At 62.4% G+C, this 113,728-nt stretch carries 102 protein-coding genes, 4 tRNA genes and 1 pseudogene (2 of these 107 running past the window's edge); 43 read left to right on the top strand and 64 right to left on the bottom strand.

The features are described 5' to 3' along the window. The 3 genes in view from F474_RS09430 to F474_RS09420 are tightly spaced (at most 32 nt apart) and all read right to left on the bottom strand, a layout consistent with a single transcriptional unit that may run on beyond the window. A protein-coding gene (locus F474_RS09430) for a biotin-dependent carboxyltransferase family protein (RefSeq protein ID WP_097085403.1) crosses the window boundary here: on the bottom strand, positions 1–830 show its 5' portion. Its footprint begins 145 nt before the window's first position; 830 of the gene's 975 nt are visible here — the first part of the coding sequence; it begins with the start codon at positions 828–830; its stop codon lies beyond the left edge, outside the window. Continuing rightward, the gene (locus F474_RS09425; protein WP_097085404.1) at positions 827–1,699 is read right to left on the bottom strand and encodes an allophanate hydrolase subunit 1; all 873 of its coding nucleotides are present in this window, start codon (positions 1,697–1,699) and stop codon (positions 827–829) included. The genes F474_RS09430 and F474_RS09425 overlap by 4 nt, the downstream gene beginning before the upstream one ends. Before the next feature lie 32 nt (positions 1,700–1,731). Then, a complete protein-coding gene (locus F474_RS09420) occupies positions 1,732–2,490 on the bottom strand; it encodes a 5-oxoprolinase subunit PxpA (RefSeq protein WP_097085405.1) in 759 nt (252 codons plus the stop codon). Between the two features lie 117 nt (positions 2,491–2,607). Here F474_RS09420 and F474_RS09415 point away from each other — a divergent pair, with 117 nt between their 5' ends. Together F474_RS09415 and F474_RS09410 are read left to right on the top strand one after the other, a co-directional pair. Further along, the gene (locus F474_RS09415) at positions 2,608–3,525 is read left to right on the top strand and encodes a LysR family transcriptional regulator (protein ID WP_097085406.1); all 918 of its coding nucleotides are present in this window, start codon (positions 2,608–2,610) and stop codon (positions 3,523–3,525) included. Between the two features lie 185 nt (positions 3,526–3,710). Continuing rightward, the gene (locus F474_RS09410) at positions 3,711–4,943 is read left to right on the top strand and encodes an acyl-CoA dehydrogenase family protein (RefSeq protein ID WP_097085407.1); all 1,233 of its coding nucleotides are present in this window, start codon (positions 3,711–3,713) and stop codon (positions 4,941–4,943) included. Positions 4,944–4,968: 25 nt separating this feature from the next. Here F474_RS09410 and urtE read toward each other — a convergent pair whose 3' ends face one another. The 10 genes from urtE to F474_RS09360 form a co-directional block, all read right to left on the bottom strand. Beyond that, positions 4,969–5,667, bottom strand: a complete 699-nt coding sequence (gene urtE, locus F474_RS09405; protein ID WP_097085408.1) for an urea ABC transporter ATP-binding subunit UrtE — start codon at positions 5,665–5,667, stop codon at positions 4,969–4,971. A gap of 12 nt (positions 5,668–5,679) precedes the next feature. Next, positions 5,680–6,498: an urea ABC transporter ATP-binding protein UrtD gene (urtD, locus tag F474_RS09400; protein ID WP_097085409.1), complete on the bottom strand. Its 819-nt coding sequence runs from the start codon at positions 6,496–6,498 to the stop codon at positions 5,680–5,682. Beyond that, the gene (urtC, locus tag F474_RS09395) at positions 6,495–7,574 is read right to left on the bottom strand and encodes an urea ABC transporter permease subunit UrtC (RefSeq protein ID WP_097085410.1); all 1,080 of its coding nucleotides are present in this window, start codon (positions 7,572–7,574) and stop codon (positions 6,495–6,497) included. The genes urtD and urtC overlap by 4 nt, the downstream gene beginning before the upstream one ends. Beyond that, a complete protein-coding gene (gene urtB, locus F474_RS09390; RefSeq protein ID WP_097085411.1) occupies positions 7,574–9,160 on the bottom strand; it encodes an urea ABC transporter permease subunit UrtB in 1,587 nt (528 codons plus the stop codon). The genes urtC and urtB overlap by 1 nt, the downstream gene beginning before the upstream one ends. Before the next feature lie 65 nt (positions 9,161–9,225). Then, positions 9,226–10,491, bottom strand: coding sequence for an urea ABC transporter substrate-binding protein (gene urtA, locus F474_RS09385; RefSeq protein ID WP_097085412.1), 1,266 nt, complete (start codon positions 10,489–10,491; stop codon positions 9,226–9,228). A 59-nt stretch (positions 10,492–10,550) separates the two neighbouring features. Next, positions 10,551–11,276, bottom strand: coding sequence for a GntR family transcriptional regulator (locus tag F474_RS09380; protein ID WP_097085413.1), 726 nt, complete (start codon positions 11,274–11,276; stop codon positions 10,551–10,553). A gap of 16 nt (positions 11,277–11,292) precedes the next feature. Next, positions 11,293–14,919, bottom strand: coding sequence for an urea carboxylase (gene uca / locus F474_RS09375; RefSeq protein ID WP_097085414.1), 3,627 nt, complete (start codon positions 14,917–14,919; stop codon positions 11,293–11,295). A gap of 29 nt (positions 14,920–14,948) precedes the next feature. After that, positions 14,949–16,763, bottom strand: a complete 1,815-nt coding sequence (atzF, locus tag F474_RS09370; protein WP_097085606.1) for an allophanate hydrolase — start codon at positions 16,761–16,763, stop codon at positions 14,949–14,951. A gap of 176 nt (positions 16,764–16,939) precedes the next feature. Continuing rightward, positions 16,940–17,548, bottom strand: coding sequence for a YitT family protein (locus F474_RS09365; protein WP_097085415.1), 609 nt, complete (start codon positions 17,546–17,548; stop codon positions 16,940–16,942). A 119-nt stretch (positions 17,549–17,667) separates the two neighbouring features. Further along, the gene (locus tag F474_RS09360) at positions 17,668–18,132 is read right to left on the bottom strand and encodes an Lrp/AsnC family transcriptional regulator (protein WP_097085416.1); all 465 of its coding nucleotides are present in this window, start codon (positions 18,130–18,132) and stop codon (positions 17,668–17,670) included. 197 nt (positions 18,133–18,329) lie between these two features. Here F474_RS09360 and F474_RS22635 point away from each other — a divergent pair, with 197 nt between their 5' ends. After that, positions 18,330–18,560, top strand: coding sequence for an EF-hand domain-containing protein (locus F474_RS22635; RefSeq protein ID WP_165830288.1), 231 nt, complete (start codon positions 18,330–18,332; stop codon positions 18,558–18,560). Between the two features lie 190 nt (positions 18,561–18,750). Here F474_RS22635 and F474_RS09350 read toward each other — a convergent pair whose 3' ends face one another. The 9 genes and pseudogenes from F474_RS09350 to F474_RS23230 form a co-directional block, all read right to left on the bottom strand. Next, positions 18,751–19,971 (bottom strand): hypothetical protein, encoded by a 1,221-nt coding sequence (locus F474_RS09350; protein WP_097085418.1) that lies wholly within the window; start codon positions 19,969–19,971, stop codon positions 18,751–18,753. Further along, positions 19,968–23,114: an outer membrane lipoprotein-sorting protein gene (locus F474_RS09345; RefSeq protein ID WP_256577754.1), complete on the bottom strand. Its 3,147-nt coding sequence runs from the start codon at positions 23,112–23,114 to the stop codon at positions 19,968–19,970. Before F474_RS09345 ends, F474_RS09350 begins: the two co-directional genes overlap by 4 nt. After that, on the bottom strand, positions 23,107–23,571 hold the full coding sequence (locus tag F474_RS22915; protein ID WP_256577755.1) for an SRPBCC family protein: 465 nt from the start codon (positions 23,569–23,571) through the stop codon (positions 23,107–23,109). The genes F474_RS09345 and F474_RS22915 overlap by 8 nt, the downstream gene beginning before the upstream one ends. After that, the gene (locus F474_RS09340; protein WP_116562233.1) at positions 23,568–27,533 is read right to left on the bottom strand and encodes an amino acid adenylation domain-containing protein; all 3,966 of its coding nucleotides are present in this window, start codon (positions 27,531–27,533) and stop codon (positions 23,568–23,570) included. The genes F474_RS22915 and F474_RS09340 overlap by 4 nt, the downstream gene beginning before the upstream one ends. Next, positions 27,530–27,832: an acyl carrier protein gene (locus tag F474_RS09335; protein WP_176510727.1), complete on the bottom strand. Its 303-nt coding sequence runs from the start codon at positions 27,830–27,832 to the stop codon at positions 27,530–27,532. The genes F474_RS09340 and F474_RS09335 overlap by 4 nt, the downstream gene beginning before the upstream one ends. Continuing rightward, positions 27,813–29,612, bottom strand: a complete 1,800-nt coding sequence (locus tag F474_RS09330; protein ID WP_097085420.1) for an acyl-CoA dehydrogenase family protein — start codon at positions 29,610–29,612, stop codon at positions 27,813–27,815. Before F474_RS09330 ends, F474_RS09335 begins: the two co-directional genes overlap by 20 nt. Further along, the gene (locus F474_RS09325; RefSeq protein ID WP_097085421.1) at positions 29,609–31,366 is read right to left on the bottom strand and encodes a fatty acyl-AMP ligase; all 1,758 of its coding nucleotides are present in this window, start codon (positions 31,364–31,366) and stop codon (positions 29,609–29,611) included. The genes F474_RS09330 and F474_RS09325 overlap by 4 nt, the downstream gene beginning before the upstream one ends. Positions 31,367–31,612: 246 nt before the next feature. Next, positions 31,613–32,476 carry a methyl-accepting chemotaxis protein gene (locus F474_RS23235; RefSeq protein ID WP_371919428.1) on the bottom strand — a complete coding sequence of 288 codons (864 nt, stop codon included), beginning with the start codon at positions 32,474–32,476 and terminating at the stop codon, positions 31,613–31,615. After that, positions 32,474–32,698: pseudogene (locus F474_RS23230) on the bottom strand (HAMP domain-containing protein); the annotation flags it as partial. The pseudogene F474_RS23230 and the gene F474_RS23235, both read right to left, overlap by 3 nt. Before the next feature lie 1,090 nt (positions 32,699–33,788). Here F474_RS23230 and F474_RS09315 point away from each other — a divergent pair. Beyond that, positions 33,789–34,553: an SDR family NAD(P)-dependent oxidoreductase gene (locus tag F474_RS09315; protein WP_097085423.1), complete on the top strand. Its 765-nt coding sequence runs from the start codon at positions 33,789–33,791 to the stop codon at positions 34,551–34,553. Here the strand turns inward: F474_RS09315 and F474_RS09310 are convergent, their stop codons facing one another. From F474_RS09310 to F474_RS09290, 5 genes are all read right to left on the bottom strand, one after another. Further along, positions 34,554–35,105 carry a C40 family peptidase gene (locus tag F474_RS09310; RefSeq protein WP_097085424.1) on the bottom strand — a complete coding sequence of 184 codons (552 nt, stop codon included), beginning with the start codon at positions 35,103–35,105 and terminating at the stop codon, positions 34,554–34,556. A gap of 117 nt (positions 35,106–35,222) precedes the next feature. Further along, positions 35,223–35,882, bottom strand: a complete 660-nt coding sequence (locus tag F474_RS09305) for a C40 family peptidase (protein WP_097085425.1) — start codon at positions 35,880–35,882, stop codon at positions 35,223–35,225. A 629-nt stretch (positions 35,883–36,511) separates the two neighbouring features. Continuing rightward, the gene (gene hda, locus F474_RS09300) at positions 36,512–37,219 is read right to left on the bottom strand and encodes a DnaA regulatory inactivator Hda (RefSeq protein ID WP_097085426.1); all 708 of its coding nucleotides are present in this window, start codon (positions 37,217–37,219) and stop codon (positions 36,512–36,514) included. Positions 37,220–37,318: 99 nt separating this feature from the next. Next, entirely contained in the window at positions 37,319–38,392 is a 1,074-nt protein-coding gene (locus F474_RS09295) for an AI-2E family transporter (protein WP_097085427.1), read from the bottom strand. 9 nt (positions 38,393–38,401) lie between these two features. Continuing rightward, the gene (locus F474_RS09290) at positions 38,402–39,406 is read right to left on the bottom strand and encodes a DUF2066 domain-containing protein (RefSeq protein ID WP_097085428.1); all 1,005 of its coding nucleotides are present in this window, start codon (positions 39,404–39,406) and stop codon (positions 38,402–38,404) included. A gap of 253 nt (positions 39,407–39,659) precedes the next feature. On the opposite strand from F474_RS09290, the gene purM reads away from it, so the two are divergent. The 4 genes from purM to F474_RS09270 all read left to right on the top strand — a co-directional run bounded on the left by purM (position 39,660) and on the right by F474_RS09270 (position 42,527). After that, positions 39,660–40,718, top strand: coding sequence for a phosphoribosylformylglycinamidine cyclo-ligase (gene purM, locus F474_RS09285; RefSeq protein ID WP_097085429.1), 1,059 nt, complete (start codon positions 39,660–39,662; stop codon positions 40,716–40,718). After that, positions 40,718–41,371 carry a phosphoribosylglycinamide formyltransferase gene (purN, locus tag F474_RS09280; protein WP_097085430.1) on the top strand — a complete coding sequence of 218 codons (654 nt, stop codon included), beginning with the start codon at positions 40,718–40,720 and terminating at the stop codon, positions 41,369–41,371. Before purM ends, purN begins: the two co-directional genes overlap by 1 nt. 8 nt (positions 41,372–41,379) lie before the next feature. Continuing rightward, entirely contained in the window at positions 41,380–42,090 is a 711-nt protein-coding gene (locus F474_RS09275) for a DUF3108 domain-containing protein (RefSeq protein ID WP_097085431.1), read from the top strand. A 257-nt stretch (positions 42,091–42,347) separates the two neighbouring features. Continuing rightward, the gene (locus tag F474_RS09270; RefSeq protein ID WP_097085432.1) at positions 42,348–42,527 is read left to right on the top strand and encodes a hypothetical protein; all 180 of its coding nucleotides are present in this window, start codon (positions 42,348–42,350) and stop codon (positions 42,525–42,527) included. Positions 42,528–42,616: 89 nt separating this feature from the next. Here F474_RS09270 and F474_RS09265 read toward each other — a convergent pair whose 3' ends face one another. The 11 genes from F474_RS09265 to tig all read right to left on the bottom strand — a co-directional run bounded on the left by F474_RS09265 (position 42,617) and on the right by tig (position 57,336). Continuing rightward, positions 42,617–43,156 (bottom strand): DUF2058 domain-containing protein, encoded by a 540-nt coding sequence (locus F474_RS09265; RefSeq protein WP_097085433.1) that lies wholly within the window; start codon positions 43,154–43,156, stop codon positions 42,617–42,619. A 39-nt stretch (positions 43,157–43,195) separates the two neighbouring features. Beyond that, positions 43,196–44,029 (bottom strand): nucleoside triphosphate pyrophosphohydrolase, encoded by an 834-nt coding sequence (gene mazG / locus F474_RS09260; RefSeq protein ID WP_097085434.1) that lies wholly within the window; start codon positions 44,027–44,029, stop codon positions 43,196–43,198. 10 nt (positions 44,030–44,039) lie between these two features. Continuing rightward, positions 44,040–46,286 (bottom strand): GTP diphosphokinase, encoded by a 2,247-nt coding sequence (gene relA / locus F474_RS09255; protein WP_097085435.1) that lies wholly within the window; start codon positions 46,284–46,286, stop codon positions 44,040–44,042. Between the two features lie 72 nt (positions 46,287–46,358). After that, entirely contained in the window at positions 46,359–47,732 is a 1,374-nt protein-coding gene (rlmD, locus tag F474_RS09250; protein ID WP_097085436.1) for a 23S rRNA (uracil(1939)-C(5))-methyltransferase RlmD, read from the bottom strand. Further along, entirely contained in the window at positions 47,732–48,634 is a 903-nt protein-coding gene (gene cysM / locus F474_RS09245; protein ID WP_097085437.1) for a cysteine synthase CysM, read from the bottom strand. Before cysM ends, rlmD begins: the two co-directional genes overlap by 1 nt. 193 nt (positions 48,635–48,827) lie before the next feature. Then, positions 48,828–50,702 carry a SurA N-terminal domain-containing protein gene (locus tag F474_RS09240; RefSeq protein ID WP_097085438.1) on the bottom strand — a complete coding sequence of 625 codons (1,875 nt, stop codon included), beginning with the start codon at positions 50,700–50,702 and terminating at the stop codon, positions 48,828–48,830. A gap of 172 nt (positions 50,703–50,874) precedes the next feature. Next, positions 50,875–51,147 (bottom strand): HU family DNA-binding protein, encoded by a 273-nt coding sequence (locus F474_RS09235; protein ID WP_097085439.1) that lies wholly within the window; start codon positions 51,145–51,147, stop codon positions 50,875–50,877. 150 nt (positions 51,148–51,297) lie between these two features. Then, positions 51,298–53,697 (bottom strand): endopeptidase La, encoded by a 2,400-nt coding sequence (gene lon, locus F474_RS09230; protein WP_097085440.1) that lies wholly within the window; start codon positions 53,695–53,697, stop codon positions 51,298–51,300. 188 nt (positions 53,698–53,885) lie between these two features. Then, the gene (gene clpX / locus F474_RS09225) at positions 53,886–55,166 is read right to left on the bottom strand and encodes an ATP-dependent Clp protease ATP-binding subunit ClpX (RefSeq protein WP_097085441.1); all 1,281 of its coding nucleotides are present in this window, start codon (positions 55,164–55,166) and stop codon (positions 53,886–53,888) included. 105 nt (positions 55,167–55,271) lie between these two features. Continuing rightward, positions 55,272–55,910 (bottom strand): ATP-dependent Clp endopeptidase proteolytic subunit ClpP, encoded by a 639-nt coding sequence (gene clpP / locus F474_RS09220; RefSeq protein WP_097085442.1) that lies wholly within the window; start codon positions 55,908–55,910, stop codon positions 55,272–55,274. 91 nt (positions 55,911–56,001) lie between these two features. Beyond that, positions 56,002–57,336: a trigger factor gene (gene tig / locus F474_RS09215; RefSeq protein ID WP_097085443.1), complete on the bottom strand. Its 1,335-nt coding sequence runs from the start codon at positions 57,334–57,336 to the stop codon at positions 56,002–56,004. Between the two features lie 95 nt (positions 57,337–57,431). Between tig and F474_RS09210 the strand changes: the two genes are divergently transcribed. From F474_RS09210 to F474_RS09200, 3 genes are all read left to right on the top strand, one after another. Further along, a complete protein-coding gene (locus tag F474_RS09210) occupies positions 57,432–58,148 on the top strand; it encodes a biliverdin-producing heme oxygenase (RefSeq protein WP_256577756.1) in 717 nt (238 codons plus the stop codon). Continuing rightward, complete coding sequence (locus tag F474_RS09205; RefSeq protein WP_097085445.1) at positions 58,145–60,304, top strand: ATP-binding protein; 2,160 nt, start codon at positions 58,145–58,147, stop codon at positions 60,302–60,304. The genes F474_RS09210 and F474_RS09205 overlap by 4 nt, the downstream gene beginning before the upstream one ends. A 422-nt stretch (positions 60,305–60,726) precedes the next feature. Beyond that, complete coding sequence (locus F474_RS09200; protein ID WP_125483373.1) at positions 60,727–61,089, top strand: HdeA/HdeB family chaperone; 363 nt, start codon at positions 60,727–60,729, stop codon at positions 61,087–61,089. A 299-nt stretch (positions 61,090–61,388) separates the two neighbouring features. Here F474_RS09200 and F474_RS09195 read toward each other — a convergent pair. From F474_RS09195 to F474_RS09185, 3 genes are all read right to left on the bottom strand, one after another. Then, a tRNA-Leu gene (locus F474_RS09195) sits at positions 61,389–61,473 on the bottom strand. A 57-nt stretch (positions 61,474–61,530) separates the two neighbouring features. Beyond that, positions 61,531–61,606, bottom strand: a tRNA-His gene (locus F474_RS09190). A 36-nt stretch (positions 61,607–61,642) separates the two neighbouring features. Continuing rightward, positions 61,643–61,719 (bottom strand) — tRNA-Arg (locus F474_RS09185). Between the two features lie 273 nt (positions 61,720–61,992). Here F474_RS09185 and folD point away from each other — a divergent pair. From folD to F474_RS09170, 3 genes are all read left to right on the top strand, one after another. Beyond that, complete coding sequence (gene folD / locus F474_RS09180) at positions 61,993–62,847, top strand: bifunctional methylenetetrahydrofolate dehydrogenase/methenyltetrahydrofolate cyclohydrolase FolD (protein WP_097085447.1); 855 nt, start codon at positions 61,993–61,995, stop codon at positions 62,845–62,847. 79 nt (positions 62,848–62,926) lie between these two features. Continuing rightward, complete coding sequence (locus F474_RS09175) at positions 62,927–65,680, top strand: ATP-binding protein (protein WP_097085448.1); 2,754 nt, start codon at positions 62,927–62,929, stop codon at positions 65,678–65,680. 35 nt (positions 65,681–65,715) lie between these two features. Continuing rightward, complete coding sequence (locus tag F474_RS09170) at positions 65,716–66,138, top strand: hypothetical protein (protein ID WP_097085449.1); 423 nt, start codon at positions 65,716–65,718, stop codon at positions 66,136–66,138. A gap of 16 nt (positions 66,139–66,154) precedes the next feature. Here the strand turns inward: F474_RS09170 and F474_RS09165 are convergent, their stop codons facing one another. The 3 genes from F474_RS09165 to F474_RS09155 form a co-directional block, all read right to left on the bottom strand. Beyond that, positions 66,155–67,717, bottom strand: coding sequence for an inorganic phosphate transporter (locus F474_RS09165; protein WP_097085450.1), 1,563 nt, complete (start codon positions 67,715–67,717; stop codon positions 66,155–66,157). A 172-nt stretch (positions 67,718–67,889) separates the two neighbouring features. Then, the gene (locus F474_RS09160; protein ID WP_097085451.1) at positions 67,890–68,786 is read right to left on the bottom strand and encodes a carbon-nitrogen hydrolase family protein; all 897 of its coding nucleotides are present in this window, start codon (positions 68,784–68,786) and stop codon (positions 67,890–67,892) included. Next, on the bottom strand, positions 68,783–69,370 hold the full coding sequence (locus tag F474_RS09155; RefSeq protein ID WP_097085452.1) for a GNAT family N-acetyltransferase: 588 nt from the start codon (positions 69,368–69,370) through the stop codon (positions 68,783–68,785). The genes F474_RS09160 and F474_RS09155 overlap by 4 nt, the downstream gene beginning before the upstream one ends. Before the next feature lie 105 nt (positions 69,371–69,475). On the opposite strand from F474_RS09155, the gene F474_RS09150 reads away from it, so the two are divergent. Then, positions 69,476–69,883 carry a ketosteroid isomerase-related protein gene (locus F474_RS09150; protein WP_097085453.1) on the top strand — a complete coding sequence of 136 codons (408 nt, stop codon included), beginning with the start codon at positions 69,476–69,478 and terminating at the stop codon, positions 69,881–69,883. On the opposite strand, the gene prmB is transcribed toward F474_RS09150, so the two are convergent. Beyond that, entirely contained in the window at positions 69,874–70,791 is a 918-nt protein-coding gene (gene prmB / locus F474_RS09145) for a 50S ribosomal protein L3 N(5)-glutamine methyltransferase (protein WP_097085454.1), read from the bottom strand. The two genes, F474_RS09150 and prmB, sit on opposite strands and share 10 nt — an antisense overlap. A gap of 111 nt (positions 70,792–70,902) precedes the next feature. Between prmB and F474_RS09140 the strand changes: the two genes are divergently transcribed. From F474_RS09140 to folE, 4 genes are all read left to right on the top strand, one after another. After that, the gene (locus F474_RS09140; protein ID WP_097085455.1) at positions 70,903–71,493 is read left to right on the top strand and encodes a cysteine hydrolase family protein; all 591 of its coding nucleotides are present in this window, start codon (positions 70,903–70,905) and stop codon (positions 71,491–71,493) included. Positions 71,494–71,596: 103 nt separating this feature from the next. Then, positions 71,597–71,923 carry a hypothetical protein gene (locus F474_RS09135; RefSeq protein WP_097085456.1) on the top strand — a complete coding sequence of 109 codons (327 nt, stop codon included), beginning with the start codon at positions 71,597–71,599 and terminating at the stop codon, positions 71,921–71,923. A gap of 45 nt (positions 71,924–71,968) precedes the next feature. Further along, positions 71,969–72,526, top strand: coding sequence for a Smr/MutS family protein (locus F474_RS09130; protein WP_097085457.1), 558 nt, complete (start codon positions 71,969–71,971; stop codon positions 72,524–72,526). Between the two features lie 91 nt (positions 72,527–72,617). Further along, positions 72,618–73,163, top strand: a complete 546-nt coding sequence (folE, locus tag F474_RS09125; protein ID WP_097085458.1) for a GTP cyclohydrolase I FolE — start codon at positions 72,618–72,620, stop codon at positions 73,161–73,163. 9 nt (positions 73,164–73,172) lie between these two features. Here folE and F474_RS09120 read toward each other — a convergent pair whose 3' ends face one another. Continuing rightward, positions 73,173–73,775, bottom strand: coding sequence for a glutathione S-transferase family protein (locus tag F474_RS09120; protein WP_097085459.1), 603 nt, complete (start codon positions 73,773–73,775; stop codon positions 73,173–73,175). A gap of 138 nt (positions 73,776–73,913) precedes the next feature. On the opposite strand from F474_RS09120, the gene F474_RS09115 reads away from it, so the two are divergent. Continuing rightward, positions 73,914–75,095, top strand: a complete 1,182-nt coding sequence (locus tag F474_RS09115; RefSeq protein ID WP_097085460.1) for a benzoate/H(+) symporter BenE family transporter — start codon at positions 73,914–73,916, stop codon at positions 75,093–75,095. A gap of 7 nt (positions 75,096–75,102) precedes the next feature. On the opposite strand, the gene F474_RS09110 is transcribed toward F474_RS09115, so the two are convergent. Beyond that, positions 75,103–75,834: a KilA-N domain-containing protein gene (locus F474_RS09110; RefSeq protein ID WP_165830287.1), complete on the bottom strand. Its 732-nt coding sequence runs from the start codon at positions 75,832–75,834 to the stop codon at positions 75,103–75,105. Positions 75,835–76,035: 201 nt separating this feature from the next. Between F474_RS09110 and F474_RS09105 the strand changes: the two genes are divergently transcribed. Next, positions 76,036–76,644 carry a hypothetical protein gene (locus F474_RS09105; RefSeq protein WP_256577757.1) on the top strand — a complete coding sequence of 203 codons (609 nt, stop codon included), beginning with the start codon at positions 76,036–76,038 and terminating at the stop codon, positions 76,642–76,644. A gap of 338 nt (positions 76,645–76,982) precedes the next feature. On the opposite strand, the gene F474_RS09100 is transcribed toward F474_RS09105, so the two are convergent. The 3 genes from F474_RS09100 to F474_RS09090 form a co-directional block, all read right to left on the bottom strand. Continuing rightward, positions 76,983–77,059, bottom strand: a tRNA-Val gene (locus F474_RS09100). Between the two features lie 49 nt (positions 77,060–77,108). After that, positions 77,109–78,242: a hypothetical protein gene (locus tag F474_RS09095; protein WP_097085609.1), complete on the bottom strand. Its 1,134-nt coding sequence runs from the start codon at positions 78,240–78,242 to the stop codon at positions 77,109–77,111. 55 nt (positions 78,243–78,297) lie between these two features. Continuing rightward, entirely contained in the window at positions 78,298–78,969 is a 672-nt protein-coding gene (locus F474_RS09090; protein WP_097085462.1) for a polysaccharide lyase family 7 protein, read from the bottom strand. 337 nt (positions 78,970–79,306) lie between these two features. Between F474_RS09090 and F474_RS09085 the strand changes: the two genes are divergently transcribed. The 3 genes from F474_RS09085 to F474_RS09070 all read left to right on the top strand — a co-directional run bounded on the left by F474_RS09085 (position 79,307) and on the right by F474_RS09070 (position 83,033). Continuing rightward, entirely contained in the window at positions 79,307–80,968 is a 1,662-nt protein-coding gene (locus F474_RS09085) for a methyl-accepting chemotaxis protein (RefSeq protein ID WP_097085463.1), read from the top strand. A 259-nt stretch (positions 80,969–81,227) separates the two neighbouring features. Further along, a complete protein-coding gene (locus F474_RS09075; protein ID WP_097085465.1) occupies positions 81,228–82,115 on the top strand; it encodes an alpha/beta hydrolase in 888 nt (295 codons plus the stop codon). 48 nt (positions 82,116–82,163) lie between these two features. Continuing rightward, the gene (locus tag F474_RS09070) at positions 82,164–83,033 is read left to right on the top strand and encodes a formate/nitrite transporter family protein (RefSeq protein ID WP_097085466.1); all 870 of its coding nucleotides are present in this window, start codon (positions 82,164–82,166) and stop codon (positions 83,031–83,033) included. Between the two features lie 14 nt (positions 83,034–83,047). Here F474_RS09070 and cysS read toward each other — a convergent pair whose 3' ends face one another. Beyond that, positions 83,048–84,421: a cysteine--tRNA ligase gene (gene cysS, locus F474_RS09065; RefSeq protein WP_097085467.1), complete on the bottom strand. Its 1,374-nt coding sequence runs from the start codon at positions 84,419–84,421 to the stop codon at positions 83,048–83,050. Positions 84,422–84,427: 6 nt separating this feature from the next. Next, on the bottom strand, positions 84,428–86,116 hold the full coding sequence (locus tag F474_RS09060; protein WP_097085468.1) for a glutamine--tRNA ligase/YqeY domain fusion protein: 1,689 nt from the start codon (positions 86,114–86,116) through the stop codon (positions 84,428–84,430). Between the two features lie 127 nt (positions 86,117–86,243). Between F474_RS09060 and F474_RS09055 the strand changes: the two genes are divergently transcribed. The 3 genes from F474_RS09055 to greB are packed head-to-tail and all read left to right on the top strand — an operon-like array spanning position 86,244 to position 87,970. Continuing rightward, positions 86,244–86,744 carry a peptidylprolyl isomerase gene (locus tag F474_RS09055; protein WP_097085469.1) on the top strand — a complete coding sequence of 167 codons (501 nt, stop codon included), beginning with the start codon at positions 86,244–86,246 and terminating at the stop codon, positions 86,742–86,744. Further along, the gene (lpxH, locus tag F474_RS09050) at positions 86,741–87,472 is read left to right on the top strand and encodes a UDP-2,3-diacylglucosamine diphosphatase (RefSeq protein WP_097085470.1); all 732 of its coding nucleotides are present in this window, start codon (positions 86,741–86,743) and stop codon (positions 87,470–87,472) included. The genes F474_RS09055 and lpxH overlap by 4 nt, the downstream gene beginning before the upstream one ends. 24 nt (positions 87,473–87,496) lie before the next feature. Beyond that, positions 87,497–87,970, top strand: coding sequence for a transcription elongation factor GreB (gene greB, locus F474_RS09045; RefSeq protein ID WP_097085471.1), 474 nt, complete (start codon positions 87,497–87,499; stop codon positions 87,968–87,970). Positions 87,971–88,007: 37 nt separating this feature from the next. Here the strand turns inward: greB and F474_RS09040 are convergent, their stop codons facing one another. Beyond that, positions 88,008–89,582, bottom strand: a complete 1,575-nt coding sequence (locus F474_RS09040; protein WP_097085472.1) for a bifunctional diguanylate cyclase/phosphodiesterase — start codon at positions 89,580–89,582, stop codon at positions 88,008–88,010. A gap of 288 nt (positions 89,583–89,870) precedes the next feature. On the opposite strand from F474_RS09040, the gene F474_RS09035 reads away from it, so the two are divergent. Beyond that, on the top strand, positions 89,871–90,905 hold the full coding sequence (locus F474_RS09035; protein ID WP_256577758.1) for a LacI family DNA-binding transcriptional regulator: 1,035 nt from the start codon (positions 89,871–89,873) through the stop codon (positions 90,903–90,905). Between the two features lie 145 nt (positions 90,906–91,050). Continuing rightward, complete coding sequence (locus F474_RS09030) at positions 91,051–92,409, top strand: MFS transporter (protein ID WP_097085474.1); 1,359 nt, start codon at positions 91,051–91,053, stop codon at positions 92,407–92,409. Between the two features lie 95 nt (positions 92,410–92,504). Here F474_RS09030 and F474_RS09025 read toward each other — a convergent pair whose 3' ends face one another. Both F474_RS09025 and dcd read right to left on the bottom strand, forming a co-directional pair. Further along, a complete protein-coding gene (locus tag F474_RS09025; RefSeq protein WP_097085475.1) occupies positions 92,505–92,729 on the bottom strand; it encodes a hypothetical protein in 225 nt (74 codons plus the stop codon). Between the two features lie 114 nt (positions 92,730–92,843). Further along, complete coding sequence (dcd, locus tag F474_RS09020) at positions 92,844–93,410, bottom strand: dCTP deaminase (protein ID WP_097085476.1); 567 nt, start codon at positions 93,408–93,410, stop codon at positions 92,844–92,846. A gap of 272 nt (positions 93,411–93,682) precedes the next feature. On the opposite strand from dcd, the gene F474_RS09015 reads away from it, so the two are divergent. Beyond that, complete coding sequence (locus tag F474_RS09015) at positions 93,683–93,892, top strand: cold-shock protein (protein ID WP_097085477.1); 210 nt, start codon at positions 93,683–93,685, stop codon at positions 93,890–93,892. 196 nt (positions 93,893–94,088) lie between these two features. Here F474_RS09015 and apbC read toward each other — a convergent pair whose 3' ends face one another. After that, complete coding sequence (gene apbC / locus F474_RS09010) at positions 94,089–95,183, bottom strand: iron-sulfur cluster carrier protein ApbC (protein ID WP_097085478.1); 1,095 nt, start codon at positions 95,181–95,183, stop codon at positions 94,089–94,091. Positions 95,184–95,323: 140 nt separating this feature from the next. On the opposite strand from apbC, the gene metG reads away from it, so the two are divergent. The 4 genes from metG (at position 95,324) to F474_RS08990 (ending at position 99,291) form a co-directional block, all read left to right on the top strand. Next, a complete protein-coding gene (metG, locus tag F474_RS09005; RefSeq protein WP_097085479.1) occupies positions 95,324–97,360 on the top strand; it encodes a methionine--tRNA ligase in 2,037 nt (678 codons plus the stop codon). 48 nt (positions 97,361–97,408) lie between these two features. After that, the gene (locus F474_RS09000; RefSeq protein ID WP_097085480.1) at positions 97,409–98,371 is read left to right on the top strand and encodes an RnfABCDGE type electron transport complex subunit B; all 963 of its coding nucleotides are present in this window, start codon (positions 97,409–97,411) and stop codon (positions 98,369–98,371) included. Next, positions 98,368–99,006, top strand: coding sequence for an endonuclease III (gene nth, locus F474_RS08995; protein ID WP_097085481.1), 639 nt, complete (start codon positions 98,368–98,370; stop codon positions 99,004–99,006). Before F474_RS09000 ends, nth begins: the two co-directional genes overlap by 4 nt. Before the next feature lie 102 nt (positions 99,007–99,108). Then, positions 99,109–99,291: a PA3496 family putative envelope integrity protein gene (locus F474_RS08990; protein WP_097085482.1), complete on the top strand. Its 183-nt coding sequence runs from the start codon at positions 99,109–99,111 to the stop codon at positions 99,289–99,291. A gap of 7 nt (positions 99,292–99,298) precedes the next feature. Here F474_RS08990 and F474_RS08985 read toward each other — a convergent pair whose 3' ends face one another. Continuing rightward, positions 99,299–99,931, bottom strand: a complete 633-nt coding sequence (locus F474_RS08985) for a response regulator transcription factor (protein ID WP_097085483.1) — start codon at positions 99,929–99,931, stop codon at positions 99,299–99,301. Positions 99,932–100,276: 345 nt separating this feature from the next. Here F474_RS08985 and F474_RS08980 point away from each other — a divergent pair, with 345 nt between their 5' ends. After that, on the top strand, positions 100,277–100,672 hold the full coding sequence (locus F474_RS08980) for a hypothetical protein (RefSeq protein ID WP_371916149.1): 396 nt from the start codon (positions 100,277–100,279) through the stop codon (positions 100,670–100,672). 84 nt (positions 100,673–100,756) lie between these two features. On the opposite strand, the gene F474_RS08975 is transcribed toward F474_RS08980, so the two are convergent. Together F474_RS08975 and F474_RS08970 are read right to left on the bottom strand one after the other, a co-directional pair. Continuing rightward, positions 100,757–101,974: an argininosuccinate synthase gene (locus tag F474_RS08975; RefSeq protein WP_097085485.1), complete on the bottom strand. Its 1,218-nt coding sequence runs from the start codon at positions 101,972–101,974 to the stop codon at positions 100,757–100,759. Positions 101,975–102,076: 102 nt separating this feature from the next. Then, positions 102,077–103,003: an OmpA family protein gene (locus tag F474_RS08970; RefSeq protein WP_256577759.1), complete on the bottom strand. Its 927-nt coding sequence runs from the start codon at positions 103,001–103,003 to the stop codon at positions 102,077–102,079. Between the two features lie 189 nt (positions 103,004–103,192). Here F474_RS08970 and pyrC point away from each other — a divergent pair, with 189 nt between their 5' ends. From pyrC to bfr, 4 genes are all read left to right on the top strand, one after another. Then, positions 103,193–104,239 carry a dihydroorotase gene (gene pyrC / locus F474_RS08965; RefSeq protein WP_097085486.1) on the top strand — a complete coding sequence of 349 codons (1,047 nt, stop codon included), beginning with the start codon at positions 103,193–103,195 and terminating at the stop codon, positions 104,237–104,239. A gap of 23 nt (positions 104,240–104,262) precedes the next feature. Continuing rightward, on the top strand, positions 104,263–104,910 hold the full coding sequence (gene rnt / locus F474_RS08960; RefSeq protein ID WP_371916150.1) for a ribonuclease T: 648 nt from the start codon (positions 104,263–104,265) through the stop codon (positions 104,908–104,910). 120 nt (positions 104,911–105,030) lie between these two features. Then, the gene (locus tag F474_RS08955; protein WP_097085488.1) at positions 105,031–105,252 is read left to right on the top strand and encodes a bacterioferritin-associated ferredoxin; all 222 of its coding nucleotides are present in this window, start codon (positions 105,031–105,033) and stop codon (positions 105,250–105,252) included. A gap of 200 nt (positions 105,253–105,452) precedes the next feature. After that, positions 105,453–105,932, top strand: a complete 480-nt coding sequence (bfr, locus tag F474_RS08950) for a bacterioferritin (protein WP_097085489.1) — start codon at positions 105,453–105,455, stop codon at positions 105,930–105,932. A gap of 63 nt (positions 105,933–105,995) precedes the next feature. Here bfr and grxD read toward each other — a convergent pair whose 3' ends face one another. Together grxD and F474_RS08940 are read right to left on the bottom strand one after the other, a co-directional pair. Continuing rightward, positions 105,996–106,325 (bottom strand): Grx4 family monothiol glutaredoxin, encoded by a 330-nt coding sequence (grxD, locus tag F474_RS08945; protein ID WP_097085490.1) that lies wholly within the window; start codon positions 106,323–106,325, stop codon positions 105,996–105,998. A gap of 87 nt (positions 106,326–106,412) precedes the next feature. Continuing rightward, positions 106,413–106,709 (bottom strand): hypothetical protein, encoded by a 297-nt coding sequence (locus F474_RS08940; protein ID WP_097085491.1) that lies wholly within the window; start codon positions 106,707–106,709, stop codon positions 106,413–106,415. A gap of 373 nt (positions 106,710–107,082) precedes the next feature. Here F474_RS08940 and argF point away from each other — a divergent pair, with 373 nt between their 5' ends. After that, the gene (gene argF, locus F474_RS08935) at positions 107,083–108,003 is read left to right on the top strand and encodes an ornithine carbamoyltransferase (RefSeq protein ID WP_097085492.1); all 921 of its coding nucleotides are present in this window, start codon (positions 107,083–107,085) and stop codon (positions 108,001–108,003) included. After that, entirely contained in the window at positions 108,000–109,040 is a 1,041-nt protein-coding gene (locus F474_RS08930) for an ABC transporter ATP-binding protein (protein WP_097085493.1), read from the top strand. Before argF ends, F474_RS08930 begins: the two co-directional genes overlap by 4 nt. Here the strand turns inward: F474_RS08930 and F474_RS08925 are convergent. Together F474_RS08925 and ybaK are read right to left on the bottom strand one after the other, a co-directional pair. Then, positions 109,033–109,821 carry a PhzF family phenazine biosynthesis protein gene (locus F474_RS08925; RefSeq protein WP_097085494.1) on the bottom strand — a complete coding sequence of 263 codons (789 nt, stop codon included), beginning with the start codon at positions 109,819–109,821 and terminating at the stop codon, positions 109,033–109,035. The two genes, F474_RS08930 and F474_RS08925, sit on opposite strands and share 8 nt — an antisense overlap. A gap of 36 nt (positions 109,822–109,857) precedes the next feature. After that, positions 109,858–110,328 (bottom strand): Cys-tRNA(Pro) deacylase, encoded by a 471-nt coding sequence (ybaK, locus tag F474_RS08920; RefSeq protein WP_097085495.1) that lies wholly within the window; start codon positions 110,326–110,328, stop codon positions 109,858–109,860. Positions 110,329–110,531: 203 nt separating this feature from the next. On the opposite strand from ybaK, the gene F474_RS08915 reads away from it, so the two are divergent. Together F474_RS08915 and glpK are read left to right on the top strand one after the other, a co-directional pair. Continuing rightward, positions 110,532–111,383 carry an MIP/aquaporin family protein gene (locus F474_RS08915; protein WP_097085496.1) on the top strand — a complete coding sequence of 284 codons (852 nt, stop codon included), beginning with the start codon at positions 110,532–110,534 and terminating at the stop codon, positions 111,381–111,383. A gap of 42 nt (positions 111,384–111,425) precedes the next feature. After that, the gene (gene glpK / locus F474_RS08910; protein ID WP_097085497.1) at positions 111,426–112,916 is read left to right on the top strand and encodes a glycerol kinase GlpK; all 1,491 of its coding nucleotides are present in this window, start codon (positions 111,426–111,428) and stop codon (positions 112,914–112,916) included. 132 nt (positions 112,917–113,048) lie between these two features. Here the strand turns inward: glpK and F474_RS08905 are convergent, their stop codons facing one another. After that, a protein-coding gene (locus tag F474_RS08905) for an amidase (RefSeq protein WP_097085498.1) crosses the window boundary here: on the bottom strand, positions 113,049–113,728 show its 3' end. The gene runs 1,027 nt beyond the window's last position; the window shows 680 of its 1,707 coding nt (coding positions 1,028–1,707); the start codon falls outside the window, past its right edge; its stop codon occupies positions 113,049–113,051.

Raw genomic sequence — 113,728 nt, 5'->3', positions numbered from 1 at the left:
ACCGTACCGATCATCGCGTAGCCACCGCCAGACACCGCATCACGGTGCAGCACGATCGGCTCAAGCCCCGCCGGCACCTGGATCGACCCGATCGGGTAGCAGCTGTCGACGATGTTGGACGGGTCGGAGCCGGCACCAAAAGGCTGCTCGCGCGGCTTGAACGCCAGCGGGTTGCCGCCCTTGAAGCGGTAGCCGATGCGGTCGGCCTCTGAGCCCACGGCCCAGGTGTCTTCGAAAAAACCGACCGCCGCTTCTGCGGTCAAGCGCTCGTGGTAAAGGCCCGGCACCACACGCAAGGTCACCTCGCCGCCGAGTGACTGGCGCAGCGCCATAGGCAGGCTAGCCCCCGCCTGGCTACGGCCGCTGGCCGCCCCCAGCGCCAGCCGATCACCGGCCAGCAGCTTGCGGCCCTGGTAGCCACCCAACGCACCGAGGGCGTAGGTCGAACGGCTGCCCAGCACCTCGGGCACCTCGATGCCTCCGGCCAGCGCCAGGTAGGCTCGCGCACCGCCACGGGGAAAGTCGAACTGCAGCACTTGCCCGGCCCGCACCTCGAACGCCGTGCTGTGGTGTTGCGCGACCCCGTCGAGCTTCGGCGTCATGTTCGCCCCACACACCGCGACCAGCGCATCCGTCTCGAATACCAGCTCCGGGCCCACCAGTGTGCACTCAAGGGCCGCGGCGCCTTCAGGGTTGCCCACCAGCAGGTTGGCCGCCCGCAAGGCGTATTGATCCAGCGCACCGCCCGGCGGAATGCCCAGGTGGTAGTACCCTTCGCGCCCCATGTCCTGGACGGACGTCGCCAGGCCCGGCTTGATGACCTCGATCATGCCAACACCTCCTGCAAGGTTTTCGGGTAGCCGTGGGGGTCGGCCAGAAAGGCATCCAGCGAAAACGCCACGGGGCGGATCTTCAGGTCGAAGCGCCCCGCTTCGACCTCGGCCAGCGCCCGGTCGTAGGCGGGGCGGTCGATGGGCTTGAACTGCACGATGTCACCCGGGCGGAAGAACACCATGTGCTCTTGCAGGTAGGCCAGCCGTTGCGCCGGGTCATAGATGGGCGCCGGTGTGACGCCGAACATCTGATAGCCACCGGCGCCGCGCACCGAGTAGATGCAGCCGAAACAACCGCCGTGGCCGAGGGTGTGCTTGGGCGTGTCGGTGCGCGGGCGCAGGTACTTGGGCACCTGCAACTGCCGCTGGCGCTCGACCATCTGGAACATGAACGGCAACCCGGCGACAAAGCCCACCATCGAAACGAACCAGGGCGCGCCACTGTGCGCGGCAATGAACGCGTCGACATCGGCCAGGCCGTTGATGCGGGCGGCGTACTCCAGGTCGGTGCTGGATGGGTCCTGATGGCGATCACGAAAACGCATGAGGGTTTCGTGGGTCCAGGGGTCGTTATAAAGCACCGGAATTTCAATGATGCGCGTCTGAATGCTGCGCTCGGCCACCGCCTCGCGCTCGGCGCCTTTGACCGCCTCCAGCAGGCGCTGCGGCGCCAGGCGATCGGGGTCGAAACGAATCTGGAACGAGGCATTGGCCAGGCACACGTCCAGCACCCCATCCAAATCCAGCCGCTCCACCGCGCGGGTAATCGCCATGCCCTTGAAGAACGCCTCAAGCGACATACTCTCGCTGACCTCGGCGAACAGATGCTCATCAGCGCCGAAGCTGTAGCGAATCGAATCACTCATGCCCTACCCCCTGTTGCTTAGCCCACCATCAATCAGTTGAACGCACGAACCTTGATGCCCGCCTCGTCCAAGGCCACTCGGGTCGCCTCGGCCAGGCCCAGCGCGCCGGGGGTGTCGCTGTGCAGGCAGATCGAATCGAAAGCGATTTCAAGGTCTTGCCCTGACACCGTGCGCACCTTGCCTTGCTGGCAGGCACGCAACACCCGCTCGGCTACCTGGGCGGGCTCGTAGGCCCGGGCATTGCGGGTGAAGACGATCGAGCCGCTCACGTCGTATTCGCGGTCAGCGTAGAACTCACGCACCACCGGCTGGCCATAGGCGGTGGCCACTTGCCAGATCATCGAGCCGGGCATGCAGTACAACCACAACTGGGGCGCCACCCGCCGCAGGCTCTGCACCAGCAAGGTGGCGGCCTCTTCGTCACGCGCCAGGTGCATGTAGAGGGCGCCGTGGGGCTTGATGTGCTGCAGCGCAAGGCCCTGATCGCGGGCCAGCTCACGCAGTGCGCCGAGTTGGTAGAGCATGTCGTCGACCAGCTCGCGGGCCGGCGCCTGGATGTGCCGCCGGCCGAAGCCGACCAGGTCGCGAAAGCCTGGGTGCGCACCGACGGCCACACCCTGCTGGCGGGCACGCTCCAGGGTCTTGCGCATGGTGCCTGGGTCGCCGGCATGAAAGCCGGTGGCGATGTTGGCCGAGCTGATCAAGCCCATCAATTGCTCATCGACACCGTCGCCGATGGTCCAGGGGCCGAAGCCTTCGCCCATGTCCGAGTTCAGATCTACCGCCTGCATACCGAGAGCTCCTGCTGTGAGTGCATGGGCTTGAAAGTAGGGCTCGCGGCTGGCCCTTGGGAAGATCTATTATCAGACCACCTTCGTTCTGAAAAACAGATACTTCCCGGAGCCCTCATGTCGTTGACCCTGCGCCAGATTCGCTACTTCGTCGCGACTGCTGAAACCGGCCAGATCTCGCAGGCGGCGATTCACCTGAACATTTCTCAATCGGCGATCACCACCGCGATCAAGGAGCTCGAAGGGCTGTTGGGCAGCCTGCTGTTCCAGCGCTCGGCCCAGGGGATGAGCCTGACCGACGCCGGCCGGCATTTTCTCAACCGTGCCTATGTGATCCTGCGCAGTGTCGACGACGCCCTCAATAGCCCCCTGCCCGAGGCGAGCGCCCGCGGCCAGCTGAACCTGGCCGCCAGCTACACGGTGCTGGGCTATTTTCTGCCGCACCACCTGCAGCGGCTCGAACACTGGCAACCGGAGGTGCATATCCAGGTGCACGAACGCGAACGCCAGGCCATCGAAGAGGGGCTACTGCAGGGCGAATTCGACATGGCCGTGGTGCTCACTGCCAACCTCACCCACCCCGATATCTTTTCCGAGACGCTGTTCAACTCCGAACGGCGGCTGTGGCTGCCACATCAGCACCCGCTGTGCGAGCGCCCCAGCGTCAGCCTGCGCGATGTGGCCGAGCTGCCGTACATCTCGCTGACGGTCGACGAAGCCGAGCACAGCGCCATGCGCTACTGGGCCAAGGCCAGGCAACGCCCGAACATCCGCGTGCGCACCAGCTCGGTGGAGGCGGTGCGCAGCATGGTTGCCAACGGCAGCGGCGTGGCGATCCTCTCGGACCTGGTACACCGGCCCTGGTCGCTGGAAGGCAAGCGCATCGAAACCCGCACGCTCAGCGATGAAGTCACCCCCATGAGCGTGGGCCTGGCCTGGCACCGGGAGCGGGCGTTCACCCCGGCGATGCAGGCGTTGCGGGATTACTTTCATGGCGCATTTCTGGCGCCGCAGCAGCAGGCGGCGCGCCGCTGAGCCCGGGTGGCGGCGCAGGTACCCGGCCCAGCATGAGCTAATACCCAATGATTATTTCCCCCCGCCCGGCCCTTGGTTTAGCGTGCCCGCTCACAACCCCGCACTCGGCACGGCCGCTGACTACCACCACCTGAAGCCGCTCCACTGCCTGGTCGCGACGCCTCTCATTGTTCAAGGGCCGTCCCATGCCAGCTTCGTTTTTTCCATCGCCTACCCGCCGCGCCTGGGGCGCAGCGCCATCCCAGCGTTACGACCGCCTTGCCGCGCCGTTTCGCCCCTTGTTCGCGCGCATCCGCGAAAGCGCCGTTGCGCGAGAGCTCAACCGAACCTTGCCGCTCACTGAGCTGGGCTGGCTCAAAGACAGCGGTTTCACCGCACTGCGCGTGCCACAGGACTACGGCGGGGCGGGGGCCACGCTGCCGGAGCTGTTCGGCCTGCTCACCGAGCTGGGTGAGGCCGACTCGAACCTGGTGCAGGCGCTGCGCGGGCATTTCAGCTTTGTCGAGAACCTGCTCAACAGCCACGATGCGCAGCGCCGCGAACGCTGGCTGGTGCGCGCCGGCAAGGGCGAGACCATCGGGCCGGCCGGCAGCGAGGCAGGTAACGCCAAGCGTGCCGAGTTCTCCACCCGCCTCATCCCGGACGGCGCCGATTGGCGCCTGGAAGGCACCAAGTTCTACACCACCGGCGCTTTGTATGCGGACTGGATCGACGTAGGCGCCACCGACCCGAATGGCAACCGGGTCAATGCCAGCGTGCGCCGCGATGCGCCGGGGGTGCAGGTGCTGGATGACTGGAACGGTTTCGGCCAGACCCTCACCGCCAGCGGCACCGCGCACTTTCGCGAAGTGGCAGTGCGCGCGGCGGAGGTCACCTCGGTTGAAGAGCGCTTTGCCTATTCGCCGGGGTATCTGCAGCTGTTTCACCTGGCCAATCTGGCCGGCATGGGCCGGGCCATGAGCGATGAAGTGGCCGCCGCCGTGGCAGCGCGCACCCGCACCTTCAGCATCGGCAATGCTGACCGGGTGAGCCAGGATGCGCAGATCCTCGCGGTAGTCGGCCAGGTGCGCAGCGCGGCCTACTGCGCAGGTGCCATCGCCCAGCAGAACGCCTTTGCCCTGCAGCGTGTGTTCGAGGCGCGCAATGGTCACGCACTGGCCGAAGAGGCAGCGCTTGCCGAGCTTGAGATATGCCAATCGCTGAATGTGGTCGCCGACCTGATCATCGACGGCGCCGGGCGCCTGTTCGACGCCTTGGGCGCGTCTGCCACGCTCAAGCCCAATGGGCTGGACCGTTTCTGGCGCAACGCACGCACCCTGGCCTCGCACAACCCACGGGTGTACAAGGAGCGCATCGTCGGCGACTACGCGGTCAACGGCACCCCGCCGCCGCCCCAGTGGAAGATCGGCGTGGCCTGAGGGCTGCAGCGATCAAGTGGACGGTTCAGATCGCCACCAGCCCCCGCACGCCGTCGCGCTCCATGTCCACCCCGCGCCCCTGGCTGACAATCTCGCCCCGGGCCATCACTAGGTACTGGTCGGCGAGCTCGGCGGCGAAGTCGTAGAACTGCTCTACCAGCACGATCGCCATGTCGCCACGGGCGGCGAGCTGTTTGATCACCCCGCCGATTTCCTTGATCACCGAGGGCTGAATGCCTTCGGTGGGTTCGTCGAGGATCAGCAGCCGCGGTTGGCTGGCCAGCGCCCGGCCGATCGCCAGCTGTTGTTGCTGGCCACCGGAAAGGTCGCCCCCGCGGCGGTGTTTCATTTGCTCGAGCACCGGAAACAGCTCGTAGATGAACGCCGGCACCGCCCGCGCCTGGCGCGCCGGAAAGCGCGACAGGCCCATCAGCAGGTTTTCTTCCACACTCAGGCGCGGGAAGATTTCCCGGCCTTGAGGCACATAGGCGATGCCGGCCTGCACGCGCTGGTGTGGCTTGTGCCCGGTGATCACCCTGCCCTCCCAGCTCACCTGGCCCTCGCGGGCCGGCAACAGGCCCATCAGGCAGCGCAGCAAGGTGGTCTTGCCCACGCCATTGCGGCCCAGCAAGCACGTCACCTCGCCCACCCTGGCCTGGAACGTCAGCCCGCGCAGGATGTGGCTGCCGCCATAATATTGATGCAACTGTTCAACGTTGAGCATGTGCAGCTCCTGTCAGCGGCCCAGATACACTTCGATTACCCGCTCGTTGGCCTGAACCTGCGCCAGCGAGCCCTCGGCCAGCACGCTGCCCTGGTGGAGTACAGTCACGTGGTCGGCGATGCTGCCGACGAAACCCATGTCGTGCTCCACCACCATCAAGGAATGCTTCCCGGCCAATTGCTTGAACAGCTCGGCGGTGAATTCGGTTTCGGCATCGGTCATGCCCGCCACCGGCTCGTCGAGCAGCAACAATTGCGGCTGTTGCACCAGCAGCATGCCGATCTCCAGGAACTGCTTCTGCCCGTGCGACAGCAGCCCGGCGGGGCGTTGCCGGGCCCCGGCCAGGCCGATGGTCTGCATCACCGCCTCGATGCCATCGCGCTGTTGGCCAGTCAGGCGGGCCCGCAGGCTGGCCCATACCGACTTGTCGGCACGCTGGGCCAGCTCAAGGTTTTCGAACACGGTCAGTGCCTCGAACACCGTAGGCTTCTGGAACTTGCGGCCAATGCCGGCCTGGGCGATGCGCACTTCGCTCATGCGCGTCAGGTCCAGGGTTTCGCCGAACCAGGCCTGGCCGGTGCTGGGCCGGGTCTTGCCGGTGATCACGTCCATCAGCGTGGTCTTGCCGGCGCCGTTGGGGCCAATGATGCAGCGCAGCTCACCCACGCCGATGTACAGGTTCAGATCGTTCAAGGCCTTGAAGCCGTCGAAGCTCACGCTGATGCCTTCGAGGGTAAGCACGGTGCCGTGGCGGGTATCCAGGCCCTTGCCAGGCGCTGCGCCCAGGCCGATGGCCTCTCGCGGGTCAGCGGCGGTACGCGCGGTGTTCATGCGGCCTCCTTGCGTTTGACCAGGCCGATCACGCCCTTGGGCAGGTACAGGGTGACGCCGATGAACAGCGCGCCCAGAAAGAACAGCCAGAACTCGGGAAAGGCCACGGTGAACCAGCTCTTCATGCCATTGACCACCCCGGCCCCCAGCAGCGGGCCCACCAGGCTGCCGCGGCCGCCCAAGGCCACCCACACTGCCGCCTCGATGGAGTTGGTCGGCGACATCTCGCTAGGGTTGATGATGCCTACCTGGGGCACGTAGAGCGCCCCGGCCAGGCCGCACAACACCGCACTGAGCACCCAGATGAACAGCTTGTAGCCGCGAGGGTCGTAGCCGCAGAACATCAGCCGGTTTTCCGCGTCGCGCACCGCGGTCAGCACCCGGCCGAACTTGCTGCGCGACAGCCGCCAGCCCAGCCACAGGCTGCCGGCGAGCAACGCCACCGTCAGCAGGAACAGCACCGCGCGGGTGGCCGGGGCGGTGATGGAAAAGCCCAGCACGGTCCGGAAACCGGTAAAGCCGTTGTTACCGCCGAAACCGGTTTCGTTGCGAAAGAACAGCAACATCCCGGCGAAGGTCAGCGCCTGGGTCATGATCGAGAAGTACACCCCCTTGATCCGTGAGCGGAAGGCGAAGAAGCCGAACACCAGCGCCAAGAGGCCAGGCGCCAGCACCACCAGGCACAGCGCCCAGAGAAAATGCGAGGTGCCATACCAGTACCAGGGCAGCTCGGTCCACGACAGAAAGGTCATGAATGCCGGCAGGCCGTCGCCTGCGCTCTGGCGCATCAGGTACATGCCCATGGCATAGCCACCCAAGGCGAAGAACAAGCCATGGCCCAACGAGAGCAGCCCGGCATACCCCCACACCAGGTCCAGGGCCAAGGCCACCACGGCGTAGCAGAGGATCTTGCCCACCAGGGTCAGGCTGTAAGCCGACACCTGCAGGGGGTTGCCGGCCGGTAGCAACGACAGCAGGGCCATGGCTATCAGCCCAAGGCCCACCACGGCGGCGAGGGCAGCGGCCAGGCGCGGCCCGGCCTTGTGCGTTGCGGTGATCATCAATGGCTGATTCATCAGTCGATTACCCGCCCTTTGAGTGCGAACAGCCCTTGCGGGCGTTTCTGGATGAACAGAATGACCAGCGCCAGGATCAGGATTTTGCCCAGCACTGCACCGATCTGTGGTTCCAGCAGCTTGTTGGCGACCCCCAGGCCCGCCGCGGCCCAGACGCTGCCGGCCAGCTGGCCCACGCCGCCGAGCACCACCACCAGGAACGAATCGATGATGTAGCCCTGGCCGAGGTCAGGCCCGACATTGCCCACCTGGCTCAGCGCAACGCCGCCCAGGCCGGCGATGCCCGAGCCCAGGCCGAAGGCGAGCATGTCGACCCGGCCAGTCGGCACACCACAGCATGCGGCCATGTTGCGGTTCTGAGTGACCGCCCGCACATTCAGGCCCAGCCGGGTCTTGTTCAGCAGCAGCCAGGTCAGCAGCACCACGGCCGAGGCAAAGCCGATGATCACCAGGCGGTTCCAGGGCAGCACCAGGTTGGGCAGCACCTGCAGGCCACCGGAGAGCCATGCCGGGTTGGCCACCTCGACGTTCTGCGCACCGAACAGCACGCGCACCGCCTGGATCAGCATCAGGCTGATGCCCCAGGTGGCGAGCAAAGTTTCCAGCGGCCGCCCGTAAAGGTGGCGAATGATCGTGCGCTCCAGCGCCATGCCCACGGCCGCCGTCACGCCGAAGGCCACCGGCAGCGCCAGCAGCGGGTACCACTCCAACCACCCTGGCGCATAGCGCTGGCAGAGCAGTTGCACGCAATAGGTGGCGTAGGCGCCGAGCATCAGCATCTCACCGTGGGCCATGTTGATCACGCCCAGCAAGCCGAAGGTGATTGCCAACCCAAGCGCCGCCAGCAACAGGATCGAGCCCAGCGACAGGCCGCTGAAGGCTTGCCCGAGCCATTCGCCGATCATCAGCTGGCGCTTGATCTGCGCCAGGCTGGTCTGCGCGGCGGTGCGCACCGCCGTGTCGGTTTCGGTGTCGCCAGCGAGCAGGTTCTGCAGCCGCGCCTGGGCCATCGGCTCACCGGTTTCGCCCAACAGGCGCACCGCCTGCAAGCGCACCTGGGCATCGTTGGCGGTCAGCTGAAGGTTGGCCAGCGCCAGGTTCAGCGCGCTGCGCAGCGCACCCTCCGGCGCCTGTGCAGCCTGTTGCTGCAGCCAGGGCAATTGCTCGGGCCGGGCGCTGTTTTGCAATTGGCGGGCGGCCTCCAGGCGCTGCTCAGGGGTGCCGGCCAGCAGGCGCTGGCTGGCCAGCGCCGTCTCGGCCAGGCCGCGCAGGCGGTTGTTCAGCCGCAGCTTGCGCGGGGCATCCTGCGGGTCGGCCGGCGGCGTGAACTGGCCGCCGGTTTCGATGTAAGGGCGCTTCTGGCTGTCAGCGGCCAGCCGCCCTTCGGCAATGGCCAGCACCAGCCCGGCGCGCGCCTCGCTGGGCGACGCGGCCCAGTGTTCGAGTAACGCAGCTTGCCCGGCATAGTCGGCGCTGACGAAGGCGGCCGCATCGCTGGGCGCACCTATTTCGGCCTCGGCGGCCAGCAGCCGCACCGGCACCAGCAGCAACACAGCCAGCAACAGGCGTGAGAAATAAGTCGGCATGAGGGTTGTCCTGCAGTGAACCCAGGGTGGCGCCCCGCTCGCCCGAGCGGCGAGGCGCCTGCGCATCACTTGCTCTTGACCGGGTGGTCCGGTTTGCTTTCGTTACCCGGGATGTACGGGCTCCACGGCTGGGCGCGGATCGGTTCCTGGGTCTGCCAGACCACGTTGAACTGGCCGTCATCCTGGATCTCGCCGATCATCACCGGCTTGTGCAGGTGGTGGTTGGTCTTGTCCATGGTCAGGGTGAAGCCCGACGGTGCCTTGAAGGTCTGCCCGGCCATGGCCTCGCGCACCTTGTCGACATCAAACGACTTGGCTTTCTCGGCCGCCTGCGCCCACATGTGGATACCGACGTAAGTGGCTTCCATCGGGTCATTGGTGACCACGGTGTCGGCGTTGGGCAGGTTGTGGGCCTTGGCGTAGGCTTTCCAATCGGCCACGAACTGCTTGTTCACCGGGTTCTCCACCGACTCGAAGTAGTTCCAGGCGGCCAGGTTGCCCACCAGAGGCTTGGTGTCGATGCCGCGCAACTCTTCTTCGCCCACCGAGAACGCCACCACCGGTACATCGGTGGCTTTCAGGCCCTGGTTGGCCAGTTCCTTGTAGAACGGCACGTTGGAATCGCCGTTGACGGTCGAGACCACGGCCGTTTTGCCGCCGGCAGAGAACTTCTTGATGTTGGCGACGATGGTCTGGTAATCGCTGTGGCCGAAGGGGGTATAGACCTCTTCGATGTCGCTGTCCTTCACCCCTTTGGCGTGAAGGAACGCGCGCAAGATCTTGTTGGTGGTGCGCGGGTAGACGTAGTCGGTGCCCAGCAGGAAGAACCGTTTGGCGCCACCGCCCTCCTCGCTCATCAGGTACTCCACCGCAGGGATCGCCTGCTGGTTGGGCGCAGCACCGGTGTAGAACACGTTTGGCGACATCTCTTCGCCTTCGTACTGCACGGGGTAGAACAGCAAGCCGTTGAGCTCTTCGAACACCGGCAGCACCGACTTGCGCGAGACCGACGTCCAGCAGCCGAACACCACCGCCACCTTGTCCTGGGTGATCAGCTGGCGCGCCTTTTCGGCAAACAGCGGCCAGTTGGAGGCTGGGTCGACCACCACCGGCTCGAGCATCTTGCCGTTCACGCCGCCATGCTTGTTGATGTCGTCGATGGTCATCAACGCCATGTCCTTGAGCGAGGTCTCGGAGATGGCCATGGTGCCGGACAGCGAGTGCAAAATGCCGACCTTGATGGTGTCGGCCGCTTGCGCGGTCCAGGACAGCCCCATGGCGGCGATCGAGGCGCTGAGTGTGAAGGCTTTGATCAAGCTGCGACGTTTCATCGTTATCCGCTCCATTGAATGTGATTTGTTCGGTTGGCCGGGCGGCCACGGCAGTGTGATCAAAGGCCCGCGTTCGACTCCACGTATGCACGCTGGCGAGCCATGTGCAGCATGTGAATCGTGATTTTGCGCACTTCTTTTTTGCTGATTTCGATATGGCTCTTCAGCAATTGCTGCGCTTGTTCGGTACGGCGCTGGAAGATCGCAGTGAGGATCTGCCCATGTTCTTCATAGGTGGCGTTGATGCGAGGCACCTGGGTGAAATCCAGGCGGCGGATGATGCGGATCTTCTCGGTGATCTCGAAATGCATGCGCGCCATCTCGCTGTTGCCAGTGGCCTGCACCAGCGCGCAGTGGAAACGCTCATCGAGCGCCGAGACCTGCTGGGTGTCGGCCAGCCGTTCACTGGCGGGCACCAGCCAGAGCCGGCGCAGCTCCTCCAGCACCGGGTTGGCTTCGATGTCGGCCTGGCCCAGCCGAGCCAGTGCTGCGGTTTCCAGGACGATACGAACGTCGTAGAGCTCTTCGAAATAGTTGAAGTCGAACGGCCGCACTTGCCAGCCGCTGCGGAAATACACCTCCAGGTAACCCTCCCGCTCCAGCCGATACAGCGCCTGGCGCACCGGCGTACGGCTGGCCTCCACCCGCTCGGCCACATCGGTTTCGCTGAAGCGGTCGCCGGGCAGCAGGCGAAACTCGAAGATGTCGTTTTTCAGTTGCTGGTAGATACGCTCGGCCATGTTGTCCGGGCGGTCCTTGGAGCGGGTGGGTCGGGAGATCTGCATGGCGAGGGTCCGTGGCTCAGTCTTCGGAAGGCTGGATATAAAGCAGAACGTCGCCAGGCACCACCGCCTGCCCCGGCACGCAGGCCAGCGCCGTGACCGTCCCCGCCACCGGCGCCAGCACCGCCAGCTCCATCTTCATCGCTTCGATCACCAGCAGTTTGTCGCCTGCAGCCACTCGCTGCCCCGGCTTGGCCAGCACCTTCCACAGGCTGCCGTTCATGTCGGCCCGCAACGGCTCGCCCTGAGCCTCCACGGCAGGGGCCTGTGCCGGCAGGGGCGCAGCCGCCGGCTCCAGATCGAACTCGGCCCAGCGTTGTACCTCGGCCTCGAACGCTTGTTTCTGGCGCGCCTGGAACTGGCCGATGCTGCCGGCGTGCTCGTTCAGAAAGGCGCTGTACTGGGCGAAATCGAACTCGGTGTGCTCGATCCGGATCTGCGCACGGCCTTCGCGAAAGGCTTCCCGAAAAGCCACCAGCTCCTCTTCGCTGACCGGATAGAACTTCACCTGATCGAAGAAATGCAGCAGCCAGGGCTGGCCGTCCTTGAACTGGGGGTTCTTGTTGAAACGGTTCCAGATCGGCAGCGTGCGCCCCACTAACTGATAGCCGCCGGGCGAGTCCATGCCGTAGATGCACATGTACATGCCACCGATGCCCACCGTGCCTTCAGCGGTGAAGGTCCGCGCCGGGTTGTACTTGGAGCTGAGCAACCGGTGGCGCGGGTCCAGCGGCACGGCGCAGGGTGCGTCCAGGTAAACATCGCCCAGGCCCAGGATCAGGTAATGGGCCTGGCTGATGATCTCCATCACCTGCTCGCGGCTGGCCAGCCCGTTGATGCGCTGCAGAAAATCGATGTTGTCCGGCAACCACGGCGCCTGGGCGCAGACTGTCTCACGGTAGCGCGCGACGGCCGCCAGGGTGGCGCTGTCTTCGAAGGCGATGGGCAGGTGCACGATGCGCGTGGGCACCTTGATGTTGGCCACATCTCCCAACTGGGTCTCCAGCGCTACCAGGTGCTCCAGCAACGCCTGCTGTTCCAGCACCTGGCTGTCGTAACGCAATTGCAGCGAACGCACCCCGGGCGCCAGCTCTTCCAGGCCGGCGATTCTGGCGGCACTCAGGGCCTCCATCAGCAAATGGATACGCAGCCGCGAGGCGATATCCAGCACGTTGTCGCCGTACTCCATCAGGATGTATCCGTCACCGGCCTGGCGATAGACCACCGCCGGCCGTTCGGCACTGGCCGGCAGCTCGCGCAGCACGGTGGCCGAGCGGGTGCCTTGCGGCAGCAGTGAAGGGGCTGGCAGCGGCTGCGCTTGGGCCGGCGCCAGCTCGGCGATGCGCTGGGCCTGAGCCTGTTCCAGGTGCTGCGCCTGTTCGAAACTGATGGGGTGAAAACGGATGCGGTCGCCGGGCTTGACCTGCCCCACTTTCCACAATTCGGCCTTAGCGATGGTCACTGGGCAGACGAAGCCGCCCAGGCTTGGGCCGTCCTGGGTCAGGATCACCGGAAAGTCGCCGGTGAAATTGATCGCGCCGATGGCGTACTCGCAATCGTGCACGTTCGACGGGTGCAGCCCGGCCTCCCCACCATCGGCACGGGCCCAGCTCGGCTTGGGCCCGGACAGCCGGATGCCCAGGCGGTTGGAGTTGTAGTGCACTTCCCAGTCGGTGGCGAAGAAGTCGTCGATCGCTGACTGGGTGAAGAAATCCGGTGCGCCGTGGGGCCCGTAGAGCACCGCGACTTCCCAATCGGTGCCATAAGTGGGCACCAGCGCGGGGGGCAGCCCTTGGGGGGCACAGACGGGTGCCGGGGTGGTACAGGCCGGCAATGCCGGCTGCGAAATCTCCAGCAGGTCGGTGGCACGCAGGGTGCGCCCGGCATGGCCGCCGAACTGCCCCAGGGCGAAGGTGGAGCGGCTGCCCAGGTATTGCGGCACGTCCAGGCCATTGCGCACTGCCAGGTACGCCCGGCAACCGCTGGCGGCACGGCCCAGGCGCAGGGTCTGGCCGGCCTTCAGGTTGATCGGTACCCAATAAGGCACCGGCTCGCCGTCCAGGGTCGCCGGGCAATCGGCCCCGGCCAGGGCGATGGTGGCGGCGCAGTGGAATTTGAGCGTGGGGCCCTGCAGCGTGAATTCCAGGCCCGCAGCGCTGGGGTGGTTACCGACGATGCGGTTGGCCAGGCGGAACGCGTAGTTATCCATCGGCCCGGAAGGCGGCACGCCGATGTTCCAGTAGCCCAGCCGGCCAGGGTAATCCTGCACGCTGCTGTAGGTGCCCGGCTCGATCACCTCGATGGCCTGGGCGGCGTAGACGAAGCTGTCGAGCAAGCGGGTGAACACCTGGGCCTGCGCGAAGCGCGGGTCGGCCACCACCTGGCGCAAATAACCCAGGTTGGTGGCTATGCCGTGCAGCCGCGTTTCGGCCAGGGCCGCCTGCAGCCGGGCGATGGCCTGGTTGCGGTCACGCCCGTGCACGATCAGCTTGGCCAACATCGGGTCATAGAAGGCAGAGACTTCCGTCCCGGTGCTCACCCAACCGTCTACCCGCACGTGCTCGGGAAAGTGCACGTCGGTCAGCACGCCCGGGCTGGGCAGGAAATTGCGCAGCGGGTCTTCGGCATACAGCCGCACCTCGATGGCGGCCCCTTGGGGCGCCTGGCGCAGCCGTGCCCAGTCCAGTGGGGCACCAGCGCCCACCTTGAGCATGCACTCGATCAGGTCCAGCCCGGTGACCGCCTCGGTCACCGGGTGCTCGACCTGCAGGCGCGTATTGACCTCCAGAAAGTAAAACGCATCGGCGGCAGCGTCATAGATGAACTCCACGGTGCCGGCGCTGCGGTAATTGACCGACTTCCCCAGCTGCACCGCTGCCTGGTGCAGGGCCTGGCGGGTAGCTTCAGGCAGCAGCGGCGCCGGGGTTTCCTCCAGCACTTTCTGGTTGCGCCGTTGAAGCGAGCAGTCTCGCTCACCCAAGGCCACCACCTGGCCGTGGCCGTCGCCGAATATCTGCACCTCGATGTGCCGGGCCTGGTCGACGTAGCGCTCCAGAAACGCGCCTGCGTCGCTGAAGAATTGCTCGCCCATACGCTTGACGCTGTCGTAGGCCTCACTCAATTGGGCGGCGCTTTCGCAGCGGGTCAGGCCGATGCCGCCGCCACCGGCGGTGGTCTTTAGCATCACCGGGTAACCGATGCGCGCCGCTTCCTGCAGCGCGTGGTCCAGGCTCTCCAGCAGGCCGGTGCCGGGGGTCATCGGTACCTGGGCCTGGGCGGCCAATTCCCGGGCGCGGTGCTTGAGGCCGAACTCGCGAATCTGCGTGGCGGTCGGGCCGATGAAAGCGATGCCCGCCTGCTCGCACGCTTCGGCGAACTCAGCGCTTTCCGACAGAAAACCATAGCCGGGGTAGATCGCCTGGGCGCCGGTTTCGCGGGCGATGGCCAAGATCTTGTCGATACGCAGATAAGTATCAGCGGCCTTTTCCCCTGTCAGCGCCACTGCCCTGTCGGCCATGGCCACGTGCGCGGCATTGCGATCAGGCTCCGAATACACAGCGACACTGCGAATGCCCAGGCGCTTGAGCGTGCCAATAGCGCGGACGGCGATCTCGCCGCGGTTGGCGATCAAAACGGTATCGAACATGGGGCTTGGCTCCGTAACAGGGGGGCGGCTCAGGCGTTGGCGAGGCTGGCGATGTAGGCACGCCAGCCGCCATGGGCGGTGATGTCCTGGGCCTTGGCCAAGGCCCAGGGTTCGCAGATGAAGCCCTTGACGCTGCGCCCGTCAGCCAGCGTCAGGTTGCCGATGCCCAAGGGGCTGGGGATTTCGGCGACGAACTCGCCGAAGCGCGCCAATGGGATGTCCCACAGCTCGACGATGATCGCCGCGCCCGCTTCGGCCCGGGCCAGCCCAGGCTTGGGCGGTACGGTGCCGGGCAAGGCATAGAGGCGGTAGTCGGCACAGGTGGTGGTCTGCTCCACCAACACCGCGCCTCGGCTGCTGAGCTGATGATTGAGCGGCATGCCGGTCAGGTGCGCGCCGACTACCGCCACCCGCACGCACCCCGGCACCTGGGTGGCGGGCCGCGGCGCCGGGGCCGGTTGCCCCGTAGCACCGAGCGGCAGAGCCAGGTGGGCCTGCCAGCGCTTACCCAGCTGCACCAAGGCACGGTCGTGCCAGGCGGGGGCGATCAGCGTGATGCCGGCCGGCAGCCCATCGCCGCGAAAACCTGCCGGCAGCGCCAAGGCGCAGAGGTCGGCCAGATTGGTGAAGTTGGTGTAGTAGCCGAACTGAGCATTGAACAGCACCGGCTCCTCGCCCATCTCTGCGCGGGTACGCAAGGTAGGTGAGGTGGGCACCAGCAAGGCATCGAAGCCCTCCAGCGCTGCCTGGATCTGCCGGCTCAGCTCGGCCCGCAGGTATTCGGCCTTGTAGGCATCGCAGGCGCTGTAAGCCAAGCCATTTTCGACGATGCTGCGCACCACCGGGTGGATGGCTTCGGGGTTACTGCGCAGCGTCGCTTCGACCGCGACGGTGCGCTCGGCCACCCACGGCCCCTGGTAGAGCTGCTCAGCTAGGGCCTTGAACGGGGTGAAGTCAATCGGCTCAAGGTGGGCGCCCAGCGCCGACAGGTGCGCGGTAGCGGCCTGGAAGGCGGCCTGGTTCTGGGTATCTCCAAAAAACTCCAGCACCGCCGGCACTGCAAGGCGAGGGGCACGGCCGATGGCCACCGGCGCCGTATTGGGGTGCACCCGCGAGTACGCATCGCTCGGGTCGAAACCGGCCAGCACTTCGACCACCGCATGGGCATCTTCGGCCGTCAGTGCGAACACTGAGACGCAATCCACGGTGCGGCAGGCCGGCACTACACCGGTGGTCGGCAGCCAGCCCTTGGTGGGTTTGAGCCCCACGATGTTGTTGAAACCCGCCGGCACACGCCCAGAGCCGGCGGTGTCGGTACCCAGCGAAAAGGCCACCAGCCCGCGCGCCACCACCGAAGCAGAGCCTGAGCTGGAGCCGCCGCTGACATAGCCTGGATCGAACGCATTGGGCACTTCACCGAAGGGTGAACGGGTGCCGACCAGGCCAGTGGCGAACTGGTCCAGGTTGGTCTTGCCGACCAGAATCGCACCGGCGGCCTTGAGACGGCTGACGACCGTGGCGTCCTGCGTGGCCTCATAGGTAAACGCCGGGCAGGCTGCGCTGGTCGGCCAGCCAGCGGCATCGATGTTGTCTTTGATGGCGAAAGGCACGCCGTACAGCGGCAGCCGGGCCCTATCGCCACCCTGGTCGGCCAGCTGTTGCTCGAGCTGCAGCAATTGCTGGCGGATCTGCTCGGGGGCCGCCACGGTGATCCAGGCGGCGTCATCGCGGGCATAACCCGCCACCCAGTCCAGTAATACGCCGGGGTCCATATGGCCTTGGGCGTAAGCCTCGGCCCAGTGGGTGAGCGTCCATCCTGGCGCGGGAGCATCGTAGGTTGCCATCTCGAATTCCATCTTGTATCCAAGTGTGAATTCGATTTAGCAAAGGCCGGGCCAAGTCGAGTTTATGCTTTGGTTTCAGTGAGATAGGCGCAAGAGGCCTGAGCTTCTTGGCTGAGCGCTGCACCAATCTAGCGCCACCTTGCACAGAGAAGGTGCCCCGCTTTCGATGTCGCCCTTCAGGCCTGATAGCGCCCGGCCCGGTGGTTCATACCGATGATCGAGTTCAGCACCCCTGCGCCGGCAATCGACATCAGCCAGACAGGCCAGGCCACCACGCTCAGCGACAGGCACAGGATCAGCACGTCGCAGCCTAACTGCAGCCAACCGGCGCGCCAGCCGAAGCGCTGCTGGAGGAACAGCATGAGGATGTTCAGCCCGCCCATGCTGGCGCGGTGGCGAAACAGCACCAGAAAGCCCACGCCCAGGATCACGTTGCCCATCAATGCGGCGTACAGCGGCTCGATGCTCGCTAACGCGATCAGCCCCTTGCTGTGGTCGCTGATCAGCGATACCAGGCCGATGGCGGCGAAGGTCTTGAGGGTGAACCCCCAACCCATGCGGCGCACCGCCAGGTAATAGAACGGCAGGTTGATCAGAAAGAACACCAGCCCGAAGCCGTAGCCCCAGGCGTAGTGAATGAACAGCGCAATGCCCGCGGTGCCGCCGGTGACCAGGCCGCCTTCGCGCACCAGCAGCAGGCCAAAGGCAACCAGCAAGGTGCCCACCAGCAGGGCAAGGCCGTCTTCGATACGGGAATGGGGAAAAGGGGGGGTGGCGGCGGTCATGGGCAGCAGGCTCAAGGCAGAGGGGCAACTCTACCACGCCACCGCACACATCATGCATTTACACTGAAAAAACGCATAAGGATTTATTTTTCATACACAAACACGCACAAATCAATCACTCACGCACTCCCTATCGCTACGCCCGCTTCCTTGAAGCGCTCCAGCACCACGGCCGTTTTCAGGTGGCTGATCATCGTATTGGCCGTCAGCCGGCCCATCAACCCATTGAGTTCCGCCAACCCGGCCACCGCCACCTTCAAGCTGTAGTCGGCTTCACCTGTGGTCTTGTACACGTCGATCACCGCGGCCTCCTCCAGCACGAAACGCTCGAAGCCTTCGCTGGTGCCCCGGGCATGGTTGACCAGGCTGACCTCCACCATCGCCACCACTTGGGTATTCATGGCCTGGGGCGCCAGGCGCGCGTGGTAGCCGAGAATCAAGCCGGCCTGCTCGAGCGCCATGCGCCGGCGCGAGCATTGCGAGGCCGACAGGCCCACCAGCTCGCTCAACTCCTGGTTGCCCAACCGGCCGTTGGCTTGCAGCAGGGTGAGGATCTTCAGGTCATGGGCATCGATGTCGTGCATGGGAATGTAGCCCTGGGCAGGTTCGCTAGGTGAGGCATCGCAGGGTAGCAGGTGCCCGCTGGCGTATGCTAACCCCACCATTGGGAGTGCCGAGCAGAGTGGAACCGCAAAAACCGGTAGAAATGCCAGTTGTGGCCCTACTGCCGGAGGTTGAGTATGAAGCTCCACGTAGCCAACAACCCCAAGGGAGCTTCCCCATGCTTGAACTGACTGGAGAACAACTTCAACTCGCTAAAAATGCCTTTCACGCCCTGGACAAAGACCGAGATGGAACCCTGACCGTTGGAGAGCTTTCGGATGCATTGAAACGCTTTCTGAGTGACGAAACGGTGGATCAGATAATTGGAAAGATCAACACCGACGGCGACGGCAAGATCTCGTGGAATGAGTTTCTCCAAGATTACAAAAACCAACTGGAAAATGACTGACGACGATCGTTCGGCTGCTTCATGGTGCAGGGCCTGAGCAGCAGAGCGTTTGGTGAGGGGCGGTGCACAACCCTGAAACCGCCCCCCGTGTTTCGAGCACCCAGTCGTCATCTAGCGGGCCGCGGAAGTTGTACTGCGGCCCCCAAGTATTGACCTGTCGCGGCCATCAGCCCGCCTGCATCGCGCCACGCTAGAACCCGTACTCAACCTGGGTATAGAGCACCCGGTTATCCCGCAGCTGACCCAGAAAGCTGTACTGGGGCCCATAGTAGTAGTCCATCCCCGCCTTCAGCGTGACCGGGTCGCTCACTCGGTAACTGCCCTGCACTCTTGCAATGCCGCTGCCGTCGCTGTGGTTGGCTGCGCCGCTGAACTCAAGGCTCAGTTGGTCGTTGAGCCAGCGGTCTGCCAGGCGCCAGGTAAAACCCAGCTGGTCGCGGCGGGTCTGGTTGCTGGTTGCCAGTTGCCGCATCGCCACTTCGCGCTCGAAGCCCGGCGCCAGGTCGCGAGCATCGGCGTAGTCGAACACGTGCAGCCAGGTCAGTTGCACGCCTAGGGTGGCAGTGCCTGGCAGTTGCCACTCGCCGCCTGCGACTGCAGCGAACTGCGGCTTCTTGTGCAGGAAGTCACTGGCGCCGTCGCTGCCGGAGTGCGAATAGGCCACCTCGGCCCGCCACACCGTACTGCCTTGGGTGGTGCTGAAATCAGCGCCAAGCACGCGAACATGCTGGGCCCTGACGCGGACCAACGCGCCACTGGGGCCGATCCCTCCAGGCACCAGCACAGGAAGCGGGTCGGTGCCGTCGAACCAAGACACCGAGCCGTCGGCACTGTCGCCGGTCATGTCCCATTTGAGTGCCCATTGATCGCGCTGGGAATCCTCCTGCCGGTAGGTCACACCCGGCAGGCTCAACAAGGGAATCTGCGACTGCTTCGCGTGGGGGTACCACGACCCCTGCAGCGTGCCCCAGCCGCTGTCATGGCTCAGGCTGATGCCGTCATTGCCCCAGCGCTGCTCGCCATCGACCGGGGTGAGCAGGCGATAGTTGCGCGGGCTGAGGTTATCGGTCGGGTTCACGGCGTCGGCACGGCCCCAGACCACGATCTGCCGGCCCACCTTGAGGCTATAGTCGGCAACGTCGTAACGCCAGAACGCTTCGCGAACCAACCCGCCACGCTCCTGGCTGGCCGACTGCGCCATGGCCCAGCCGTCGAACACCAGCTCACCCAGCTCATCGCTGCGAAGCGTGGCCCGCCCCCAGGCAGAGCCGGTGGCGATGCCGCTGCGGTCAGTGAGTGCGCGGTCACCGCTCCAGGCCCCGGCACGTAGCGACAGCGAATGGTCCAGCGCTACCTCTGCCCCTGCCAGGCCTGGCAGCAACGCCAAGCCCAGCCACCACGTTCGGCTCACCGGTCCAGGCTCTGGGCTTTGAAGTAGCGGTCCGAAACACCCTGCTCGGCCACATAACCGCTGAGGGCGATCACTGTTCTGTGGCCGCTCTGGAGGTTCTCGGCCTGCGACTGCATGGCCTGCCACTTGCCCTGGCTACCCACCTGCTGCCATTGGCTGTTGTCGACCCGCTTGAGCGGTTGGCCAGCCAAGTCATAGAACTCGACTTGCAACGGCACTCGGTTGGCCTTGGCGATCAGGCTGACCATCTTCGAGTAGCCGCTGTCCTTGCCGACGCTGCCATCGGCCGGAACGGATTCGATCTTCCAGGCCGGCTCGCCGCCCGGCGCGGTCACGTCCCCCAGCAGCGTATGCCGCCATTTGCCAGGGTTGTGGCCAACGATGTCGCCATAGCTGAAGTCGGTGCCCACGAAGCTGTCGCGCTTGTTGGCTGCTGACAGCCTGCGCACCTTGCTCAGTGCCGGCAGGTAGATCCACATGTCGTCGTCGCCGGCCGAATGCTCCACCAGCAAGGTAGCGGTGCCCTTGATGTCCTGCGGCGAAAGGAACTTGACGTAGCGGCTGTTATCATCGCTGCCGGCCTGCAGGCGGGTTACGCCCTCGGTCTGGCGCACGCGCTGCTCGCCGGCGGCATTGATCAGGGTGAAGGTGGCCTGGGTGGATGAATCGCGCACCTTGGTCACGGCGTAGCTGTCACGCATGATTGCCGCCGCATCAGGCTGCTCGGCGTAGGCAGCGTCAGGGGCCGCGGCCAGCGCCAGGCCCAGTACCGCGCCCAGCGCAAGCAAGCCGTTGAGCTGCGCAGCCAGCCGAGGCTCGGCGGCGCCGAAAATGAAGCGAGGGCGAAACACCAATGCCAGCGCCGGCACCAGGGTCAGCGAGCCGATCACGCTCACCAGCATGGCAATCACAATGAACATCGACAGCCACAGGTGAACGTTGTAGCCCACCGACAGTGCCAGCACGCCGTAGCCGCCGGCCACCGCCGTGGCGACGAACAAGCACGCTTTGCCGGCGGTGGCCAGCGTGGTGCGCACTGCCTGTTCCGCCCCCTGCCCCGCCCGTACCTGCTCGCGCAGCCGGTAGAGGATGTAGATCGCGTAGTCGGCGCCAATGCCCACGGCCATGGCACTGATCAACGAGTTAGGAATGTTCAGGGGGATGTGCAGCCAGCCCATGGTGCCGAACACGGCCACCACGGCAAGTGCCAAAGGGGTAAGCACGATCAGCCCGGCGAACGGCGAACGGAACACCAGCGCCGAGATGACGAAAATGGCCAGGGCCACCTGCAGGATGTTTCGCAGCTTGCCCTGCACCAGCGTTTCGGTGAGCGCCACAGTTTGCGCTACATCCCCTCCAAAGCTGACTTTCACGTCGGCTGGGAAGGTCTTGGCCGCCTGCGCCTGAAGGTTCGCCAACAACCCCTTGACCACCGCATTGTCGCCGGTCTTGAGCAGCAGGGTGATCTTGGCGCGCTGGTAGTTGTAGTCGACCCACGAATCGAAGTCGCCCGGCTCCCCGGACATCGAATACAGCAACAGGTACTGGGAAATCAGCGCCTGGCTGGCCGGCAGGGTGTCGAAGCTTTCATCGTCACCGTGCATGGCCTTGTTCATGCGCGTGAGGTAGTCGACGATCGACACGGCTTTGCCTACGTGCGGCTGAGCCTGGGCGTAATGTTCAAGGCCCGCGATGGCGGCCAGCACATCCGGGCGTTTGATGGCGTCGGCAGCGGGGCCTTCGATCATCACGTAGAGGCTGTTGGTGCCACCGAACTGGGCATTGAGCTGGGCATCGTCCTGCTGGATCGGCAGGTTGGCAGCGAAGAACTTCTTGGTGGCGTTGTCGATTACCACGCCCTGCATGCCCCACACCAACAACGCGGTCATCAGCGCGAACGCTGCGAACACCCCCGCGCGCCGAGGCGCACAGACTACCCACTCGGCTGCCCCTCGCGCCAGGCGGTCCCACACACGCACCTTGTCGCCTTTGTTCAGGGCTTTTTGGCTGGGGGGCTTGAGCAGCGAACGCACCGCCGGAATGAACGTCATTTCCAGCAGCATTGCGCTGAGGATTCCGACACCGGTGAACACACCGAAGGAACGAATGGTGGCAATGTCGAACACCAGCAGCGAAAAAAAGCCGATGGCGGCGATGCTGCCGGCGATCAGCATGACCGGACCGACGCCTGCCAACGATGCGATCACCGCTTCACGGTTGGCCTCGCGGGGGGCCAATCCACCTTCGTTGCGCAGGCGCGCATAGTCCTCGTAATAACGCTTGAGCAACTGCACCGCGTGCCCCGCGGCCACCGCCAGAATCAGGATGGGCGTGGGCGAGTTGAAGATGTCCATCGGCTGGCCGAGCACGCCCATGAAGCCGGTGCCCCAAGCCACCGCCATCAGCGCGGTCACCAGCGGCAGGACCAGGCCCTGGACGGTACGGAAGGCTTCGAAATGCAGAAGGCCGATCACCAGGATGGCAATGGGGAACAGGATGTTGATGCGCTGGGCGTATTGCTCGGTCTGCTCCAGGTACACAGGGTTGCCGCCCAGGGTGATGTTCAGGTCATCGCTTTTGAAGCCATCGACCACCTCATGGATCGGCGCCATCATCGCGGTGAAACCGTCGGAGCGCTCCTTGAGCTCCACCAGGATCGCCGCGCTGCGCCGGTCGGCCGAGACCACCGTCTGCTCGTAGACTGGGTTGCCCGCCAGCGCCACGCGCAGGGTCGCGGCATCGGGCAGTGCGCCATCGCCCAGGAGCGGGCGGGCCTCGAAACCTTCATCGGTGCCACGAATGCCCTTGGCTTGGTGGCTACCCAGGCTCAGCAGCGTGGAGCGCACCACCCCGGGGGTGGTGTCCAGCCGCGCAGTGAGGTCACGCACGGTGCGCAGCACCTCAGGCTGGTAGATATCACCCTGTTTGGGGGTGATGCCGATGATCATCAGGTACTTGGACCCGAAGACCTTCTCGACCTGGTTGGTCGACTGGATCAACGGATGACCCTGAGGTGCCAAGGTAGCAGGGTCGATGACGATCTTGAGCCCTGCCCCGAACACGCCGAGCACAGCGGTGAGCAGCAAGGTGACGGCGATCACCGCCCAGCGGAAACGCAAAATGAATGCAGCGTAGTTACGCATGGTGCACGCCCTCCTGGGCGGTGGCCTGCAGGAGCAGGGTTTCGAGGTTGGCGAGGTCCTTCTCGACCTGCGAAATCAGCACCTTTCGCAGCAACGACACCGGCAGGATGCCGAAGAAGCGGCCCGGTTCTACATCGAACTGCCAGTGCAGGTCGGTATGGCCTTGGGCAGTGTCGGCAAAGCGGTACTGGCCCACATATTTGAACGGCCCTTCCAGCACCTCGAAGCTGTAGTGCTGACAAGGCTCGCTGGCCAGGATGCGGCAGTCGAAGTCCATCTTCTTGCCCAGGAAACTGAACTTGATGCGGTAGCGCGCGCCTGGCGCGGTGCTGCCGTCTAGCAGGCTGGCCTCTACGCAGGAGCCTTGCCACAGCAGATCGTTGGAAGGGTCGCTCAGGTAAGCAAACACGCTGGCACGCGGCAGCGCCAGCGTGCGTTGGTACTCAGCCCGGATCATGGCTGTAACTCCACGGCAAGGGGGGCGAAGAAGCGCTGGTTCAGCTCGCTGGCCACCGCTTCGACGAAGGGAAGGTAAAGGATGGTGTTGTGATCGCCTGCCACGCGGCCCACCTGAAGGCGCTGCGGGCACAGGTGCTCCCAACCCAGCAACGGGCCGAAGTCTTCTGGCTCGTCGGCGGCCAGCAGCAGATGCAGCGGCGCGTCGATTCCAGGCGGGAAATACAGCTGCAGTGCTATGCCATTGGCCAGATAGGTTTCGAACAGCCGCGCCAGCTGCCCGGCGTCGGCGTCTGGCTCCAACGCACCTGCAGCTTTGGCCTGTTCGAGCACGAAGGTGAACGCCGCATCGCTGTCCATGCCTCGCAGCTCGGCGGCGTCCAGTTGCAACCGGATGCCGTGGGGCGTGGCAAGGTCCCGGGCGAACCAGGCTAGCAGGGTGGCATCGTCGGCCTCGGCCGGTACGTTGGCTGCTACCGGGGCGCGGGTGTCGAGCAGGAAGGTGCCCTCCACCGCTTCGCCTGCGTCGAGCAACTGGCGGGTCACCTCATACGCGATGGCACCGCCGAAGCACCAACCGCCGAGCAGGTAAGGCCCTTGCGGTTGAACCTCGCGTATCTGCGCCAGGTACAGGCTGGCCATCGCCTCCACGGTAACCTCCGCCTGGCCGGCCTCGCGTAGCCCAGGCGATTGGATAGCGATCACCGGGCGTGGCGTATCGAGCAGGCGGGCAAGCACGCGGTAGCTGACCACGTTGCCGCCGATCGGGTGGAACAGCCACAGCGGTCGGCCTTTGCCCTTGCGCAGGGTGACGCGCAGTGAGCCAGCGCCGCCCCCTCGGTGCACACGGGCGGCGAGGCTTGCGGCGGTGGGGGCGGCGAGCAAATCCGCCACCTCCAGGGTGCAACCCTGTTCGCGGGCCACACGGTTGACCAACTCGACCGCCAGCAGCGAATGGCCGCCGTGATCGAAGAAGTCATCGTGCACACCCAGGCCTTCGCGTTTGAGCACCGTTTCGAACTGCGCCAGCAGTTGCGCCTCCAGTGGCGTGCGCGGCGCCACCGGGGCGGCGTGGTTGAGCGGAGCTTGCGGCGCAGGCAAGCGGCGCCGATCGACCTTGTTGTTGGGCGTCAGGGCGAACCGCTCCAGCTCCACCCAGAGCGTAGGCACCATGTAGGCGGGCAGTTGCGCGCGCAATGCGTTTTGCAAAGACGCTGCGCTGACCTGCGCGCCCGGGCGGCTGGCCCAGTAACCCACCAAGGCCTCGCCGCGCTCATCCACCCAGCGGCTGACAACCGCCTGCGCAACACCTTCGCAGGCCCCTAGCACCGCTTCGATTTCGCCCAGCTCGATCCGGTAACCGCGCAGTTTGACCTGGAAATCCAGACGGCCGTGATGTTCCAGCAGGCCCTGGGCGTTCCAGCGCACCTTGTCGCCGGTGCGGTACAGCCGTGGGGCGAGCGCAGGCAGATCGCTGCGAAAGCGATCGGCCGTCAACTCAGGTCTTTGCCAGTAACCGGTGGCAAGGCCCTGGCCGCCGATCCATAACTCGCCGAGCCGGCCCGGCGGGACGGGTTGGCAGTGCTCGTCGAGTACCCACAGGTGGGTATTGGCGATGGGCCGGCCAAGGGTTACCGGCTCCCCTGCTTCCAGCTTTGCCGCGCTTGACCAGATGGTGGTTTCGGTAGGGCCGTAGAGGTTCCACACCTGCGCGCAGCAGCCCAGCAGGCGCTGCGCCAGGCCGGCCGGCAGGGCATCGCCGCCACAGAACGCTGCAAGCCCGGCCAGTTGCCCGCTTTCATCGCTGTCGACCAGCATCTGCCAGGTGGCCGGGGTCGCTTGCAAGGCCGTGATGTGCCGGCTGGCGACCCAATGCAGCAAGCGCTGGCCGTCACGGGTACTGGGGTGGTCGGCGACCCACACCTGGCCACCCACGCACAGAGGCAGGAACAGCTCGAGCAGGGAGATATCGAACGACGGGGTGGTGACTGCCAGCAGCCGGGTATCCTGCGTCAAGTCGAGGATTTCTCCCAGGCTCGCCATGAAGTTGAGCAGCGCGCCGTGGCCAACCTCCACACCTTTTGGCAGGCCGGTAGAGCCGGAGGTATAGAGGATGTAGGCAGGGCCCTGCGGGTTCAGCTCAAGGTTGGGCACTGGCAGGTCACCTTCGATGCCAGCCAGGTACAGACGGGGCACTTCGGCTGGGAAATCATCGAGTTCATGCTCGGTGACCACCAAACCCAGCATGGCGTCGGCTGCGATGTAGGCTAGCCGGTCGGTTGGGAAATGCGGGTCCAGCGGCACGTAGCAAGCGCCAAGGCGCCAGATGCCGAGAATCAACGGCACCAGTTGCGCGCTGCGCTCGAGCTTGAACCCTACCCGGCTGCCGGCCGCTACACCTCTGGCCGCAAGGGCTGCAGCGAGTTGGCCACTGCGCTGCCACAAGCCGGCGTAGGTCATGGAGAGACTTTCATCACCCAGCGCCAGCGCGTCGGGCTGAGCCTGGGCCTGGGCTTGGATCAGCTCGAGAACAGACCCTTGGCGCCAGTGTCGAGCAGGCCCGGTACCCAGCGCTGCCCACTGCACGCGCTGGCGGGCATCCGGCGCGCAGAGTTGGGCCAGCGGCCGCTCAGGCTCACTGACCAGGCGCCCGGCCAAGGCAACGAAGGCGTCGGCCATGACCTGCACACTGCCTGCGCTGAACAGCCGGTCGTTGTACTTGAGCAGGCCGGTGAACGCGCCCTCATGCTCGCCGCCCATTTCCAGCGTCAGGTCCAGTTGCCCTTCTTGTTGCGGCACATAGAAGCTGCTCACTGCCATGCCTGCCAGCACCTGCGCCTGCTCACCCGGCGCCTGGCTGAAGAACTCGGCGAACGCCTCCACCACCGGTAGCCGCTCCCAGGCAAAGCCCAGTTGCGACAGCGCCGGGTAGCCAGGGTCGCGGCGCGGTGCTACAGCCTCGACCACCTCGTGAAACGGCAGCGCTTGGTGCTTGAGGGCTCCGGCGAACACTTCGCGCGCCTGGGCCAGCAACGCCAGGAAGGTCATGTCAGGTTGCGCGCGCAAGCGCAGGCACAAGGTGTTGACGAATTGCCCCAGGGCCTGGCGCGAGCTGCGCTTGATGCGGTTGGCGAAGGGTGTGCTCAGCACGACATCGGGCTCGCCGCCAAAATGGCCGATGAAGGCGGCATATGCCGACAGCATGACCAGAAAAGGCGTGGCCTGATGCGCACGGGCGACGGCCTGAACCTGTTCGGTCGTGGCCCGCCCCAGGTTGACTGGCACCGAAGCGCCGGCATGCCATTGGGTTGCCGGGCGCGGGTGGTCCAGCGGCAGGCTGTGCAGTGCAGGTGCATCGGCCAGCTGCGTGCGCCAGTACTGAGCCAACTCTGCGCGCAGCCCGGGGGCCAGGTGCGTGCCGGCATGCTCGGCATAGGGCTGAGCCTCGGCGGCCAGAAGCACGCCCCCAGCACCGGCCAGGCGGCTTGCCGCCTCTTGCAGCAACAGCCCCAGCGACCAGAAATCCAGCAGAATGTGGTGTACCACGAAGACGAAAAGGTACTGGCCTTCGCCTCGGCGGTAGAGCTGCACGCGCCATAACGGGGGACGCGCCAGGTCGAACGGTTGGCGGGCATCGGCGCGGGCGAGCTCGGCCAGCGCCGCATCGCTCAGGCCCGTGCAGTCAGCCATGCGCACCTCAGGCTGCATCTGTTCGAATACCTGTTGCTCTACTCCGCCCGGGCCTGCGACGAAGGCGCTGCGCAACAGCGCAAAGTCATGCTGCAAACCGTCGAGCAGCGCAGGTAACGCCGGCCACTGCGCTGCAACCCGGCGCACTTGGCAGCTGAACAACAGGTTGAAGGCGCCACAGCCGGGGTCCACCTGCTGGACGTACCACAAGCCCTGCTGATCGGCGGCCAACGGCCAGGCGGTCGCCAGATCGGCGATGGCGGCGCCGGTCATGCCAGCCCCGGTGCGTCGGCCGCCAGTGCTATCGAGGGCTGCGCCGGCTCGGCCAGGCAGCTAAGGTAGGCTGCCAGGGCATCGACCGAAGGGTAATCCCACACCAAGGTGGGCTCCAGCGTCATGCCCAGTTCGTCTTCCAGGTCGCCCACCAGGGTTAGCGCCACGATTGAGTCCAACCCGTATTCGGACAGGTTACGCTCGCACGCCAGAGTGCCCGGCTCCATGCGCAGCTCCTGCTCCAGCAGGCTGCTCAGGCGCGTACGCCAGTAAGCGGTGTCACGACAGATTGAGTTCATCGCAGGCATCTTCCTTAATGATCGAGGGGAACAGTTGTTCGGCTGAGCCAGCGCTTGCCAGCGGCCAGGTGAAAATCGACAGCATGTGGTTGGCACTGCGTTGGTGAGCCAGTTGAGCCAGTAGCGCATCGACACGTTCGGGAGCGAGCACGCCGTGGCCAAAGTCGGCGGCCAGCCCACGCTCCAGCAGGCCGAGCAGCCATTGGCCGCTGGCAAAAAAGGGGCCGAAGCGGTTGCGGTTGTAGAGCCACACGCCCAGGCAGGCCGCCACGCCGAACACCGCGCAATAGCGCTGCGCATAGCCGATGCGACGCGCTTCCTGCTGGCCGGCCTGGCGAGGGGTCTGGCGGATCTGCTCGGCCAGCGCCTGGGCCTGCTCGACAAAGGCCTGGCATAGGTGACGCAGCTCGGCCAAGGTGGCGGCGGGCAGGTGATCGCTCTCCTCCAGCGCCTGTACCTTGCCCAGCAAGTGCGGTAATTGCCCTATGAGGGGGTCGCCGTGGCGGGAGAACAGCGTCAGCTGGCTGTAGTCGATGTCGGCCAGCGGTGCCTCGAGGTCGAACAGCGCGTGCAGGCACTGGCTAGCCTCGGGCTGGGCGGTGTCGCGTACCAGGGTGTCAAGCAGTGTGGTCAGGCTGTCCAGGCACACGTGGGTACTGCCGTCGAAAATCGAGACGATCGCGCCGTCTCGGTAGAACTTCTGGAAAATGCCGACGTTTTGCTGGTCGCGCATGTAGAACCGCGCCCCTAGCACATGGGACAGCTCAGTGCAGGCGTGGTCGACCAGCCGGCACACCTGCACCTTGGTGACCGACGACCACGCCGCGTACAACTGCGGGCACACGTGCAGGCCGCGGGCGGCGACGATGGTCACGCACTCGGCTGCCAGTTGCGACAGGTAGGCGTTGGCGAGCACATCACGGTTGTGCGGCAACTGGTCGATGGGCTTGCCGTAGAGCACTCGGCGCGCGGCATAGTCACTGGCGATGCGCAGCGCGGTATCGCCCACCCCCAATGACAGCGCTGCGCAGAAGGTACGCGTGACTTGAAAGCCCTTGAGCGCCAGCTCAAGGCCATGGCCGGGCTGGCCGATCAGGCAGTTGGAGGGGATGGTGCAGCCGCGAAAGCCGATGCCGCTGATATCGCAACCCTTCAGGCCATGGGTCTTCACCCGTGGCAGGTAGTAGTAGCGCTGGCTGTTGAGCTGGTCCTTGGAAATGATGAACAGGGAATGGTTACGCATATGGTTGCCTTCGCTGGTGCGCGCCAGCAGCACCAGGAAGCCCGAGCGAATTGCCCGGTTGATCGGCCATTTTTCCCCATTGAGCGTGTAGCTGCCGTCCTCGTTGAGGGTAGCAGTCAGGCGATTGGACACCAGGTCGGCGCCATGGTCGGCCTCGGAATAGGCAAGGCAAGGGAAACTAGCATTGTCCATCATCCAGCGGGCGATGGCCCGGCGCTGCTGATCGGTACCGCCCAGCCAACCCAAGGTACTCCAGAGCATGGTGCTGTAGGCCACCGCCACCGACATGTTGCGCCTGGCCAGGGTGCGGCCCAGCGCTACGAAAGCTTCACTGCTGCGAAACTGCCCGCCCAGCCCATGGGGCACATAGGCCTGAGGAAGGCCCAGGGCGTTGAGGCCGGTGACTGCAGCTTCGGGGAAGGCATCCTGTTCGTCGAGTGCCAGCGCGCTGGGCCAGGACAGCAGGTTGCTCTCCAGCCACGGGTCGCCCAGCCGTTGCTCCAACGACAACGCGCCAAGGTATTGGGCCGGGATCATGGTTGCACCCTCCCGACCAATGCCTGCAGCACGCCTTGCTCCACGGCCTGGCGTGTGCGCGCTCGCTGCAACTTGCCGCTGGAGGTGCGCGGCAGGCTGTTGGGCGCTACCAGCAACAGCTCGCCAACGCGCAACTGGTGCACCTGGGACACGGCTTCAATGATTCGCACACGCAGCGCCGCCAACTCGGCTTCGCTGGCGCTGCGCTCAACCTCCACTACCAGCCCCAGCGCCTCTTCCCCCCCCAGCTCGCGGGCATAGGCAGCCACCCCCTGCGCCCGGATCGCAGGATCGAGCTTGCCAACGGTGTCTTCCAGGTCGGTCGGGTAATGGTTGTGGCCATGGATGATGATCACGTCTTTGAGGCGGCCGGTAACGTACAGTTGGCCCTCAACGAGCGCGCCCAGGTCACCGGTGCGCAACCAGAGGTGCTCGCCACCTTCGAGGGTGGCGTGGAACGTGGTTTGGGTAGCCTGGGTGTTGTTCCAGTAACCATCGGCGACCATTGGGCCGGCGACCCAGACTTCCCCCACTTGCCCGGCAGGCAGCGCATCCAGGCGCTGCGGGTCGACGATCAGCACCCGTGCCCCGGCCGCAGGCGTGCCACTGCTCACCAAAACCACGGCGTCATCGCAGGCGGCGGGCCGGACCGTGCCGCCGAGCAGCGCCTGGCGGTCGGCACGCAGCGTCACAGGCGCAGCATCGGGTGCGCTGGCAGCCACCAGCAAAGTGGTTTCAGCCATGCCATAGCACGGCGCGAAGGCCCGCGCGTCGAAACCGGCGGGCGAGAATACCTGGCTGAACAGCTCCAAGGTGCTTTGGCGAATCGGCTCAGCGCCGTTGGCCGCAAGGCGCCACCGGCTCAGGTCCAGGCTCGCGACCTGCTCCGGCTTCAAGCGGCGCGCACACAGCTCATAGGCGAAATTCGGTGCAGCGCTGACAGTACCGCCCAGCCGGCTGATCGCCTCCAGCCAGCGCAGTGGGCGTTGCAGGAAGGTCGCGGGTGCCATCAGGTGCACGGGGTAGCCTACATACAACGGCTGCAGCAGCCCACCGATTAGCCCCATGTCGTGATACGGAGGCAGCCAGACGACGCCGACATCGTTCGTACTGCTGGCCATGGCCTGCTGGATCATCGCCGAGTTCGCCAGCAAGTGCCGGTGCAGCAGGCGCACACCTTTTGGTGCGCCGGTGGAGCCGGAGGTGTACTGCAACACCGCCAGGCTGCCCGCATCAATGGTGGGCACCTGCCAAGCCTCGACGGGCTGCACCGGCGCGTCGTCCACTGCCAAGGTACGCAGCGCCCCTTCGGCCAGAGCCGACCACTGCCCTGCATCCAGGGCTTGCACCACCGCGCGGGTACTGATCAGTACCGAGGCATGAGCATCCTCGACGACCAACCGTACGCGCTCGTAGGAGGCGTTGAACTTGGGAGAAAACACCGGCACGGCAGTAGCACCGGCATACCAGCAACCCAGCAGCGCCAGCACATACTCGGCGCTGGGCTGCAACAGGATCACCACGCGCTCGCCCGCAGCGCCGAGTGCCTGCAAGCGTGCGCCGAAGGCCTGGGCAGCCTGGTCGAGTTGTGCGTAGGTGTAGCTCGCGGGCGCGTCCACGCCATTACCGAAAGTCAGCGCCAGGCGCTCGGGCGCGCGGGTGGCACGGTGGCGTAAAACGTCGAGAAAGTGGGTGAAGGGAGCCTCATGCCCCAGGCGAGGTGACTCCGCTAGCAGCGTACTGACAGCGACCATGTCCGAATCTCCATATTAAGAGATCGCGGAATATACAGACCTGTCTATCTATATCGCAATTGATTTAGTTCCATTGAATGACGAACCCAGGTGTAGCTTCGTATGAACGGGGGGCGGACTAGGGTGTGGAACAGCACGGAGGTTTGCGGCAAATGCGCAGGCCAGGCGCCTCGCGCCCCAGAGCAACCAGGCTAGGGCCGCCCCGCTCAGCGGCGAGGTGACCCTGGGCCGCCGGGGCGCGAGGCCCTACAGCTTGAACTGGCTGACCATGCCCTTGAGCTCGGCACCGAGGTCGGCCAACTGCTGGCTGGCGCCCAGGTTACCCTCCATGGCGCGGGCAGACTGGTCAGCACTGCCACGGATATTGACGACGCTGCGGTTGATTTCTTCGGCGACCGAGCTTTGCTCTTCAGCGGCGGCGGCGATCTGCTGGTTCATTTGCTGAATGGTCGATACGGCCTCGGCGATGCTCGCCAGCGCACCGGCAGTCTCTCGAGCGTCGCCTACCGCTTGCTGGACCAGCTCGCCACTGCTGCGGATCTGCACCACCGAGGCATCGGCAGCCTGGCGCAGGGCGCTGACCAGGCGCTCGATTTCCTCGGTCGATTGCTGGGTTCGCTTGGCCAGCGCGCGCACTTCATCGGCTACCACGGCAAAGCCCCTGCCCTGCTCGCCTGCACGCGCGGCCTCGATGGCGGCGTTGAGCGCCAGCAGGTTGGTCTGCTCAGCCACGCTCTTGATCACGTCCAGCACCTGGCCGATGTTCTGGATCTCGCCACTGAGGCTTTGAATCCCCGCGCTAGCTGACTCTGCCGAATGAGCCAGGCGGTCGATGCGCTGCAGGCTCTGGCGCAGCACCTGCTGGCCACTGCCCACCCGCGCGTCAGCGCTTTCTGCGGCCTGCGCTGCCTGCTCGGCGTTGCGCGCCACATCGTGAACGGTGGCGGTCATCTGATGCATGGCAGTGGCCACCTGTTCGGTTTCAGCTTGAGCCGAGGTGACCTCCTGATGAGTCTGGCGGGCAACGTTGGACAGCGAGTCGGCGTTGCTGGCCAGCTGTACAATGCCCGCCTGCAACCCGCTGACGATCCGGGCCAGTGCCTGGCTCATCTGCTGCATCGCCTGCATTAGTTGGCCGATCTCATCGCGCCGTTCAACCGCATCGTTTGCACTCAGGTCGCCTTCGGCAATGGCGCGAGCCCGGGCGATCACCGCACGCAGCGGGCCGACCACCAGCCGCGTGATCAGCCATGCGGCGAGCAGCCCGACCAGTAATGCGGCCACCGTCGAGGCGATGATCAAGGCGGCGTTTTTCTTGAGCTCGGCTTGCATGGCGCCGTAATGCTCGACATAGGCTTTGTCCACCAGGCCCATGGCCTGGGTGGCGCGGTCATTCAACTGCCGATAAACGACTTTTTCCTTGGCCAGCAGGTCGGTGTATTCAGCAAGTTTTTCGGTGAAGGCACCGATGTGATTGGTAACCTCGTCGAGCACCGTCTGGTAGCCGGCGTCCTGAATCTGCGCCTTCAGCGCCTGGGCGGTCTGCAATGCCTGGTCGGCCTGCTCGATGCGACCCTCGGCCGGGTCGCTCTCACCTTTGCGGGCCTGTTCCAGGCGCACGCGGGCTTGCTCCATGGCCTGCAACATCAGCCGCGACACTTGGGTCACCTGGCCGGCCTGGGCGATGAACTGAGCACCGTCCTCGCCTTTGCTTTGTTTGAGGTTCCAGGTCCCGTCATCGGCCAAGCCCGACTGCAATACATCCAGGTTGTTGGCGACACTGGAGACGGACCAACTGGCCATCTCCAATGCAAGGTCCTTGGACTGGTTGATGTCGACGAATTCATCGAAAGCCTGGCGATAAGCCTTGAGCGCAGCGATCACTGCCTGCATCGGCGCCTCGTTGGCCGAGCTCTGCCCACGCAGCGCCTCGGCGCTGGCCTGCAGCTTGTCCAGGCCCTTGCGCAAGGTATCGGCCTCCTGGGACTGACCATGCAGGGCATAGTCTTTCTCGACCTGGCGCAACGCGAGCAGCTCGCTGTTGAACTCGCTCATGCGCTGCAAGCCATCGAAACGCTTGCCAATGGTGCCTAGCGACCACAGGCCGATGCCTGCCACCAGTGCAGTCAGGGCCAGCACCAGGGAAAACCCCAACGCCAGCTTGCTCGCCATTCCCCAATTGGCCAGCAGGCCAGCTCGGTGCTTACTCATCACCCACCCCCTACCGGTTCATACACCACAATATCGGGAGGTTGCGGCCCAATCTTGAATGCGAGCAAGGCCCTGTGGCCTCAATAATGGCAAACAGCTATGCGGATGTCGCGCATGGCTATGTCTGGGCCGTTTCTGCAAGGTTTGCGGAACACCGCCTGCCGTGCCGCTTCCATATGCAAACCCCTTCACCGTTCAGGAGAACTGACCTATGAACCGTTTTCACGAGAAGATCGTTATCGTCACCGGTGCCGGCTCCGGCATGGGAGCAGCCACCGCCATGCGTTTCGCCGAGGAAGGCGCCCACGTGGTGCTGGCGGGGCGGCGCAAGGACAAACTCGAGGAGGTCGCAGCCCGTTGCACCGGGGCGCGCCCGTTGGTGGTACCTACCGACGTGGCAGACCCCGAGGCGGTGCAGGCCCTGATCGAAACCGCAGTTGCTCATTTCGGTGGCCTCGACGTACTGGTGAACAACGCAGGTGTCGCGGTACCGGGCAGTTTCACCGAAGCCAGCCTGGATGACTGGCGCAAGACGATGGCGACCAACGTCGACGGTGTGATCTATGGCTGCCGCGCGGCCATGCCGCACCTGCTGGCGAGCAATGGCTGCATCGTCAATGTGTCTTCGGTATCAGGGCTGGGTGGCGACTGGGGCATGAGCTTCTATAACGCCAGCAAAGGCGCAGTCACCAACCTGACCCGCGCGCTGGCGCTTGAATATGGCTCGCAAGGGGTGAGGGTGAATGCCGTGTGCCCATCGCTGACGATCAGCGACATGAGCGCCGGCGTCTCGGATGACCCAGCACTGATGGCCAAGTTCGAAGAACGCATCCCCTTGGGGCGCGCTGCGCAGCCGCAAGAGGTGGCGGACGTGATTGCGTTTCTTGCCAGCCACGACGCGCGCTTCGTCAATGGCGTCAACCTGCCGGTGGACGGCGGCCTGAGCGCGTCCAACGGCCAGCCTCAGCTCGGCTGATCAGGGGTTGTTGGCCAGCCGCTGCGGTTCGATGATGCGCTTGGCGTCCAGATACGCCTTGGCCCAGTAGGGCTTGTCGAGATAGTCGAGCCGCACGGTGCCACCTGTTCGCGGGGCGTGCACAAAGCGACCTTCGCCTACATAGATACCAGCATGGCTCACCCGACGGCCACCTTGGGTCGAGAAAAACACCAGGTCGCCGGAGCGCAATTCGCTTCGGTTGACGCTTTGCTTGGGCATGTCGAGCATCTCGCCGGTCGTGCGCGGTAGCGCGATGCCAGCGGCATCCCGGTACACGAAGTCGATCAGGCCACTGCAGTCAAACCCTGAATCAGGTGTATTGCCGCCCCAGCGATAAGGGGTGCCGACCAGGCCTATGGCGCGGAACAACACGTCGTCGGTACGGCCTGCCGAATAATCGCTGGTGTCGATGATGACCGGGCGGGGCGGCGCTGCCTGAACGACCGGCGGCGGCGATGGCGGGCTGGCGCAGGCGGCGAGCAGTGCGGCGGCGCAGGCAACCAGGGCAAGGCGAGCTTGAAATAAGGCCATGACAGAAACTTCCAGTTAAGACTGCCGATGAAGACTAGCTCTTAAGACACTGTTTTGGATAAAAAACCCCGGCTGGAACGTACCGTTCGTCGCCGGGGTTTCTTGACAGCGTTGGGCCTACTTACGCGCGACGGTGGTCGCCGGCGCCTTGGCGAGCACGCGCTTGGCCTCTATGTAGGTCTTTTTCCAGTAGGCGTCATCGAGGCTGTCGATGCGCACACCGCCACTGCGGCGGCTGCTGGAATGGATGAACTGATCGTCACCCAGGTAGATACCGGCATGGCTTACCCGGCCCTTGCCGCGGCTGGTGCCGAAGAACAGCACATCGCCGGGTTTCAGGCTGTTGCGGGCAATCAGCGGGGCGTCCATGTTGATCATTTCGCGGCTCGAGCGCGGCAGGGTCATGCCCGCCTCTTCACGAAACAGGAAATTGATAAAGCCACTGCAGTCGAAACCGGCTTCGGTGGTGCCACCAAAACGGTAACGGGTGCCGATCAGCGACTTGCCACGCTCCAGGATGCTGTCGGCCAGCATTGGGAGTTGGTAGCGCTTGTCACCGCTGAACGCGTTCATCGCATCTTCGTCAGCACCTGCCTCATCGGCCTGGTTGTCGAACGGCGACTGCGAAGCCATGTGCGGGCGGCTCTGGAACGCAGGGGCCTGCTGGGCAGGTGTGGAACTGGAGACTTGCTGTTGCGATACCGGTGAATTGGCAGCGCAACCGATCAACAGCGTAACGAGTGCAAGGGGCACGAGGGGTGCGAAGCGACTCAGCATGGGCACGACCGTGGCATTGAAAATGAAAGTGCGGCGACTATGCCTCCATTTGTCACTATTTGCAAATTCAATCGAACAAAATGTGACTTATGACAATCGGCATCACTTCTAACGCGCTCGCCGCCGCTAAGGTAACCATGCTGAAGCCTTCGAGCGCCTGCATGGGGTTGAAATACAAGGCAAATTTCCTAATCTCAGCAGCCTGCCAGGGCGCGTTTCACGCCCGGGTGGACCAGCATTAGGTAAATGCCCATTAGCGGAAAATGGCCACTAGCCATCTTTCGATAGGGCTTTTCAATCGCATTTTGTTCCGATGAGCCCTGCGGAGCGTATCGGCTCAAAATCGCAGAGCTGAATGTATGCAAATGCGTGGCCAACTTCGGAAGTTTGGCGCCACATCCTTGGCGTAAAGCGCGGGTGGCTTGAGTGTCGCGCCCTCTGGCAAGCACCCTGCCGGCACGCACCTGCCGCTCGTCATTTTCCGGCATTGAAGGGGTGAGGCCTCTGTATTCGCGCCGGGCCGCACCGGCCCTGTGCACGGCGGTAACGGTATACAGGCGGGCTGGGTACAAAAAGCGGCAGGTTTACGTCGCGGGGGGATAGGCGATATCGCCAGCTCACCTCAAGGGCTACCAGCCCATGATTTCCTTGAGGAACGGGATGGTCAGCTTGCGCTGGGCTTGCAAAGAGGCTTGGTCGAGGCGTTCGAGAGTGTCGAACAATGCGCTCATGCTACGGCTACCGCGAGTGAGAATAAAATGGCCGACCTCGTCGTTCAGGTGCAGCCCTCGGCGCGACGCACGCAGTTGGAGCGCGCGCAGCTTGTCTTCATCGGAGAGCGGGCGCATCTGGAATATCAGCGCCAAGGTGAGGCGGGATTTGAGGTCGGCCAGCTTGATCGGCAGCTCGCGCGGTGAAGCGGAAGCTGCGATCAGCAAACGGCGGCCGCTGTCACGCAAGCGGTTGAACAGGTGAAACATCGCCTCTTCCCACTCAGGCTTGCCGGCGATCACGTGCAGGTCATCGAGGCACACCAGTTCGTATTGGGCCAGGTAGTCGAGCAGGCCCGTGCCGCGCTCGAGCAGTTGGGCCAGCGGCAGGTAAACCGCCGACTGGCCGGTCTGCTCGAAGCGCAGGCAGGCAGCCTGCAGTAGGTGAGTGCGCCCTACCCCCTGCTTGCCCCAGAGGTAGATCAGGCTCTCGGTCCAGCCCGCTTCGGCTTCGCACAACCGCTCCACATAGCCCAACGCCGCCGCGTTGGCGCCGGGATAGTAGTTGACGAAGGTGGCGTCATCACGCAGGCGCACACCTAAAGGCAGTTGGATAGGTTGTTTCATGCGAAGGCGCAGGCAAAACCCGGGGAAGATGAAGCCCGGATTCTATACCGCCCCTGCCAAGGCGCACAACGCAGGGCAGAGCCTTGGCGAATCAACGGGTTAGAGGTCAGGGTCTTCACTCCCGGCGTACAGGTCAGACTGCTTGTACAGATCGTGCACATGACGGATCAGCACCATGATCACTGCGGCCACCGGCAACGCCAGCAGAATGCCCGTAAAACCGAACAGCTCACCACCGGCCAGCACCGCGAAAATGACCGCCACCGGGTGTAGGCCAATGCGGTCACCCACCAACAAGGGAGTAAGCACCATGCCTTCGAGTGCCTGCCCGACGACGAACACACCCGCGATCAGCGACAGGTGCAGCGGGTCGAGGCCGTACTGGAACAGCCCGGCGACCATGGCGATACCGATGCCGGTGATAAAGCCCATGTAGGGCACGATCGAAGCCAAGCCTGCGATAACACCCACCAACAGCCCCAATTCAAGCCCGGTCAGCATCAGGCCGCAGGCGTAGATACCGCCCAGTGCCAGCATCACCAATAGCTGGCCCCGAACGAAGGCGCCCAGCACTTCATGGCACTCACCAGCCAGGCCAACGATCTGCTTTTCTCGCTGGCGCGGCAGAAGGCTGCGGATCTTGGCCATCATTACGTCCCAGTCCCGTAGGAGGTAGAAGCCCACCACCGGGATCAACACCAGATTGGCCAGCCAACCGAACAGCGCAAGGCTCGAGGCGGTTGCGCGTTGCAGCACCAGCCCGACTACATCGCCCGTTTGCCCAATGTGCCCGGAAATGGCTGCCTTGATCTTGTCGAACTTCCAGAAACCCTCGCTCAGGCCCAGCTTGGCTTGAATCCAGGGCAGTGCCGACTGCTGCAGCCAATCGAGCATCTGTGGCGCCAGCTCATACAGCCGCACCACCTGGCGGGCCAACATCGGGATCAGCACCACCAAGCCCAAGGTAAAGATCAGGGTAAAGGCCAGGAAAACCACCACCACACCCAACGTGCGTGAAAGGCCCCACGCTTCGAGGCGGTCTACCAGCGGGTCGGCGAGGTACGCCAGCACCATCGCCACCAGAAAAGGGGTGAGGATCGGATGAAGCAGATAAAGGAAGGCGCACAGCAACAGGAACAGGCCAATCCAGTACCAACGGCGAATGTCGGTCATACGACGCCCTTACCAGTGGAAATACAGGGTAGTGGTTGCCCCAGCCGGCTGAGGCTGGGCCGGGTCGGCCGGTGCCTCTTGCAGCTTTGCCAGGCTCAACTGGGCACGCAGTTGATCGGGGCTGCCGCTCACCTGATAGACCACCTTGTCGCCATCGACAGAGACCAGCCGGCCGCCGAACCCTTCGAGCAGGCGGCCCAGCTGCGCGTAGCGCTCCAGGTTCATGCCCTGAACCTGAAGCGCCATGTCGGCACTTGTCCCTGGCTTGACGACGAAGCGTGGTGCCAGCTTCTGGCTGACCGCCAGCATGACCGCGTCGGCAAGCGCTGCGTTGTCGGCACCTTGCACCGTACCTTTCTCACGCTGGTCGCCCAGCCACAATTGCCACTTGGCCTGCAGTTGCCCATCGCTGCCGGTGGCATGCACGGCCAGCAGCGCATCGGCACCGTAGCGTTCCGAAGCGCTGCGCAGCCCTGCCGGGTCATTGCCCTCCAGTGCCTTGGCACTGGCAAGCGGCTGCTCGGAAAGGTCGGCCAGAGGCAGCCGAAGCGGCAAGCCTCGGTGCTGGGCGGCACGCCGCAGCGGCTCGGCACTGGCCTGGCCGTCGCCGATGAGGTTAGTGCCATCGGCGTTATCGGTCAGCCACCAGGCGATGATCGACGGGCGGTTGGCGCCCCACAGCGCCAGGCCAGCCTTGCGCAGGGCGGCGTCGGTGGCGCTGGGGTCGAACTCGACCTGCACGGTGGGTGGGTTGCCACCTTCGAAGCCGAACTGGCTGATGATCTGCTTGGGGTCGGCCCGAAGCCCGGCCAGCGCGGGGCTGCTGTAGGCCTTGGCGTCGCCGGTCAGGCGCAGCACGAGGGTCTCCAATGCCTTTTGCGTAGCCTGGTCACGTTCGGCGGCGTCCTGGCTATTGGCTGGCTCGTGCACCAGGTAAAGGTTGTTGACGGTTTCGGCCTGGGCCAGCGGAGCCAGGCCCAGGCAGCAGGCGAGCAATAAGGTGTGAAAACGCATGAAATCTTCCCGGAGGGCTGAGGCGGTCAATGGCCGTGTGACCACACTTTCCGATAAAACATTCAGCCCCGCCAACAAAACTTTTGTACAAAGGCTACCCCCCCGAAGCTAAGCCGGCGGTGGTCGCTCCGAGCCAAGCCTGTTAGAATCGCGCGCCTTCACAGACCGAGCCTGCCTCGCTGCCAGCGGGCACTGCCCCGAGGCGGTGGCACGGTACTTTTTCTTCGAACGCCCCCTTCTATAGGCCTTGATCATGAGCAAGCAACCCTCCCTGAGCTACAAGGACGCCGGTGTAGACATCGACGCCGGCGAAGCACTGGTCGAACGCATCAAGGGCGTGGCCAAGCGGACCGCACGCCCCGAGGTGATGGGCGGGCTGGGCGGCTTCGGCGCGCTGTGCGAGATCCCTGCTGGCTACAAGCAGCCGGTGCTGGTCTCGGGCACCGACGGGGTGGGCACAAAGCTGCGCCTGGCGCTGAACCTGAACAAGCACGACAGCATCGGCCAGGACCTGGTCGCCATGTGCGTGAACGACTTGGTGGTCTGCGGTGCCGAGCCATTGTTCTTCCTTGACTACTACGCCACCGGCAAGCTCAACGTCGACACCGCGGCCACCGTAGTCACCGGCATCGGCGCAGGTTGCGAACTGGCCGGCTGCTCGCTGGTGGGCGGTGAAACCGCTGAGATGCCCGGCATGTATGAAGGCGACGACTACGACCTCGCAGGCTTCTGCGTAGGCGTGGTCGAAAAAGCCGAGATCATCGATGGCTCCAAGGTCATTGCCGGCGATGCGCTGATCGCACTGCCCTCCTCCGGCCCGCATTCCAACGGCTACTCGCTTATCCGCAAGATCATCGAAGTGTCCGGTGCCGACGTCGAAACCACTCAGCTGGGCGGCAAGCCATTGGCCGATCTGCTGATGGCCCCCACCCGCATCTATGTCAAGCCGCTGCTGCAACTGATCAAGCAGACCGGCGCAGTCAAGGCCATGGCCCACATCACCGGCGGCGGCCTGCTCGACAACATCCCGCGCGTGCTGCCCGAGGGCGCACAGGCAGTGGTCGACGTGGCCAGCTGGGAGCGCCCGGCGGTATTTGACTGGCTGCAACAGCAGGGCAACGTTGATGAAACCGAAATGCACCGCGTACTCAACTGCGGCGTCGGCATGGTCATCTGCGTCGCCCAGGCAGACGTCGAGCGCTCGCTGCAGGTACTGCGCGCAGCCGGCGAGCAGCCTTGGGTAATCGGCCAGATCGCACCGGCCGCTGCCGGTGCTGCCCAGGTCGAGCTGCAGAACCTCAAGGCGCACTGATGCCCCAGCCTTGTAATGTGGTGGTGCTGCTGTCCGGCACCGGCAGCAATCTGCAGGCACTGATCGACGACACGCGCCACGCCGGCAATCCGGCGCGCGTGCGCGCAGTGGTCTCCAACCGGGCAGATGCCTACGGCCTGGTGCGCGCTCGCGAAGCAGGCATCGCCACTGCGGTGCTTGACCATCGCCAATACGAAGGCCGTGAAGCCTTCGACAGTGCCCTGATCGCAGCCATCGACGAGCACCAACCTGATCTGGTAGTGCTGGCTGGCTTCATGCGTATCCTGACCCCTGGCTTCGTGCGCCACTACCATGGCCGCCTGCTCAACATCCACCCCTCGCTACTGCCGCTCTACAAGGGCTTGCACACTCACGAGCGAGTGCTGGAAGCAGGCGATGCCGAGCATGGCTGCAGCGTGCACTTCGTTACCGAGGAACTCGATGGGGGGCCTCTGGTCCTACAGGCGGTCGTCCCGGTAGACTCCAACGATACGCCAGGCAGCCTGGCGCAACGGGTGCATGCCCGGGAACATCAGATCTACCCACTGGCGGTGCGGTGGTTCGCCGAAGGCCGTTTGCAGTTGGCCAGCAACGGTAGCGTGCAACTTGACGCCAACCCCCTCCCCGCCAGCGGCCATGTGATACGCCACTAGGAGAACCTATGCGTCGTGCCCTGCTACTTGCCTGCGCGCTTCTCGCGCCCCTGGCCCAGGCCGCTGACCTCAAGCCTTTCAGCGCCAACTACACCGCCGACTGGAAACAACTGCCCATGAGCGGTAGCGCCGAGCGAAGCCTCCAGGCAAACCCGGACGGCACCTGGACCCTCGCGTTCAAAGCCTCGATGATGATTGCCAGCCTCAGCGAAAGCAGCATCTTCAAATTCGAGAAAAACGCCGTGCTGCCCCAGAGCTATGCCTATGAGCGTGGCGGGATGGGCAAAAGCAAGAGCGTGAAGCTCAACTTCGACTGGGCGGCCAAGAAAATCACCGGCGATGACCGAGGGGATCCGGTGAACCTGACCCTCAACAATGGCGTGCTCGACAAGTCCAGCTACCAGCTTGCGCTTCAGGAAGACGTCGCAGCAGGCAAGAAGAGCATGAGCTATCAGGTGGTCGACGGTGACGACCTCGACACTTATGACTTCCGCGTGCTGGGCTCCGAGAAAGTCACCACCAAGGCCGGTGTAGTCGACGCGATCAAGGTCGAGCGCGTGCGCGACCCAAGCCAGAGCAAACGCACCACAGTGATGTGGTTTGCAAAGGATTGGGATTACCTACTGGTGCAACTGCAACAAACCGAAACCGATGGTAAGGAATACACCATCATGTTGCAGGACGGTACGGTGGACGGAAAAGCAGTCAAAGGAAGCTAACCCCTCTGCTGAATGTTCTCTTGAAACCGGGCCCAGGCCCGGTTTTTTCGTTCATGGAGGGCACATGAACGATTGTTCACGAAAGCGAACCGGCTGCGACACTCTGCCGCACCCCGCGCCGTTACTGGGCTTTCCCATTATTTCAAGAAAAGATAAACACTCTTGCAAAATCGCTCGGTTTACTTAGCAGACTAACAAACCCTATAACGAAGACGTGTACACATCTGACGCAAACCCGTTATCGGAGGACATTCAGAATGACCGTACGAGTAACCGAACGAGACGATTCGCATAAATCACACGAAGCTGTTGCTGCCGGCACCCGCCTGTGGGACGTGTACCAACAGGACTTGCTGGTCGGTATCTTCCATGAAGAAAGCCAGGCGGATGCCTATCGCCAGGAACTTGAAGCGCAGGAGCAGCAACGCCACGGCTGAATGCTGCGTATCGAGGATGCCGGCGGAGCCGGATGAACAATGCTCCGCTCATCGGGTACGCCGGCCTTCCTCTAAACCGCTCTAGCTGATCACCACATCAAATCGTCAGGGATCTTGTAGGCGGCGTATGGATCGTCTGCATCGACTTCCTCGACCTGATCATTGAGCGAAACGATACGCTTGGGATCGCGCTCCTGAATCTTCAGCGCGGCTTCGCGGGGCACCACCTCATAGCCGCCCCCGTGATGAACGATTGCAAGGTGCCCGTTGCTCAATTTGCTGCGCATCACGCTGTTGACCGAGAGGCGCTTCACCTTCTTGTCATCGACGAAGTTGTAATAGTCTTCGGTGGTCAGCTTCGGTAGGCGTGTGGCCTCAATCAGCTGCTTGACCTGCGCTGCCCGTGCTTTGGCCTCGGCTTTTTCCTGCACCTGACGGTTGAGCTCCAGGTCACGTTGCGCTTTTTCCGCCGCCGCTTCGCGGGCGACCCGCTGCTGGGTGTCGTCTTTTTCTGCCTGGCCTTTGTGCTCTAGGCGTTTCTGCTTTTTCTGGTCTTTGTTGACTTGTTTGACCTGCTTCTGATTGACCAGGCCGGCTTTCAACAATTGATCGCGAAGAGAGAGGCTCATCGTTTCATTACCTTGCTCGTACAGGGTGCGGTGGCCGCTTCAACCACACGCGGGAGTGTTCTTTTCCAGGCGTTTTGCCTGATCCCATAGGGCATCGAGCGCCTGCAGGCTGCAATCTTCCATGGCCTGGCCCTGTTCACGCAATGCCTGCTCGATATAACGAAAGCGGCGCTCGAATTTGGCATTGGCCTGGCGCAGCGCGTGTTCCGGGTCGGCCTTGAGGTGGCGGGCCAGGTTGACCACGCTGAACAACAGGTCGCCCACCTCCTCGGCTATCGCAGTGCCATTGTCGCTGGCAATCGCCTGAAGGACTTCGTCCAGCTCCTCTCGAATCTTCTCAACCACCGGCAGGGCCTCAGGCCAGTCAAAACCGGCGGTCGCGGCGCGCTTTTGCAGTTTGGCAGCGCGTGATAGCGCGGGTAACGCAAGGGGCACATCGTCGAGCAGCGAAAGCTGCTCAGGCGCGTTGGCCTTCTCGGCACGCTCCTGGGCCTTGATCTCTTCCCAGCGGTTCTTCACCTGGGTTTCGTCGAGCTTGGGTGTATCCAGGGGCGCATGCAGCTCGCCGGTGGGAAAAACGTGCGGATGGCGGCGCACCAGCTTTGTGGTAATGCCGTCGACCACCGCCTCGAAGTCGAACCGCCCCTCCTCCCTCGCCAGTTGCGCGTAATACACCACCTGGAACAACAGATCGCCTAGCTCGCCGCGCACTTGATCGAAGTCACCCTGTTCGATGGCGTCGGCCACCTCATAGGCTTCTTCGAGGGTATGCGGCACGATGCTGGCCCAGTTCTGCTTCAGATCCCAAGGGCACCCATGATCGGGGTCTCGCAGGCGCGCCATCAGGTAGAGCAAATCGTCGAGTCGGTACATCAGTGTTCCTTCAGGTGGTGCGCTGGCGACGCGCCTCGATGATGTTCGGCAACTGCGAGATACGCCCCAGCAGGCGGCCCAAGGCGTCCAGGCCGGGGATCTCGATGGTCAGCGACATGGTCGCGGTGTTGTCTTCCTTGTTCGAGCGGGTATTGACCGCAAGCACGTTCAAACGCTCGTTGAGCAGCACTTGCGACACGTCGCGCAGCAAGCCGGAGCGATCGTAGGCACGGATCAGGATGTCTACCGGGTACGTAAGCACCGGCACCGGCCCCCAGCTGACCTGGATGATGCGCTCCGGTTCACGCCCACTGAGCTGCAGCACCGATGCGCAGTCCTGGCGGTGAATGCTGACACCCCGGCCTTGGGTGATATAGCCCACGATCGGGTCGCCCGGCAACGGCTGGCAGCACCCGGCGATCTGAGTCATTAGGTTGCCGACACCCTGGATCTGGATATCGCCGCGCTTGCCGCCACGAGGCAGGCTGTGCTGGCGGCGGGTGATCAGGTCGGCTGGCTCTGGCTGACGCTCGGGCTCGACCAGTTGCTGGGCGCTGTTGACCACCGGAGCCAGGCGCAGGTCGCCGGCACCCAGCGCCGCAAACATGTCTTCGGCGCTGCGCAGGTTGGTTTTCTCGGCCAGGCGCTCGTAATCGACCTGGGGCAGGTCGAGCCGGCCCAGCTCTCGCTCGAGCAACGTACGGCCAGCGGCGACGTTCTGGTCGCGTGCCTGCAGCTTGAACCAATGCACGATCTTGGCCCGCGCACGCGAAGTAGTGACATAGCCCAGGTTGGGGTTGAGCCAATCCCGACTGGGGTTGCCATGCTTGCTGGTGATGATTTCCACCTGCTCGCCGGTCTGCAGGCTGTAGTTCAGCGGTACGATGCGCCCGTTGATCTTGGCGCCGCGGCAGTTATGGCCGATTTCGGTGTGAACGCGATAGGCGAAATCCAGCGGCGTCGCACCTTTGGGCAAGTCTATGGCATGGCCGTCAGGGGTGAATACATAGACGCGGTCCGGCTCGATATCAACGCGCAACTGATCGGCCAGCCCGCCAATGTCACCCAGCTCCTCGTGCCACTCCAGAACCTGGCGCAACCAGGAGATTTTTTCCTCGTAGTGACTGGAGCTGGACTTGACGTCAGTGCCTTTGTAGCGCCAATGGGCACACACGCCCAGCTCTGCTTCCTCATGCATGGTCTGGGTGCGGATCTGCACCTCCAGCACCTTGCCCTCAGGGCCGATCACAGCCGTATGCAGGGAGCGGTAGCCGTTTTCCTTGGGGTTGGCGATGTAGTCGTCGAACTCTTTGGGAATGTGACGCCACAGTGTGTGCACGATCCCCAGGGCGGTATAGCAGTCACGAACCTCAGGCACCAGCACCCGCACCGCGCGAACGTCGTAGATCTGGCTGAATTCAAGACCCTTGCGCTGCATTTTGCGCCAGATCGAATAGATGTGCTTGGCACGCCCGCTGATGTCGGCGTGCACACCCGTAGCATGCAGCTCGGTGCGAAGCTGGCCCATCACGTCATTGATGAAGCGCTCGCGGTCCAGCCTCCGCTCATGCAATAACTTGGCGATCTGCTTGTACTGGTCAGGCTCCAGATACCGGAACGAAAGGTCTTCGAGCTCCCACTTGATGTGGCCAATGCCCAGGCGGTGGGCCAGCGGTGCGTAGATGTCGAACACTTCGCGCGCCACGCGCTGGCGCTTTTCCTCGGTGGCGCCTTTGACCGCGCGGATAGCGCAGGTGCGCTCGGCTAGCTTGATCAAGGCAACGCGTACGTCGTCGACCATCGCCACCAGCATCTTGCGAAGGTTTTCTACCTGCACCTGCGTCCCCAGCACCGCCGACTGGCGGGGGCTGAGGCTGGCGCTGATAGCCGCCATGCGCAGCACCCCATCGACCAGCTTGGCAACCACGGCCCCGAAAAGCTCACCCACTTGGGCAATGGACACTTTGCCTTCGCGCACAGAGCGATAGAGCACCGCCGCGACCAGCGAATCCTGGTCGAGCTTGAGGTCGGCCAGGATCTCGGCCATTTCCAGGCCGGCCTGGAAGCTGGAAGTGCCATCGGCCCAGCTTTCCTTGGCCGACGGGTCCTGCTGGTCTAGGCTGCGGGTGAATTCGCAGGCCAGCTTGAGCGCCTCGCGGTCCAGGGCCGCGTCGACGCTGACGATATGATCGAGCCACGCATCGAGGTTGATGCTGCCGTCGGTATTGATCGGCTGCTCTGCTCTCACCTGTACCATGTCGCTTACCTTCCCTACGGCAAGGCGTGCGGCCTTGCCGACATTCACCGGCCCGGTGGCTACCAGGGCCGGTCAGATCATCCGCGCATCCCGGCGCTTCTCGAATAACGCCATGGCCTCGACATGGGAGGTTTGAGGAAACATGTCGAGCACCCCGGCCCTGTGCAAACGATAACCCTGTTTGAGCAATTCAACTGCATCCCGTGCCAGCGTGGCCGGGTTGCATGACACATAAACCAGCCGCTGAGCACCGCAACCAGCCAACCCACGCACTGCTTCGAAGGCCCCTTCCCGGGGCGGGTCAAGCAACACCGCATCGAAACCATCGCGCGCCCATCCAGCATCGACAAGCGGCGCGGCGAGGTCAGCCCGGTGCACTTCAACGTTCTCCAGGCCATTTGCCCGGGCGTTGGCGCGTGCGCGCTCGACCATTTCCTGCACGCCTTCTACTGCAACTACCTTGGCTGCGGCACGCGCCAACGGCAAGGAAAAATTCCCCAAGCCGCAGAAAAGATCCAGAACCCGCTCGCCCGGCTCGATCGCCAACCATTCCAGTGCCTGAGCGATCATTGCATCATTGATGGAAGCGTTCACTTGAACGAAGTCGCCTGGCCGCCAAGCCAACTCCAATGCCCAAGGCTCCAGCACGAAGCCTAGCCTTGCGCCAGGATCATGCGCGCAAGGCGCGCCTTCCCCTTGCAACCACAGCTGAGCCTGCCAGCGCTCGCACGCGTGTTTCAGCAGCGCAAGATCGGCCTCGGCCAACGGCGCCACATGGCGCACCAGTACTGCGACAGCAGTGCCTTTGAACAGCTCGACGTGGCCGATGACCTGAGGCCTGCCCAGACGGGCCAGAACCTCGGGCAAGTCCAACAGAATGGACTGCAAGGGCTGTACCAGTACGGGGCACTCGTTCAGCGCCACAATGGCCTGGCTGGCGCTGGCGCGGAAGCCCACCTCGAGTCGCCCCGCCTTGGGGTCCCATCGCACCGCTACCCGGGCCCGTCGCCGGTAGCCGAAGGCGGGGCTGACCAGCGGCGGCGCCCATTGCAGAGGCTCGACACCTGCGACCCGCTGCAACTGCTCAGCGAGTTGGCGCTGCTTGAACGCCAGTTGTTCAGAGTGGGGCATATGCTGCACGCTGCACCCGCCACAGTGGCCAGCGTGCTGGCAGGCGGGCCGCTGGCGCAGGTCGCTGGCCTTGAGCACGCGCTCGGCACGCGCTTCGACCACCTTCGCTTGGGCGCCGAGCACGCGTGCTTCGACCTCTTCGCCTGCCAAGGCGCCGAGCACGAACCAGGTGCGCCCCTCGTGGAAGGCAATGCCACGGCCATCACCGGCCAGGCGCTCGATGCTCAGGCGCGCTTTCTTGCCCACTGGCACCTGGGGAGCGCGGCTGCCACCGGCCGGTTGAAATCGCAGGCCGCTGCTGGAACGCCGTGCCATCAGGCCCTCGCGTCGAAAAGGCCGCTGGACAGGTAGCGGTCACCGCGGTCGCAGATGATCGCAACGATCACGGCGTTTTCCAGCTCCTGGTTCAGGCGCAACATTCCAGCGACAGCGCCACCAGACGAAACCCCGCAGAAAATGCCCTCCTCGCGCGCCAGCCGGCGGGTGACATCCTCCGCTTCGGCTTGCCCCATGTCGATGATGCGGTCGACTCGTTCCGCCTCGAAGATGCGGGGCAGGTACTCGGCTGGCCAGCGACGGATGCCGGGAATCGACGCCCCCTCAACTGGCTGCAGGCCGATGATCTGAATGGCCGGGTTCTGTTCCTTGAGGTAACGGGAGTTGCCCATGATGGTACCCGTGGTACCCATGGAGCTGACGAAATGAGTGATGCTGCCTGCGGTTTGCCGCCAAAGCTCGGGGCCCGTGCCCCGGTAGTGGGCTTCCGGGTTGTCACCGTTGCCGAACTGGTCGAGCACCTTGCCGCGACCCTCTCGCTGCATGCGGTCGGCCATGTCGCGGGCGCCCTCCATGCCCTGCTCGCGGGTAACCAGGATCAACTCGGCCCCGTAGGCCGCCATTGCGGCCTTGCGTTCGGCGGTAGAGTTGTCTGGCATGATCAGGATCATCTTGTAACCCTTGATTGCGGCAGCCATGGCCAGGGCGATGCCCGTATTACCCGACGTCGCTTCGATAAGGGTATCGCCGGGGGCGATCTGGCCGCGCGCTTCGGCACGGTCGATCATTGACAACGCCGGGCGGTCTTTCACCGAACCCGCTGGGTTGTTGCCCTCAAGCTTGAGCAACAGTGTGTTGCTCGTGCCAGCGCCCATGCGCTGCAGGCGCACCAGCGGAGTGTTGCCGATGCAGTCGGCGATGGTGGGGTATTGCAAAGTCATGGCGTGTTCGCAATTCCGGAATTCGGAGGGCGCCTATCATACCGGCAAACGTCCACAGCCCCTATCACCGAATGTGCACACGCTATGTCTTTGTGGAATAAGGCCACCGCTGTCGCTATGCGCATGCCTTTTCATGGCCCATAAAAAGGCCGCCTCAGCGTGAGCTGAAGCGGCCTGGGTAGAAAGGCCGTGATCAGTAACGCTCGATCTTGGCCTGCTCTTGGAGCAGCTTGCGGTAAGCGGCGAAATCCTGTTGGCCATGGCGCGAGGCCAAGAACTGCCGATAGTGGGCCTTCTCCTCTGCGCTAGGAGCTGGACCTTCGTTGACACCGTTCAGGCGCACGACCACATAGCTGCCGTCGTTCAAGTTGACACCGGCGTAGGTGGGCTTGCCTTTCTCGGCAGGCTTGGGCATCTGGAACACCTGTTGCAGCACTTTAGGGTCCACACCGTCCTGGCTACGGCTGGCCGCTTCCACGACCTTCCACGCCTGGCCATCCTGGGTTGCGGCCAGGCTGGTCTTGCCGTCACGCAGGCCGGCGATCAACGCATCACCTTTGGCCTTGGCCGCGTCTGCAGCTTTTTCACGGGCCAGTTCCTTGCGGATGGGCTCGGTGACCGCCTGCAGGCTCAGTTGCTCAGGCTTGCGGTGCTCCTTCACGCGCACCACCACCGTGGTGTCCGGGTCGAGCTCGATAGCATTGCTGTTGGCGCCTTCATCCAGTACTTCCGGGGCGAAAGCCGCCTGCACGACCTGGCGGTTGGCAGTGATGCCTTCTGCGCCTCCATCGCGGCCGAACGGTTGCGACGTTTGAACCTTCAGGCCCAGCTCTTGCGCAGGCTGCGAGAGGTCCGAAGCTTCAAACGCCGAGTCTTCGAGTTTCTTGGCGGCATCCACGTACAACTGCTCGACCTGTTGGCTCTTGAGTTCGCGTGTGAGTTTGTCTTTCAGGCTGGCCAAGGTAGGCACCTTCGGCGCCTGTACGCCCAGCAGTTTGATGAGGTGCCAACCGAACTGGCTGCGCACAGGCTGTGACACCTCGCCCTGCTTGAGGCTATACAGCGCCTCTTCGAACGCCGGGTCGTAAACGCCCTTGCCGGCATAACCCAGGTCGCCGCCTTTCTGCGCCGAGCCTGAATCCTGAGATGTCTCACGGGCAACGGTTGCGAAATCCTCGCCCTTGGCGATACGCGCGGCGATCGCTTCGATCTTGCCCTTGGCCTCAGCATCGCTGACCTTGTCGTTGACCTCTACCAGAATGTGCGCGGCATCGCGCTGTTCGGCCAGGTTGGCAATTTCTTTCTGATACTGCTCGGCGATAGCCTCGTCGCTGACCGTGGCCTTGTCGAAGAACGCGGACTTTTTCAGCTCCACATAGTCGATCACCACCTGGTCAGGGCTCATGAACTCCTTGGCGTGGGCGTCGTAGTAGGCCTTGACCTCGTCATCACTGACCTTCTGAACGGCCGCATCGGCCTTGTAGGTCACGGTGGCAAAGTCGCGGGACTGCTTATCGAGGCGCGCATAGGCCTCTACATCGGCGTCGGTCACGAAACCGCTACCGGCAAGACCGGCGCGCACCTGGGCGATGAGCATTTCCTGGCGCAGCATGTCGCGGAACTGCAGGCGGGTGAAACCCATCTGGCGGATCTGCTGGTCGAACAGATCGGCATTGAATTTCCCGTCGACCTGGAACTGAGGCGTCTGCAGGATCACTTGGTCCAGTGCAGCCTCCGAGAAGGAGAACTTGGCATCCTGGGCGCCCTGCAAGAGCAGCTTGCGGTCGATCAGGCCTTTGAGCGCTGCGTCACGAAGCAGCTTCTCATCCAGTAATGCGGGGTCGAAATCCTTGCCCAGCTGTTGCATGAGCTGGCGCCTTTGCATTTCTACCGCTTGGCTGAGATCGGCTTGGGTAATTTCATCACCATTGACCTTGGCAGCATCCTGGCTGTGGCTGGCTGCCCGGAATATCGCCTCGAAGCCGGTCAGCGCCATCAGCACGACGATGAGGCCGATGATGGTCTTGGCAATCCACCCTTGTGAATTGTCCCTGATGTTTTGCAGCATGCTTCCCCCAGAAACGACAGCGCATCATGGCCGTCGCCCAGAATCCGGATATGAAAAAGGCGCATCCCGTCTGGATGCGCCTTCTGGTAACTCGCGGAGCGAGTGCTTTCGGAACCACCCCACACGGCCTAGGCCGCCTCCGCTGCCAGGCCCGGGGCCTGGCCGGCCTGACTCAGTTGACCGCGTCTTTCAGGCCCTTGCCCGCTTTGAAGCCCGGAATCTTGGCGGCGCTGATTTTGATCGGCTTGCCAGTCTGCGGATTGCGACCAGTGCGCTCGGCGCGCTCCTTGACCTGGAAGGTACCGAAACCGACCAGCACTACGGAGTCACCGTTCTTGAGGGCATCAGTGACCGATTCGATGACCGCATCCAGCGCACGGCCTGCAACAGCTTTCGGGATATCAGCGGATGCGGCGATGGCATCGATCAGTTCCGACTTGTTCACTCTAAGTCCCCTTATATCTCTATTGAGTTATTTCTAAATATGTATTCGACGCAGTGGATCTATTTCCGGAGCTGCAATCGACAGAATGGGCGGCTTTATATCAAGTGCTCGAAAAATCTGTCAAGGAAGCTCCGGTTTACCGCAAAACCTTTAATGCGTGCTCACCCGCTCCTTGGCGTCGCCATCGCGCTTTTCTTCCTTCGCGACGATCTCCGGAGCCACATCCGGCAAGGGCTCCGGCGCGTATTGCAGCGCAATCTGCAGGACTTCGTCAATCCATTTAACGGGCTTGATCTGCAAATCTTGCTTAATATTGTCTGGAATTTCCTTCAGGTCCCGGACATTTTCTTCCGGAATGATCACTGTCTTGATCCCACCCCGGTGGGCGGCGAGCAATTTTTCCTTCAACCCGCCAATCGCCAGCACCTGCCCACGGAGTGTAATTTCCCCGGTCATCGCCACATCTGCGCGCACTGGAATACCTGTCGAGGCCGATACCAGCGCGGTGCACATGCCGATCCCCGCACTCGGACCATCCTTGGGTGTGGCACCTTCGGGCATGTGAATGTGGATGTCGCGCTTCTCGAAGAAGTCCAACGCGATACCCAGGCTACGGGCCCGGCTGCGTACCACGGTCTGCGCGGCAGTGATCGACTCGCCCATCACATCGCCCAGAGAGCCCGTCTTGATAAGCTGCCCTTTACCACCTGGCACTACGACCGCCTCGATGGTCAACAGTTCACCACCTACCTGTGTCCAGGCAAGGCCCGTTACCTGGCCGACCTGGTCCTGCTGTTCGGCAAGGCCATAGCGGAATTTGCGTACCCCTAGCAGGTGCTCGAGGGACTCCGGCGTCACATGCACCGAGAACTGCTTGCTGGCGGCGTGTTCCTTGACGACTTTGCGGCAGATCTTCGCCACCTGGCGCTCAAGCCCGCGTACGCCTGCTTCACGGGTGTAATAGCGGATGACGTCGCGGATGGCCGCCTCACCGATCTCCAGCTCACCCTTCTTCAGGCCGTTGGCCTTGATCTGCTTGGGCGCAAGGTACTTGATGGCGATGTTGACCTTCTCATCCTCGGTATAACCCGGCAAGCGGATCACTTCCATCCGGTCCAGCAGCGCGGGCGGGATGTTCATCGAGTTGGAGGTGCACAGGAACATCACATCCGAAAGGTCGTAGTCGACTTCCAGGTAGTGGTCATTGAAATTGTGGTTCTGTTCGGGGTCGAGCACCTCAAGCAGCGCCGAGGCAGGGTCCCCACGCATGTCGCTACCCATCTTGTCGATCTCATCGAGCAGAAACAGCGGGTTGCGCACACCCACTTTGGTCATCTTCTGAATGAGACGGCCAGGCATCGAGCCGATGTAGGTACGACGGTGCCCGCGAATCTCAGCCTCGTCACGAACACCACCCAGCGCCATGCGCACGAACTTGCGGTTGGTAGCCGAGGCGATGGACTCGGCCAGCGATGTTTTGCCGACACCGGGCGGCCCCACCAGGCACAGCACCGGCCCACGAATTTTCTTCACCCGTTTTTGTACGGCGAGGTATTCGAGGATGCGCTCCTTGACCTCTTCAAGGCCGTAGTGGTCAGCGTCAAGGATGGTTTCGGCACGCTCCAGATCCAGCCGGACCTTGCTCTGCGCCTTCCAGGGTACCTGCACCAGCCAGTCGATGTAGGTGCGCACCACGGTGGCTTCAGCGGACATCGGCGACATCTGCTTGAGCTTATTGAGCTCGGCCTGGGCTTTGGCCAGGGCATCTTTGGGCAGGCCGGCAGCATCGATGCGCTTTTTCAGCTCCTCGATTTCATTGTGACCTTCCTCGCCGTCGCCGAGCTCCTTCTGGATGGCCTTCATCTGCTCGTTGAGGTAGTACTCGCGCTGGCTACGCTCCATCTGCTTCTTGACGCGGCCGCGGATGCGCTTTTCCACCTGCAGCAGGTCGATCTCGGCATCCAGCAGCGCCAGCACTCGCTCAACCCGCGTGGAAAGCTCGACGATCTCCAGGATTTCCTGCTTCTGCTCGATCTTCAATGCCATGTGCGCTGCCATGGTATCGACCAGGCGCCCCGGCTCATCGATGCTGTTCAGCGAGGTCAATACCTCGGACGGGACCTTCTTGCCCAGTTGAACGTATTGCTCGAACTGGGACAGCAGGCTGCGTACGAACACCTCGGACTCACGTTCGGCAGCCTCGGTTTCCTCGATCAAGCTGACTTCGGCGCGGATATGACCGTCCTGCTCCTTGAAGCGCTCGACCGCACCCCGCTGCTCGCCCTCGACCAGTACCTTGACGGTGCCATCGGGCAGCTTGAGCAATTGCAGAACAGTTGCCACGGTGCCTACGCGATACAACGCATCCTGGCCTGGGTCATCATCGCCAGGATTACGCTGCGCCAGCAGTAAAATCTGCTTCTCGCCGGTCATCGCGGCTTCAAGGGCCTCGATCGACTTTTCCCGACCCACGAACAGCGGGATCACCATGTGAGGATAAACGACCACATCACGCAGTGGCAGCAGAGGCAATTCAATGGTGTTGTTCATGGTTTCGCCTCTCGGCGGCCGGTGGCCGCGAACGGATGGTAAAAATACATGAGGCTCTATGTGGGGCCGGCCTCAAAAAAAACAAGCATGGCCGCGTTTTTCCCAAAGAGCCAATGGCCGTATAAACAAAAAAGGGGCCTTGCAGGCCCCTAGTTCGCTTCGCAGCCTTTAATGGCACGCCCTGGCGCTCATGCGTCAGGGGCGGCCTTGGCTTGCGGCTCGCTCTCATAGATCAGCAGCGGTTTGGATGTACCTTCGATTACGCTCTCGTCGATCACCACCTTGCTGACGTCCTTCTGCGAAGGAATTTCGTACATGGTGTCGAGCAACACGCCCTCGAGGATGGACCGAAGGCCACGGGCTCCGGTCTTGCGCTCCAGCGCCTTGAGTGCCACTGACTTAAGCGCGTCGCTACGGAACTCTAGATCCACGCCTTCCATTTCGAACAACTTGGCGTACTGCTTGGAAAGCGCATTCTTCGGCTCGGTCAGGATTTGCACCAGGGCCGCTTCGTCGAGCTCATCGAGCGTTGCCAAGACCGGCAGCCGCCCTACAAATTCGGGAATCAAACCAAATTTGACCAGGTCGTCCGGCTCGACTTCGCGTAGCGAGTCGCCGACTTTCTTACCCTCTTCCTTGCTGCGAACTTCAGCACCAAACCCGATGCCGCCCTTGGTGGAGCGATTCTGGATCACTTTTTCAAGGCCAGAGAACGCGCCACCGCAGATGAAGAGAATATTGCGAGTATCGACCTGCAGGAATTCCTGCTGTGGGTGCTTGCGCCCACCCTGGGGCGGAACGGAAGCCACCGTACCCTCGATCAGCTTGAGCAGCGCCTGCTGAACACCCTCACCTGAAACATCGCGGGTGATGGAAGGGTTGTCGGACTTGCGCGAAATCTTGTCGATTTCATCGATATAGACGATGCCCATCTGGGCTTTCTCTACATCGTAATCACACTTTTGCAGCAGCTTCTGGATGATGTTTTCCACGTCCTCGCCCACGTAACCGGCTTCGGTCAGCGTAGTAGCGTCGGCAATGGTAAACGGCACGTTCAGAAGGCGTGCTAGGGTCTCGGCCAGCAAGGTTTTGCCCGAGCCGGTAGGCCCGATCAGCAGGATGTTGCTCTTGCCGAGTTCGACCTCATCGCCTTTCTTGTCGCGCTGGTTGAGGCGCTTGTAGTGGTTGTAAACCGCTACGGCGAGCACCTTCTTTGCACGCTGCTGGCCAATGACATACTGGTCAAGGATGCCGCTGATTTCTTTGGGTGAGGGCAGCTTATGAGCACTGCTCTCGGCCTGGGCTTCCTGCACCTCCTCGCGGATGATGTCGTTGCACAGGTCGACGCACTCGTCGCAGATGAAGACCGAGGGGCCGGCAATCAATTTGCGCACTTCATGCTGGCTTTTGCCGCAGAAGGAGCAATAAAGCAGTTTGCCGTTGTCCTCGCCGTTGCGGGTGTCAGTCATTCGATCGATCCAATCCGGTAGGCTTGAAACACAAGATGAAGGCAATCGCGGGGTTTTTCAACCCCGCTGATGGTGCGCAAGGCCCGCCGCGGCGGGCCGCGCAGGTCAGGCGGGCATTTGCCGCTTGTCGATCACCGAATCCACCAGGCCATATTCGGCCGCTTGAGCCGCGCTCATGAAGTTGTCGCGATTGGTGTCTCGCTCAATCTCTTCCAAGGTACGGCCAGTGTGGTGAGCCAGAATTTCATTCAGGCGCGCACGGATGTGCAGTATTTCCTTGGCATGGATTTCGATGTCCGAAGCCTGGCCTTGGAAACCGCCCAACGGCTGGTGAATCATCACGCGGGAGTTGGGCAGGCAGTAACGCTTGCCCGCGGCACCACCGGCCAACAGGAAAGCGCCCATGCTGCACGCCTGGCCAATGCAGGTAGTGGATACATCAGGCTTGATGAATTGCATGGTGTCGTAGATCGACATGCCAGCGGTAACGGAACCGCCCGGGGAGTTGATATACAGATGGATATCCTTGTCCGGGTTCTCCGCTTCAAGGAAGAGCAACTGCGCGGCAACCAGGTTGGCCATGTAGTCTTCGACCGGGCCAATCAGGAAGATCACTCGCTCCTTGAGCAGGCGCGAGTAGATGTCGTAGGCACGCTCACCGCGGGCCGATTGCTCGATAACCATCGGGACCAGGCCGCCAGCGGCCTGGATGTCAGAGTTCTGAAAATAAGAATCGCGGGACATGTCCTGCACTCGCTCCCAATTAGTCATGTCTTGAATACGCATAAGCCAGCACGAAGGCTGGCTTATGTGAGTTTCGAAGCGCCCTGCGGTATTACTTCGCGTCGGTGTCGGCTTCGGCGTCGGCTTCAGGGGCCTGGGCCGGCTTGACTGCCTCTTCATAAGAAACCGACTTGTCAGTCACGCTCGCTTTCTGCAACACAGTATCTACAACTTGTTCTTCGAGTACAACCGAGCGAACTTCGTTCAGCTGCTGCTCGTTCTTGTAGTACCACGACACGACTTGCTCGGGCTCTTGGTACGCCGAAGCCATTTCCTGGATCAGCTCGCGCACGCGGTCTTCATCAGGCTTGAGATCGAACTGCTTGACCACCTCGGCGACGATCAGGCCCAGCACCACACGGCGCTTGGCCTGCTCTTCGAACAGCTCGGCTGGCAGTTGCTCGGGTTTGATGTTGCCACCGAACTGCTGAACCGCCTGAACGCGCAGGCGATCGACTTCGTTGCCCAGCAGCGCCTTGGGAGCATCGACAGCGTTGTTGGCGATCAGACCGTCCATGACTTGGTTCTTGACCTTGGCCTTGATGGCCTGGCGCAGTTCACGCTCCATGTTCTTGCGCACTTCGGCACGGAAACCCTCAAGGCTGGTTTCCTTGACGCCGAATTGAGCGAAGAACTCTTCATTCAGCTCCGGCAGTGCTGGCGCTGAAACGGTGTTGACGGTCACGGTGAACTCGGCAGCCTTACCGGCCAGGTCAAGGTTCTGATAGTCCTCGGGGAAGGTCACGTTCAGGACCCGCTCTTCACCAGCCTTCGCACCGACCAAGCCACTTTCGAAACCAGGAATCATACGGCCGGAACCCAGTACCAGCTGGGTACCTTTGGCCGAACCACCCTGGAACGTCTCGCCGTCGACCTTGCCAACGAAGTCGATGTTCACTTGGTCTTCGTCCTGAGCAGCACGGTCGACGCCCTCGTAGCGGATGTTCTGCTTGCGCAGCACTTCGAGCATGTTGTCGAGGTCTGCATCGGCAACTTCAGCGCTCAGGCGCTCGACCTTGATGGACTCGAAGCCCGAAACGGTGAACTCAGGGAACACTTCGAAGGTAGCGATGTATTCGAGATCCTTGCCCTTCTCGAACACCTTGGGCTCGACTGAAGGCGAACCGGCTGGGTTGAGCTTCTGCTCGACCACGGCTTCGTAGAAGGTCGCCTGAATCAGGTCGCCCAGGGCTTCCTGACGAGCGGAGTCTTCGTAGCGCTGACGGATCACGCTCATGGGCACCTTGCCAGGGCGGAAGCCTGGCACTTTGGCGCGACGGGCAGTCTGTTGCAGACGCTTGTTGACTTCGGTCTCGATGCGTTCGGCAGGCACGCCGATCGTCATGCGGCGCTCGAGCGCGGAAGTGTTTTCAACAGAAACTTGCATGGATATTCCTCGTTGCACAGACGTTAGCCGGCCATTCCGACCCCAGAATCAAGGGCAAGCATTCTAGTGGGTCATTTGCCAGAAGTCACCCTGTCATGAGCACGCATGCGGGGATCGCCCCCGTATCGGGCGAAAAGCCGGGGCGAATGGCGCCGGCGGCTGAGCATTGCGCTCCCGTTGAGGGTCAAAGACTGCTAACCTGCCCGAATGCGCCCATTCCTGAGCCAGAGACCGCCACTATTACTGCCATCGTTTCCCCCGCGCTGCTTGCGTTGCGCGACGCCACACGCGAGCTGCATGCCGAACTCGACGGCCACTCGCCACTGACCGCCCCAGGGCTGGACACCCAAACCTACGCTCAGCACGCCGGGCGCGTACTGGGTTGGATGCGGCCGATCGAGGCACAGCTGTATGGCGACACCGCCAAATGGCAACAGGTATTGCAGGCCCAAGAGCGGGCCTGCAAGGCGGCGTGGATCAGCAATGATCTTCAGGAAGCGGGCCACGACCCACGCTCGTTCGACGATTGCCCTTTCACCCCCCAGCCCAACTCCCTACCTGAAGCCTTCGGCGTAAGCTACGTTTGCGAAGGCGCCACCCTGGGCGGAGCGTTCCTTTATAAGCGCCTGCGCCAACAGCTCAGCCCGTTGTCGCTGCAGTGGCTGCAGGGCTATGGAGCACAGACCGGGCCGCTATGGCAGCGCTGGCAGGCCGCACTGGCCGAGCATGTTGTCGAGCCAGCCGATATCGAGGCCGCAGCCGCAGCCGCTCGGGCAGCGTTCGAGTCCTTTCGGGGGTGGGTGATCCAATGAGCACCCCCATCGAACAGGCCGTTACCCTGGCAAACTGCGAAGACGAGCCCATTCACCTGCCCGGCGCCATCCAGCCTCATGGCGCCCTCCTGGCACTGGACCACCAGGGCCAGGTACTTTCTCGCAGCGGCAATTTCGAGACGCTGACCGGCCTCCCCGCTTGCCCCGGTCACCCCTTCGAGCTGGAGCGCTTGCCCGCACTGAACAAGCTGCAGAAAGAAGCGGCTGCCGGCACGTTGACCGATAGCTGCGAATGCACCATCGATGGCACCCTGTTCGACGTCATCAGCCATGTCGACGGGCAGGTTCACTACCTCGAATTCGAACCCCGGCTGGCAGGCAGCGCTTCGTTCAATCAGCTGGCGCTTTACGCCCAGCGAGTGATCGGGCAGATGCAACGACGCAGCAGCAGTGTCGAGCTGCTCGAACGCGTGACCGATGAAATCCGAACGCTCACCGGTTACGACCGGGTAATGGCCTATCGATTTCGGCCGGATCTGTCCGGAGAGGTCATCGCGGAATCGAAACGTGAAGACCTGGTTACCTATCTAGGCCAGCGCTACCCGGCTTCGGATATTCCAGCGCAGGCCCGCCGGCTCTACATCCAGAACCCGGTGCGCCTTATCGCAGACGTCGTTTACCGCCCTACCCCGCTGGATCCGCCGATCAACCCGCTGGACATGAAGCCGTTCGACCTGAGCTTTTGCGATCTGCGCAGTGTTTCGCCTATCCATTGCGAATATCTTTCGAATATGGGTGTGCGCGCCTCTATGAGCGTATCGATCGTCGTCGGTGGCAGGCTGTGGGGCTTGTTCGCCTGCCACCACATGTCGCCCAAGACCATCCCGCATCCGGTACGGCTGTCCTTCCAGGTGATTTCGCAGGTCTGCAGTGCGCTGGTCGAGCGCTTCGAACAGCAGCACACAGACCAGCTGCTACACGACGCAAGCGCGCTAAAAAACCAGCTGGCGCGCCTGGCCCAGGACGCTGATGATTTGCTCAGCACCCTGGGCACCGGCTCGCCCAATATCGCCCAGCTCCTCCCCTGCGATGGCGCACTGATCGTTCTGGGGGGGCGCAGCCAGAGCATCGGTGGCCATTTCGAGCACTTCGGCAAGGCGATCCTGGAGCACTTGGCGAACTCACCAGAGCTGGACCTCTACCATACCGAACACTGGCCGCACGCCGACCCCGGGAGCGAGGATGCCCGCTACTGTGGCGTGCTGGCCGTGCGCTTTCACCCCAATGAAAGCGGCTGGGTCATCTGGCTCAGGCTTGAAGAGGTCCATCATGTGCGCTGGGGCGGCAAGCCCGAGAAGATCATCAAGGTTGGCCCCCTGGGCGCGCGCCTCACACCCCGCGGCTCGTTCGAAGCCTGGGAAGAAGTGGTACGCGGGCGCTCGCCGGCCTGGACCGAAACAGACCTGCGCATTGCCGAGGACCTTCGGGGCGCATTGGTAGAGCTGAGCCTGGGCCGCGCCGGGGAAATCGACCGCATGCGCCAGCACCTGATCGCCATGCTGGGCCATGACTTGCGCAACCCGCTCCAGTCGATCTCAATGGCTGCCTCCATGCTCACTTCCAGCGAGAAACGTGACACCCAGTTGCGCCAGCATATCAGCCAGTCCAGTGGGCGCATGGAGCGGCTGATCAGCCAAGTGCTGGAGATGAGCCGCCTGCAGTCAGGCCTGGGGCTGATGATCGAGCGCCAGAGCGTCGACATCTCGCAACTGACCGAGACCATCCTGGATGAAACACGCGTGGCCTTTCCCGGCATGGAGATCGACGCCCGGATACCCGCCGAGCTGATCGCCAATCTCGACCCAGACCGCTACGCTCAGATCATCACCAACCTGCTTGGCAACGCACGCTACCATGGCCTGCCGGGTCACCCGGTCAAGATGGTGCTGAGCCAGCTGGGCGGCCAAACCTCTCTGGCCGTCACCAATGCCGCCAAGGAAATCCCCACAGACCGGCTGGCCACGCTGTTCCAACCGTTCAAGCAACAAAGCCACGCCGCTAGCCGCAACCGCAACGGGTTGGGTATCGGGCTGTACATATCACAGGCTATCGCCGCAGCCCACAACGGGCAGATCACGGTGGGCCAGTTGGATGGCGAGGTGACCTTCACCGTGGTAATCCCCAGCCACCTTTGAGCCGCCTCGCTCAAGGCAAATGTACCTGCGCCGATAGCCTGGGTATCTAGGCAGAGCTTACCGGGGCAGCGCGATGAAACAGGTGATGGGCTGGGTGATGATTGCGATGATAGTGGCATTGCCAGTAGCGGGGATGTTTGCATGACCACCGCGCGGTGCGCCCTACAATAGAGCCCTCTACAAGCGCGGTATTGAACCTCGCAGGCTTTGGCTCGCCTGACGGGGCTAGCAACAGTATCCCCTCGTGGCACACTCGGGCCGTCTTACTTCATTGGCTCTTTCACCACTGCCTGCGCCAGCACAGCGCCCGAGCGCATTCCCAATACTCAATACCGGCTACACAACAATCCGAATTGATGGAAACCGGCATCCCATTGCCCGGATAATCGATTTGAGAATGACAGCCCCCGAGACTGGGAAGCATGATGAAGAAAACACTTACCCCCACCTACGTTGCCACGTTGATAGCAGCTTCAATGTGTTCAAGCGCCATAGCAGCCAGTACGCCCGGGGACGAAATTACCGTGACAGGCTATGGAACCATGAGCTGCGGAAAATTCATTGAATCACAGGACAAACACGAGCAGCTGACGAGAAACTTCGTGGTGACCTGGACGCAAGGATTCCTGAGTGGGGCCAATGGGTTCCTGCACGGGTACGCGAACGCCCCCTTGAAAGAGGCCCCAGACTCCGAAAGCATTTCAGCTTATCTGGAAAAATATTGCCGAGACAAACCCTTGAAATCGATCTACGAGGGCGCCTCAGCGCTTTATCTGGACCTGTGAAGCTCGAAAGCATGCAAGCCGCACCATCCTTTGCCCAAGCCACGAGCTTGCTTCAAGGCAAAACACGATACTGACGCAGGAATGACTGAAGCCAAGGCTTTGTGGGACTTTTAAATTGCCATCAGCATTTGACGATGATGATCACGGAACCGGTCGCGCTTGGCACCGGCTCAGGTCATGGGGAGGGAGTCAGGATCCTGACGAAGATCGTGAACAGGAAGGTTCAAGCTTTGTTCACGCTGCCGACCCAGCGCGCCAAGGAAGGAGCGCGTGGACGCTCGTGATCCTTGATTTGAAAATGGTGCGGACGAAGAGACTCGAACTCTTACAGCTTGCGCCGCTGGAACCTAAATCCAGTGTGTCTACCAATTTCACCACGTCCGCATAGACGTCATCTTAAAGCAAAGGCGCCGGATTATTAATCAGGCGCCTCTCGAAATATGGGGTGGACGATGGGGATCGAACCCACGACAACAGGAGTCACAATCCTGTGCTCTACCAACTGAGCTACGCCCACCATATTGCATTACTTGCTTGCCAAAGCTGCCAAGAATGGCGCACCCGGCAGGACTCGAACCTGCGACCATCCGCTTAGAAGGCGGATGCTCTATCCAGCTGAGCTACGGGCGCTTATGCTCGACTCGGTTCAAGCCGAATCGGGACCTGGAAAAACATTGATAAATCAATGATTTCGCTGCTCGCCTGTATCAGGCGTTGGGCCCTGCCCGACAAGTGCGACGAATCTTATAGATGGCCCCGAGACCCGTCAACACCTTTGTGTAAAAAAACTCGATTTTTAAAGGGCTTAGCGATTTCGCCCGTGCAGACGCCTTTGAGCCAGGGCCGCGCCGTGCGAGAATAGCCGGCCTTGTTCCCTACCCCTGCGATGGTTACCAACGCGTCATGACAGCACAACTTATCGACGGCAAGGCTATCGCCGCCGGCATTCGCCAGCAGATCGCCCAGCGCGTCGCCGAGCGCCGCGAGCAAGGCCTGCGCCTGCCAGGCCTGGCCGTTATCCTGGTGGGCACCGATCCGGCTTCCCAGGTCTACGTTTCCCACAAGCGCAAGGACTGCCAGGAGGTCGGCTTTCGCTCAGACGCCTACGATCTGCCGGCCAGCACCTCCCAGGCAGAGCTTGAGGCCTTGATCGACCGCCTCAACGCCGATGGCGAAGTTGACGGCATCCTGCTGCAATTGCCCCTGCCGGAGCACCTGGATGCATCGCGCCTGCTCGAGCGTATCCGGCCCGACAAAGACGTCGACGGCTTCCACCCCTATAACGTGGGCCGCCTGGCCCAACGCATCCCGCTGCTGCGCCCGTGCACGCCCAAAGGCATCATGACCCTGCTGCAAAGCACCGGCCAGGACCTCTACGGCATGGACGCGGTCGTCGTCGGCGCATCCAACATCGTTGGCCGGCCAATGGCCATGGAGCTGCTGTTGGCAGGCTGCACCGTCACCGTTACCCACCGCTTCACCCAAGACCTAGCCGCCCATGTGGGCCGCGCCGACCTGGTGGTGGTTGCCGCTGGCAAAGCGGGGCTGGTGAAGGGCGAGTGGATCAAGCCGGGCGCTATCGTGATCGACGTGGGGATCAACCGCCAGGCCGACGGCCGCCTGGTGGGTGATGTGGTGTACGACACCGCCCTGCCACGGGCAGGCTGGATCACGCCGGTACCTGGCGGCGTAGGCCCCATGACCCGCGCCTGCCTGCTTGAAAACACCCTTTATGCCGCCGAGGAACTGCACGGCTGAGGCTGGCTATGCCAGCACCCGGCCCGGCAAACAAAGTGATACATTCGCAGCTCGTTAGCTGTTGCCAGGGGAAACCGGCGTGCTGAGAAAACTGGGTATCCGTGGCAGGGTCATCCTGCTGGCGATGGCGCCAGCCTGCGGCATGGCGGTTGTGCTGGGCGGCTGGTTCACCTGGGTTCAGCAGAATGAGCTGCGTGCCGAGCTGCTGCGCCGCGGCGAGCTGGTGTGCGAGCAGCTCGCGCCGCTGGTGTCACGCGGCCTTACCGGGCAAGACAACAAACTTCTTGACCGCATCGCCGCGCAGGCACTGGAACAGCCCGATGTTCGCAGCGTGTCGTTCCTCGATACCGACCGCAACTTGCTGGCCCACGCCGGCCCTAGCATGCTCAACCCCGCCCCCACCGGCAATGCGCTGCGCCTGCTTCAGTTGAGCGGCAACGACGCCACGCGCTACCTGCAACCGGTGCTGACCCACCACAGGGAACTGGCCGGGGCTCCGGCCGCCGGGGAGCAGGATCAACTGCTGGGCTACGTCGAGGTTGAGGTATCCCATACCAGCATGTTGCTGCGCGGCTACCGGATGTTCTTTGCCAGCACCCTGCTGATAGGGGGTGGCCTGCTGCTGATCCTGTTCGCGGCGATGCAGATCGCCCGGTCGATCGCCCAGCCCCTGAGCCGCATCAAGGAGGCGGTGGCGCAGATCCAGGACGGCAAATTCGACACACGCCTGGAACCGATGGGCAGCCAGGAGCTGGACGAACTGGCGCGCGGCATCAACCGCATGGCGGCCTCGCTGCGCAGCGCCAACGAAGAGTTGCAGCACAGCGTCGACCAGGCGACCGAAGATGTACGTCAGAATCTCGAAACCATCGAGATCCAGAACATCGAGCTCGACATGGCACGGCGCGAAGCGCTCGAAGCCAGCCGTATCAAATCGGAGTTCCTGGCCAATATGAGCCACGAGATCCGCACGCCCCTCAACGGTATTCTGGGCTTCACGCACTTGCTGCAACGCAGTGAGCTGACCCCGCGCCAGCTCGATTACCTGGGCACCATTGAAAAATCCGCCGATAGCCTGCTCAGCATCATCAATGAAATCCTGGATTTCTCGAAGATCGAAGCGGGCAAGCTGGTACTGGAAAGTACCCCATTCAACCTGCGGGACCTGCTTCAGGACACCTTGACCATCCTCGCACCGGCTGCCCATGCCAAGGGCCTGGAACTGGTCAGCCTGATCTACCGCGACACCCCTCTGGCGCTGGTGGGAGACCCGCTGCGGCTCAAGCAGATCCTCACCAACCTGGTGAGCAACGCCATCAAGTTCACCCGAGAAGGCACCATCGTTGCCCGGGCCATGATAGAGGACGACGACGAGCAGAGCGCGCAACTGCGTATCAGCGTACAGGACACGGGGGTCGGGCTGTCGACCCAGGATATCCAGGCTCTGTTCCAGGCCTTCAGCCAGGCGGACAACTCCCTCTCTCGCCAGCCCGGTGGTACGGGCCTGGGCCTGGTGATATCCAAGCGGCTGGTGGAGCAAATGGGCGGCGAGATCGGCGTCGACAGCACACCGGGCGAAGGCTCGACCTTCTGGTTCAGCGTGCCGCTGCCCAAGGCTAGCGACGACATCGAAGACCTGCCGCCGCGCTCGCTTGCCGGGCGCCGCGCAGCGGTCTTCGAGCCCCACGACCTGGCGCGCCAGGCATTGGAACATCAGCTGGAAGACTGTGGCCTGCAAGTAACGTCCTTCCTCAGCCTGGAGCGGATGGCCGACAGCGTGGGCGCGGCGCATGACGCTGGCCAGCCCTATGACGTGGCAGTGCTCGGCGTAAGCCGCGCGCAGCTGGAGCCGGAGCGGCTACGGGCCTACCTGCGCGAGCTGGCCGCCCACGGTTGCCTGCCTTTGGTGCTATGCCCCACCAACGAAGTGGCGCAGTTCCAGACCGTGGTGCCCGATCCGCATCGACAGCTGCATCCCAAGCCTCCCTGCAACCGCGCCCTGCGCCGCGCACTGAGCGAGTCGTTCGGCGCACGTGCAGGCGTGGCCGGTGCGGCCCTGCCGCACCCGGAGCGCAGCGCGCGCATCCTGTGCGTGGACGACAACCCGGCCAACCTGCTGCTGGTGCAGACCCTGCTGCAGGACATGGGTGCAGAAGTCACTGCACTGGATAACGGCGAAGCAGCCGTCAGCCAAGTGCGCCAACAACCTTTCGACCTGGTATTGATGGATGTGCAGATGCCTGGCCTTGACGGGCGCCAGACCACCGAGCTGATCCGCCAATGGGAGGCTGAACAGGGCCGCAGCGCACTGCCCATCGTGGCGCTGACGGCCCACGCCATGGCCAACGAAAAACGCGCACTGTTGCACAGCGGCATGGACGACTACCTCACCAAACCCATCAGCGAACGGCAGCTGGCGCAGACCGTACACAAGTGGACTGGCCTGAACCTGCACGCTGCCAGCACGCCGCGCGCTGACAACCAACGCCCGGGCGGCAGCGAAGAACTGGTGCTGGACCACGAAGAAGGGCTACGCCTGGCCGCCGGCAAGGCAGACCTGGCCGCGGACATGCTCGCCATGTTGCTGGCAGGGTTGGACGGCGACCGCCAGGCCATCCGCCTCGCCCGTGAAGATCAGGACCACGAAGCGCTCATTGAGCGCGTGCATCGCCTGCACGGTGCGACCCGATACTGCGGTGTGCCGCAGCTACGCGGCGCCTGCCAGCGCAGCGAGACGCTGCTCAAGCAGCAGAGCCCGGCGGCACAAGCGGCACTGGACGAGCTCGACCAGGCCATCGGCCGCCTGGCGGAGCAGGCGCGGGTCAACGCCTGACGTGATAGGATGCGCGCCTTTTGCCGGAGCCCACCATGGTCGAACACGATTTCCGCTACAGCCTGCTCACCCCGCACCATACGCTGATCGAATGCCGCGCACTGTCGCCAGGGCGTTACCAGGTCACCGGTAATGGCGGCGCGATACGTGCCGACGATGTGCTGCTGGTCACGCTTAAAGGCAGCCGGGAGCTGTTCATGCGGCTGACGGTGGAAAAGGTTCGTCACCTGATCAACCCGGTCGGCCAGTGGACAGCCGTCGCTTCGGGGCCGGCCTTCAAGGAACTGGGCATCTACACCTGGGAAGTGCACTGCGACCAATGCGCAAAGCCGCTGTCGTTCGAGTTCGCCGCCGATGCGAGCCTGGGTGAAGCCGGCAAGGCGCCGGCAGCCGAAGCGAGGATCGCAGAGCTGGGCTGGCGCAGCGAAGCCGGCAAGCACTTCTGCCCTTGCTGCTAAAGCGCCAGCGCCTGGCTTAAAATATCGCGTGGAACAGGCAGAAGAGCCCGCCTGCCAGCAACATCGAAGCTGGCAGGGTGAACACCCAGGCCATTGCAAGGTTGCGTATCGTAGACCACTGCAGCCCGCTACCACTGGCGGCCATGGTGCCTGCCACGCCCGATGAAAGTACGTGGGTTGTGGAGACGGGCAACCCGAACGCATCGGCTACCCCGATCGTGCCCATGGCGACCAGCTCGGCGCTCGCGCCCTGGGCATAGGTCAGGTGAGTGTTGCCGATACGCTCACCGACCGTGATCACGATGCGTTTCCAACCGACCAGCGTGCCGAGCCCAAGAGCGATGGCGACCACGACTTTCACCCAGAACGGAATGAACCGCGTGGCTTCGGTTATCTGCTGAGTGAAGGCTTCTACATTCTGGCGTGTGGCCAGCGGCCAGCCGGCATCCAGCCCTTGCTTCTTCATTAGTTTCAGGCTTTCAGACGCCAGGAACATGTCGTTGCGCACGTTAGGCATGGCCTGGGCGGGTACGTTATTCAGTGTGCCGTAGTTCCTGACCTGCCTGGCGATGCCGTCGGTCACCCCCACCAGTGCCGGCAGCAGGTTGGCCGGTGCCTGCTTGCTGTGCAGGTACTCGAGCAGCACCTGGTTGGCATCGGCCGGTACAGGCGCGCCAAGGCTGGCCTGGGCGAGGCTGTCGCGGGTTACCTGTGCCACGGCGACGAACTGGGTGGTTTGGGTCGCCGGCACCGCGCGGTTGAGTGCATAAGCCATCGGCAAGGTGCCCACCAGAATGAGCATGATCAGGCCCATGCCCTTTTGCCCATCGTTGGAGCCGTGAGCGAACGATACACCGCTGCACGTCAGGATCAGCAAGCCGCGTATCCAGGCCGGCGGCGCTCGGTTGCCTTGAGGCTCGCGATACAGCTCGCGGCGCTTGATCAGCACGCGCATCGCCAGCAACAGCATGGCTGCGCAAAAAAAGCCCACCAGCGGCGACAGCAGCAGCGCATAGCCAACCTTCAGCACCTGGCTCCAATCCACACCTTCCATGCCCGAACGGCCATTGAGCAGCGCGCTGGCGATGCCCACGCCGAGGATTGAGCCGATCAAGGTGTGCGATGAGGACGCTGGCAAACCCAGCCACCAGGTGCCCAGGTTCCACAGGATCGCGGCGATCAACAGCGCGAAGACCATGATGAAACCATCGCCAGTGCCCACCTGCAGAATCATGTCTACCGGCAACAACGCCACCACGCTGAACGCCACGGCCCCACTCGAGAGCATCACCCCGGCAAAGTTACATACCCCGGACCACACCACCGCAACATTGGCTGGCAGCGAATGGGTGTAGATAACCGTCGCCACCGCATTGGCGGTGTCATGGAAACCGTTGACGAACTCGAAGCCCAAGGCGATCACCAGCGCAACGCCCAGCAAGATGAAGGGCAGCCAGGTGTGCGCGACGCTGCCCGAGTGGTCGACGTCGGTGAAGATCCCCCAGGCGGTGACCGCCAGGCCGATGCACAGTAGCGCAGCGAAGAGCCGCCGGGTGCGAGGGGTCATGCCATGGTCCATGGGTGGCCGGGTAACGGCTGAAGCGTGGGCAGGGGTGTGTATGTTCACGGGGGCATCCGCAAGTGAGTGGTTACTTGGGATACTGAAAGGCGAATGTGACGGTTATGCGTAGAGCGGAGCGCCAGCAGTAACATTATGAATTAATCTGACGAATCGCCCCGTGCCGAGAGGGTCAGCGTGCAGATATGGGCGAAGGCCGCAATGCCACCGCCTGCTCAGGCCAGTCGCGCCGGGTGAACACCTGGCCCTGCTCACGCACCCTGCGCAGGCCGGCGATATCCAGCTCGGCCAGCAACCACTGGCTGGCGGCCGGAGACAGTTGGCTCGACTCTGCCAGCACCCCATCTGCAGGCATGCCGTAGTCCGGCGGAACATAGAGCCCGGCGCGGCCGATGTTTTCGTCGAGCGCCGGAGACCAGGGCGCAAGCCCAACAGTCGGCGCCTGGAGCACTGCGATCTGGTTTTCCAGGGCACGGGCCTGGGCGCCGATACGCACACGGTGGTAGCCGGCTTCGGTATCGGTGCAGCTGGGCGCCAGTATGAGGTCTGCCCCAGCTTCGGCCAGATGGCGCGCCAATAGCGGGAATTCATTGTCGTAACAGATCAGGATGCCCAAGCGGCCGAGATCGGTATCGAAACAGCGAAGGCCCTCACGGCCGCCGGCCACGCCCCAGGCTTCCCGCTCGAAACGGGTCATTATCAACTTGTCCTGGTGACCCAGCTCGCCTTCCGGGCCGAACAGCCAGGCTCGGTTGCGGTAATGGCCGTCACTGTCGAGCACCGGTGCACTGCCCGGTTGAAGGTATACCCCCAGGGTGCGCGCCAGGTCAGCGCACAACGCTCGCCAACGTGGCAGCAAGGGTTGAATGGCGGCGATCGAGGCGTGTAAGTCGCTACGCATCTCTGGCGCCAATTGCGCGCTTAACACCAGGCCCGCGTACTCGGGCAGCAGCAACAGCTGCGCACCTTGGCCAGCCGCGTTCTGGCAGAGCGCGGCCAGGTGCTGCTCATAGGCGCCCCAGGTTTGCAGGCATTCGATGGCGTACTGGCAGGCGGCAAGGCGAATCATGTGAGCGGTTTCATCCAGAACGCCATCGGCTTGGCCGAAGCGGTCGTCTCGTCCAGGTCACGCCAGAAAAACTCGGTACGCAGGTCTGGAAACGGCTGGTAGCCCTGCGCACGCCACAGGCCATGCAACGGGTAGTAACCCGGAGGCCGCCGGGGATGATCGTCGGGGCGCTGGATAGCACAAAACGCGCACCAGTCGAAACGGCCCAGCGCTTGCGCATGCGCCTGGCGCTCGGCGAAGAAGCGTTTGCCCAGCCCCAGCCCGCGAAAGGCTGGCATCAGCAGGGACTCACCGAAATAGAACACCCGTGCGATATCACGCCCGGCAGCCAGGAAGGGAGCTTTGACCTCGTCGGTCTCGTCTGCCAACGGAACGCCCGTGGCGGCACCGACGATGGTGGTCCCGCTACGCACGATCACGCACAGGCTGTCGGCAGCTGCCGTATAGGTAGCAAGGTAGCGTTGCTCGTAGTCTTGGGTGCCGTCGTAAAGATACGGATACTCGCGGAACACAGCGATGCGAAGGCTGGCGAGGCCGGGAATGTGTGGCGCAATGGCAGCGCCTCGGTAGAGTTCGATCTGCATGGGGCGTTCAGGCAAGCAAGGGGCGCCGGCAGGTAAGCCCGGCTCATCCTTAAAAACTAGCATAGGGCCTGCAGCCCTACTGTTCCTCCGACGACAGGAAACCCCATGAGCACGACTGAACTGATCGCCGCCTATTACCAGGCCTTCAATGCCGGCGACATGCCTGCCTTCCTCGCCTTGCTGTCCGACGACGTCGTGCACGACATCAACCAGGGCGAGCGGCAACAGGGCAAGGCCCGCTTCGCAGCGTTCATGGAACACATGAACCGCTGCTATCGGGAACGCCTGACAGACCTGGTCATCATGCCCAGCGCCGATGGCCAGCGCGCCGCCGCAGAGTTCGTGGTGCACGGGGAGTACCTTGCCAGCGACGAGGGCCTCCCCGAGGCCCGGGGCCAGCGCTATGTGCTACCGGCCGGGGCATTCTTCTACATCAAGGGCGGCAAGGTGGCCCGGGTGACCAACTACTACAACCTCACCGACTGGATCGACCAGGTTCAGGACTATCCCTGAATCAGGCGGCTCCGGAACAGGGCCTGATGGCCCCGGCACTGCTCGGCGCTGAGCATGAACACCCCGTGACCACCCTGTTCGAAAGCCAGCCAGAAGAAATCGACCTCAGGGTACAACGCCTCGACATGCACCTGGCTGTTGCCCACCTCGACGATCAGCAGGCCCCGCTCATTGAGATGGTCGGCTGCCTCGGCCAGCAGGCGCCGGACGAGGTCCAGGCCGTCGTCACCGCACGCCAGGCCCATGGCCGGCTCGTGGTGATACTCCGCCGGCATGTCGGCGAAATCTTCGGCGTCCACGTAAGGCGGGTTGCACACGATCAGATCGAAGCGTTGCCCTGGCAGGCCCTGGAAGCCGTCGCCCTGCACGGTATAGACGCGATCCTCCAGCCCATGGCGCTCAATGTTCTGGTTGGCGACTTCCAGCGCATCGAACGACAAATCACCCAGGACCACCTCGGCCTCCGGGAAGGCTTCGGCGCAAGCGATACCGATGCAGCCCGAGCCGGTGCACAGGTCGAGCACCCGGGACGGGTCGGCCGGCAACCAGGGCGAGAAGCGTGCCTGGATCAATTCGGCGATCGGCGAGCGCGGCACCAGAACGCGCTCATCGACGATGAACGAGAGCCCACAGAACCATGCCTCGCCCAGTAGGTAAGCGGTGGGAATGCGGTCTTTGATGCGGCGCCGCAGCAGGTGCTGCACGTGGCTGACCTCGTCTTCTTCCAGTGTGCAGTCGAGGTAGGCATCGGCGATCTCCCAAGGCAGATGCAGGGCCCCGAGCACCAGCTGGCGCGCTTCGTCCCAGGCGTTGTCGGTGCCATGGCCGAAGAACACTTCTTCGGCATGGAAGCGTGAGACGGCCCAGCGGATGTGGTCACGCAAGGTACGCAGGCGGGAATGGATCACGGCGCTACTCCAGAAAATTCAGCGACACAGTCTACCTTTTCATCTTTGAGATTCACAGGAAGGCCCCGGCAGTGGGACAATGCGCAAAAGCCCCCTGCCAAGGAGCACTCGATGTCCGATGTGAAGACGATGTTTCAACTCAGCGGCCGCGGCCATTCGCCGTTCACGCTGAGCAATGCCACGCTGCTGGTCATAGACGCTCAGAAGGAGTACCTCAGCGGCCCTCTGCAACTTTCGGGCATTGAAGACGCCGTCGAACATATCGCTCAATTGCTTCAGGCCGCGCGCGCCGCAAATCGCCCGATCGTGCACGTCAAGCACTTGGGGACCGTTGGGGGGCTGTTCGACCCCCAGGGTGAGCGTGGTGAGTTCATCGACAAGGCTGCCCCGCTGGAAGGTGAACACATCATCGAGAAACGCATGCCCAATGCGTTCAACAACACAGGCCTGCACGACGTGCTGCAAAGCCTGGGCGGCGTCGACCTTATCGTCTGTGGGTTCATGACCCATTCCAGCATCAGCACCACCGTGCGTGCTTCCAAAGACTACGGCTACCGCTGCACCCTGGTCGAGGACGCCTGCGCCACCCGCAACCTGCCCTACAAGGGCGGGGTGCTGAGCGCCGAACAGGTCAAGCAAGTGGGCATGGCAACCATGGCCGATAACTTCGCTGCAGTGGCCATGACAGCCGACGTCATCTGACCGCCCATCCGCCAGCGCCTTGGCAATTGCAGCCGGTTTTGGAACCTAGGGGCCGAGGCTGGGTCGAACCGCCGATATCTATCCAAGAGAATCGGACGACAGAATGAAGCTATCCGACGACGGTTTTGACGCTCGCCGTCTTCGCCCTCGCAGCCCGCGGCACTGGCCCATGCGCATCGGCGCGGCCTTCGCAGCCCTGCTGGCGACCTTCGGCATCCTCCTGAGCCTGGCGGGCGCCGCGAACCTTCTGGGCAACCCCCCGGCTCTGCAGAGCCTGGATACCACCACGGGCGGGGGCGTGACGATGCTGGTCATTGGCCTGGTGCTGCTGTACCTGGGCATTGCGTTGTGGCGCCGCAGCCGGCGGCGCCTGCGCCGTAGCCGCAGCGACCTGGAAATGGCACCGGGCCTTATGAAAAAGCAGGACTGACCCAGGCCGCTCACGTAGACTGCCCCGGTTGCGTGGAGGCCAAAAATGCAAGACGACGATTTTTCCCTGTTCAAGAGCCAGATGCAGGGGGTCAAGCCCCTCAAGCACGACCGCGCCGAAGTGGGCAAACCCAAGGCCGATCGCCAGCGCATCGACACCTTGCGCCAGGCGGCCACCGTGCGTACCAACACCACGACGGTCGATGGTCTTTCGGACCAGTTCATCATTGACGTAGGGGCCGAAGACGAGCTCTATTGGGCCCGCGATGGCGTGCAGGACAGCCAGATGCGCAAGGTCAAGGCGGGCCAGGTGAGCTTCGAAGGCAGCCTCGACTTGCATGGCATGACCGTAGAAAAGGCGCGAGAAACACTCTGGGCCTTCCTCGCTGAGGCTACCCGGTATGAAATTCGCTGCGTCAGAGTCACCCATGGCAAGGCTGCACGCCTGGATGGCAAGCGCCCGATGATCAAGAGCCACGTCAATACCTGGCTGCGCCAGCACCCCCAAGTACTGGGGTTTACCTCGTGCCTGGCCAAACACGGCGGCACCGGCGCCCTCTACGTGGTGCTCAAGCGCACGATGCTCGAAGGGCGAGACGAATAACTGACTTACACCCCGCACCTTAAGCCGCACTTGCCCCAACCAAGGCGCGGCCTTACCCTGTGCGCCTGCGATAACACCTACAGGTAGATCCATGTCCCTGGAACAGCAATACACCGCGATTCTCGGCCAGATCGGCGAGGACGTGACCCGCGAGGGCCTGCTCGACACGCCAAAGCGCGCCGCCAAGGCGATGCGCTATCTGTGCCGCGGCTATGAGCAGACGCTCGAAGAAGTGACCAACGGGGCACTGTTCAGCTCCGCGAGCAGCGAGATGGTCATGGTCAAGAACATCGAGCTGTACTCGATGTGCGAGCACCATATGTTGCCGTTCATTGGCAAGGCCCATGTCGCTTATCTGCCTGCTGGCAAGGTACTTGGCCTGTCGAAGGTGGCGCGCATCGTCGACATGTACGCCCGGCGCCTGCAAATCCAGGAAAACCTCAGCCGCCAGATCGCCGACGCCGTGCAGTCGGTCACAGGCGCCCTGGGCGTGGGCGTGGTCATCGAAGCGCAGCACATGTGCATGATGATGCGCGGCGTAGAAAAGCAGAACAGCTCGATGATCACCTCAGTGATGCTCGGTGAATTCCGCGACAATGCCTCCACCCGGGGTGAGTTCCTCAGCCTGATCAAGTAAGTGCGCGGCTCACTCGAGCATGCTTACATAGCCTACCTGCCCTGCCACGCGTGCAAGCCACGCCCGCACGGCAGGGTAAGGCGCAAGGTCGAAGCCTCCCTCGTGGGCGACGTGTGTATAGGCGTAAAGCGCGATATCGGCGATTGAGAAATGCTCGCCTACCAGAAAGGGGGTTAGCTGCAACTGCCGCTCCATCACTTTCAGGGCTTTGTAGCCACCTTTGTGACAAGCCTTGTATTCCTCCAGCCGCTCCGCCGGCATGCCTTGGTAAAACTGGATGAAACGCGCCACTGCCACATAGGGCTCATGGCTGTATTGTTCGAAGAACTGCCATTGCAGCACTTGGGTGCGTAGGCGCGGCTCAGCGGGCAACAGTGCACTGCCTTCGGCGAGGAAGTTGAGGATGGCGTTGGATTCCCACAAGCATGTGCCATCTTCAAGCTCCAGCACTGGAATTTTGCCATTGGGGTTCTTGGCCAGAAATGCCTCGGTCTGGGTTTCACCTGCCAGGATATCGATCGGCACCCATTCATAGGGTGTACCCAGCAGATGCAGCATGAGCTTGAGCTTGTAGCAATTGCCGGAGCGGTAATCCCCATACACCTTGTACATCGTTGCACTCCTGGTTTTCTGTTTCCGAGGGCGGCAGCCTGTCGCACATAGTGCCAAATGTTTACGCAGCAGCGATAGCATCGCCTAGCCACGCGGTTTAACCTTGCGCTCCCGTGTTATTCGCAGGAAGCCCTTCCCATGCCCCAGCTCGCCTCAGCGCGCCTTCGGCCACTGGCAGATGCCAGCCCCAGCGCCGTGGTCGCCGGCCTGATCGCCACGCTCACCGCCTACACCAGTTCTCTGGTGCTGATCTTCCAAGCGGGTAAAGCTGCACACCTCACCGATGGGCAGATCAGCTCATGGATCTGGGCATTGTCGATCGGCATGGCTCTGTGCAGCATCGGTTTGTCGCTGCGGTATCGCACACCGGTCAGCATTGCGTGGTCAACGCCGGGTGCAGCGCTGCTGATCACCAGCCTGGGCGGGGTAAGCTACCCCGAGGCGATCGGGGCATTCATCACCTGCGCCGGGCTGATTACCCTCTGCGGGGTGACCGGCAGCTTCGAACGGCTGATGAGGCGCTTGCCCAGCTCGCTGGCTGCCGCTCTGCTGGCCGGCATTCTGTTTCGCATCGGCAGCGAAATTTTCGTTGCCGCCCAGCATCGCCTGGGGCTGGTGCTGGCGATGTTCCTGGCCTATCTGGTGATCAAGCGCCACGCACCGCGCTACGCCGTGCTGGCGGCGTTGCTGGTAGGTGGCGTGATCGCAGGTATTCAGGGCTTGCTGGATTTCAGCGAGTTTCATCTGCAAATGGCCGTGCCTCAATGGACGGCACCTGAGTTTTCCCTGGGTGCCACCATCAGCATCGGCCTGCCACTGTTCGTGGTGGCAATGGCCTCGCAGAATATGCCCGGTGTGGCAGTGCTGCGTGCCGATGGCTATCAGGTGCCTGCCTCGCCGCTGGTGAGCACCACCGGTATCGTTTCTCTGCTGCTTGCGCCGTTTGGCGGCCACGGCATCAACCTGGCGGCCATCAGTGCAGCGATCTGCACCGGCCCTAATGCCCATGAAGAGCCTTCTCGCCGCTATGTTGCGGCACTGGTGTACGGCGCCCTGTGCGCGTTGCTAGGTGTCTTCGGTGCGACCCTGGCCGGGCTGTTTACCGCGCTGCCCACCGAGCTGGTGCTGTCGATCGCGGCGCTGGCGTTGTTTGGCTCGATCATCAATGGCCTGACGCAGGCCATGGCGGTTCCTGCCGAACGCGAGGCCGCGCTGGTGACGTTCATGGTCACCGCGTCAGGGATGACCCTATTCGGCGTGGGCTCCGCCTTTTGGGGCATCGTGGCCGGGGTGGTGACCCTGCTGCTGGCGCGGCGTTAAGGCCGTTTCAGCCCAGCGACTCAGGCAGGCGCAGCAAGTGCAAAGGCACCTGCGGCTGCCCTGCGTAGTAACGCTGGGCGCGTCGCCCTACCCACTCGCCGTGAAAATACTCCCGCAGCAGCGGGTATAAGGCTACCGGGTACAACCAGGCACTGAAGCTCTCACCGTCATCGCCACGATGGCAGTAGCGGGCCAACGGCTGCCCAGTTACGCCTCGCAGCTGGAGCCAACGCTCGAAGGCAACGTCGTCCGCAGCGGCGGGCATCAGGCGTGCAGGCCAAGGGTAGCCTAGCCTGCGCAGCGGTGCCACGAAGTGCAGAGTGAGCTCGTTGAACAACGAAAATTGCTCATAAACGTGTGGGCAAGGCTCGATACGCACAGCGCGCGGTGGCACCGAGAAGCTGTCGTTGCCGGCTTGCTCCCACTCCCATAGCCAACGCCCGGCGCACAATGCCCACTCGGGTGAAAGGCTCAGCGCCACCTGCACCATCAGTTGGGGGTGCAACCAGGCGGCAATACCTTGATTACCCAAACGCCGGTCTACAAGTTGCCAACCCTGGCAACCGATACGCCTGGCCACTGCCGTTTGCGCCATGCGCACTGAGCGGCTGGCCAGCCATTGCTCCAACGGCTTGCCAACTGCCTGGCACCAGCTAGAGATGCAAACGAAACCGTCCCGCTCGCGCTGCAGCACTTGCACTTTACCTACCCAATGCTCGATTACCGGTTCCTGGTCCACCGCTGCTCCCTCCATGTAGGCTTGCGAGCGCGAAGCTTAGAAAAGACCAAGGCGCCTGCAAGCCGGTTTTTTCCGAATACCGGCGCTGAAAATTCCGTATTTGCTTTGGGACTATTCCGGAAAATCGGCAAACCGGGGGAACCGAAGCCATCCGCTGGCAATCCCTTCTTGCATTGCATGTGATCACACCAGGAGCCTTTCATGCCCGCAGCTTTTTCTCGCCCCCGCCTCCTTACCCTTGCAGCCAGCCTCGCCTTGGGGCTGGCCGGCCTTGGCAACGCGCACGCTGCCCCTGCTACCCAGGCAGCCGCCAAGCCCGCAGCCGCCACCAATCAGGCACAAACTGTGAGCGCGCTCAACGGCAAGTTCAGTTTCACGTTACCCGCCGGCTTTGCCGCGACCGCGCTGCCTGCCGGTACCGAACAGAGCGGTACCGCAGGTGCTAAAGGCACCATGTACATGAATCAGGCACAGCGGCGTGTGGTCATGGTGACCGAGGTACCCATCCCCAACGGCGCCACCACCGGTGACAATGACGACGAATTCCTGAGCGGCGCCAGCGAGGGGTTCATCAAACAGCAAAGCCAGGCGCTGCCTGATTTCAAAAAAACCGGCCAAAAGCGCCTGGCGTTGGGCAGCTTGGGTATAGAGCAGGTCGACAGCACGGCCAGCATGGGCGGCGGGCCTACCCGCTCCTCGACGTTCCTGGCGGGCTCTGGGCCGACCATGGCATTGGTGCAGGTCATTTCGAAGGCCAATGATGAGGCTGGCCATCAGGCGCTGGTGAAAGCCATTACACACGGCAAGTGATTTTTCACAGCTCATTGACAGGGTTTTCACGCCCTGGCCCGTAGGATTCACAACAGCTCCTCAGCACACTCTTATAGCCCGCCTCTGGCGGGCTTTTCTTTGCCTTCGAAAAGCCTCGGCCTGTTAAAAGGGCTTTTTCACTACAGGTTGACGCGTTTTTCACAGCCGGCAGTGCACTCTTTCTACAGCTCCTCATTATTGTTGCTTACAGCCCGCGTTCCCCAGGCGGGCTTTTTTCTGCCTGCGATTTACCACACACCTTCAATTTCAAGGCAAACAAAAAGGGCGACCCTTTCGGATCGCCCTTTTTGTTTGCCCGCGGTGCGGGACTTTCTATTTGGTAGGCACAATTGGACTCGAACCAACGACCCCCACCATGTCAAGGTGGTGCTCTAACCAACTGAGCTATGTGCCTGCTGTGGCGCGGCATTCTACGGGTTTTGCCTGCGCTGTCAAGCACTGGCTCATGGTAACGCCAGCTTCGCAGCGCCCGGGTGAGCCTTGACTTCGGCCCACGGCAGTATCGACCATTCCGGGCCTTCGCAGGCACGCATCACGCGCGCGAAGTACGGCCCTAGGTAAAGGCCTTTATCAGTGAAATGCCACGATGGGAAATCCCAAACGCTCGCATCGCTGTAATCACAGTCGTCTTCACTTTGCGGTGCCTTCATGTCAGCAGGATGCAATCGCTTGAAAACCTTGAGCACCCAGGGTACGAACTGGTCGTCCCGGTACTGGCTCAGCGCCTCGAAATCCTTGCTTTCGCTGCCTTGCTCGTAGTGCTTGGCAGGCCCTTGGCCAAGCCAGAGAACGTCTTCTAACGTCAGCTCCTGCCCTGTTTCGACCGACAGGTTGAGCCCGGCGTCGCCCGAGTCAGGGTGGGCGCCCCCGCAGTCATAACCGGTGCTGAGGTTCAGGCTGATCACCGAAGCGGAGAAATAGGTGGGCGCTACGCTCTGGGTGTAATCGAAGTTGCTGCCACCGCTGGCTTGGCAGCTGTGCCAGTTCACCACTTCGGCAAGCAGGCGATCACGCAAGGCAGCGTTCAACCGCTGGCGCTGGGCGTCGGTGTAGCCACTGCTCAGTTGCGGCATGCTCAGGCCCGTGACAGGCTCTTGCAGCCATTGCAGGCTATACCCCATGAAGGCGCTTTGTTTGCCCGGCTTGAGGGGGGTCTGCAGCAGCCGCAGGTAGTCGTAGGGTGCCTCTTGCCGCTGTTGTGCCATGAACGCACCCGCCCCTTCGGGCAGCGGCGGTATCTGAGCCCTGGCCAACGACACAGGCAGGCGCTTGCCATTGGCGCCCTGCCATTGCCCGGCCCAGCCCTCGCCATCTCGCTGGAGCAGCAACTGCGCCTGGGGCGTCTCAGCCGAGGGGTCGCCTTCGGCCAATACCAGCTGGTTACCTTTCAGCGTGCCGGCCAGGGGCAGATCCTTATGAAATTTCTCGTAGAAATATCGACCGGTGGCGTCGTCGCCATCCGCGTCGATTTCCACCACGACAGGCAGCTTGCCCAGGGTGCCGGTAAACACTTCGGGGGCGGCGTTGAGCATCGGCGCCAGCGCCCATAATGCCAGGGCAAAATACTTCGCTTTCATGGCCATCCTTGCAGGTTGGAAGTTGGCCGGCATTGTAGGCGCCTGGGTGTGGCCGTCAATTGGTGCTGTGCACCGCCTTTAGCTGCGAGAACAGCACCTGGCCCCCTTCACTGCTGTAACCGGTGTTGTCCTGGGTATAAACGCCAGCCTTGAAGTACAGGGTTTCGTTTTTCCAGGCCGAACTGATGCTGGTGCTGTAGGACATGTTGCGAGCAGACAGCGACAGGTCGCCGTGGGTACCGAGGTGAATGATGTACTTGAACCGGGTGTTCATCGGTACGTTCTCGGCTACGGTGATGACCTGCGCTTCCTTCTGGGTAGGCTTGCGCCGCAGCTTGGCTACTACCTTGCCAGTCTTGAGGCTATCGCTGTACTGGTATTCGAGCTTCACCATGGGCTTGGTGCTTTCGTAGCAGTGGATCTGCCCGATCACCACTTTGCCAGAGGAGGGGACTTTGCTCACCGTTACCTGGGCACGCAGCATGTTGTTCGCTTCGGTGTATTTCCAGTTACGAAGCTCGCCATCCTTGAACGTCTCACGCAGCTCGGTGCGCGGGTAGATGGCGTTGGCCGTCTTGGCCCCGGTCACCGGTGCCCAGAAAAACAACTGGCCATTCTTGGAGTTGAAGTACTTGTCGTTGTACCCGGAGACCAGCTGCGGGGTTTCGACGGTTTTCGGCGGGCTGCCAACGGGAATGCTGAGGTTCCACACAGCGAGATCGATCATGACGGCTTGGCCTTGTAAAAGAGCTGTATAACGAGGTCCTTGGGGGTTCAGGGTGATCGTCCGGATCAAAGAAGGCGGCTGTTATAAGAGCAATCTCAAACGAGGGAAAGGTTTATTTCCATTCGAAATAAAGGCCTTTGGCCACCCTAGCAAAATGCAATTACGCCTAAAGCCTGAAAATTCCGTGCATCGGGCAAAAATTGCCGTTCGTCGATAAACAGGCTGAATCGTTGAACTCAGAGGCCCACTGCCGCGAACACATCGCCAGGGTGTCACAAAGCCATCATTTTTGAATTGTACAAAGGTGCCAGTCTTCCAGACCCGCAGGCCCTCACCCGTGCAACGACTCAATCGCCTCAAAAACCCTCCTTCGCTTCTACGAAGGCTCAGCATCGGCCGGCGCCTGTTCGCCGGTTTCGGCATCACCGCACTGCTGGTCGCCGGCCTTGGAAGCTTCTGCCTGTGGCAGATGCAAGGGATTCGTGCCCAAGGGGAGCGCATAGAGCAGGGCCCGATGACCAGCATTGCCCAGGCGGATGCCATCGCACTGGACCTGGCGAGGCTTCGCGGCGAAGCACTGATGCTGCAAGCTCACGCCAATGACCCAGCCGAGCTGGTGAACCGCAAGATCAATGTCGAGCAACTGAGCGATTCACTGAATGCGGCCTTTGCCGACTACCTGTCTCGCATCCCAGCTGGCGCAGAGCAAGATTCGGTCAAGTTGCTCCGTGATGCGTATCTGCCCTTTCTGGATTCGGTGAAAAAAGGCATCTCCTTGGTCGAGAGCAAGCAGGTCGACGACGCGATTGCTCAAACCGGAATGGCACTGGACATTCAGGGCGGCCTGATGGACATGCAGGTGCAATTGCTGCGCGAGCTCAACAAGCAAACCAGCGCTGAAGCCCTGGCTCAGGCCGCCAACAACGCCCATCAGGCACGCATCGTGGTGCCAGCGATGCTTGGCGCCACACTGGTGCTGATGCTGTTGCTGGCCTGGCGCCTGAGTGTGAGCATTACCCGCCCCTTGCGCCAGGCGCTGCAGGTGGCGCGAACCGTCGCTTCGGGCAACCTGGCCCAGCCGGTGCTTGCAACCGGCACGGACGAAGCGGCGCAACTGCTTGGTGAGCTGGGGCACATGCGCGATCAGTTGCACAACGTGCTCAGCCAGATTGGCGCAACGGTAGGCCGGCTGAACTCGGCCACAGAGGAAATGGGCGCGATCATGCAGGAAAGCGCCAGCGGCATGCACTTGCAATACAGCGAGATCGAGCTGGCCGCTACGGCCGTCACACAAATGACCCAAGCGGTTGAAGAGGTGGCCGGCAATGCGGCATCGACGTCCACCGAATCGCGCCGCTCCAGCGAGGCGGTGAATACCGGCCAGCAGCAACTGGACGATACCCTGCACGACATCGGGCGCCTGGCGGACCAAGTGCAAAACGCTACCGCCCAGGCCCGTAACCTGGCCGAGCAGACCCAAGGCATCAACAAAGTCCTGGACGTCATTCGGGCGGTAGCCGACCAGACTAATCTGCTGGCCCTCAACGCCGCCATCGAAGCTGCCCGCGCCGGAGAAGTAGGCCGCGGTTTCGCCGTGGTGGCCGACGAGGTGCGCAGCCTGGCCCACCGCACGGGTGTGTCTACCCGCGAAATCGAGCAGATGATGGAAGGCATTCACCAAGGGACCGGCCAGGCCCTGCAAGCCCTGGCCGATAGCGCCTCACAAGCCGGGCACACCCGGCACAGAGCGCAAGCCGCGCGCGATGTACTGGGTGATATTTCACGCTCGGTTGCCGGCATCGATGAACGCAATCAAGTGATCGCCAGCGCCGCTGAGCAGCAAGCTCAGGTCGCGCGCGAGGTCGACCATAACCTGGTGCGCATCCGTGACCTCTCGATGCAAAGCGCCCACGGCGCCGAGCAAACCCGCCAGGCCAGCCAGGAGCTGGGCCATATCGCCATTGAACTGGACGCCATGATGGCCCGCTTCGCGCTTTAGCCCATATGGCCACCCACATGTGATTGAGCGCCGCGCAGGGCGATGCTTCGAACGGCCCTGCGCAAGCCTTTCGGCTGAGGTATAAGCGCCAGCTAGAAGTTGCCGAGCAGGGCCTTCGAGCTTCGCTGGCCATCCATATCTTGCCAATCGCAGCGGCCGCACCCTACCCTGCCTGCGCGCAGCATCGCAGCGACCCCAGCTAGCCGGCACAGGCTTTGCTTGGGCAGCGGCTTGGCTTGCCCTTGTCAGGAGTTCGACCTTGCCGTTTTTCCCCACACGCCGCCGCAAGCGGCTGTTGCTTGCTTTCGCCGCCCTGCTTCTGGTGCTGCTGCCCTACGGCTGCTCGCGCTTGGCCTATAAGGAACGCAAGCTGATCTTCAGCATCGAGCCGGGCACCGCTAGCTGGTTCAAGGGCCTGCCGCGGGGTGTCGAGCAATTGGACATTCCCCTGCGCAGCGGCACCAGCAGCGCACAATATGTTCATGCCTGGTGGTGGCCCGCCCCTTCGCGACAGGCGCCGGTTGCGCTTTACCTGCATGGAACGCGCTGGAACCTCACCGCTCAACTGGGGCGCATCACGCAGCTGCGCGCCTTGGGGTTTTCCATCCTGGCCATCGACTACCGCGGCTTTGGCCAAAGCCCCGGTGAGCTGCCCTCTGAACGCAGCGTTTACGAAGATGCCCAGGCTGCGTGGCAGCACGTTGCGCGGTTGCAGCCGGATCCCAGCAAACGCTTCATCTACGGGCACTCCCTGGGCGGGGCGATCGCCACCGACCTGGCCAGCCGGATCGGCCGTGGCGAGCAGCCTGGCGCGGCGGGCCTGATCATCGAATCGACCTTCACCGACATGGGTGCCGCTGCCCAGGCCGTGATCGGTACTTCCCTGCCGGTGCGCTGGCTGCTATCGGAAAAATTCGACTCCATCGACAAGATCGCCCACATAGGCATGCCGGTACTGATCGTGCACGGCACCGACGACCGCTACGTGCCCGACCGCTTCAGCCGCGAGCTGTTCCAGGCAGCCAGCAAGCCCAAGCAACTGCTGCTGGTGCCAGGGGGCACCCACAACAACAGCATGATCATCGGCGCCAGCGCTTACGCCCAGGCCCTGCAAGAGGTGTTCGGAGTGAAAACGGCGCGCAACTAATCGGTGGGATCCACAGTCTGTGATTCATCCCGCCACAGAGCTATCGCCATGGAAAAACCTTCAGACCCGGAAGAACAAACCCCAGGCCTCTCCGCTGACGAGCAGCAAGAAGCCGAAGAGAACCAGCAACCTCGTGCGGCAGTGCTGCACGAGATCATCCGCGCCCAAGGCGACCATGAGCTGGAACGTAACTGGGTCGCGCTGTTCTGGTCAGCCTTGGCAGCCGGCCTCACCATGGGCTTATCGCTCATGGCGATGGGCCTGCTGACCTCGCGGCTCCCTGACTCCCCTTCCAGCCATGTGCTGGCGAGCTTTGGCTACAGCGCTGGCTTTCTCGGGGTGATACTGGCGCGCCAGCAATTGTTTACCGAGAACACCATCACCGCAGTGCTGCCGGTGATGAGCTCTCCGTCGTTCCTGAATTTCGGCCGCCTTGCGCGGCTGTGGGGCGTGGTGCTGGTGGGTAACCTTGCCGGCACCCTGCTGGTAGGCTGGGTGATGCTGCGCTTGCCTATCTTCGACGCCACCACCGATGCCGCCTTCCTCGACATTGGCCGCAAGGTATTGGAAAACGATGCCGGAACCATGTTCGCCAAGGGCATCATCTCGGGCTGGATGATCGCCACCCTGGTATGGATGATCGCGGCGCTGGATCAGGCACGTATCTGGATGATCATCATGGTGACCTGGCTGATGGCTTTGGGAGAGTTCACCCACATCGTGGTAGGTTCGCTGGAGGTGGGTTACCTGGTGTGGGCCGGCGAAGCAGGCTGGCGAGAGTTCTTTCTGCAGTTCGGCGGGCCTACCCTGGCCGGCAACATCGTTGGTGGCACATTCATATTTACCTTGATCAGCCACGCGCAAATCCGCAGCGATCACCCCTCGCCGGCGAAGCAGGGCTCAAGCCGCAAGGCCTGAGCCCGTTCCACGGGCTACTGCAAACGCCAGGTGGTGCCGCCCTTGCCGTCCTCGAGCACCACGCCGAGGGCGGTGAGCTCATCACGGATACGGTCCGATTCCGCCCAATTCTTCTCGGCGCGTGCTGCCAGGCGCGCCTGGATCAACGATTCCACCTGCTCGGCATCGACGCTGGCGCCCGCGCGCAGGAAGTCGTCGGCCTCCAGTTGCAACACACCCAGCAAGCCGCCCAGCTCGCGCAAGCGGCCAGCAAGGCCTGCAGCGGCCTGGGCATCGACCTCGCGCAGGCGATTGATCTCGCGCACCAGGTCGAACAACACCGCGCAGGCCTCCGGCGTGCCGAAGTCATCGTTCATCGCAGTGGTAAACCGCTCGACGAACGCTTCACCACCGGCCGGTGCCATGCGGGGCAAACCCTTGAGCGCATTGTAGAACCGCTCCAGAGCGGCCTTGGCGTCGCGCAGGCTTTCCTCGGAGTAGTTGATCGCGCTGCGGTAATGGCTGGAAACCAGCAGGTAACGCACCGTCTCCGGATGGTAGCTTTGCAGCACATCGCGAATGGTGAAGAAGTTGTTCAATGACTTGGACATCTTCTCGCCGTTGATGCGGATCATCCCGCAATGCATCCAGCGCGCGGCATACAGCTTGCCCGTGGCAGCCTCGCTCTGGGCGATCTCGTTCTCGTGATGCGGGAACTCCAGGTCGCTGCCACCGCCGTGGATATCGAAGGTTTCACCCAGGCAGCAGGTGGACATCACCGAGCACTCGATGTGCCAGCCTGGCCGGCCCGCCCCCCAGGGCGATTCCCAGCTCGGCTCGCCGGGCTTGGCGCCCTTCCACAGCACGAAGTCCAGCGGGTCCTGCTTGGCCTCGCCCACCTCGATGCGGGCACCAATGCGCAAGTCTTCGATCTTCTTGCGCGAAAGCTTGCCGTAGCCCTGGAACTTGCCCACGCGGTAGTAGACGTCGCCGTTGCCTGGGGCGTAGGCGTAACCCTTGTCAATGAGGGTTTGGATCATCGCGTGCATGCCAGGGATATGGTCGGTGGCACGCGGCTCCTGGTCAGGGCGCAGGATGCTCAGGCGCGCTTCGTCCTCGTGCATCGCGGCGATCATGCGCTCGGTCAGGGCGTCGAACGGCTCGCCGTTGGCCTGGGCGCGGTGGATGATCTTGTCGTCGATGTCGGTGATGTTGCGCACGAAAGTCAGGTCGTAACCGCTGTAACGCAGCCAGCGGTTGACCAGGTCGAAGGCCACCATGCTGCGACCGTGCCCCAGGTGGCAGTAGTCGTACACGGTCATGCCGCACACGTACATGCGCACCTTGTTGCCGTCGAGCGGGGTGAAAACTTCCTTGGTTTTCGTCAGCGTGTTGTAAACGGTCAGCACGGCCAGTCAGCTCCAGGAGTCACGCAGGGTCACGGTCAGGTTGAAGACCGGTTTGGCAGCGGTGTGGTCTTTGAGGTCCGCGCAGAAGTAGCCTTCACGCTCGAACTGGAAACGGTCCTCGGGTGCGGCCTGCGCCAGCGAAGGCTCGGCGCGGCAACCGCTGAGCACCTTGAGCGAATCGGGGTTGATGTTGTCCAGGAAGGTGCCGCCCTCTTCGGTTTTCTCCGGGTTCGGCGAGCGGAACAGGCGGTCGTAAAGGCGTACTTCGCACTCCACCGAAGCCTGCGCCGGCACCCAGTGAATCACGCCCTTGACCTTGCGGCCCTCGGGGTTCTTGCCCAAGGTGTCGGGGTCATAGCTGCAGCGCAGCTCGACGATGTTGCCCTGGGCATCCTTGACGGCCTCATCGGCGCGAATCACATAGGCACCACGCAGGCGTACTTCACCCCCTGGCTCCAGGCGCTTGTAGCCCTTGGGCGGCGCTTCCATGAAGTCTTCACGGTCGATGTACAGCTCGCGGGCAAACGGCAACTGGCGGGTGCCCATGTCCTGCTTGGGATGGCGCACCAGCTCCAGGGTCTGGGCCTCGTTTTCGGGGTAGTTGGTGATAACCACCTTCAATGGGCGCAGCACGCACATCGCTCGCGGGGCGTTTTGGTCCAGGTCTTCGCGAATGCTGAACTCGAGCATGTTCATGTCGACCACGCCGTCGGAACGGTTGGTGCCGATCATGTCGCAGAAATTGCGGATCGATGCCGGGGTATAGCCACGGCGGCGGAAGCCCTGCAGGGTCGACATGCGCGGGTCGTCCCACCCAGCCACGTGTTTTTCGTCGACCAGTTGCTTGAGCTTGCGCTTGCTGGTGATGGTGTAGTTCAGGTTCAGCCGGGAGAACTCGTACTGGCGCGGCTTGCACGGAACCGACAGGTTGTCCAGGAACCAGTCGTACAGCGGCCGGTGGCCTTCGAACTCAAGGGTGCAGATCGAATGCGTCACCCCTTCGATGGCATCGGACTGGCCATGTGTGAAGTCGTAGTTGGGATAGATGCACCATTTGTCGCCGGTCTGGTGATGGTGAGCGTGGCGGATGCGGTAAAGGATCGGGTCGCGAAGGTTCATGTTCGGCGAGGCCATGTCGATCTTGGCTCGCAGTACGCGTGCACCGTCTTCGAACTCACCGGCCTTCATGCGCGCGAACAGGTCCAGGCTTTCTTCGACCGGGCGGTCTCGGAAGGGGCTGTTCTTGCCCGGCTCGGTCAGGCTGCCGCGGTACTCGCGTGCCTGCTCGGGTGTCAGGTCGCATACATAGGCCTTGCCCGCCGTGATCAGCTCGACCGCCCAATCATGCAGTTGGTCGAAGTAGTCGGAGGCATAACGCGGCTCGCCGGCCCATTGAAAGCCCAGCCACTGCACATCGCTCTTGATGGCGTCGATGTATTCCTGGTCTTCCTTGGCCGGGTTGGTGTCGTCGAAACGCAGGTTGCATGCACCACCGAATTCCTGGGCCAGGCCGAAGTTCACGCAGATGGATTTGGCATGCCCAATGTGCAGGTAGCCGTTAGGCTCCGGCGGAAAGCGGGTGACGATGGCAGTGTGCTTGCCTGCGTCGAGGTCGGCCTGGACGATCGGGCGCAGGAAATTGGTGGGCGCCACGGGGGCCTTGGCGGCGGAACTGTCGGCGGTAGGCTTGCTCATAGAATCCTTGAATACGGGTGTGCCAGCTATAACAAAGCGCTTATCATAGCCGAAGGTGTCAAGCCACTGACAGGCCGGCGCGGTGCTGCGCCGCCCTGCCCCTGAATTTTCGACAAGAGTACTGCATATGTCCAAGGTCAAGCTCAAAACCAATCACGGCGATATCGTCCTGCAACTCGACGAAGCCAAGGCGCCGGAGACCGTTGCGAACTTCGTCCAGTACGTTAACGAAGGCCATTACAACGGCACCGTGTTTCACCGCGTGATCAACAACTTCATGATCCAGGGCGGCGGCTTCGCCCCAGGCATGGAGCAGAAGAAAACCCGCGCAAGTATCAAGAACGAGGCCAACAACGGCCTGAAGAACAAGAAGTACAGCGTTGCCATGGCTCGCACCATGGAGCCGCATTCGGCTTCGGCACAGTTCTTCATCAACGTGGCCGACAACGACTTCCTCAACCACAGCGCTCCTACCCCACAAGGCTGGGGCTACGCGGTGTTCGGTGAAGTGATCGAAGGCCAGGACGTGGTCGACGCCATCAAGGGCGTTGCCACCGGTTCGAAGGCTGGCCATCAGGATGTTCCCAAGGATGACGTAATCATCGAGACCGCCGAGATCGTTGAGTGATTCTGCTGGTTTCCGATCTGCACCTGCAGGAAGAGCGCCCGGACATCACCCGGGCGTTTCTTGATTTTCTCGATGGCCGAGCCCGCGGCGCCGAGGCGCTGTACATCCTTGGCGATTTCTTCGAAGTATGGATTGGCGACGACGCCACCAGCGCCTTCCAGGACGGCATCGCCCAAGCCCTCAGGGCACTCGCAGAGCAAGGTACACGCCTTTTTCTGATGCATGGCAATCGGGATTTTCTGATCGGCCAGCGTTTCTGCCGCGCTGCCGGCTGCACGCTGCTGGCCGATCCCAGCGTTGTGGAGTTGGGCGGTGAGCCGGTATTGCTGATGCATGGCGACCTGCTCTGCACCCGCGACGAGCGCTACCAGAAGCTGCGCCGAATTCTGCGTAACCCGGTCACGCTCTGGGTGCTCAAGCACCTGCCCATTGCCACTCGGCGCAAACTCGCACGTACCCTGCGCAGTGAAAGCCGCCAGCAGGTGCGCATGAAGGCCAGTGATATCGTCGACGTAACCCCCGATGAAGTAGCCGCCTGCATGGCCCGCCACGGCACGCGCACCCTGGTGCACGGCCATACCCATCGCCCGGCGATCCATCACCTGCTGGTCGATGGCCAGGCCGCCCGGCGCATCGTGCTCGGCGACTGGGATCGCCAGGGCTGGGTACTGGAAGTCGGCGCCAACGGCTGGCACCTGGACCCCTTCGACCTCGCACCGGCGCCCTGAGGCCCTAACCACAGGCACAGCCCAATGCCCACCAATATCATCACCCGCGAGGGCTTCGACGCCCTCAAGCAAGAGCTCGATCACCTTTGGCGTGTCTACCGGCCCGAAATCACCCAGAAGGTGGCTTGGGCCGCCTCATTGGGCGATCGCAGCGAAAACGCCGACTACCAGTACAACAAGAAGCTACTGCGTGAAATTGATCGGCGCGTGCGCTATCTGCGCAAGCGCCTGGAAGACACCAAGGTCGTGGACTACGCGCCTGAGCAGGAAGGGCGGGTATTCTTCGGCGCTTGGGTGGAGATCGAGAACGATGAGGGCCAAACCAAAACCTTCAGGGTCGTGGGCTATGACGAAATCTACGGGCGCAACGACTACATCTCCATCGATTCGCCCATGGCCCGTGCCCTGCTGAAGAAAGAAGAAGGCGATGAGGTGCAGGTGCAAGTACCCGGCGGCGAAGCGACCTGGTACATCAACCGCATTTACTACGGCAGTTGAGCCACCCACCTGGCAGCGCCTCCAGCGAGGTTGAGCCTCAACTGCCCGGCGCTGTCGCCAGGTAACGCCCTACATGCTCGGCCGGCATCGGCCGGCCGAACAGATAGCCCTGGCCATAGTGGCACCCGCGATGCGCCAGCCAGTCGGGCAAATAGGGCGTGCTGGCGTGCTCAATGCCTTCGGCAGTGACCTGGATCTGTAGGCTGCGTGCCATCCCAAGAATCGCATCGGCCATTTTCAGCCCATGGGCCTGGCCGTGCTCGAAGAACGACTGATCGATCTTGATCTTGTCGATCTCCAGCCGTGCCAGGTGATAGAGCCCGCTGTAGCCAGTGCCGAAGTCGTCCAGCGCGACAGTGATGCCGTGCGCCCGGAGCACACCCAGGTTGCGCCGGGCGGCATCGAGGTTCTCTACCAGCGCCTGCTCGGTGATCTCTACTTCAAGCCGCTGGGGGGCAAAACCTGACTTCTTCAATTGTTCGACCAGCTGATCGGCAAACAAAGGCTCCACGATCATCTGCGAGGTCAGGTTCAGCGACAGCTTGATGTGTGCAGGCCAGGCCGCGGCAATGGCGCATGCCTTGGCCAATACCTGATACGTCATCTCGGGGATCCGCCCGAGGGCCTGGATGGCTGGAATGAACTCGCCGGGCATCACCGGATCATCACCTGGCCGGACCCACCGCGTCAGGATCTCAAACCCCACCGGTGCCTGCCTCGGCAACTCCACGATCGGCTGAAAGTAAGGCTCGAACTCGCTCAAGGCCAGCCCCATCAACAGGCGATCCTCAAGCTCGCGGCGGTCCCGCTCCATCGCCTCATGGCCAGAATCGTAGAAGCTGTAACGCGCGCGCCCAGTACGCTTGCCCCAATACATAGCGTTGTCGGCCTTATGCAGCAGCTCGGAAGGCGTTTTGGCATCGAACGGCGCACGGGCGATCCCCACGGTCGCCCCCACCTGCAAGGCACGCCCCTCAAGCGTGATGGGTGCATACAGGGCTGCAATCAGCCGCTCGGCGAACGCTTCCAGGCCCGCCCGGTCGGTTCGGCCGCTATGCAAGAGGCAGAACTCGTCACCCCCAAGCCTGGCCGCCGTAGCACCGTATGCTTGCGCCACATCGTTCAGACGGCGACCGGTTTCAGCGATCACGTAATCACCGCTGCCATGGCCGTAGGTGTCGTTGATCACCTTGAATTTATCCAGGTCGATCAGCATCACCGTGGTAGGTTCGCCGGCTTCCAGGCAATGAGCCAGCTGCTTCATGAAGAAGCGCCGGTTAACCAAGCCACTCAGCTCATCGACCCGCGAAACGTGTTCGGACTGCTCTTTGGCAATACGCAACTCGCGATAACCCACGCGCGTATTGGCAATCAGCTTTCTCAGCAGGATCGAGGGCGAAATGATGGAGAGGCCTGCGAAGAGCGTGGAGGTGGCCACAAAACGCCACCGCTCGGACTCTTCAAAAGCGTTGTTATAGGGCAACCCCAGCAGATGCGAGATCACCCGCTCGAGGTAAAACTCCCACACGATGGCGATGCACAGAGTGGTGAGCAAGGTTACAGCCACCAGCAACCAAAGGCGAAAGGGTCGCCTCAACGTCAGGTCAATCATGTAGAACCTCCGCATACGCGGAATAGGCGTATGGCAGTAGGGCACCTGTCGTCGAGTCGATCGTGCGAGGGGCCCTGAGCCGCTTTGTGAGCGTGTCGAACGGATCCCTGTCGTTGAAAGCAACCTTGCGCACTACAGACAGCGCTTGCAGCGCAAGGTGCCATCATTATGGCATTATCTTCAGAATAGCAACATCGCTGCGCTGCCCCGGCCGACGAAACAGCAATACGCGACTGCGAAACCAGAGGCATGGCATACTTCGTGGCCTCAAACACCGCAAGGATCGCCTTGGCCAGAAAATCCCGCAGAAGCGCTGGGGCTGCCCCTGGCGACGGCCACCCAGTCACGGTTACCGACGTCGCGCGGCAGGCGGGCGTGTCGCCGATCACCGTATCGCGTGCACTGCACCGCCCGGAGCTGGTCAGCGCAGCCACGCGCGAACGGGTGTTGGAGGTGGTCAGCCGCATGGGCTACCGGCCGAACCTGCTTGCGGGCAGCCTGGCTACCAGCCGTAGCCATCTGATAGCCATCCTGCTGCCAACTGTCGCCAACTCCATTTATGCCAACGTTATCCATGCCATCATGGATCGCCTCACCGAAGCGGGCTATCAGTCCCTGATCGGCCCAACTGGCTATTCGGCAGAGAAAGAACAAGCGTTGCTCGAGGCGATCATCGGCCGCAGGCCCGACGGCATCGTGTTGACGGGAACCCTGCATACCGCTGCCTGCCGCGAGCGGCTCGCCAATGCAGGCATTCCCGTTGTGGAAGCGTGGGACCTATCCGATGATCCCTTGGACATTCAGGTGGGTTTCTCCCACGAGGCAGTGGGTCAAACCGTCGGCGCCCACTTCCTGAAAAAAGGCTGTCGCCGGCAAGGGCTGATTTCAGTCGACGACCCACGTGCTCGCAGGCGCAACCAGGGCCTGGCGCGAGCGCTGCTTGATGCAGGCGCGCGCCCCGCATCGGAAGTCATCCTCCCCCTGCCGTCGACGTGGGAGGTCGGCCGCAAAGGGTTTGCCGTGATGCTGGCGGAGCACCCCACACCGCCTGATCTGGTGTTCTGTAGCTCCGACACTGTCGCGCTTGGGGTCATCGCCGAAGCCAGCAGCCGGGGCCTTCGGGTACCTGAAGATGTACGCGTACTGGGTTTCGGCGACACCCAGAATGGCCGCTTCGCCTGGCCCCCACTGTCTACCGTCAGCGTGAACTCAGAAGCCATGGGCGAGCAAGTCGCACGGGCACTGCTTCGCCGCCTCATTGGGCAGCCCACTGAAACCCGCGTGGATACCGGCTTCGAACTCATCGAACGCGCCAGCACCTGACCGTTTGTAAAAAAACTGAGCGGAGGGGGTTGAATGATAACGTTATCTGCCTATGATGATGCAGCCAATGTTGTACGACGACTAACAACGTACGTGCAGGCCCGCACTGCCCCGCCAGACAAAAACAATTCGTGGGAGCTTCACCATGCAAAGCACCAAGCAGTCCCGCGTCCGCTACCTGATCCTGTTCATGCTGTTCCTGGTGACCACGATCAACTATGCCGACCGCGCTACCATCTCCATCGCAGGCTCAAGCATCCAGAAAGAGCTGGGCATCGACGCCGTCTCACTGGGCTACATCTTCTCTGCCTTCGGTTGGGCCTATGTGCTCGGCCAGATCCCAGGGGGTTGGCTGCTCGACCGTTTCGGTTCAAAAAAGGTGTATGCCGCCGGGATCTTCCTGTGGTCTGTGTTCACTATCGCTCAGGGCTATGTGGGTGAATTCGGCACTGGCGTCATCGTCGCTTCGCTGTTCTGCCTGCGCATGCTGGTAGGCCTGGCCGAAGCGCCCTCCTTCCCGGGCAATGCGCGCATCGTCGCAGCCTGGTTCCCAACCAAGGAGCGCGGCACTGCCTCTGCGGTATTCAATTCGGCGCAGTATTTTGCCACCGTGCTGTTCGCGCCGATGATGGGCGCCATCGTGTACCACTGGGGCTGGCAGCATGTGTTTCTGGTGATGGGCGGCCTAGGTATCGTCATCTCGGTGATCTGGATGTACACCATCTACAGCCCCAAGGATCACCCCAAGATCAATGCAGCCGAATACGAGTACATCGCCCAGAACGGGGCATTGGTTGAGCTCGATCAGGCTGGCGCGAAGAAGGACGCAGGCCCCAAGTGGAGCTACATCGGCCAGTTGCTGAGCAACCGGATGATGGCAGGTATTTACTTGGGCCAGTTTTGCATCAACGCCCTCACCTACTTTTTCCTGACCTGGTTCCCGGTTTATCTGGTACAGGAACGCGGCATGACCATCCTCAAAGCGGGCTTCATCGCCTCCTTGCCAGCGGTTTGCGGATTCATTGGCGGCGTGCTGGGCGGGATCATTTCCGACTGGCTGCTGCGCCGCGGCAACAGCTTGAGCGTGGCACGCAAAGTGCCGATCGTGGGCGGCATGTTGCTGTCGATGAGCATGATCCTGTGCAACTATGTCGATGCCGACTGGATGGTCGTGGGCTTTATGGCATTGGCGTTCTTTGGCAAAGGTATCGGTGCATTGGGCTGGGCTGTCATGTCAGACACCGCACCCAAGCAGATCGCAGGTCTGTCGGGTGGCCTGTTCAACATGATCGGCAACCTGTCTTCGATCAGCACCCCGATCATCATCGGCTACATCATTGCCTCGACCGGCTCGTTCAAGATGGCTTTGGTGTTCGTAGGCGTGAACGCCTTCGTAGCGGCGTTCAGCTACCTGTTCATCGTGGGCGAGATCAAGCGTATCGAGCTCAAAGGGGTGGTCGATGAAGCCCCGGCCGAGAAGGCAAGCGCCCCGGTCACTCACTGAAAGTCAAAAGCCAGGGCAGCGGGCAACAGCCCGATACCTGGCTCTTTTAAAGCAACAGCCAATGACAAAGGGCGCCCTCGGGCGCCCTTTGTTGTTCACGCCATCGGGGTGGGTGGCGGTTGGTCTGGAAGGGTGGGCTCGCCCGGCTCCGAGGGCTCCTCGGGCTGAGCCGGGTAGGGGATATCCGGGTCTGGCTGGCCGGGCAGGCCGCCGGCCTGATGCGTCGCTAGGGGGTTGGCGAGCAGCGTCCATGCCATCATGCCGATCTGATTCGGCTGCAAGTGTGCGAGGGTCGCACGGATGGTTGGGTCGAGCTTCATAGGCACTCCTGGGTCGTTTGCCTGCGTTGCACATCAGCGCAAATCGCATGGCGACCCTTGTTGGAGTGCAAGAATGAGGGCAAATTCCCGCCCTTCATCGGCAGGCAGCCAACCTCAAGCTCTGGGCAAGGTCACGCCACGTTGGCCCTGATATTTACCACCGCGGTCTTTATAAGAGACTTCGCATTCCTCGTCGGACTCCAGAAACAGCATCTGCGCGACGCCCTCGTTGGCGTAGATCTTCGCAGGCAGTGTGGTGGTATTGGAAAATTCGAGGGTCACATGGCCTTCCCACTCCGGCTCGAGCGGGGTGACATTGACGATGATGCCGCAGCGCGCGTACGTGCTTTTGCCCAGGCAGATGGTCAGCACATTGCGCGGTATGCGGAAATATTCGACGGTACGTGCCAAGGCGAAGGAGTTGGGTGGAATGATGCAGACGTCGCTCTTGATATCCACGAAGCTGCCGGCGTCGAAATTCTTGGGGTCGACCGTGGCGCTGTTGATATTGGTGAAGACCTTGAACTCGTCGGCGCAACGCACATCGTAGCCATAGCTGGACACCCCGAAGGAGATCAACCGGTCGGCGCCCTCGCCGCGCACCTGCCGCTCGACGAACGGCTCGATCATGCCGTGCTCTTGCGCCATGCGACGAATCCACTTGTCCGATTTGATGCTCATTTGCAGGGCCCTGAATTAACCAAAAGAACGAATTTGCGCGCATCTTACCGGCGCGCGCCACCCAGCGCAAAAGCAGCAGCGCACAAGGCCATTGGCAGGGCTGTCGAAAACGGGTAAGGTGGCGCTACTGTGATGCTACGTGTCGCCGAGAATGACTGCACGATGTTAGGTTTCGATATCTCCATCTACAAGAATTTTTCCGCTCTTTGCACTCAGTCGCGTCTGGGGATGTTCCCGAGCGCTGTTCACTTAGTCCAAGGAGACTGATTCAAATGTCCAACCGTCAAAACGGTACCGTCAAGTGGTTCAACGATGAGAAAGGCTACGGCTTCATCACCCCGGAAGCTGGTGACGACCTGTTCGTTCACTACAAAGCCATCGAATCCGACGGTTTCAAAAGCCTGAAAGAAGGCCAAGCGGTCAGCTTCGTTGCTACCCGCGGCCAGAAAGGCATGCAAGCCGAGCAAGTTCGCGTAGCCTAAGCTTCGCGGCACTGCCCGAGAAAAACCCGCCAATCGGCGGGTTTTTCTTTTTTTGGCGCCACGCAGTGGGCGCCACGCAGTGGGCGCCATGCAATGGGCGCCATGCAATGAGCATTTTGCCACCCGCACCGTACAGCGAGCCCTGCACAAACTGCCTCTCGAAGCGGCTATTACGGCCGCCCCGCTCCCTGCGCCATCAATCGTCGCTAACCGTGATCGTCGGCATCGCCGGTGCCGTCGCCGCCTGGCGCACGATGCGGGCCCCCACGTGGCGAGCCAGTTGCTGGTAGGTCATGGCAATCAGGCTTTCAGGTTCGGCGATGACCGTAGGGCGCCCTCCATCGGCCTGTTCGCGGATAGTCATCGCCAGCGGTAGCGAGGCCAGGAGGTCGACACCATACTGCGCCGCGAGCTTCTCACCGCCACCTTCACCGAACAAATGCTCGGCATGGCCGCAGTTCGAGCACACGTGCACTGCCATGTTCTCCACCACACCAAGCACCGGAATGTGGACCTTGCGGAACATCTCCACCCCTTTGCGTGCGTCCAACAGCGCGAGGTCCTGCGGCGTGGTCACTACCACCGAACCTGCCACGGGCACCTTTTGCGACAACGTCAGCTGGATGTCTCCGGTACCCGGTGGCATGTCGATCACCAGATAGTCGAGGTTGTCCCACGCGGTCTGGGTGATCAACTGCAGCAGCGCGCCAGAAACCATCGGCCCGCGCCACACCATAGGGGTGTTGTCATCGGTGAGAAACGCCATGGACATGACCTCTACCCCGTGTGCCTTGATCGGCACAAACCATTTCTGATCACGCACTTGTGGTCGGGTACCTTCGGGAATGCCGAACATGATGCCTTGGCTGGGGCCGTAGATGTCGGCATCGAGGATCCCGACCCGAGCGCCCTCTAGGGCCAGGGCCAAGGCCAGGTTGGCGGCGGTGGTCGATTTGCCCACACCGCCTTTGCCGGACGCCACAGCGATGATGTTCTTGACACTGGCCATGGCCGGGACTTGCGCTTGCGCCTTGTGGGGCAGCACCTCTGTGCGCACCACCACCTTGGCGCTGGCCACGCCCTGCAGCTGCTCCAGGCCCGCCTGCAGAGTTTGCGCCCAACCGGGGTGGAACTGCCCAGCGGCATAACCCAGGCACAGCGCCACCTCTACCCGATCACCTTGCACGTCGATGCGCTCGACGCAGCCGGCACTGACCGGGTCTTGCTCGAGATAAGGGTCGGTGTATTGGCGAAGGGCCGCTTCGACGGTAGCGGTGGTGACAGCGCTCATAGGGGCTCCGAATGGTCTACGGGTACATTGGCCGCCTATGCTAACGCCAAAGGCCACACGCGCCTGCCCCACAGGGTGAAAAAAACCGCCTGCCGCGATATAGTTGCCGGTCACGTTCCACACCACAGTAGCCGCCAACCATGTCCGAGCCCCGCAAGATTCTCGTCACCAGCGCCCTGCCCTACGCCAACGGTTCGATTCACCTTGGCCATATGGTCGAGTACATCCAGACCGACATGTGGGTGCGCTTCCAGAAGATGCGTGGCAACCAGTGCTTCTATGTCTGTGCCGACGACACCCACGGCTCGGCGATCATGCTGCTGGCCGAGAAGCGCGGCATTACGCCTGAGGCCCTGATCGACGGTGTCTGGGCAGAACACAGTACCGACTTCGCCGATTTCCTGGTCGACTTCGACAACTACTACTCCACCCACTCACCGGAAAACCGCGAGCTGTCGGCAGAGATTTACCGGCGGTTACGTTCGGCGGGCTACATTGCTACCCGGTCGGTTACTCAGTATTTCGATCCTGAGAAGCAGATGTTCCTTGCCGACCGTTTCATCAAGGGCACCTGCCCTAAATGCAACGCCGAGGACCAGTACGGCGACAACTGTGAGAAATGTGGGGCTACCTATGCGCCCACCGAGCTGAAGAACCCTCGCTCGGCCGTCTCCGGGGCGACGCCGGTGCTGCGCGACTCTGAGCACTTTTTCTTCCGCCTCACTGCCTTCCAGGAAATGCTGCAGCAGTGGACCCGCAGTGGCACGCTGCAAGAGCCGGTCGCGAACAAGCTCGCCGAATGGCTCGACAGCGGCCTGCAGGACTGGGACATCTCCCGTGACGCCCCCTATTTCGGCTTCGAAATCCCTGACGCACCGGGCAAGTATTTCTACGTATGGCTGGACGCACCTGTCGGCTACATGGCGAGCTTCAAGAACCTCTGCGCCAAACGACCGGAGCTGGATTTCGACAGCTTCTGGAAAGAGGGCTCCGACACCGAGCTGTACCATTTCATCGGCAAGGACATCGTCAACTTCCACGCCCTGTTCTGGCCAGCGATGCTTGAAGGCGCCGGCTACCGCAAGCCTACGGCGGTCAACGTTCACGGCTACCTCACGGTCAATGGGCAGAAGATGTCCAAATCGCGCGGCACCTTCATCAAGGCCCGCACCTACCTCGAACACCTCTCCCCCGAGTACCTGCGCTACTACTATGCGTCCAAGCTCGGCCGAGGCGTGGACGACCTGGACATGAACCTCGACGACTTCGTACAGAAGGTCAACTCGGACCTGGTGGGCAAAGTCGTCAACATCGCCAGCCGCTGCGCCGGTTTCGTGCACAAAGGCAATGAGGGCCGCCTGGTCGCTGAAAATGCAGCACCGGAACTGGCCGCCGACTTCCAGGCGGCCGCGCCCTCGATTGCCGAAGCTTACGAGGCGCGAGACTTCGCCCGCGCCATGCGCGAAATCATGGCGTTGGCCGACCGCGCCAACGCGTGGATTGCAGAGCGCGCGCCTTGGTCGCTGGCCAAGCAGGAAGGCCAGCAGGATGCCGTCCAGGCTATCTGCGCGACGGGTATCAATCTGTTCCGCCAGTTGGTCATTTTCCTCAAGCCCGTGTTGCCGAACCTGGCCCGCGACGCCGAGGCGTTCCTCAACGAGCCTGCACTAGCGTGGGCCGACCATAGCAAGTGGCTAGCAGACCATCAGCTCAACCCATTCAAAGCCCTGATGACGCGAATCGAGCCCGCCAAGGTAGAGGCGATGGTCGAGGCATCACGGGAAAGCCTGGCCAGCGCACCTGCTGCCCCAGCGGGTAATGGTGAATTGGCCGCCGACCCCTTGGCCGCCGAGATCGACTTCGAAGCCTTCGCCGCCGTTGACCTGCGAGTGGCGAAGATCCTCAAAGCTGAAGCGGTCGAGGGTGCCGACAAGTTGCTGCGCCTGACCCTCGACATAGGCGATGAACAGCGCAATGTCTTCAGTGGCATCAAGAGTGCCTATCCCGACCCTGCCGCGCTGGAAGGCCGCCTGACTATGATGATCGCCAACCTCAAACCCCGCAAAATGCGTTTCGGGGTATCGGAAGGGATGGTCCTGGCGGCCGGCCCGGGCGGTTCGGAGATCTACCTGCTCAGCCCCGACAGCGGAGCCAAGCCCGGCCAGCGCATCAAATGATGCCGACGCCCCAGTACCCGCTGGGGCGTTTGCCCTGAACCCATGACCATGACCTTGATTCAACGCATCGACGCGGTGTTGCCCCAGACCCAGTGCGGCAAATGCGGGCATGCCGGCTGCCGGCCCTACGCCGAGGGTATCGCCAGCGGCGAGCCGATCAACCGTTGCCCGCCAGGCGGCGAAGAAACCATCGCCAGCCTGGCGCAATTACTGCACCTCCCGGTCATCGCGCTCGACACTGACCGCGGCGAAGCGCCTGCACAGGTTGCCTACATCCGCGAAGCCGAATGCATCGGTTGCACCAAGTGCATTCAGGTATGCCCAGTGGACGCCATCGTCGGGGCACCCAAGTTGATGCACACTGTACTCAGCGACGAATGCACAGGCTGTGACCTGTGCCTGGCACCTTGCCCGGTGGACTGCATCGACCTACTGCCGCTGCATGGCGGGCAAGGGCCTGCACCCATGGTGGGCGGCAGAGCCCATACCCCCGGCGATCGAGAGGCCCGAGAACGCCGTCGGCTGCGCGCACGCCAGCGGTTCGAACAACGTAACCTTCGCCTGGAGCGCGACGAGCAGCGCAAACGTGCCGAACGTGCTGTGCGGCTGGCACGGTCTCAACCAGCGGCAACTCCGGTACCTGCAGCCAGTGCCGGGAGTGACCAGATGATCAAGCAGGCCAAGATTGCCTTGGCCATGAGCCGCGCGCAGCTTGCGCGCTCGCAAAAGGCATTCGGCCCCACGCCTTCGGAGCAGCAGCTTCAGGTGCTGACCTCGCTCGCCCAAAGCCTGGCCAGCGCAGAAAAAGAGCTGGACCGCCTGCAAGCGATCGGCACCAGTGTGCCGGACCACAAGAAAGCCAAGATTCAACTAGCCATGGCCAAGGCCGACCTGGCGCGGCTCGAAAACGCCCCCACCACTACGCCAGAAGCCCTGGCTGCAGCGCGCCTGCGCGTCGATCAGGCGAACGAGGCGCTCGGCCTTGCAGCACCTTCCGGGGAGGCGCCATGAACGCCGCCAAGCGCTTGGAGATCTTTCGCCGCTTTCAGGAAGACAACCCTGAGCCCAAAACGGAGCTTGCCTACACCACCCCGTTCGAATTGTTGATTGCGGTAATTCTGTCTGCGCAAGCCACCGACGTCGGGGTGAACAAAGCCACTGCCAAGCTGTTTCCGGTGGCCAATACCCCCGCCGCCATCTATGCCTTGGGGGTCGAAGGGCTGTCGCATTACATCAAGACCATCGGCCTGTACAACAGCAAGGCCAAGAACGTGATCGAGACCTGCCGCCTGCTCATCGAGCAGCACGCGGGCCTGGTGCCTCAGAACCGCGAGGCATTGGAGGCCCTGCCAGGCGTGGGCCGCAAGACGGCCAATGTGGTGCTCAATACAGCGTTCGGCCAGCTCACCATGGCGGTAGACACGCACATCTTCCGCGTGGCCAATCGCACGCGCATCGCCCCCGGCAAGAACGTTCTTGAGGTAGAGCGAGGGCTGCTCAAGTTCGTGCCCAAGCCCTATCTGCTGCACGCGCATCACTGGCTGATTCTTCACGGCCGCTACGTATGCCAAGCGCGCAAACCCCGTTGCTGTAGTTGCCGGATTGAAGACCTGTGTGAATACAGGGCAAAGACGTCCGACGATTGATTTTTCTGCGACTTCCTGAAACTTCAATTGAAAAAAACTTTTGTACCACCGCTTTTTTTGTCGCTATAAGGTGCGCCAATGGCATCGTGCCGGGAGTGATGAATGAGCGACAAAGAAGAAATCGATGTGGAAGACGACTTCCCCCTTCAGGAAAGTGAGGACGTCGAGGCAGCGGCTCCTATAGAGACCAGCAAGGCCAACCTCAGCAAGCGCCGTACCATCGACAACCTGCTGGAGGAACGGCGGTTGCAACGTCAACTGGCCGATTACGATTTCGACCTGTAGCCCAGCGCTACAGGATGCGATTACGCTGGGCCAGCTCGATGAGGTCGACCAGCGACCGTGCGTTGAGCTTGACCAGCAGTCGCGTTTTATAGGTGCTGATGGTCTTGTTGGATAGGAACATGCTTTCAGCGATTTCCTTGTTCGACCGGCCTCGCGCCAGCTCTTGAAGCACGGCCATCTCCCGTGCTGACAGCCGTTTGACCATCTCCTTTTCCGTGGTATTGCCCAAGTGCGACCGCACTGAATGCAGCGCCTGGTTGGGAAAGTAGCTGTATCCTGATAACACCGCCTTGATAGCGCTGAGCAGTTCGGTGAGGTCCTGCTGCTTGCTTACATAACCAGCGGCCCCCGCTTGCATGCAGCGCATCGAAAAGTGCCCGGGCGCCTGAGAAGTCAGCACCAGCACCCGGCAGCGCCCGGCCAGGGCCGTGGCATTCAAGCGGTCGATCACCTGCAGGCCGTCGAGCTTGGGTATGCCAATATCCAGAATGATGATGTCGGGTGAATAATCACGTGCCAACTTGAGCGCGTCGGCGCCGTTGTCCGTTTCGGCCACTACTTCATACCCGTGGCGCTCCATCAGCATTCTGACTGCAAGCCGAATGACAGGGTGATCGTCTACGATCAACACTTTATTCATAGTGGATTCGCTATCTACGCTTTAATCGTTCACAAACCTAAGATAGCTCAGTGGAGCCGCGGCTTGCACCATGTTGCCAAGGCCAGAACCTTGCTTGGGAAAGCTCCTACTTAAATATAGGAGCGTTCCTACAATGCAACATATTGCAATAACAAGCTCATCCATAGCCGAACTCCCTTTCAGCAAAAATGGTGCTGGATCGTCCCACGCCCCTTACCGGGTTGCAATTAAGCGTCTTCTTATAAAAGAGCAAGAGGAGTAAATAAATATCTGAGTACCGAGCTCAGATATCGGAAGCTGGAGCCCGCGTTCAAGATTGGTAAGGAGGAGCCTTCCATGACCACGATGCTTCCGGGACGTAGCCCCCTGGCGCTGATTGCCATCTTTGCTGGCACTATCGAAGCGTCTGCACTGGCGAGCTTACCCATGCTCGAAAGTGCTGAAAAACAAATTTACGTATGGTTTCTGGTCGGGTTTCCACCCTTCCTGACATTGTTGTTTTTCATTACGTTAAATTTCAATCATCGGGCGCTCTTTGCGCCCAGCCGGGACGCTTACGCCGGTTCAGCCGTAAGCCATAATGAAAAGAGAACGTTTGAAACATTGCATCTCAATTACAGCTTTAACGAACCGGTAGAGGTGATCGGTCAAGGCGTCAAACATGCATTGGAGTTCGTCTTCCAACAGCAGCGCCAACACCCCACATCATGCCGGACGATAAAAATAGATATCCATCAGTGAAAATGGCCATTCAGCCACCTTTCATACGATTGGGCTCATAAAAAAACCCGGCAATTGCCGGGTTTTAGAGGTCGCGAAGGCGACTCAGAAGAAGCTGCGGCCTTTGTTGGCCGCAATGCGCATGCGCAACGCATTCAGCTTGATGAAACCGGCGGCGTCCGCTTGGTTGTAGGCGCCCCCGTCTTCTTCAAAGGTGGCAATGTTGGCGTCGAACAGCGAATCATCGGACTTGCGGCCGACCACGATCACATTGCCCTTGTAGAGCTTCAGGCGCACCACGCCATTCACATTGGCCTGAGAAGCGTCGATCATCTGCTGCAGCATCACGCGCTCTGGGCTCCACCAGTAACCGGTGTAGATCAGGCTCGCGTAACGGGCCATCAGCTCGTCCTTGAGGTGAGCGACTTCCCGATCCAGCGTGATGGATTCGATCGCGCGGTGGGCGCGCAGCATGATGGTGCCGCCGGGGGTTTCATAGCAACCGCGCGACTTCATGCCCACATAGCGGTTTTCGACGATGTCGAGGCGGCCAATGCCGTTTTCTCCGCCAATCCGGTTCAATGTTGCCAAAACGGTGGCCGGTGACATCTCAACGCCGTCCAGGGCGACGATATCGCCATTGCGATAGGTGAGCTCGAGGTAAGTTGGGGTGTCGGGAGCCTTCTCGGGAGAGACGGTCCAGCGCCACATGTCTTCCTCGTGCTCAGTCCAGGTGTCTTCCAGCACGCCGCCTTCATAGGAGATGTGCAACAGGTTGGCATCCATGGAGTACGGAGACTTCTTCTTGCCGTGGCGCTCGATAGGAATGCCGTGCTTCTCGGCGTAGTCCATCAGCTTCTCGCGCGACAGCAGGTCCCATTCACGCCACGGGGCGATCACTTTGACCCCGGGCTTGAGCGCGTAGGCACCCAGCTCGAAACGAACCTGGTCGTTACCCTTGCCGGTGGCGCCATGGGAAATGGCGTCGGCGCCGGTTTCGTTGGCGATCTCGATCAGGCGCTTGGCGATCAGCGGGCGAGCAATCGAGGTACCGAGCAGGTATTCACCTTCGTAGACGGTATTGGCGCGGAACATCGGGAATACGAAATCGCGGACGAACTCTTCGCGCAGGTCGTCGATGTAGACTTCCTTTACACCCATCGCTTGAGCCTTGGCACGAGCTGGCTCGACCTCCTCGCCCTGGCCCAGGTCAGCGGTGAACGTCACCACTTCACAGTTATAGGTGTCCTGCAGCCACTTCAGGATCACTGAAGTGTCCAGGCCGCCGGAATACGCCAGAACGACCTTGTTTACGTCCGCCATGCCATCACTCCACGGGGGTTGTCCGAAAACCTCGGATTCTACTCTCCATGGCCGGGCATTTATAGGGGCGCGACAGCGAATGTTGTGAAGGCGACGTTACTATCAGCCTTTGGGCTTGCTCTGTGAAGGCACCGCAGCCGGGGAGGCAGGTGCAGGTATTGGTGCTGCTGAGGCTGGTGCTGCTGCCGCGGGTGTAGCGGCCGGTGCAGCTGCGGGGGCCGGTATCGGCACGGGTACTCGATCAAGCTGAATATTGACCCGGCGATTGCGTGCGCGATTGGCTGGAGAGCTGTTCGGCACCAAGGGGTATTGCTCTCCGTGGAAACGTACCACGATCTGCGACTCGGGAACCCCGTGCTGCGTCAGGTAATCCGACACAGCCATCGCCCGCCGGCGTGAAAGCTCACGGTTGGTCAGGCGGTTGCCGCTGTTGTCGGAATGGCCGTCGAGCTCGATGTGGTTAACGCTCGGGTCCGCCTTCAGGTACGCCAATACCGTATCCAGGCGTTTACGCCCGGCGGTATCGAGTTCGGTGCCCGAGGCAAACGGGATCTGGCTCATGCGCACTTGATCGAAGTTCATCGGCAACAGCTTGGCAGTGCACGCCTGGAATTCTGCCAGCGCCTGATTGAAGCGAACCGGCAATACGCGAACCTCCATGGGGCTGCCGGTTTCGCCGGAAAACACGCGCACGACCGCACTGCGCCCCTCCATCAAACCATTGAACAGCCCACTGGCCTGGCTCTGGCTGCTGGTCAACAGGGTCTGGCCGCTGCTCAACCGCACTGACCCCAGGTTCACATCACCACGCCCAGGTTGCCAGGCAGCTGCCGCCGCCAACAGGCTTGCCGAGCCATTGCCCAACGCCGAGCTGTTGGAATGAAGCTGGAAGACGGCCTTCTCACCAGCCCGACGTACGAACTCCCCTGCGCCAAAGTCGGCGATCGGCTGTGACAGTCGGCATTCGAACAGGTCGCCCTCCACCTTCCATTGCACATTCTCAAGGCGGGTCTGGAAAGTGAATGCCATAGCAGGCCCGGCACTAAGGGCACAGGCGAGCAAAGTCAGATAGGCGAGGCAAGGCTTGCGCACGGCAGGCTCCGGGAATTTGCGATCTACAGGCGGGGTATCGGTCAGGCGGGGTAAAACTTGATAGCGGATGCCCGACGCAGCCATTTCCGGTAGCATTCTGGTCCAGTTCGCCCCCAGGATTCCTCCATGACCGACCGCCTTTCCCTCCTGCGCCCCGACGACTGGCACATCCACCTGCGTGATGGAGCGGCCCTGCCCCATACCGTGGCCGATGCCGCCCGAACCTTCGGCCGCGCGATCATCATGCCCAACCTGGTGCCGCCGGTACGCAATGCCGCCCAGGCAGACGAATACCGCCAGCGGATCCTGGCAGCCCGGCCAGCTGGCAGCGGCTTCGAGCCGCTAATGGTGCTCTACCTCACCGACCGCACCAGCCCGGAAGACATTCGCACGGCCAAGGCCAGCGGTTTCGTCTATGCGGCCAAGCTATATCCGGCCGGCGCCACCACCAACTCCGACTCCGGCGTGACCTCGCTCGAACTGATCTATCCGGCACTCGAGGCGATGGCCGAGGTGGGCATGCTGCTGCTGGTGCACGGCGAGGTGACCCACGCAAACATCGATGTGTTCGACCGCGAAAAGGTGTTCATCGACCAGCACTTGCGGCCAGTCGTTGAGCGCTTCCCAAACCTCAAGGTAGTGTTCGAACACATCACTACCGCTGATGCCGCGCAATTCGTCGGCGAGGCGTCGGCCAACGTGGGTGCCACCATCACCGCCCATCACCTGCTGTACAACCGCAATCACATGTTGGTAGGCGGCATCCGCCCCCACTTCTATTGCCTGCCGATCCTCAAGCGCAACACCCACCAGGAGGCGCTGCTTGACGCAGCCACCGGTGGCAGCCCCAAGTTTTTCCTGGGTACCGATTCAGCGCCCCATGCAAAACACGCCAAGGAAGCCGCCTGCGGGTGCGCCGGCTGCTATACCGCTTACGCAGCCATCGAGCTGTACGCTGAAGCTTTCGAACAGCGAAACGCGCTCGACAAGCTCGAAGGGTTCGCCAGCCTGCACGGCCCGGCCTTCTATGGCCTGCCAGCCAACCAAGACCGCATCACGCTGGTTAAGGAGCAATGGACTGCCCCGGCGGTGCTGCCACTGGGTGATCGAGAGGTGGTACCGCTGCGAGCGGGCGAAACCTTGCGCTGGAAATTGCTGGAGGCTGGCGCGTGAGCGAAGACCTGTACGAGGAAGACATGGACCTGCCCCAACCTGGCGGCCCGCGCCACCCAATGGCGGCGCGCTTTCGCGGCTACCTGCCGGTGGTGGTTGATGTGGAAACCGGGGGGTTCAACAGTGCAACCGATGCGTTGCTCGAGATTGCAGCCACTTCGGTCGGTATGGACGAAAAGGGCTTCCTGTTCCCCGAGCACACCTGGTTCTTCCGTGTCGAGCCTTTCGAGGGCGCCAACATCGAAGCGGCAGCGCTGGAGTTCACCGGCATCAAGCTCGATCACCCTTTACGCATGGCCGTGAGCGAAGAGAGCGCCCTGACCGAGATTTTCCGCGGCGTGCGCAAGGCGCTCAAGGCCAACGGCTGCAAGCGCGCGATTCTGGTCGGCCACAACAGCAGCTTCGACCTGGGCTTCCTGAACGCCGCAGTGGCGCGCCACGACCTCAAGCGCAATCCGTTCCACCCTTTTTCGAGCTTTGATACTGCGACACTGGCAGGGCTTGCGTACGGCCAGACCGTGCTGGCCAAGGCCTGCCAGAGCGCCGACATCGACTTTGATGGCCGCGAAGCGCACTCGGCTCGCTACGACACCGAGAAAACGGCAGAGCTGTTCTGCGGCATCGTTAACCGTTGGAAAACCCTGGGCGGCTGGCGCGACCCTCAGGTGTAACTGCCTGCCCCGGCAACCGCTCGTCCCCGGGCGGGCCTGCCGGGGCATTCTCCTTTGACACGCATTCTCATTAACATTAGTATCCCGGCATCAATCGATCACAGCGATGGTTCCAGCGCTATGTATGTTTGCCTCTGCCAAGGTGTTACCGACGGTCAAATTCGCGAAGCTATCTATGAAGGCTGCTGCAGCTACCGTGAAGTTCGCGACGCAACTGGCGTAGGCACTCAATGCGGCAAGTGCGCGTGCCTGGCCAAGGAAGTGGTTCGCGATACACTTTCTCAAGTACAAACCGCGCGTGCTACCACCGGGGCCTATACCGCTGAATTTACGGCAGCTTGAACGACTCCAAATTCGACAAAACCGGGCCCTGCCCGGTTTTTTTATGCCCGAAATTCAATGGGTTAGCGCCGCGACGCGAGACACAAACATTCTTATTCCCATTAAAATTCACTTATTATTCAATAACTTAGGTTTGACAGCCTGCCGATCGCGGCGCACACTTTCGCCCATAGACCACGCATACGGACCGGGCCCCACTCATGAAAGGTGATATCAGCGTCATTCGGCACCTCAACGTCATCCTCGGCAACGAGTTGATCGCGATCAATCAGTACTTCCTGCATGCACGGATGTATGAGGACTGGGGCCTTAACAAACTCGGCAAGCACGAGTACCGCGAATCCATCGACGAGATGAAGCATGCTGACAAGCTCATCAAGCGCATCCTGTTTCTCGAGGGCATCCCTAACCTGCAGGAGCTGGGCAAGCTTCTGATTGGCGAGAACACCAAGGAAATGCTGGAGTGCGACCTGAGGCTGGAGCAGAAAGGCCTGGCCGACCTCAAGGCAGCCATCGCTCATTGTGAACAGGTAGGCGACTTCGGCAGCCGCGACATGCTCGAGGAAATCCTGGAGTCGGAAGAAGAGCACATCGACTGGCTGGAGACCCAATTGGGCCTGATCGACAAGATCGGGCTGGAGAACTACCTGCAGTCAGCCATGGGTGAAGAAGACCACTGATTCTAGAGCAATAAAAAAGCCCCGCCCATCAAAGATGGCCGGGGCTTTTTGTTGCCGCCTGCTTCAGGCCTGGGCGGCCTTGGCAGCGGCATCCTTGATCAGGGTTTGCAGCTCACCTTTTTCGAACATCTCAAGCACGATGTCACTGCCACCGACCAGTTCGCCGGCAACCCACAGCTGGGGGAAGGTCGGCCAGTTGGCGTACTTGGGCAGGTTGGCGCGGATTTCAGGGTTTTGCAGGATGTCGACGTAAGCGAATTTCTCGCCACACCCCATGAGAGCCTGAGAGGCACGCGCGGAGAAGCCGCACTGAGGCGCGTTGGGCGAGCCTTTCATGTACAGCAGGATGGTGTTCTTGGCGATCTGGTCTTTGATGGTTTCGATGATGTCCATGGAGCCCTCGGCTGGAACGGTAATTCGCGACACGGTCGGGGATTGTAACGGAAAGCCGAGTGCAATGCTTGGGCATTGCCCACCCGTTCAGGAGCCGAAGGGCACCGCAGGTGGCGGCCCCAGCATCTGAATTTCGGTAATCGTCTCCACTTCTTCCTGCCCAAGCTTTACGCCCGTCATTTCGCCGATCAGTTGCCATTGGCCATCGAGCTCACCGCTGATGGTCGCCATTCGGTCGATCATTCGCCTGCCGGCGGTGCGGGTCACCTCATCGTCACTGCGCAATAACTCGAACGACATGGAGGTCATTGCGGCAGTCAGATGGGTCAGCGTGCGGGCGGTTAACCCAAGCAACTCCATCAGTTGTTGTTCCTTCGCTTCCATTGCGTGGCTCCGTATCACCTGTGGATGCATTATTGCCCACGTCCTGTGTTTGTGGAATGGCGCTCCCGAGTAATAAGCGAAGGCCAGGCTGAGCCGGCCTACTAAGCAACCGACCTGACGCGCTCGCAGTGAGTTCACCGCCAAAAGGTGCCCTGTGGATCGACGGTTGATACCGCGGGATAATCGCTACTGCAGAGCCTAGCGGTGCAAATGCAAACAGGTGATGGTTGAAAAAGCAGGAAATACACTGCGCACTTGAAACTACGCGACATTTTTTTATAGCATCGCGTCTTTCCCCCTGTACTTTGCCGCCTGATGCGGCCGCCACCCTGACCCTCGCGAGGCAGCCGTGGCGCAATAAAGGTAGTCAATGATGAGCGCCAGGCACTTTCTCTCCCTGATGGACCTCACGCCGGATGAACTCTCGGCCGTGATCCGCCGAGGAGTAGCGCTCAAGCAGCTGCGCAATCAGGGCACCCTGTTCCAGCCCTTGCAGGGCCGGGTATTGGGCATGATCTTCGAAAAAGCCTCCACTCGTACGCGGCTCTCATTCGAGGCCGGCATGATACAGCTCGGCGGTCAGGCACTGTTCTTGTCCAGCCGCGACACCCAACTGGGCCGCGGCGAGGCGGTTCGCGATTCCGCCATCGTGATGTCGAGCATGCTCGATGCCGTGATGATTCGGACCTTTGCTCACGCCAACGTCGTCGAATTCGCGGCGCACTCGAAGGTGCCTGTGATCAACGGGCTCTCCGACGACCTGCACCCGTGCCAGCTGCTGGCTGACATGCAAACCTTCTTCGAACACCGTGGGGCCATCGAAGGTAAAACGGTTGCCTGGATCGGAGATGGCAACAACGTCTGCAACACCTACATCGAGGCTGCCGTCCAGTTCGGTTTCAACCTGCGCATCGCGTGCCCTGAGGGCTATGATCCCAGCCCGCGCTTCATGGCAATGGCCGGTGACCGCGTGCGCATCGTTCGCGACCCTCACGAGGCGGTCGCCGGGGCACACCTGGTGACCACCGACGTCTGGACTTCCATGGGTCAAGAAGAAGAAACCGCGCAGCGCTTGGCCCGTTTTGCTCCTTACCAAGTCAACAAGGCCCTGCTCGACAAGGCCGCCAGTGACGTTGTGTTCATGCACTGCCTGCCTGCCCACTGGGGCGAGGAAATCGCCGAGGAGCTGTTCGACGACCCACGCTCGGTGGTTTGGGACCAAGCCGAAAACCGCCTGCACGCACAAAAGGCCCTGCTGGAGCTTCTGGTCCAGCCTGGGTACCGGGCGGCATGACCGAGCCGCTGCTTACGCTTGATCGGGTGGCCTGCGGTTATGCAGGCCAGGCGGTAGTTCAAGGCTTGAGCCTCGCGCTTCAACCCGGCGAAATCGGGTGCCTGCTGGGCGCTTCGGGTTGCGGTAAAACCACCACGTTACGCGCGATCGCGGGGTTCGAACCCTTGGCCGGAGGGCAGATTCATCTCTCCGGTCGCTGCCTGGCCAAAGCAGGTTTCAGCGTAGCGCCGGAGCAGCGCCAGATAGGTATGGTGTTTCAAGACTACGCACTGTTTCCGCATCTCTCGGTCGCGGAGAACATTGCCTTTGGTCTAGAGCGCAAGCCTACGTCGCAGCGGCGAGTCGATGAACTGCTCGACCGCGTCAACCTTGGCGGCCTTGGCAACCGACGGCCCCATGAGCTGTCCGGTGGCCAGCAACAGCGCGTTGCACTGGCGCGCGCTTTAGCGCCCTCCCCTCGCCTGCTGCTGCTCGACGAGCCATTCTCCAACCTCGACGTGGAGCTACGCCGGCGCCTGAGCCTTGAAGTACGAGAACTGCTGAAGGCTCAAGGCATAGCCGCTTTGTTGGTCACCCATGATCAAGAAGAGGCCTTCGCCGTGAGCGACAAGGTGGGCGTCATGCGCGATGGCGTGCTCGAACAGTGGGGGGCGCCGGCCGAACTCTACCAACAACCCGCTACAGCATGGGTAGCCAAGTTCGTAGGCCAGGGTTACTTCATACCTGGGCAGATCAGGGGCCAATACCTGGATACCGAGTTAGGCGCCATTCCCCTGCCCGGCGATCAGTGGGCCCACGGCAGCACTCAATATCTGCTGCTGCGCCCCGAGCACCTGGTGCCAACGGCCGATAACGGCCTGCCGTGCACCGTTGTTCATCGTTACTTCCAAGGGGCCTGTACCGCTTATCGGTTGCGTACCCCGCGGGGTACTGAGCTCGAAGCGCTCCTGCCCTCCAGCGTAGCGGCCGCACCGGGGGCCTGTGTGCCCGTTGCCCGCCAAGCCTTGCCTGCGGTGCTGTTCGACAGCCTCAATTAAGCGGCATCAACAGCCTGCCATGCGCCACCAGCGTGGCATACCCACCAATCAAAACCCGGGCACCCTGCACCCTGCACCAGAGCTCCCCACCGCGGGTGGAGACCTGCCTGGCATGTAGGTTGTTCTTGCTCAAACGGCTGGCCCAGTAAGGCGCCAAGGCTCGATGGGCAGACCCTGTCACAGGATCTTCCGGGATGCCCAGGCGAGGTGCGAAACAGCGGGAAACGAAATCATGATCAACGCCTCTGGCGGTTATGTTCACCCCAGGCCAGCCCAACTGCGCCAGTGCATCCATGTCTGGCCGGCAAGCGCGCACGGCCTCTTCAGACTCGAGCACCACGAGCAAGTCGTTACCGGACAGCACATCCACGACCTCCACCTTCAGTGCTCGCTGCACGGCCAACGACACGCCCTCCTCTCGTAGCGGGTCGATCGCCATGTCCAGCCACAACCGCCCCTCGTCAAAACTGACCGGCAGCGGGCCCTTGGCACTGTCGAACAACAATGTCGTGTCGGTAATACCGCCGACAGTGCGCAATACATGGGCCGCCGCCAGGGTCGCGTGGCCGCACAGGGGGACTTCCGTGGATGGCGTAAACCAGCGGATTTGCCAGCCACCCGGTTGAGGCACGACAAAAGCGGTCTCAGCAAGATTGTGTTCGTTGGCGATACGCTGCATCTGCGCTGATGACAACCAACTTTCCAGCTGGTAGACGATGGCAGGGTTCCCAGCAAACGGCCGGTCACTGAATGCGTCAACTTGAAAGTAGTCCAGCGCCATAGCGGTCCCTCGAAGAGCGGTTTGCTTGAGGGTAGCCTATGCCCGGCCAATAGTGGCGAATTGGCCTTGGGTGTGTTCGGCCAATACATCCGCAGCCAGCTCAACCTCCAGACCGCGGCGGCCGGCACTCACATGAATGGTGGGGAAGCCGCGGGCGCTGGCGTCGATAAAGGTGCGCAGGCGCTTCTTCTGGCCCAGGGGGCTGATACCCCCGACCAGATACCCACTGCTGCGCTGCGCGGCAGCCGGGTCCGCCATGTCGCACTTTTTGGCCCCTGCCGCTTGCGCCAGTGCCTTTAGGTCGAGCGAACCCTCTACGGGCACCACGGCCACCAACAACTCTCCCCGCTCAGTGCTCGCCAACAAGGTCTTGAAGACCCTGGCGGGCGCAAGCCCGAGCTTTTCCGCAGCCTCCAGGCCGTAAGAAGCCACTTTTGGATCGTGGGTATAACTGTGCACGTGGTGTTCGGCACGTGCTTTTTTAAGAAGGTCCAATGCCGGGGTCATGGTCGGGATGTTCCGTAGCCGCGGGGTGATGAGCGGCATTTTAACCTTTGGCATCAAAACGAAGAAACTTGTTCACTTTCGACCTTTGACATTATCGTTTCATGTCTATATTTTTTCGTTTGTGAATATCGCGCCCAGGCCAGCCTTTCCCTGTGCGCCGGCAGCGCCGCCAAGGCGCAACAACAACAAAAATGAGGTGAAGGATGTCACACGCATTGTTTAAACCGACCCTGGCTGGCCAGTGCTTGGCCGAATTTCTGGGTACAGCTCTGCTCATCTTCTTCGGTACGGGCTGTGTTGCCGCACTCAAAGTCGCCGGTGCCAGCTTTGGCCTTTGGGAAATCAGCATCATCTGGGGGGTAGGCGTCAGTATGGCGATCTACCTTACCGCAGGCGTTTCCGGCGCCCATCTCAACCCAGCCGTCAGCATTGCGCTCTGCCTTTTCGCGGGGTTCGAGCGGCACAAACTGCCCTTCTACATCATCGCTCAAGTCGCAGGCGCCTTCTGTGGCGCGGCATTAGTGTACCTGCTCTACAGCAGCCTGTTCTTCGAATACGAAAACGCTCACCACATGGTGAGGGGCGCAGCTTCCAGCCTTGAGCTGGCCGCAGTGTTCTCCACCTATCCGCATCCTGCGCTGTCCATTGCCCAAGCCTTCGCGGTCGAGGTCGTCATCACGGCCATTCTCATGGGTGTGATCATGGCCTTGACCGACGACAACAACGGCCTGCCACGGGGCGCGCTCGCACCCCTGTTGATCGGCCTGCTGATCGCAGTGATCGGCAGCGCCATGGGCCCGCTCACCGGTTTTGCCATGAACCCGGCACGTGATTTCGGGCCCAAACTCATGACGTTCTTCGCAGGCTGGGGCGAGATCGCCTTCACCGGCGGCCGCTCGATCCCGTACTTCCTGGTACCGATCTTCGCCCCTATCGTCGGCGCCTGCCTGGGCGCGGTGGCCTACCGCGTGCTGATTGCCCGCCAACTGGTCCCCGGCAACGCTCCAGAACCTTCCACTGTCGAAAACAACAAGGAAGCCAACGCCCGCGCCTGAGCGCAGCGTTGGCCACACTCCCTACAAAAAAAGGCAACCGTCATGACCGACAAGCAATACATCATCGCCCTTGACCAGGGCACCACCAGCTCCCGCGCTATCATCTTCGACCGCGACGCCAATGTGGTCGGCGTGTCGCAGCGTGAATTCACTCAACACTACCCGCAACCGGGTTGGGTCGAGCATGACGCCATGGAGATCTTCGCGACCCAAAGCGGCACCATGGTCGAGGCCCTCGCCCAGGCCAGCATCAGCCACGCGCAGGTAGCCGCGATCGGTATCACCAACCAGCGCGAAACCGTCGTGGTCTGGGACAAGGAAACCGGCCGCCCGATCCATAACGCCGTGGTCTGGCAGTGCCGCCGCAGCGCCGGGATCTGCGACCAGCTCAAGCGTGATGGCCTGCAGGACTACATTCGCGATACCACCGGTCTGGTGATCGACCCTTACTTCTCCGGCACCAAGGTCAAATGGATCCTCGATAACGTCGAAGGCTCACGGGAACGCGCTCAGCGCGGCGAATTGCTATTCGGCACCATCGATACCTGGCTGATCTGGAAATTCACCGGCGGCAAAGTGCACGTCACCGACTACACCAACGCCTCGCGCACCATGATGTTCAACATCCATACGCTTGAGTGGGACAAGCGCATGCTCGATGTCCTTGGCGTTCCCGAGCAGATGCTGCCCCAGGTGCGCAGCTCATCGGAGGTATATGGCCAGACCAAGAGCGGCATCGACGTGGCGGGTATCGCTGGCGACCAGCAGGCAGCGTTGTTCGGCCAGATGTGCGTTGCGCCAGGCCAGGCGAAAAATACCTACGGCACCGGTTGCTTCATGCTCATGAACACCGGCACCGAGGCTGTGACCTCTCGCCATGGCCTGATCACCACCTTGGCCTGTGGCCCAAAAGGCGAGGTGGCCTATGCGCTGGAGGGCGCCGTATTCAACGGCGGCTCCACCGTGCAATGGCTGCGCGATGAGCTGAAGATGGTCAACGATGCTTTCGACACTGAGTACTTTGCCACCAAGGTCAAGGACACCAACGGTGTGTATCTGGTGCCTGCGTTCACCGGCCTGGGCGCACCGTACTGGGACCCGTATGCCCGTGGCGCGCTGTTTGGCCTGACGCGCGGGGTGAAAGTCGACCATATGATCCGCGCTGCCCTCGAATCGATCGCTTACCAAACCCGCGACGTGCTCGAAGCCATGCAGCAGGACGCCGGGCAGCCGCTTGAAGCACTGCGAGTCGACGGTGGCGCTGTAGCGAACAACTTCCTGATGCAGTTCCAGGCAGACATCCTCGGTACCCGCGTCGAGCGCCCCAAAATGCGCGAAACCACCGCACTGGGTGCGGCCTATCTGGCGGGCCTGGCCGTCGGCTTCTGGAACAGCCTGGATGACCTGCGTGAGAAGGCCGTCATAGAACGCGAGTTCGAGCCGCAGCTCGACGCACAGGAACGAGACAAGCTTTACAAAGGCTGGAAACAGGCAGTCAGCCGCACCCAGGGCTGGGCCGCACCCGACGCGTAACACCCGGGCTGCGCCTCCGGACGCCCAGTATCGTTCGCGGATTCGCGCCCGATACTGGGCTTTTTCATGCCCGATATAGGCAGAAGCGAAACGTGCGACTAGCCTTGCGCCGCCCAGGGGGCCTGCGCATGATCAACCTTTGAGCGCTGGAGTGCGTGGCGGCACCTGTCGCCGCTGGCCGGTCGCCTCGAAGGCACTGGCGTAACGCAGCAGGTTGGAATCATCGTAGGCACGGCCAGCAAAAGTCAGCCCCACCGGCATACCGATATCGGCCATCACCCCCATGGGCACTGTGACCGTCGGCACCCCGAGGTGGCGAATGGCAAGGTTGCCATTGGCTACCCACACGCCATTGCTCCAGGCGATGTCTGCTGCGGCGGGGTCTACGTCGGCATTGGCCGGCGCGACATCCGCAACCGTTGGGAAAATCACGGCGTCGAGCCCCTGAGCCTGCATCCACTGTTCCAGGTCGATCTGGCGGGTGCGTTCCAGGCCACGCAGGCCATCGGGCAGGGTTTCGATTCGGTCCCATGGCACGATGCCGCGTTCGGCCATACGCACGTACTCATCCATCCCTGCCGCCAGGTCGCCCTCACGGTTGGGTAGCGTACCGGGGTCGTGAGGGAAGATCAGCTCGCCTTTTACATCCACGAGGCGGTTAAGGGCCGGGTCGCCGTTTGCCTGCAGGAAATCATCGAAGGCCCAGGCACTCAACGCCCACAGCTCATCATGCAGGAAGGCTTCGCTGACCAGCCCGCGGTTGAATACCGTAGGCGCACCTGGGCGGTCGCCTTCGCAGTTGGAAACCAGCG

Source organism: Pseudomonas sp. URIL14HWK12:I12 (assembly GCF_003097135.1).
Lineage (GTDB): Bacteria > Pseudomonadota > Gammaproteobacteria > Pseudomonadales > Pseudomonadaceae > Aquipseudomonas.
This window is presented reverse-complemented; position numbering and strand designations above follow the sequence as displayed.

Excerpts from the sequence above, each read along its gene's own strand:
- F474_RS09205 (WP_097085445.1), top strand. The coding sequence starts at position 58,145 with ATGAGCACCCCCATCGAACAGGCCGTTACCCTGGCAAACTGCGAAGAC.
- F474_RS09415 (WP_097085406.1), top strand. The coding sequence starts at position 2,608 with ATGTCGTTGACCCTGCGCCAGATTCGCTACTTCGTCGCGACTGCTGAA.
- purN (WP_097085430.1), top strand. The coding sequence starts at position 40,718 with ATGCCCCAGCCTTGTAATGTGGTGGTGCTGCTGTCCGGCACCGGCAGC.
- mazG (WP_097085434.1), bottom strand. The coding sequence starts at position 44,029 with ATGTACCGACTCGACGATTTGCTCTACCTGATGGCGCGCCTGCGAGAC.
- folE (WP_097085458.1), top strand. The coding sequence starts at position 72,618 with ATGTCCCTGGAACAGCAATACACCGCGATTCTCGGCCAGATCGGCGAG.
- atzF (WP_097085606.1), bottom strand. The coding sequence starts at position 16,763 with ATGGCAACCTACGATGCTCCCGCGCCAGGATGGACGCTCACCCACTGG.
- F474_RS09210 (WP_256577756.1), top strand. The coding sequence starts at position 57,432 with ATGAGCACGCATGCGGGGATCGCCCCCGTATCGGGCGAAAAGCCGGGG.
- metG (WP_097085479.1), top strand. The coding sequence starts at position 95,324 with ATGTCCGAGCCCCGCAAGATTCTCGTCACCAGCGCCCTGCCCTACGCC.
- F474_RS09025 (WP_097085475.1), bottom strand. The coding sequence starts at position 92,729 with ATGAAGCTCGACCCAACCATCCGTGCGACCCTCGCACACTTGCAGCCG.
- F474_RS08915 (WP_097085496.1), top strand. The coding sequence starts at position 110,532 with ATGTCACACGCATTGTTTAAACCGACCCTGGCTGGCCAGTGCTTGGCC.
- urtE (WP_097085408.1), bottom strand. The coding sequence starts at position 5,667 with ATGCTCAACGTTGAACAGTTGCATCAATATTATGGCGGCAGCCACATC.
- F474_RS09115 (WP_097085460.1), top strand. The coding sequence starts at position 73,914 with ATGCCCCAGCTCGCCTCAGCGCGCCTTCGGCCACTGGCAGATGCCAGC.
- F474_RS09030 (WP_097085474.1), top strand. The coding sequence starts at position 91,051 with ATGCAAAGCACCAAGCAGTCCCGCGTCCGCTACCTGATCCTGTTCATG.
- F474_RS09105 (WP_256577757.1), top strand. The coding sequence starts at position 76,036 with ATGCCCGCAGCTTTTTCTCGCCCCCGCCTCCTTACCCTTGCAGCCAGC.
- F474_RS08940 (WP_097085491.1), bottom strand. The coding sequence starts at position 106,709 with ATGGAAGCGAAGGAACAACAACTGATGGAGTTGCTTGGGTTAACCGCC.
- urtD (WP_097085409.1), bottom strand. The coding sequence starts at position 6,498 with ATGAACACCGCGCGTACCGCCGCTGACCCGCGAGAGGCCATCGGCCTG.
- uca (WP_097085414.1), bottom strand. The coding sequence starts at position 14,919 with ATGTTCGATACCGTTTTGATCGCCAACCGCGGCGAGATCGCCGTCCGC.
- relA (WP_097085435.1), bottom strand. The coding sequence starts at position 46,286 with ATGGTACAGGTGAGAGCAGAGCAGCCGATCAATACCGACGGCAGCATC.
- nth (WP_097085481.1), top strand. The coding sequence starts at position 98,368 with ATGAACGCCGCCAAGCGCTTGGAGATCTTTCGCCGCTTTCAGGAAGAC.
- F474_RS09315 (WP_097085423.1), top strand. The coding sequence starts at position 33,789 with ATGAACCGTTTTCACGAGAAGATCGTTATCGTCACCGGTGCCGGCTCC.
- tig (WP_097085443.1), bottom strand. The coding sequence starts at position 57,336 with ATGCAAGTTTCTGTTGAAAACACTTCCGCGCTCGAGCGCCGCATGACG.
- F474_RS09165 (WP_097085450.1), bottom strand. The coding sequence starts at position 67,717 with ATGGACCATGGCATGACCCCTCGCACCCGGCGGCTCTTCGCTGCGCTA.
- F474_RS09335 (WP_176510727.1), bottom strand. The coding sequence starts at position 27,832 with ATGAACTCAATCTGTCGTGACACCGCTTACTGGCGTACGCGCCTGAGC.
- clpX (WP_097085441.1), bottom strand. The coding sequence starts at position 55,166 with ATGACTGACACCCGCAACGGCGAGGACAACGGCAAACTGCTTTATTGC.
- F474_RS08970 (WP_256577759.1), bottom strand. The coding sequence starts at position 103,003 with ATGGCATTCACTTTCCAGACCCGCCTTGAGAATGTGCAATGGAAGGTG.
- bfr (WP_097085489.1), top strand. The coding sequence starts at position 105,453 with ATGAAAGGTGATATCAGCGTCATTCGGCACCTCAACGTCATCCTCGGC.
- ybaK (WP_097085495.1), bottom strand. The coding sequence starts at position 110,328 with ATGACCCCGGCATTGGACCTTCTTAAAAAAGCACGTGCCGAACACCAC.
- clpP (WP_097085442.1), bottom strand. The coding sequence starts at position 55,910 with ATGTCCCGCGATTCTTATTTTCAGAACTCTGACATCCAGGCCGCTGGC.
- F474_RS09425 (WP_097085404.1), bottom strand. The coding sequence starts at position 1,699 with ATGAGTGATTCGATTCGCTACAGCTTCGGCGCTGATGAGCATCTGTTC.
- F474_RS23235 (WP_371919428.1), bottom strand. The coding sequence starts at position 32,476 with ATGAGCCAGGCACTGGCCCGGATCGTCAGCGGGTTGCAGGCGGGCATT.
- F474_RS22915 (WP_256577755.1), bottom strand. The coding sequence starts at position 23,571 with ATGATCCGGGCTGAGTACCAACGCACGCTGGCGCTGCCGCGTGCCAGC.
- dcd (WP_097085476.1), bottom strand. The coding sequence starts at position 93,410 with ATGAGCATCAAATCGGACAAGTGGATTCGTCGCATGGCGCAAGAGCAC.
- F474_RS22635 (WP_165830288.1), top strand. The coding sequence starts at position 18,330 with ATGCTTGAACTGACTGGAGAACAACTTCAACTCGCTAAAAATGCCTTT.
- F474_RS09000 (WP_097085480.1), top strand. The coding sequence starts at position 97,409 with ATGACCTTGATTCAACGCATCGACGCGGTGTTGCCCCAGACCCAGTGC.
- F474_RS09325 (WP_097085421.1), bottom strand. The coding sequence starts at position 31,366 with ATGGTCGCTGTCAGTACGCTGCTAGCGGAGTCACCTCGCCTGGGGCAT.
- F474_RS09200 (WP_125483373.1), top strand. The coding sequence starts at position 60,727 with ATGATGAAGAAAACACTTACCCCCACCTACGTTGCCACGTTGATAGCA.
- lon (WP_097085440.1), bottom strand. The coding sequence starts at position 53,697 with ATGAACAACACCATTGAATTGCCTCTGCTGCCACTGCGTGATGTGGTC.
- F474_RS09090 (WP_097085462.1), bottom strand. The coding sequence starts at position 78,969 with ATGATCGATCTCGCTGTGTGGAACCTCAGCATTCCCGTTGGCAGCCCG.
- urtB (WP_097085411.1), bottom strand. The coding sequence starts at position 9,160 with ATGCCGACTTATTTCTCACGCCTGTTGCTGGCTGTGTTGCTGCTGGTG.
- F474_RS09095 (WP_097085609.1), bottom strand. The coding sequence starts at position 78,242 with ATGAAAGCGAAGTATTTTGCCCTGGCATTATGGGCGCTGGCGCCGATG.
- F474_RS09040 (WP_097085472.1), bottom strand. The coding sequence starts at position 89,582 with ATGATTGACCTGACGTTGAGGCGACCCTTTCGCCTTTGGTTGCTGGTG.
- F474_RS09410 (WP_097085407.1), top strand. The coding sequence starts at position 3,711 with ATGCCAGCTTCGTTTTTTCCATCGCCTACCCGCCGCGCCTGGGGCGCA.
- F474_RS09170 (WP_097085449.1), top strand. The coding sequence starts at position 65,716 with ATGGTCGAACACGATTTCCGCTACAGCCTGCTCACCCCGCACCATACG.
- F474_RS09365 (WP_097085415.1), bottom strand. The coding sequence starts at position 17,548 with ATGACCGCCGCCACCCCCCCTTTTCCCCATTCCCGTATCGAAGACGGC.
- F474_RS09340 (WP_116562233.1), bottom strand. The coding sequence starts at position 27,533 with ATGACCGGCGCCGCCATCGCCGATCTGGCGACCGCCTGGCCGTTGGCC.
- F474_RS08980 (WP_371916149.1), top strand. The coding sequence starts at position 100,277 with ATGCTTCCGGGACGTAGCCCCCTGGCGCTGATTGCCATCTTTGCTGGC.
- F474_RS09120 (WP_097085459.1), bottom strand. The coding sequence starts at position 73,775 with ATGTACAAGGTGTATGGGGATTACCGCTCCGGCAATTGCTACAAGCTC.
- F474_RS08975 (WP_097085485.1), bottom strand. The coding sequence starts at position 101,974 with ATGGCGGACGTAAACAAGGTCGTTCTGGCGTATTCCGGCGGCCTGGAC.
- apbC (WP_097085478.1), bottom strand. The coding sequence starts at position 95,183 with ATGAGCGCTGTCACCACCGCTACCGTCGAAGCGGCCCTTCGCCAATAC.
- folD (WP_097085447.1), top strand. The coding sequence starts at position 61,993 with ATGACAGCACAACTTATCGACGGCAAGGCTATCGCCGCCGGCATTCGC.
- F474_RS08925 (WP_097085494.1), bottom strand. The coding sequence starts at position 109,821 with ATGGCGCTGGACTACTTTCAAGTTGACGCATTCAGTGACCGGCCGTTT.
- greB (WP_097085471.1), top strand. The coding sequence starts at position 87,497 with ATGCCCACCAATATCATCACCCGCGAGGGCTTCGACGCCCTCAAGCAA.
- F474_RS09360 (WP_097085416.1), bottom strand. The coding sequence starts at position 18,132 with ATGCACGACATCGATGCCCATGACCTGAAGATCCTCACCCTGCTGCAA.
- F474_RS09240 (WP_097085438.1), bottom strand. The coding sequence starts at position 50,702 with ATGCTGCAAAACATCAGGGACAATTCACAAGGGTGGATTGCCAAGACC.
- hda (WP_097085426.1), bottom strand. The coding sequence starts at position 37,219 with ATGAAACAACCTATCCAACTGCCTTTAGGTGTGCGCCTGCGTGATGAC.
- F474_RS08930 (WP_097085493.1), top strand. The coding sequence starts at position 108,000 with ATGACCGAGCCGCTGCTTACGCTTGATCGGGTGGCCTGCGGTTATGCA.
- F474_RS09275 (WP_097085431.1), top strand. The coding sequence starts at position 41,380 with ATGCGTCGTGCCCTGCTACTTGCCTGCGCGCTTCTCGCGCCCCTGGCC.
- F474_RS09420 (WP_097085405.1), bottom strand. The coding sequence starts at position 2,490 with ATGCAGGCGGTAGATCTGAACTCGGACATGGGCGAAGGCTTCGGCCCC.
- F474_RS09150 (WP_097085453.1), top strand. The coding sequence starts at position 69,476 with ATGAGCACGACTGAACTGATCGCCGCCTATTACCAGGCCTTCAATGCC.
- F474_RS09055 (WP_097085469.1), top strand. The coding sequence starts at position 86,244 with ATGTCCAAGGTCAAGCTCAAAACCAATCACGGCGATATCGTCCTGCAA.
- urtC (WP_097085410.1), bottom strand. The coding sequence starts at position 7,574 with ATGAATCAGCCATTGATGATCACCGCAACGCACAAGGCCGGGCCGCGC.
- F474_RS09290 (WP_097085428.1), bottom strand. The coding sequence starts at position 39,406 with ATGCGTTTTCACACCTTATTGCTCGCCTGCTGCCTGGGCCTGGCTCCG.
- F474_RS09135 (WP_097085456.1), top strand. The coding sequence starts at position 71,597 with ATGAAGCTATCCGACGACGGTTTTGACGCTCGCCGTCTTCGCCCTCGC.
- F474_RS09070 (WP_097085466.1), top strand. The coding sequence starts at position 82,164 with ATGGAAAAACCTTCAGACCCGGAAGAACAAACCCCAGGCCTCTCCGCT.
- pyrC (WP_097085486.1), top strand. The coding sequence starts at position 103,193 with ATGACCGACCGCCTTTCCCTCCTGCGCCCCGACGACTGGCACATCCAC.
- F474_RS09130 (WP_097085457.1), top strand. The coding sequence starts at position 71,969 with ATGCAAGACGACGATTTTTCCCTGTTCAAGAGCCAGATGCAGGGGGTC.
- F474_RS09295 (WP_097085427.1), bottom strand. The coding sequence starts at position 38,392 with ATGACCGACATTCGCCGTTGGTACTGGATTGGCCTGTTCCTGTTGCTG.
- urtA (WP_097085412.1), bottom strand. The coding sequence starts at position 10,491 with ATGAAACGTCGCAGCTTGATCAAAGCCTTCACACTCAGCGCCTCGATC.
- F474_RS09265 (WP_097085433.1), bottom strand. The coding sequence starts at position 43,156 with ATGAGCCTCTCTCTTCGCGATCAATTGTTGAAAGCCGGCCTGGTCAAT.
- F474_RS09140 (WP_097085455.1), top strand. The coding sequence starts at position 70,903 with ATGTCCGATGTGAAGACGATGTTTCAACTCAGCGGCCGCGGCCATTCG.
- purM (WP_097085429.1), top strand. The coding sequence starts at position 39,660 with ATGAGCAAGCAACCCTCCCTGAGCTACAAGGACGCCGGTGTAGACATC.
- glpK (WP_097085497.1), top strand. The coding sequence starts at position 111,426 with ATGACCGACAAGCAATACATCATCGCCCTTGACCAGGGCACCACCAGC.
- F474_RS08985 (WP_097085483.1), bottom strand. The coding sequence starts at position 99,931 with ATGAATAAAGTGTTGATCGTAGACGATCACCCTGTCATTCGGCTTGCA.
- F474_RS09270 (WP_097085432.1), top strand. The coding sequence starts at position 42,348 with ATGACCGTACGAGTAACCGAACGAGACGATTCGCATAAATCACACGAA.
- F474_RS09155 (WP_097085452.1), bottom strand. The coding sequence starts at position 69,370 with ATGCAGATCGAACTCTACCGAGGCGCTGCCATTGCGCCACACATTCCC.
- F474_RS09160 (WP_097085451.1), bottom strand. The coding sequence starts at position 68,786 with ATGATTCGCCTTGCCGCCTGCCAGTACGCCATCGAATGCCTGCAAACC.
- rlmD (WP_097085436.1), bottom strand. The coding sequence starts at position 47,732 with ATGGCACGGCGTTCCAGCAGCGGCCTGCGATTTCAACCGGCCGGTGGC.
- F474_RS09060 (WP_097085468.1), bottom strand. The coding sequence starts at position 86,116 with ATGAGCAAGCCTACCGCCGACAGTTCCGCCGCCAAGGCCCCCGTGGCG.
- grxD (WP_097085490.1), bottom strand. The coding sequence starts at position 106,325 with ATGGACATCATCGAAACCATCAAAGACCAGATCGCCAAGAACACCATC.
- cysM (WP_097085437.1), bottom strand. The coding sequence starts at position 48,634 with ATGACTTTGCAATACCCCACCATCGCCGACTGCATCGGCAACACTCCG.
- F474_RS09305 (WP_097085425.1), bottom strand. The coding sequence starts at position 35,882 with ATGCTGAGTCGCTTCGCACCCCTCGTGCCCCTTGCACTCGTTACGCTG.
- rnt (WP_371916150.1), top strand. The coding sequence starts at position 104,263 with ATGGACCTGCCCCAACCTGGCGGCCCGCGCCACCCAATGGCGGCGCGC.
- F474_RS09330 (WP_097085420.1), bottom strand. The coding sequence starts at position 29,612 with ATGATCCCGGCCCAATACCTTGGCGCGTTGTCGTTGGAGCAACGGCTG.
- F474_RS08955 (WP_097085488.1), top strand. The coding sequence starts at position 105,031 with ATGTATGTTTGCCTCTGCCAAGGTGTTACCGACGGTCAAATTCGCGAA.
- F474_RS09310 (WP_097085424.1), bottom strand. The coding sequence starts at position 35,105 with ATGGCCTTATTTCAAGCTCGCCTTGCCCTGGTTGCCTGCGCCGCCGCA.
- F474_RS09380 (WP_097085413.1), bottom strand. The coding sequence starts at position 11,276 with ATGCAGATCTCCCGACCCACCCGCTCCAAGGACCGCCCGGACAACATG.
- argF (WP_097085492.1), top strand. The coding sequence starts at position 107,083 with ATGAGCGCCAGGCACTTTCTCTCCCTGATGGACCTCACGCCGGATGAA.
- F474_RS08990 (WP_097085482.1), top strand. The coding sequence starts at position 99,109 with ATGAGCGACAAAGAAGAAATCGATGTGGAAGACGACTTCCCCCTTCAG.
- F474_RS09345 (WP_256577754.1), bottom strand. The coding sequence starts at position 23,114 with ATGCGTAACTACGCTGCATTCATTTTGCGTTTCCGCTGGGCGGTGATC.
- F474_RS09015 (WP_097085477.1), top strand. The coding sequence starts at position 93,683 with ATGTCCAACCGTCAAAACGGTACCGTCAAGTGGTTCAACGATGAGAAA.